At 48.7% G+C, this 115,343-nt stretch carries 106 protein-coding genes, 1 other RNA gene and 1 pseudogene (2 of these 108 running past the window's edge); 74 read left to right on the top strand and 34 right to left on the bottom strand.

The window, feature by feature from the left end; genetic code table 11:
* A protein-coding gene (locus LLH06_RS10925; protein ID WP_228169327.1) for a hypothetical protein crosses the window boundary here: on the top strand, positions 1-279 show its 3' portion. Its footprint begins 99 nt before the window's first position; the window shows 279 of its 378 coding nt (coding positions 100-378); its start codon lies beyond the left edge, outside the window; it ends in the stop codon at positions 277-279.
* Positions 280-1,053: 774 nt separating this feature from the next.
* Here LLH06_RS10925 and LLH06_RS20800 read toward each other — a convergent pair.
* The 3 genes from LLH06_RS20800 to ssrA all read right to left on the bottom strand — a co-directional run bounded on the left by LLH06_RS20800 (position 1,054) and on the right by ssrA (position 3,334).
* Entirely contained in the window at positions 1,054-1,332 is a 279-nt protein-coding gene (locus LLH06_RS20800) for an ORF6N domain-containing protein (RefSeq protein WP_394800330.1), read from the bottom strand.
* A gap of 170 nt (positions 1,333-1,502) precedes the next feature.
* Complete coding sequence (locus tag LLH06_RS10930) at positions 1,503-2,762, bottom strand: site-specific integrase (protein ID WP_228169328.1); 1,260 nt, start codon at positions 2,760-2,762, stop codon at positions 1,503-1,505.
* A gap of 204 nt (positions 2,763-2,966) precedes the next feature.
* Positions 2,967-3,334: a transfer-messenger RNA gene (gene ssrA / locus LLH06_RS10935) on the bottom strand.
* Between the two features lie 204 nt (positions 3,335-3,538).
* Here ssrA and LLH06_RS10940 point away from each other — a divergent pair.
* The gene (locus tag LLH06_RS10940) at positions 3,539-4,933 is read left to right on the top strand and encodes a serine hydrolase domain-containing protein (RefSeq protein ID WP_228169329.1); all 1,395 of its coding nucleotides are present in this window, start codon (positions 3,539-3,541) and stop codon (positions 4,931-4,933) included.
* 62 nt (positions 4,934-4,995) lie between these two features.
* On the opposite strand, the gene LLH06_RS10945 is transcribed toward LLH06_RS10940, so the two are convergent.
* The 4 genes from LLH06_RS10945 to LLH06_RS10960 all read right to left on the bottom strand — a co-directional run bounded on the left by LLH06_RS10945 (position 4,996) and on the right by LLH06_RS10960 (position 7,735).
* Positions 4,996-6,357, bottom strand: coding sequence for a pyridoxal-phosphate dependent enzyme (locus tag LLH06_RS10945; RefSeq protein WP_228169330.1), 1,362 nt, complete (start codon positions 6,355-6,357; stop codon positions 4,996-4,998).
* 132 nt (positions 6,358-6,489) lie between these two features.
* Complete coding sequence (locus tag LLH06_RS10950) at positions 6,490-6,855, bottom strand: hypothetical protein (protein ID WP_228169331.1); 366 nt, start codon at positions 6,853-6,855, stop codon at positions 6,490-6,492.
* Positions 6,852-7,406 (bottom strand): RNA polymerase sigma factor, encoded by a 555-nt coding sequence (locus LLH06_RS10955; protein WP_228169332.1) that lies wholly within the window; start codon positions 7,404-7,406, stop codon positions 6,852-6,854. The genes LLH06_RS10950 and LLH06_RS10955 overlap by 4 nt, the downstream gene beginning before the upstream one ends.
* Positions 7,406-7,735, bottom strand: a complete 330-nt coding sequence (locus LLH06_RS10960; protein WP_228169333.1) for a hypothetical protein — start codon at positions 7,733-7,735, stop codon at positions 7,406-7,408. The genes LLH06_RS10955 and LLH06_RS10960 overlap by 1 nt, the downstream gene beginning before the upstream one ends.
* Before the next feature lie 190 nt (positions 7,736-7,925).
* Between LLH06_RS10960 and LLH06_RS10965 the strand changes: the two genes are divergently transcribed.
* Positions 7,926-9,260, top strand: a complete 1,335-nt coding sequence (locus LLH06_RS10965; protein WP_228169334.1) for a dihydroorotase — start codon at positions 7,926-7,928, stop codon at positions 9,258-9,260.
* A 184-nt stretch (positions 9,261-9,444) separates the two neighbouring features.
* Positions 9,445-10,206 (top strand): copper homeostasis protein CutC, encoded by a 762-nt coding sequence (locus tag LLH06_RS10970; RefSeq protein WP_228169335.1) that lies wholly within the window; start codon positions 9,445-9,447, stop codon positions 10,204-10,206.
* Here LLH06_RS10970 and LLH06_RS10975 read toward each other — a convergent pair.
* On the bottom strand, positions 10,203-13,034 hold the full coding sequence (locus LLH06_RS10975) for a TolB family protein (RefSeq protein WP_228169336.1): 2,832 nt from the start codon (positions 13,032-13,034) through the stop codon (positions 10,203-10,205). The genes LLH06_RS10970 and LLH06_RS10975 overlap by 4 nt on opposite strands.
* A gap of 101 nt (positions 13,035-13,135) precedes the next feature.
* On the opposite strand from LLH06_RS10975, the gene hscA reads away from it, so the two are divergent.
* The gene (gene hscA, locus LLH06_RS10980) at positions 13,136-14,995 is read left to right on the top strand and encodes a Fe-S protein assembly chaperone HscA (RefSeq protein ID WP_228169337.1); all 1,860 of its coding nucleotides are present in this window, start codon (positions 13,136-13,138) and stop codon (positions 14,993-14,995) included.
* Between the two features lie 538 nt (positions 14,996-15,533).
* Here hscA and xth read toward each other — a convergent pair.
* Positions 15,534-16,310, bottom strand: a complete 777-nt coding sequence (gene xth, locus LLH06_RS10985; protein ID WP_228169338.1) for an exodeoxyribonuclease III — start codon at positions 16,308-16,310, stop codon at positions 15,534-15,536.
* 124 nt (positions 16,311-16,434) lie between these two features.
* Here xth and LLH06_RS10990 point away from each other — a divergent pair, with 124 nt between their 5' ends.
* The 10 genes from LLH06_RS10990 to LLH06_RS11035 all read left to right on the top strand — a co-directional run bounded on the left by LLH06_RS10990 (position 16,435) and on the right by LLH06_RS11035 (position 28,234).
* Entirely contained in the window at positions 16,435-17,184 is a 750-nt protein-coding gene (locus LLH06_RS10990) for a hypothetical protein (protein WP_228169339.1), read from the top strand.
* A 51-nt stretch (positions 17,185-17,235) separates the two neighbouring features.
* Positions 17,236-19,086, top strand: coding sequence for an outer membrane protein assembly factor BamB family protein (locus LLH06_RS10995; RefSeq protein ID WP_228169340.1), 1,851 nt, complete (start codon positions 17,236-17,238; stop codon positions 19,084-19,086).
* A gap of 75 nt (positions 19,087-19,161) precedes the next feature.
* Entirely contained in the window at positions 19,162-19,947 is a 786-nt protein-coding gene (kdsA, locus tag LLH06_RS11000) for a 3-deoxy-8-phosphooctulonate synthase (protein WP_228169341.1), read from the top strand.
* 22 nt (positions 19,948-19,969) lie between these two features.
* Positions 19,970-20,905 (top strand): KpsF/GutQ family sugar-phosphate isomerase, encoded by a 936-nt coding sequence (locus tag LLH06_RS11005; protein WP_228169342.1) that lies wholly within the window; start codon positions 19,970-19,972, stop codon positions 20,903-20,905.
* A 56-nt stretch (positions 20,906-20,961) separates the two neighbouring features.
* Entirely contained in the window at positions 20,962-21,309 is a 348-nt protein-coding gene (locus LLH06_RS11010) for a DUF3140 domain-containing protein (RefSeq protein ID WP_228169343.1), read from the top strand.
* Positions 21,310-21,724: 415 nt separating this feature from the next.
* Complete coding sequence (locus LLH06_RS11015; protein ID WP_228169344.1) at positions 21,725-23,092, top strand: NAD-dependent succinate-semialdehyde dehydrogenase; 1,368 nt, start codon at positions 21,725-21,727, stop codon at positions 23,090-23,092.
* 98 nt (positions 23,093-23,190) lie between these two features.
* The gene (mnmA, locus tag LLH06_RS11020; protein ID WP_228169345.1) at positions 23,191-24,279 is read left to right on the top strand and encodes a tRNA 2-thiouridine(34) synthase MnmA; all 1,089 of its coding nucleotides are present in this window, start codon (positions 23,191-23,193) and stop codon (positions 24,277-24,279) included.
* 132 nt (positions 24,280-24,411) lie between these two features.
* On the top strand, positions 24,412-26,748 hold the full coding sequence (topA, locus tag LLH06_RS11025; protein ID WP_228169346.1) for a type I DNA topoisomerase: 2,337 nt from the start codon (positions 24,412-24,414) through the stop codon (positions 26,746-26,748).
* A 33-nt stretch (positions 26,749-26,781) separates the two neighbouring features.
* A complete protein-coding gene (locus tag LLH06_RS11030; RefSeq protein ID WP_228169347.1) occupies positions 26,782-27,186 on the top strand; it encodes a hypothetical protein in 405 nt (134 codons plus the stop codon).
* Positions 27,187-27,268: 82 nt separating this feature from the next.
* Complete coding sequence (locus tag LLH06_RS11035; protein ID WP_228169348.1) at positions 27,269-28,234, top strand: glycosyltransferase family 2 protein; 966 nt, start codon at positions 27,269-27,271, stop codon at positions 28,232-28,234.
* Positions 28,235-28,286: 52 nt separating this feature from the next.
* Here LLH06_RS11035 and LLH06_RS11040 read toward each other — a convergent pair whose 3' ends face one another.
* Positions 28,287-28,490, bottom strand: coding sequence for a hypothetical protein (locus tag LLH06_RS11040; protein WP_228169349.1), 204 nt, complete (start codon positions 28,488-28,490; stop codon positions 28,287-28,289).
* Positions 28,491-28,666: 176 nt separating this feature from the next.
* Here LLH06_RS11040 and LLH06_RS11045 point away from each other — a divergent pair, with 176 nt between their 5' ends.
* From LLH06_RS11045 to LLH06_RS11055, 3 genes are read left to right on the top strand one after another with little or no spacing between them, the layout of a single operon-like run.
* The gene (locus LLH06_RS11045) at positions 28,667-29,173 is read left to right on the top strand and encodes a GNAT family N-acetyltransferase (protein WP_228169350.1); all 507 of its coding nucleotides are present in this window, start codon (positions 28,667-28,669) and stop codon (positions 29,171-29,173) included.
* Entirely contained in the window at positions 29,148-29,771 is a 624-nt protein-coding gene (locus tag LLH06_RS11050) for an AlbA family DNA-binding domain-containing protein (RefSeq protein WP_228169351.1), read from the top strand. Before LLH06_RS11045 ends, LLH06_RS11050 begins: the two co-directional genes overlap by 26 nt.
* A 47-nt stretch (positions 29,772-29,818) precedes the next feature.
* On the top strand, positions 29,819-31,204 hold the full coding sequence (locus tag LLH06_RS11055) for an MATE family efflux transporter (protein WP_228169352.1): 1,386 nt from the start codon (positions 29,819-29,821) through the stop codon (positions 31,202-31,204).
* A gap of 4 nt (positions 31,205-31,208) precedes the next feature.
* On the opposite strand, the gene LLH06_RS11060 is transcribed toward LLH06_RS11055, so the two are convergent.
* The 6 genes from LLH06_RS11060 to LLH06_RS11085 are packed head-to-tail and all read right to left on the bottom strand — an operon-like array spanning position 31,209 to position 35,749.
* Complete coding sequence (locus tag LLH06_RS11060) at positions 31,209-32,111, bottom strand: histone deacetylase family protein (protein WP_228169353.1); 903 nt, start codon at positions 32,109-32,111, stop codon at positions 31,209-31,211.
* Positions 32,112-32,127: 16 nt separating this feature from the next.
* Positions 32,128-33,414, bottom strand: coding sequence for a kynureninase (gene kynU / locus LLH06_RS11065; protein WP_228169354.1), 1,287 nt, complete (start codon positions 33,412-33,414; stop codon positions 32,128-32,130).
* Between the two features lie 43 nt (positions 33,415-33,457).
* The gene (locus LLH06_RS11070; RefSeq protein ID WP_228169355.1) at positions 33,458-33,964 is read right to left on the bottom strand and encodes a pyridoxamine 5'-phosphate oxidase family protein; all 507 of its coding nucleotides are present in this window, start codon (positions 33,962-33,964) and stop codon (positions 33,458-33,460) included.
* A 59-nt stretch (positions 33,965-34,023) separates the two neighbouring features.
* Entirely contained in the window at positions 34,024-34,626 is a 603-nt protein-coding gene (locus LLH06_RS11075; RefSeq protein ID WP_228169356.1) for a DNA-3-methyladenine glycosylase, read from the bottom strand.
* The gene (locus LLH06_RS11080) at positions 34,623-35,273 is read right to left on the bottom strand and encodes an alpha/beta hydrolase (RefSeq protein ID WP_228169357.1); all 651 of its coding nucleotides are present in this window, start codon (positions 35,271-35,273) and stop codon (positions 34,623-34,625) included. Before LLH06_RS11080 ends, LLH06_RS11075 begins: the two co-directional genes overlap by 4 nt.
* Entirely contained in the window at positions 35,273-35,749 is a 477-nt protein-coding gene (locus LLH06_RS11085; protein WP_228169358.1) for a GAF domain-containing protein, read from the bottom strand. Before LLH06_RS11085 ends, LLH06_RS11080 begins: the two co-directional genes overlap by 1 nt.
* A 77-nt stretch (positions 35,750-35,826) precedes the next feature.
* Here LLH06_RS11085 and LLH06_RS11090 point away from each other — a divergent pair, with 77 nt between their 5' ends.
* From LLH06_RS11090 to LLH06_RS11150, 13 genes are all read left to right on the top strand, one after another.
* A complete protein-coding gene (locus LLH06_RS11090) occupies positions 35,827-36,549 on the top strand; it encodes a DUF3291 domain-containing protein (RefSeq protein ID WP_228169359.1) in 723 nt (240 codons plus the stop codon).
* Complete coding sequence (locus LLH06_RS11095) at positions 36,533-36,778, top strand: hypothetical protein (protein ID WP_228169360.1); 246 nt, start codon at positions 36,533-36,535, stop codon at positions 36,776-36,778. The genes LLH06_RS11090 and LLH06_RS11095 overlap by 17 nt, the downstream gene beginning before the upstream one ends.
* Positions 36,779-37,139: 361 nt before the next feature.
* The gene (locus LLH06_RS11100; RefSeq protein ID WP_228169361.1) at positions 37,140-38,294 is read left to right on the top strand and encodes an ABC transporter substrate-binding protein; all 1,155 of its coding nucleotides are present in this window, start codon (positions 37,140-37,142) and stop codon (positions 38,292-38,294) included.
* Between the two features lies 1 nt (position 38,295).
* Positions 38,296-39,450, top strand: a complete 1,155-nt coding sequence (locus LLH06_RS11105; RefSeq protein WP_228169362.1) for a CaiB/BaiF CoA transferase family protein — start codon at positions 38,296-38,298, stop codon at positions 39,448-39,450.
* Positions 39,447-40,592, top strand: coding sequence for a CaiB/BaiF CoA transferase family protein (locus LLH06_RS11110; RefSeq protein ID WP_228169363.1), 1,146 nt, complete (start codon positions 39,447-39,449; stop codon positions 40,590-40,592). Before LLH06_RS11105 ends, LLH06_RS11110 begins: the two co-directional genes overlap by 4 nt.
* Positions 40,589-41,830 (top strand): extracellular solute-binding protein, encoded by a 1,242-nt coding sequence (locus tag LLH06_RS11115; protein ID WP_228169364.1) that lies wholly within the window; start codon positions 40,589-40,591, stop codon positions 41,828-41,830. Before LLH06_RS11110 ends, LLH06_RS11115 begins: the two co-directional genes overlap by 4 nt.
* 5 nt (positions 41,831-41,835) lie before the next feature.
* Positions 41,836-42,909, top strand: a complete 1,074-nt coding sequence (locus LLH06_RS11120; RefSeq protein WP_228169365.1) for a Gfo/Idh/MocA family protein — start codon at positions 41,836-41,838, stop codon at positions 42,907-42,909.
* A 124-nt stretch (positions 42,910-43,033) separates the two neighbouring features.
* Positions 43,034-43,477 carry a MaoC family dehydratase gene (locus tag LLH06_RS11125; RefSeq protein WP_228169366.1) on the top strand — a complete coding sequence of 148 codons (444 nt, stop codon included), beginning with the start codon at positions 43,034-43,036 and terminating at the stop codon, positions 43,475-43,477.
* A 55-nt stretch (positions 43,478-43,532) separates the two neighbouring features.
* On the top strand, positions 43,533-44,840 hold the full coding sequence (gene fucP / locus LLH06_RS11130) for an L-fucose:H+ symporter permease (RefSeq protein WP_228169367.1): 1,308 nt from the start codon (positions 43,533-43,535) through the stop codon (positions 44,838-44,840).
* A 5-nt stretch (positions 44,841-44,845) separates the two neighbouring features.
* A complete protein-coding gene (locus tag LLH06_RS11135) occupies positions 44,846-46,090 on the top strand; it encodes a ribulose-bisphosphate carboxylase large subunit family protein (RefSeq protein ID WP_228169368.1) in 1,245 nt (414 codons plus the stop codon).
* Positions 46,087-47,478 (top strand): four-carbon acid sugar kinase family protein, encoded by a 1,392-nt coding sequence (locus tag LLH06_RS11140; RefSeq protein WP_228169369.1) that lies wholly within the window; start codon positions 46,087-46,089, stop codon positions 47,476-47,478. Before LLH06_RS11135 ends, LLH06_RS11140 begins: the two co-directional genes overlap by 4 nt.
* A gap of 7 nt (positions 47,479-47,485) precedes the next feature.
* Complete coding sequence (locus LLH06_RS11145; RefSeq protein ID WP_228169370.1) at positions 47,486-48,154, top strand: aspartate/glutamate racemase family protein; 669 nt, start codon at positions 47,486-47,488, stop codon at positions 48,152-48,154.
* Between the two features lie 6 nt (positions 48,155-48,160).
* A complete protein-coding gene (locus LLH06_RS11150) occupies positions 48,161-49,453 on the top strand; it encodes a bile acid:sodium symporter family protein (RefSeq protein ID WP_228169371.1) in 1,293 nt (430 codons plus the stop codon).
* Here LLH06_RS11150 and LLH06_RS11155 read toward each other — a convergent pair.
* A complete protein-coding gene (locus tag LLH06_RS11155) occupies positions 49,450-50,034 on the bottom strand; it encodes a DinB family protein (protein WP_228169372.1) in 585 nt (194 codons plus the stop codon). The genes LLH06_RS11150 and LLH06_RS11155 overlap by 4 nt on opposite strands.
* 65 nt (positions 50,035-50,099) lie before the next feature.
* On the bottom strand, positions 50,100-50,699 hold the full coding sequence (locus tag LLH06_RS11160; protein ID WP_228169373.1) for a Crp/Fnr family transcriptional regulator: 600 nt from the start codon (positions 50,697-50,699) through the stop codon (positions 50,100-50,102).
* A 358-nt stretch (positions 50,700-51,057) separates the two neighbouring features.
* On the opposite strand from LLH06_RS11160, the gene LLH06_RS11165 reads away from it, so the two are divergent.
* From LLH06_RS11165 to LLH06_RS11195, 7 genes are all read left to right on the top strand, one after another.
* Complete coding sequence (locus LLH06_RS11165; RefSeq protein WP_228169374.1) at positions 51,058-51,705, top strand: GNAT family N-acetyltransferase; 648 nt, start codon at positions 51,058-51,060, stop codon at positions 51,703-51,705.
* Between the two features lie 24 nt (positions 51,706-51,729).
* Positions 51,730-52,917 (top strand): argininosuccinate synthase, encoded by a 1,188-nt coding sequence (gene argG, locus LLH06_RS11170; RefSeq protein WP_228169375.1) that lies wholly within the window; start codon positions 51,730-51,732, stop codon positions 52,915-52,917.
* 10 nt (positions 52,918-52,927) lie between these two features.
* Entirely contained in the window at positions 52,928-53,392 is a 465-nt protein-coding gene (locus tag LLH06_RS11175) for a GNAT family N-acetyltransferase (RefSeq protein ID WP_228169376.1), read from the top strand.
* 1 nt (position 53,393) lies between these two features.
* Positions 53,394-54,377, top strand: a complete 984-nt coding sequence (gene argC / locus LLH06_RS11180) for an N-acetyl-gamma-glutamyl-phosphate reductase (RefSeq protein ID WP_228169377.1) — start codon at positions 53,394-53,396, stop codon at positions 54,375-54,377.
* Positions 54,378-54,461: 84 nt separating this feature from the next.
* Positions 54,462-55,604, top strand: coding sequence for an aspartate aminotransferase family protein (locus tag LLH06_RS11185; RefSeq protein WP_228169378.1), 1,143 nt, complete (start codon positions 54,462-54,464; stop codon positions 55,602-55,604).
* 61 nt (positions 55,605-55,665) lie between these two features.
* On the top strand, positions 55,666-56,613 hold the full coding sequence (locus LLH06_RS11190) for an N-acetylornithine carbamoyltransferase (protein WP_228169379.1): 948 nt from the start codon (positions 55,666-55,668) through the stop codon (positions 56,611-56,613).
* A complete protein-coding gene (locus LLH06_RS11195; RefSeq protein WP_228169380.1) occupies positions 56,613-57,227 on the top strand; it encodes an FMN-binding negative transcriptional regulator in 615 nt (204 codons plus the stop codon). The genes LLH06_RS11190 and LLH06_RS11195 overlap by 1 nt, the downstream gene beginning before the upstream one ends.
* On the opposite strand, the gene LLH06_RS11200 is transcribed toward LLH06_RS11195, so the two are convergent.
* Positions 57,228-58,529 (bottom strand): NAD(P)/FAD-dependent oxidoreductase, encoded by a 1,302-nt coding sequence (locus LLH06_RS11200; protein ID WP_228169381.1) that lies wholly within the window; start codon positions 58,527-58,529, stop codon positions 57,228-57,230.
* 119 nt (positions 58,530-58,648) lie between these two features.
* On the opposite strand from LLH06_RS11200, the gene argB reads away from it, so the two are divergent.
* From argB to LLH06_RS11255, 11 genes are all read left to right on the top strand, one after another.
* On the top strand, positions 58,649-59,440 hold the full coding sequence (gene argB / locus LLH06_RS11205; protein WP_228169382.1) for an acetylglutamate kinase: 792 nt from the start codon (positions 58,649-58,651) through the stop codon (positions 59,438-59,440).
* Between the two features lie 2 nt (positions 59,441-59,442).
* On the top strand, positions 59,443-60,252 hold the full coding sequence (gene proC, locus LLH06_RS11210; protein WP_228169383.1) for a pyrroline-5-carboxylate reductase: 810 nt from the start codon (positions 59,443-59,445) through the stop codon (positions 60,250-60,252).
* A 66-nt stretch (positions 60,253-60,318) separates the two neighbouring features.
* A complete protein-coding gene (locus tag LLH06_RS11215; RefSeq protein ID WP_228169384.1) occupies positions 60,319-61,695 on the top strand; it encodes an aspartate kinase in 1,377 nt (458 codons plus the stop codon).
* A 94-nt stretch (positions 61,696-61,789) separates the two neighbouring features.
* Positions 61,790-63,205 (top strand): DUF3943 domain-containing protein, encoded by a 1,416-nt coding sequence (locus tag LLH06_RS11220; protein ID WP_228169385.1) that lies wholly within the window; start codon positions 61,790-61,792, stop codon positions 63,203-63,205.
* A gap of 123 nt (positions 63,206-63,328) precedes the next feature.
* Entirely contained in the window at positions 63,329-64,066 is a 738-nt protein-coding gene (locus LLH06_RS11225; protein WP_228169386.1) for a nucleotidyltransferase, read from the top strand.
* A gap of 5 nt (positions 64,067-64,071) precedes the next feature.
* Positions 64,072-64,812: a metallophosphoesterase family protein gene (locus LLH06_RS11230; RefSeq protein WP_228169387.1), complete on the top strand. Its 741-nt coding sequence runs from the start codon at positions 64,072-64,074 to the stop codon at positions 64,810-64,812.
* A gap of 258 nt (positions 64,813-65,070) precedes the next feature.
* Positions 65,071-66,240 (top strand): BamA/TamA family outer membrane protein, encoded by a 1,170-nt coding sequence (locus LLH06_RS11235; RefSeq protein WP_228169388.1) that lies wholly within the window; start codon positions 65,071-65,073, stop codon positions 66,238-66,240.
* Between the two features lie 191 nt (positions 66,241-66,431).
* On the top strand, positions 66,432-67,100 hold the full coding sequence (gene fsa / locus LLH06_RS11240; protein WP_228169389.1) for a fructose-6-phosphate aldolase: 669 nt from the start codon (positions 66,432-66,434) through the stop codon (positions 67,098-67,100).
* A gap of 89 nt (positions 67,101-67,189) precedes the next feature.
* Positions 67,190-68,035 carry a transketolase gene (locus LLH06_RS11245; RefSeq protein WP_228169390.1) on the top strand — a complete coding sequence of 282 codons (846 nt, stop codon included), beginning with the start codon at positions 67,190-67,192 and terminating at the stop codon, positions 68,033-68,035.
* Positions 68,036-68,121: 86 nt separating this feature from the next.
* A complete protein-coding gene (locus LLH06_RS11250) occupies positions 68,122-69,078 on the top strand; it encodes a transketolase family protein (protein WP_228169391.1) in 957 nt (318 codons plus the stop codon).
* 131 nt (positions 69,079-69,209) lie between these two features.
* Positions 69,210-70,244: a LacI family DNA-binding transcriptional regulator gene (locus LLH06_RS11255; protein WP_228169392.1), complete on the top strand. Its 1,035-nt coding sequence runs from the start codon at positions 69,210-69,212 to the stop codon at positions 70,242-70,244.
* 434 nt (positions 70,245-70,678) lie between these two features.
* Here LLH06_RS11255 and LLH06_RS11260 read toward each other — a convergent pair whose 3' ends face one another.
* The 3 genes from LLH06_RS11260 to LLH06_RS11270 form a co-directional block, all read right to left on the bottom strand.
* Complete coding sequence (locus LLH06_RS11260) at positions 70,679-72,151, bottom strand: glutamate synthase subunit beta (protein ID WP_228169393.1); 1,473 nt, start codon at positions 72,149-72,151, stop codon at positions 70,679-70,681.
* An 8-nt stretch (positions 72,152-72,159) separates the two neighbouring features.
* Positions 72,160-76,683 carry a glutamate synthase large subunit gene (gene gltB / locus LLH06_RS11265; protein WP_228169394.1) on the bottom strand — a complete coding sequence of 1,508 codons (4,524 nt, stop codon included), beginning with the start codon at positions 76,681-76,683 and terminating at the stop codon, positions 72,160-72,162.
* 182 nt (positions 76,684-76,865) lie between these two features.
* Positions 76,866-77,639, bottom strand: coding sequence for an AAA family ATPase (locus LLH06_RS11270; RefSeq protein WP_228169395.1), 774 nt, complete (start codon positions 77,637-77,639; stop codon positions 76,866-76,868).
* A gap of 48 nt (positions 77,640-77,687) precedes the next feature.
* On the opposite strand from LLH06_RS11270, the gene LLH06_RS11275 reads away from it, so the two are divergent.
* Positions 77,688-78,182 (top strand): D-glycero-alpha-D-manno-heptose-1,7-bisphosphate 7-phosphatase, encoded by a 495-nt coding sequence (locus LLH06_RS11275; RefSeq protein WP_228169396.1) that lies wholly within the window; start codon positions 77,688-77,690, stop codon positions 78,180-78,182.
* A gap of 8 nt (positions 78,183-78,190) precedes the next feature.
* Here LLH06_RS11275 and LLH06_RS11280 read toward each other — a convergent pair whose 3' ends face one another.
* Positions 78,191-80,512: a PAS domain S-box protein gene (locus LLH06_RS11280; protein ID WP_228169397.1), complete on the bottom strand. Its 2,322-nt coding sequence runs from the start codon at positions 80,510-80,512 to the stop codon at positions 78,191-78,193.
* A gap of 329 nt (positions 80,513-80,841) precedes the next feature.
* Here LLH06_RS11280 and hisG point away from each other — a divergent pair, with 329 nt between their 5' ends.
* The 11 genes and pseudogenes from hisG (at position 80,842) to LLH06_RS11335 (ending at position 90,158) form a co-directional block, all read left to right on the top strand.
* On the top strand, positions 80,842-81,693 hold the full coding sequence (gene hisG, locus LLH06_RS11285) for an ATP phosphoribosyltransferase (protein ID WP_228169398.1): 852 nt from the start codon (positions 80,842-80,844) through the stop codon (positions 81,691-81,693).
* Positions 81,694-81,777: 84 nt separating this feature from the next.
* Positions 81,778-83,067, top strand: coding sequence for a histidinol dehydrogenase (gene hisD / locus LLH06_RS11290; RefSeq protein ID WP_228169399.1), 1,290 nt, complete (start codon positions 81,778-81,780; stop codon positions 83,065-83,067).
* 117 nt (positions 83,068-83,184) lie between these two features.
* Positions 83,185-84,231 (top strand): histidinol-phosphate transaminase, encoded by a 1,047-nt coding sequence (gene hisC, locus LLH06_RS11295; protein WP_228169400.1) that lies wholly within the window; start codon positions 83,185-83,187, stop codon positions 84,229-84,231.
* On the top strand, positions 84,228-85,370 hold the full coding sequence (hisB, locus tag LLH06_RS11300) for a bifunctional histidinol-phosphatase/imidazoleglycerol-phosphate dehydratase HisB (RefSeq protein WP_228169401.1): 1,143 nt from the start codon (positions 84,228-84,230) through the stop codon (positions 85,368-85,370). The genes hisC and hisB overlap by 4 nt, the downstream gene beginning before the upstream one ends.
* A gap of 36 nt (positions 85,371-85,406) precedes the next feature.
* Positions 85,407-86,075 carry an imidazole glycerol phosphate synthase subunit HisH gene (hisH, locus tag LLH06_RS11305; protein ID WP_228169402.1) on the top strand — a complete coding sequence of 223 codons (669 nt, stop codon included), beginning with the start codon at positions 85,407-85,409 and terminating at the stop codon, positions 86,073-86,075.
* A 6-nt stretch (positions 86,076-86,081) separates the two neighbouring features.
* The gene (locus tag LLH06_RS11310; protein WP_228169403.1) at positions 86,082-86,831 is read left to right on the top strand and encodes a 1-(5-phosphoribosyl)-5-[(5-phosphoribosylamino)methylideneamino]imidazole-4-carboxamide isomerase; all 750 of its coding nucleotides are present in this window, start codon (positions 86,082-86,084) and stop codon (positions 86,829-86,831) included.
* Between the two features lie 54 nt (positions 86,832-86,885).
* Positions 86,886-87,224: pseudogene (locus tag LLH06_RS11315) on the top strand (endonuclease domain-containing protein); the annotation flags it as partial.
* Positions 87,225-87,269: 45 nt separating this feature from the next.
* Entirely contained in the window at positions 87,270-88,019 is a 750-nt protein-coding gene (gene hisF / locus LLH06_RS11320; protein ID WP_228173285.1) for an imidazole glycerol phosphate synthase subunit HisF, read from the top strand.
* Positions 88,020-88,085: 66 nt separating this feature from the next.
* Entirely contained in the window at positions 88,086-88,703 is a 618-nt protein-coding gene (gene hisIE, locus LLH06_RS11325) for a bifunctional phosphoribosyl-AMP cyclohydrolase/phosphoribosyl-ATP diphosphatase HisIE (protein ID WP_228169404.1), read from the top strand.
* A 71-nt stretch (positions 88,704-88,774) separates the two neighbouring features.
* Positions 88,775-89,677 (top strand): WD40 repeat domain-containing protein, encoded by a 903-nt coding sequence (locus tag LLH06_RS11330; RefSeq protein WP_228169405.1) that lies wholly within the window; start codon positions 88,775-88,777, stop codon positions 89,675-89,677.
* A 253-nt stretch (positions 89,678-89,930) separates the two neighbouring features.
* Entirely contained in the window at positions 89,931-90,158 is a 228-nt protein-coding gene (locus tag LLH06_RS11335; RefSeq protein ID WP_228169406.1) for a hypothetical protein, read from the top strand.
* A gap of 115 nt (positions 90,159-90,273) precedes the next feature.
* On the opposite strand, the gene LLH06_RS11340 is transcribed toward LLH06_RS11335, so the two are convergent.
* Positions 90,274-90,825, bottom strand: a complete 552-nt coding sequence (locus tag LLH06_RS11340; RefSeq protein ID WP_228169407.1) for a tetratricopeptide repeat protein — start codon at positions 90,823-90,825, stop codon at positions 90,274-90,276.
* A 75-nt stretch (positions 90,826-90,900) separates the two neighbouring features.
* Between LLH06_RS11340 and ung the strand changes: the two genes are divergently transcribed.
* Positions 90,901-91,575, top strand: a complete 675-nt coding sequence (ung, locus tag LLH06_RS11345) for a uracil-DNA glycosylase (RefSeq protein ID WP_228169408.1) — start codon at positions 90,901-90,903, stop codon at positions 91,573-91,575.
* A 104-nt stretch (positions 91,576-91,679) separates the two neighbouring features.
* Here the strand turns inward: ung and LLH06_RS11350 are convergent, their stop codons facing one another.
* Positions 91,680-92,129, bottom strand: a complete 450-nt coding sequence (locus LLH06_RS11350; protein ID WP_228169409.1) for an RrF2 family transcriptional regulator — start codon at positions 92,127-92,129, stop codon at positions 91,680-91,682.
* Positions 92,130-92,300: 171 nt separating this feature from the next.
* Between LLH06_RS11350 and LLH06_RS11355 the strand changes: the two genes are divergently transcribed.
* The 3 genes from LLH06_RS11355 to LLH06_RS11365 are packed head-to-tail and all read left to right on the top strand — an operon-like array spanning position 92,301 to position 96,256.
* Positions 92,301-92,996 carry an ABC transporter ATP-binding protein gene (locus LLH06_RS11355; RefSeq protein ID WP_228169410.1) on the top strand — a complete coding sequence of 232 codons (696 nt, stop codon included), beginning with the start codon at positions 92,301-92,303 and terminating at the stop codon, positions 92,994-92,996.
* Between the two features lie 10 nt (positions 92,997-93,006).
* Positions 93,007-95,553 (top strand): ABC transporter permease, encoded by a 2,547-nt coding sequence (locus tag LLH06_RS11360; RefSeq protein ID WP_228169411.1) that lies wholly within the window; start codon positions 93,007-93,009, stop codon positions 95,551-95,553.
* 10 nt (positions 95,554-95,563) lie between these two features.
* Positions 95,564-96,256 (top strand): arylesterase, encoded by a 693-nt coding sequence (locus tag LLH06_RS11365; protein WP_228169412.1) that lies wholly within the window; start codon positions 95,564-95,566, stop codon positions 96,254-96,256.
* Between the two features lie 91 nt (positions 96,257-96,347).
* On the opposite strand, the gene aroB is transcribed toward LLH06_RS11365, so the two are convergent.
* Together aroB and LLH06_RS11375 are read right to left on the bottom strand one after the other, a co-directional pair.
* A complete protein-coding gene (gene aroB / locus LLH06_RS11370) occupies positions 96,348-97,418 on the bottom strand; it encodes a 3-dehydroquinate synthase (RefSeq protein WP_228169413.1) in 1,071 nt (356 codons plus the stop codon).
* 4 nt (positions 97,419-97,422) lie between these two features.
* Positions 97,423-97,629: an RNA-binding S4 domain-containing protein gene (locus LLH06_RS11375; protein WP_228169414.1), complete on the bottom strand. Its 207-nt coding sequence runs from the start codon at positions 97,627-97,629 to the stop codon at positions 97,423-97,425.
* A gap of 67 nt (positions 97,630-97,696) precedes the next feature.
* Between LLH06_RS11375 and LLH06_RS11380 the strand changes: the two genes are divergently transcribed.
* Positions 97,697-98,902 (top strand): proline dehydrogenase family protein, encoded by a 1,206-nt coding sequence (locus LLH06_RS11380; protein WP_228169415.1) that lies wholly within the window; start codon positions 97,697-97,699, stop codon positions 98,900-98,902.
* A gap of 72 nt (positions 98,903-98,974) precedes the next feature.
* Here LLH06_RS11380 and LLH06_RS11385 read toward each other — a convergent pair whose 3' ends face one another.
* Both LLH06_RS11385 and LLH06_RS11390 read right to left on the bottom strand, forming a co-directional pair.
* Positions 98,975-101,815 carry an outer membrane beta-barrel protein gene (locus LLH06_RS11385; protein WP_228169416.1) on the bottom strand — a complete coding sequence of 947 codons (2,841 nt, stop codon included), beginning with the start codon at positions 101,813-101,815 and terminating at the stop codon, positions 98,975-98,977.
* A gap of 19 nt (positions 101,816-101,834) precedes the next feature.
* Entirely contained in the window at positions 101,835-102,557 is a 723-nt protein-coding gene (locus tag LLH06_RS11390) for a hypothetical protein (protein ID WP_228169417.1), read from the bottom strand.
* On the opposite strand from LLH06_RS11390, the gene LLH06_RS11395 reads away from it, so the two are divergent.
* Both LLH06_RS11395 and LLH06_RS11400 read left to right on the top strand, forming a co-directional pair.
* Complete coding sequence (locus tag LLH06_RS11395; RefSeq protein WP_228169418.1) at positions 102,556-102,810, top strand: hypothetical protein; 255 nt, start codon at positions 102,556-102,558, stop codon at positions 102,808-102,810. The genes LLH06_RS11390 and LLH06_RS11395 overlap by 2 nt on opposite strands.
* A 106-nt stretch (positions 102,811-102,916) precedes the next feature.
* Positions 102,917-103,615 (top strand): toxin-antitoxin system YwqK family antitoxin, encoded by a 699-nt coding sequence (locus tag LLH06_RS11400; protein WP_228169419.1) that lies wholly within the window; start codon positions 102,917-102,919, stop codon positions 103,613-103,615.
* Between the two features lie 51 nt (positions 103,616-103,666).
* Here the strand turns inward: LLH06_RS11400 and LLH06_RS11405 are convergent, their stop codons facing one another.
* Together LLH06_RS11405 and LLH06_RS11410 are read right to left on the bottom strand one after the other, a co-directional pair.
* The gene (locus tag LLH06_RS11405) at positions 103,667-104,167 is read right to left on the bottom strand and encodes an FKBP-type peptidyl-prolyl cis-trans isomerase (protein WP_228169420.1); all 501 of its coding nucleotides are present in this window, start codon (positions 104,165-104,167) and stop codon (positions 103,667-103,669) included.
* A 27-nt stretch (positions 104,168-104,194) separates the two neighbouring features.
* Positions 104,195-106,210 (bottom strand): thioredoxin domain-containing protein, encoded by a 2,016-nt coding sequence (locus LLH06_RS11410; protein WP_228169421.1) that lies wholly within the window; start codon positions 106,208-106,210, stop codon positions 104,195-104,197.
* 177 nt (positions 106,211-106,387) lie between these two features.
* On the opposite strand from LLH06_RS11410, the gene LLH06_RS11415 reads away from it, so the two are divergent.
* The 3 genes from LLH06_RS11415 to LLH06_RS11425 all read left to right on the top strand — a co-directional run bounded on the left by LLH06_RS11415 (position 106,388) and on the right by LLH06_RS11425 (position 109,878).
* Entirely contained in the window at positions 106,388-108,670 is a 2,283-nt protein-coding gene (locus tag LLH06_RS11415; protein ID WP_228169422.1) for an ATP-dependent helicase, read from the top strand.
* A 321-nt stretch (positions 108,671-108,991) separates the two neighbouring features.
* Positions 108,992-109,360 carry a helix-turn-helix domain-containing protein gene (locus tag LLH06_RS11420; protein WP_228169423.1) on the top strand — a complete coding sequence of 123 codons (369 nt, stop codon included), beginning with the start codon at positions 108,992-108,994 and terminating at the stop codon, positions 109,358-109,360.
* A gap of 218 nt (positions 109,361-109,578) precedes the next feature.
* The gene (locus tag LLH06_RS11425; protein WP_228169424.1) at positions 109,579-109,878 is read left to right on the top strand and encodes a hypothetical protein; all 300 of its coding nucleotides are present in this window, start codon (positions 109,579-109,581) and stop codon (positions 109,876-109,878) included.
* A 15-nt stretch (positions 109,879-109,893) separates the two neighbouring features.
* Here the strand turns inward: LLH06_RS11425 and LLH06_RS11430 are convergent, their stop codons facing one another.
* On the bottom strand, positions 109,894-111,336 hold the full coding sequence (locus tag LLH06_RS11430) for a tetratricopeptide repeat protein (RefSeq protein WP_228169425.1): 1,443 nt from the start codon (positions 111,334-111,336) through the stop codon (positions 109,894-109,896).
* Between the two features lie 158 nt (positions 111,337-111,494).
* On the opposite strand from LLH06_RS11430, the gene LLH06_RS11435 reads away from it, so the two are divergent.
* The 3 genes from LLH06_RS11435 to LLH06_RS11445 all read left to right on the top strand — a co-directional run bounded on the left by LLH06_RS11435 (position 111,495) and on the right by LLH06_RS11445 (position 114,648).
* The gene (locus LLH06_RS11435; RefSeq protein ID WP_228169426.1) at positions 111,495-111,698 is read left to right on the top strand and encodes a hypothetical protein; all 204 of its coding nucleotides are present in this window, start codon (positions 111,495-111,497) and stop codon (positions 111,696-111,698) included.
* 148 nt (positions 111,699-111,846) lie between these two features.
* Positions 111,847-113,214, top strand: coding sequence for a dipeptidase (locus LLH06_RS11440; RefSeq protein ID WP_228169427.1), 1,368 nt, complete (start codon positions 111,847-111,849; stop codon positions 113,212-113,214).
* Positions 113,215-113,301: 87 nt separating this feature from the next.
* Entirely contained in the window at positions 113,302-114,648 is a 1,347-nt protein-coding gene (locus LLH06_RS11445) for a deoxyguanosinetriphosphate triphosphohydrolase (RefSeq protein ID WP_228173286.1), read from the top strand.
* A 10-nt stretch (positions 114,649-114,658) separates the two neighbouring features.
* On the opposite strand, the gene LLH06_RS11450 is transcribed toward LLH06_RS11445, so the two are convergent.
* On the bottom strand, positions 114,659-114,988 hold the full coding sequence (locus tag LLH06_RS11450; RefSeq protein WP_228169428.1) for a Rieske (2Fe-2S) protein: 330 nt from the start codon (positions 114,986-114,988) through the stop codon (positions 114,659-114,661).
* Between the two features lie 6 nt (positions 114,989-114,994).
* Positions 114,995-115,343, bottom strand: partial view of a hypothetical protein gene (locus LLH06_RS11455; protein ID WP_228169429.1) — the 3' end only. Its footprint extends 407 nt past the window's final position; the window shows 349 of its 756 coding nt (coding positions 408-756); its start codon lies beyond the right edge, outside the window; it ends in the stop codon at positions 114,995-114,997.

A 115,343-nucleotide genomic window follows, 5' to 3' on the forward strand; every position in this document is an offset into this window, starting at 1 on the left:
TATACTTACGCGAACTATAATGGTGAATATATTTGCAGCGAATATTTTGGCAAAGGAAGTTCATACGCTGGTTGCCAACGTAAATTTAAAACTTTCTCAGAACGACATCCTGATGAAAAAGACAAGACCATGTACCGAATTTTCACCATCAAACCGTGGCGATTTTGGCAGTGGTACGAATATTTTGGAAAGGATAAAAAACGTTTTTCTCTTCCCTATCGCTCACCTGAGAAAATCAATGAGACCCGGCTAGAAGAAGGACTTCCTGCATGGAAGTGATACATTAATCAGCCCGAATGAACGAGGCAATGAAGGCCCGGCACAAAGATTGTCGGGTATTTTGCGGAGCATTAACGACCGCCTGTGTCGGCTGAGGCAGAGTGGCGGTAGCTTCCCAGCTCAGCCGACTTAGGCAACCGCTTCGGCCAAAGGATCGGCCGCGGAAACATGGAGCGACGGATCGCCAGGCCGCACGACGATACGCTTGATCGAGTTCACTAATACCTAAAGGCTCTGCCTGTAGGAACAGATCTCCTGAAGTAGCTTCGCTAAAGCTTCATGCGCTGTCTCAGATATAGGCAAATGCCATGAATGCTTTGACCATGATCTCCACTATCGTCCAATGGAACAAACACACCTCGGTATTTCTGTAGTTAGACCGTGTCGGTATGGGGCAACGAGAGCGGTGTGCTTCAGTAAGTATAACCATCTGTCGGTAAGCTCCATGATATGAATTTCATCATCGTTCAGACGGTATACCCCATTTGACTCACGCGCTAACTTCAATTTTTGAAACGACAGGTGAGGAAATTATGACCAAAGGGTAACCTGATGTCATACACCATACCTTGTCGCCCGACAAAAGGCATGCTATAAACCCAGAGATACGACTATGCGGGATGCAATGATGTAATATGACCGGCCATGCAAAGTGGCCGTGTGGATGCCGGGATAGGTAATGAGTTTAAAAAGAATTTCTATGCACGCTCCTTTAGCCTCGAAGGTGCAGGCAACCCTGATGAAATGCATCAGGGGCCCCAGCGGCATCCTTTTCTAAGGAAAACATATGGCTGATGCCCGTAAGTAAGAGATGTTCAAATCGATCAAAGGAATAGTTTTAAGCTGTGTCCCCCAAAAAATGTATTTTCTGGAAGGAGTAGCATTTTGCGACACCATGAAATAAGCTTCTTCATCTGTCAATTGGAACGTAAAGTGAGGAGAAAATCTTTCCACATTTCGCTTTACCTGTTCTCTTGATCGTTTGGGAATCGTTCGATACATTTCTTTTGGATCTATATCTAACATATTTATAACGCGTCTAATAAAATCAATTTTTCAGCGATTGCTTACTTACTTTTGGTACGTTCGTTGATTTTTTCAATTTTGAAAGTGATCACATAATGAGTAGCGTTTATCTAGATAACAAACTATTTCGCAAGTTTTAAAACTTACTTGATATTCCAAATTGGAACATCAAGTAAGTTCATTTCAATCGAGCCTAGTCATTCTGACTGAAGTTTCTTCCTTAGCATACCCATATCTTCACCAACTTTTAGATCCAAGATTCTTGCATAGTGTTGAGTTGTTTTGATGTTCGTATGTCCAAGCATTTTCGAGACACTTTCTATTGGCACGCCATTTAATAAGGTAACAGTGGTCGCAAACGTATGCCTGGCGATATGAAAGGTAAGATCTTTCTCTATACCGCATAGATCTGCTATTTCCTTTAAGTAAGCATTCATTTTCTGATTGCTTAGTATCGGCAAAAGCCGGTCCTCGTTTTCGCATTGAGGATGATCCCGATATTTCTCGATGACGGATAGTGCATAGGGTAACAAAGGAATGCGCGATGGCGTGTCAGTTTTTTGACGGCTGGTGAATATCCATTGCTCGCCATCAAAACCGCGAACGATTTCCGAACGCTTCAGCTTTTGGACGTCCACATATGCCAAGCCGGTATAGCAGCTGAATAAGAAGATGTCCCTAACCTGATCCAGCCTGCTACCTAAAAGTTTTTTGGTAGCCATGATATCAAGTTCTTCTTTTGAAAGAAATGGTCTATCAACCTTTTTGATCTTTATCTTATAATTCAAAAATGGGTTGACTGTTATCCACCCATTGGCAAGGCAGATACGCACAATCTTTCCGAAGTTCTTAATATACTTAAACGCCGAGTTGTTATTGCACTTTCTTACAGAACGGAGGTAAAACTCGAACTCAGTAATAAATTGGTGATCTATCTGTTTAACCCGGATGTCCTTTTTATTGTATTTCCATTGCATGAAGTCAATGGTATGCTTTAAGGTGGTTTCATACCGGGTAGCAGTTGCAGGAGCGAACTCACGATTGACCAAGGCCATCACTTTTCGGTTATGTTCTTGAAAAACCTCCACTAACATCATCGGTTTTTCGACTTTACCTAAATACCTGTTTTTTATCTTCTCAGCAGTAATTTCTTCATCGTAATCCTTGAGATATCGCGCTGTATCATTGATCTTCATCTCAAGTATGACCAGAGTCGAATTAACTTCCTCGATCTCGGGCGTCCTTCCTTTGGCTCGCCCTTCACTTGGGTCCCATAACCTGGGCTCAATTCTTTCACCGGTTGCGATCTCAACACGTTGTCCGTCCACAGTAATTCTCATGTAAACCGGAACTTTCTGCTCTTTGGCATTTGCTCTCTTTTTTAGGTAAAAGAGAATGGCGACATTTTTAGTCATAAAAAAGCTGTTAAAAGTTAAACAAAAATAACTTCGCAGCATAATTCAAACAAGATGTTCACTCGCTGAACATCTTGATAATCAATTAGTTTGATCCCTTCTGGTGAGCAGCTTAGTGTAAAGTGATCTGCTCACCAAAATAGTCACCAAAATGGCCGTTCAACGGTGAGCAAATCAAACCAAAATGCAACAAAAAAACCCTCAAACATAGCGTTTGAAGGGTTTTAGTGGTTTTTGATACCTACTTAGTGGAGCCGGAGGGATTCGAACCCTCGTCCAAACATGGTATAAGGTAAGCTTTCTACATGCTTAGTTCTGTTAAATTGTCGGGAAGGGGAAGGTCAGTAACTCACCTATACCTTCTTCCGTAGGTGCTTGTTCTCGCCTGCTTAGCGCACCTTAAGCAAGCCAGTTCCGTCTGTCGATGCCCCGGATGCCGGCCCGATGGAACGGGAGACCGGCGGGACAAAAGCTATGCTAATTCTAAATTAGGCAGCTAAGGCGTAGTTATTTTCGCCATTTAAAAGTTTGAGCGTTCAGATTAGAGCGCTAATTCACCCAACGCGCTGCATGCTTACTTACTTATCTCCATCCTGTCAATTCCGGTCGACCCCATTTTTATTGATGAGTACTGGCTCTGTCATAGCAACAGATAAGTATTGGCAAATGTACAAATTTTGAGCCAGATCGTTACTTCTGCCACGTATTCTTATTCTACACTTTCTGCTGACCCATCATTGTTCCCCCTGTCACAAAGTATTTTCGCCTGATCGTAACTAATTAATTAACTGGTGGTCAAACACTAAACCTGCCGAACAATGACACGATCTTTATCATTTCAAAAATCATTGCTGTTACTGATGCTGCTTCCAATTTGCAGCCGGGCGCAAACCATTTTGACTGACAGTGCTGCAAAGCAGCTTGACGCAGCGGTAGAAGGCTTCAGACAGCGGTACCATTCGCCAAGCTTAGTGTTGGTTATTGTGAATGACCAGCAAGTGGTGTATAAAAAGGCCAGCGGCTATATCGACGTTGATCAGGAAGTACCCGCCACCGTGGATAGCAAGTATCCGGTCATGTCTGTATCTAAGCTTTTTACAGCCACTATGCTGATGCAATTGAGGCATAACAAAATGTTAACGCTGGAAGACGACGTTAGGAAATATGTTCCCGAATATCCCTTGCAGGGAACCACTTTGCTCCAATTGGCCACGCATACCGCCGGACTACCGCGTAATACTCACGCCGACCTAAACTTTACTCAACAGATAGACCGCTGGATGCTGGGTAAAGAAAACATTAACGTGTTGTATCCATCGACCAAGCAAGAGTTACTACGATCACTTAGTAAGATCGAGCGCGAATACCCGGTCTACCATTTCCTGGGGTATAGTGATCGGCATTACTCCAACTTGGGCTACAGTATTTTAGGTATCGCTATTGAACGTGCCGCGCACACTACGCATGCTGAATACGTCACGTCGAAGATCTTCCGCCCCTTGCAAATGAACAGTAGCGGCTTTCTGACCGGCCCTAAACAGCAGGATGTGGTCGCAAAGGGTTATGTTTATCAGGATAGTATCGATACTTACAAACGCACACCATTTTTTCAGCCTAATTCGGCCTCGTATGCGGGCGGCATCTATTCTACTGGTAATGATATGGCCAAATTCGTAAGTGCTCAGTTCAAACACAACAGTTCGATATTGCCCGATGCTGATAAGGCCATGATGATGGCACTTAACATCGGATGGAAACCCTCCTACCCTTACACTTTTCACGAGGGTTCTATTTTGGGTTACCGCTCAGAAGTGATGATCAGTCCTGGCAAAAAGATCGGCTGGGTGATCCTGACCAACAGTAATAACTTTGAGTTCGACCGGGTGAACGACGTGATCGGTAAGATCATGGATGGTGTGGTCACTACTGCGCCTGCTATTGCCTTGACCGATTACGCAGGTACCTATCAATTAGTGGGTACTCAAAATACATTGAAGATCTATTTAAAGGACGGTTCGCTATACTCCACTTACCTGGAAAACGATATTCCTGCCAAACCGCTAACGGTGTCGGGGCGGCGCGCCTTTAAAGGTGCCGGCAAGAACGGCTACAATATCATATATGAGTTCCTGACCGACCCGAACGGCCGGGTAACCACTTTGAACATGGGTCAGCTCATGTGGCGCAAACAGGACAGCCATACCACAAAATGACAAAAAAAGAGCGCTGCCCATTCAAATGGACAGCGCTCTTTTTTATTTAAGATCATTCTGCACTATGCGGATATCGCGTTAATGATATCAAATTGAGTAATGATCTCGATCTTGCCTTTCTCATCTTCAACCAATACCGCAATGTTATCCTTATTGATCATGCCCGATATCTTATCGATAGACGTATTCAGATCAACGAATGGGAACGGCGCGGTAGTGATGGTTTGCACCGGTTGCGACCTCAAAGAAGGGTTCTCCAATAAAGCGTCCAGTATATCACTTTCAGTGATCTTGCCGATCACCATACCGTGTTGAGTAACTGGTATTTGTGATATGCTGAGCGTTTTGATGGTGTTGATCGCTTCCAGTACGCTCTTCTCTACATCGATGGTAATGATCTCAGAGCTTTCTTTTTTGCTGATGATATCACGTGCGGTAAGTTTATCATCCTTCAAGAAACCGCGCTCACGCAGCCAGTCCTCATTATACATCTTACCTAAATAGCGGGTGCCATGGTCAGGAAAGATCACCACCACCACATCACCTTCTTTAAAACGGTCTTTCATCTGCAACACACCCGCTATGGCCGATCCACTGGAGTTACCGGCAAATATGCCTTCCTGCATCGCGATCTGGCGGGTCATCAGCGCAGCATCCTTATCGGTCACTTTCTCAAAATGGTCGATCAGGCTAAAGTCCACGTTCTGAGGTAAAAAGTCTTCGCCAATACCTTCGGTGATGTATGGATAGATCTCGTTCTTATCAAAGATGCCGGTCTCTTTATACTTTTTAAACACCGAGCCGTAAGTATCGATACCTAAAACTTGCAGATCAGGGTTCTTTTGTTTCAGATAACGGGCAGTGCCAGAAATAGTACCACCTGTACCCACACCTACCACCAGGTGAGTGATCTTCCCTTCGGTCTGCTCCCAGATCTCCGGTCCCGTTTGCTCATAGTGTGCCTGTGAGTTCGACAGGTTGTCATATTGATTAGGCTTCCACGAGTTAGGCACCTCGCGCTCCAAACGTGATGATACCGAATAATAAGAACGCGGGTCCTCAGGATCGACGTTGGTAGGGCAAACGATCACCTCGGCACCAAAGGCACGTAAGGCATCAAACTTTTCCTTTGATTGTTTATCGGTACTGGTGAATATACATTTGTAGCCCTTGATCACGGCAGCGATCGCCAGGCCCATACCGGTATTGCCCGATGTACCTTCTATAATGGTGCCCCCTGGTTTTAAACGGCCATCCTTTTCAGCATCCTCGATCATCTTCAAAGCCATGCGGTCTTTGATCGAGTTGCCCGGATTAGTGGTCTCTACCTTAGCCAATACAGTGGCCTTAATATCTTTGGTCAGCTTATTAAGCTTTACCAATGGCGTATTGCCAATGGTCTCTAATATGTTATTACTCCACATAATTAGTGGACAAAATTGAGAATATTAATCGGAAATACAGCCTTTGTGGACCGATATTATTTTTATTTGACGTCTTGATGGCTTCGCATCCCAATAGTCCTTTGATCGCTATCTGGTCTTCGTCCCATCGGCTCACATCAATGTGCCGGCACTCATAGTACGGTAGCGTTTCCAAAGACCCAATATCTTATCCAATGATATCAATATCGCTAACACGAATACAGACCTGACCACCGAGCCCACCATCCTTGAAGACGAACTGCTCAACAAGGGCCACCACACGTTAATGGTCGAGATAATGATCACACCCGATATGGCAAAGCCCATCAGGCAGGCTATGGCGTAGATCAGATACTTGCGATCTTGCCTGCGTTCTACCTCCAACTCCACGCCCATCATCACTTTTTCTTCGAATGACATATCGGGCATTGTAAGGCGGCTTTTCTTGATAGCCTCGCTATATTTATATTGATCGTTCGATCCGTTGTCCATACTCATTTGCTTACCTTTATTTGTTGTATGATATTGCTCATGCGTTTGCGGGCGCGATGCAAGATCACCTTGACATTAGCTTCTGTAAAGCCGGTGATGGCGCTTACTTCCTTGATACTTTCCTCTTCTAAATAGAACAGTCGCAAGATCAGTGCCTCATTAGGTGGCATGAACTTGAACGCCTCATTCACCAACTCCATTTGTTCTTGAAAGTGCTCCTCTCCTCCTGCATCATCAGGTATCTCGGTATCATATTCTTCAAATTTTACCGACCGGTCGCGTTTCATACGCTTCAAGGCCAAAAAAGCCGCGTTGACCACGATGCGGTAGAACCAGGTCTTGAACGCCGACCGCCTGTTGAACGTACGTATGCTTTTGAACGCGCTCATGAAAGCATCCTGCGCCACCTCTTGCGCTATCGACTCGTCCTTAACAATGGACACCGCCAGCGTAAAGGCCATATCCTGATAGGCACGTATAAAATACCTGAAAGCCGATGTATCACCGGCGATCAGTTTGTCTACATGAACAAGGTCCTCGTGAGGTTCGTTGTTCATCAGGCCTTGTTAAGTTTGCTGGCAATGATGAGTGCTATGCCGCTGCAGCCGCCCACTATCCCTACAAATATGCCATCGCCAGCAAAGTAGCCCATACGGTTAATGGCAGTTACCAGTGCCATTCCGACACTCACCCCTATCACCAGGATGCCCAATGTTAAAAGTGCGTTCCGTCCACTACCTGTAGTGGCGGGTATTGGCTCCAGTCCTTTCTCCAGACGGAGAAGCTTTTCGCGGTGACGGGCCTTGTGTAAGAACAACCAGGTCAAAAAAAAGCAGATGATCAGTACGATGGTCACCGGCATAACGAACATGATGATAATATCCATAATTTTGATTTTTGCCTTTTTGATTACCTGCTCGTTGCGAAGGTTACAAATGCCGATAATAAGTTCAGAAAAACATATAAATATCCAGAAAAACCTGCATTTATCTGCTTCTTATCCGCGCGTTCAATGATTGTGCAAGTTAAAAGCGATCGATCTGCCCGGTTTTGTGAGTTATTATTATTTTCGCCGTATGTCTTCCATCCTGATCAAACAGGCCAACGTAGTGAACGAGGGCCGTCAATTTGTAGCTGATGTTTTGGTGAACAACGGCCTCATCGAGCGAGTAGATAGCCATATCGATGTCAAAGCCGACACCGAGATCGATGCCGAAGGGCTCCACTTGTTACCGGGCTGTATAGACGACCAGGTGCATTTCCGCGAGCCGGGACTGACCCACAAGGCCAATATATTCACCGAATCGCGTGCGGCGGTGGCCGGTGGCATCACTTCATTCATGGAGATGCCGAACACCGTACCCAACACCTTAACACAGCAACTACTTCAAGATAAGTATGATATAGGCGCAAAAACCTCACTCGCCAACTATTCGTTTTATATGGGCGCCTCTAATGACAATATTGAAGAGGTGCTGCGTACGGATGCTAAGCAAGTGTGTGGGGTAAAAGTATTTATGGGTTCCTCTACCGGTAACATGCTGGTCGATAACCCTGGAACATTAGAGAATCTCTTTTCTCGTTCGCCTATGCTCATCGCTACGCATTGCGAAGACGAGGAGACCATCAAACGCAATATGGCCCATTATAAGGAATTGCTGGACGATAACATCACAATTGAATACCACCCGATCATACGTAGCGCCGAGGCCTGTTACCTGTCGTCATCAATGGCGGTAGAACTTGCTAAAAAGCATGGCGCCAGGCTCCATATCCTTCACATCTCCACAGCTAAAGAATTGGAGCTATTCAGTAATGAGATCCCATTAAAAGACAAGAAGATAACCGCCGAGGCCTGCGTACATCACCTATGGTTCAGCGATGCGGATTACGCCACAAAGGGTAACCTGATCAAATGGAACCCGGCCGTTAAATCGGCAACAGACCGTGACGCGATCCTCCAGGCTGTGTTGGATGGGCGTATCGACGTGATCGCCACTGACCATGCGCCGCACACCATCGAAGAAAAGGCTCAACCGTATCTGCAGGCACCATCAGGCGGACCGCTTGTACAACATGCGCTTCCGGCTATGCTGGCTCTGCATCAGCAAGGTAAGATCAGCCTTGAACAGGTGGTCGAAAAAATGGCTCACAATGTGGCCACTTGTTTTCAGATCGAACGCCGTGGATTTATACGTGAGGGCTATTGGGCCGACCTGGTACTTACCGACCTGAACCGCCCGTGGGAAGTGATCAAGGCGAACACGCTTTACAAATGTGGCTGGAGCCCGTTCGAAGGCACCGTGATGCCGGCAAGCATTACCCATACGATAGTTTCAGGGCATCTGGCTTATGCCAACGGCTCATTCAATGATACGGTGTTGGGTCAAAGGATGACGTTCGAACGCTAATTAGCGTGGCTTTTGAGTGGCCGGCAGGATGACTGGTATAATATTGAATCTCAGGTATTCGTGTAGGTTGTTAGCAGTGAAGAAAGTTTTTATTAATAAATAGTATAATTACTGCGTTCGTAGGCTATCTTGGTAGGGATATATTACCTAGAAGTTAACCCTTACTCACTCAACCTACTTTACCATGAAAATATCGCTCGAGGTTTGCGCCAACTCCGTTGGATCTGCCATAGCTGCTCAAAAGGGAGGCGCCAGCCGTATCGAACTGTGTGATAACATACATGACGGGGGCACCACACCCTCTTATGGGCAGATACGGTCGACGCTACAACACGTGCAAATACCCATACATGTACTGATCAGGCCTAGGGCGGGCGATTTCCTGTACTCTGATCGGGAGTTCGAGGTGATGAAGGCGGATATCGAGATGTGCACCATGCTGGGTTGCCATGCCATTGTGGTGGGCATCCTTAACGCGGATGGGTCGGTGGATAAACCGCGTTGCACCGAGCTTGTCAACATCGTCAAAAAAGCGGGAATGAGCATCATATTCCATAGAGCTTTCGATCTTTGCGCCGACCTGTTCCGGTCAATGGAGGACATCATTTCCTTGGGTTTTGACGGCATACTCACCTCAGGCGGAAAGACCACGGCCATTGAAGGGGCCAGCAAGATCGCGCAACTGATACAACGTGCCAACGGACGCATCGGGATCATACCGGGTGGCGGCATCAGCGAGTACAACGTGACCGACCTCATCAACTTTACCTCAGCAAATTGCATCCATTCATCGGCACGCACCAAACGCCGAAGCGCCATGACCTATCACAACAGCCACATCATGATGGGCGACGGTTATATGCACGAGTATGACCTGGATGAGACGAATGCCGAACGGGTAGCCAACATCTTGGCCAAAGCTAATGAAGCCATATCGGTATCTTAAAAGATACTCAGCGGTAAGATCAGCGTAAAGCGATCAGGACCAGAACCGCCAAAAATGTCGCGATCGAGCAAACGGGTGTAACGCAGCCCAAAGGTTATCGAGGTTTCGTTGAACCATTGCGTATCAAAGTATAACTCTGCCCCTGCCGAACGAAAGTTTGCCTTGAATTGGGCACCGCTCCGGTACTGATCAATGCCGTGGGTGTGATCATAAAAAACGTTCCCTCTCAACCTTAGTAGATAAACCAGGTCGCCGAATCCCGCATCGGGATAAGCGATAGGAAAATGATAATTCACTCCGAATTTATATAGTCGGTACAGGTTATCGGCCGTGTAACCCCTTGAGAACGATAGCTGATTAGAGAAGATGCTGTAGTTGCGGTCGCGGCGCTGGTGTGCGGCACTGATCACCAAACTGTGTGTGTCGAACAATCCCGGGAAGTAAAAGCTGCCTGATACCAAAAATTGCCTGGCGCTAAGATCATTGATCGTGTTCCGGAAGCTAAGCGTGATATTTTGAGCAAAATGCGGATAGATCAGCTGTTGAGGTTTTGATACTTGATTGCTGAACGTGATGGAGTTGCTTAAATAAGTGTTATCAGGATATAAGCTGCGAAATGCCGCCTGCTTAACGTCGGTGATACTGTAATTGATACTGCTGCTCAAATTCAGGCGCGATATGTTACGGCCATTAACGAATGATAGCGGCAGTTGCAGGCCGGCTTGCAGTCGCGTCTCGTTCCAATTCACCTCCACCGGGTTACGGTTCTGATCTAACCGCAGGTCGCGCCGGTCAATGGTGTACTGTACACCACCAAACAGGTATGGGAACATGGCCCCATAGATCATGGTGGCACCGATCTGCTTATAACCCTCATTGCGGTTGTAGCCGAACGATAGTTCTGACTGCAAGGTGTTCAATATGTTCTGACCCATCAATGACACCAAATAATCAGGATCCTCGATGTAAGGGATCAGGCTATGGAAGTTAAAAGGATGTGTGAACTTTGGATATTTGCTGGTAGGCAAGGGCTGATCTGTGATCTTGTTCAATGCATTCACCCCCTCACCATGCTGCAAGGAAGCTACCTGCATATCAGGCAAGCCCAATGGAGCTTTCACCTCACGAGGTTGTAGAGTCGCTTTAGATGCCTCATGCAAGCGGAAACCAAAGGCGCTAAAGCTTACCCAACTGATCTTATTATCGCTTACGGCAGGCTGGTAGTTACCGATGAAATTTCGTAGCGAGTCACCTTCCAACTCATACAATTTACGGTCAGCCACACTCACGGCGAAAAGCTTATCGTCAATGCCAGAGGTGCCCGTAAAATAAATAGTATCCTTTTGCACCACCGGGAACGCCTTAGGCGCTATGGTAGCCGGTGTTAGCGGTTCTATATTACCAGTGGCAATATCTATCAGCGCCAACAGCATTTCCCCCGTTGGCTTACGCACAGCCGACACGATCTGCTGCTCGTTGTAGAATTTGGGATAGGTATAATATAGATGCTCAGAATTAGGGACCTTGCTGATCAGTTTACCATCGGCATCGAGGATGTGCAAAGCATACTGCCCATCGGTGGGCACATCAACAGCAACGATCCGGCTGTTGTCGGCATTGAACGCTGGCGCAAAATAGCGGGTCCGGTTCGTGATCTTCTTTTGCGCGCCACTTTTTACGTCGATCACCTTCAGCTCGTTAAACTCCCTGTAACCCCAACGTGCATCGGGCCGGCGCGACGCATATACGATCTGCCCATTCCGGCAAGTGAAATAACTATCGATGGAAAAGTCGGCTAATCGTATCCTTTCCTCCTTTGTGCCTGTGCGCATCACGAAAGCCGACCGCTGCTTATATGACGATGTACGATAAATGAGTGTGCTATCGTTCACATAAACAGGGAACTCCTGATTACCGATGAAGTGCTGATTCTTTTTGTATTTGGCTGCACCTTGCTTAAGTCCATCGTCGACCAACTGCGTTTTAAATTTTTCAAGCGCCGCGTTGCGAAAACTCGTGAAATTTCGACCGGTATTGCGCTTCACCGCACTTTGAAACGGATAGATCAACGACCGGTAACTTGCAGCATCATGCCCTACCTTTCGCCATATATCACTTCCATATTGATCACGGCCATAGGCGACCATCATATAGCCTAAAGGATACCAGTCGGGGGTGTAATCACGGTAAGATCCATTACGGATCTTCATCCAGCTGTAATCTTTATTGGCTGCCCACAGGCTGCGGAAGCCGTTAAAAAAATACGGCAGCCGCCCCCTGCCCTGCTCGGTGACATAAGTTTCGTTAAAAACTGCGTCTCCTTCAAAGAACCAGTTGGGCAGCGAAAGACCGGATGCCAATTGTTGTCCGCCCTCGCCAAAAAGAATATGCAATAACCGGGTAAGGCCAACGTCGGTACTATTGTATTGCTGTACGTGCCTGAACTCGTGTATGGCCAACTGATCGGTCACGTTGAGGCTACCTAATGAAAAGCTATTCTGCGCAGGCACCAAATAGAACTCACTCCTGAACGGCGCCAATCCCACATAACCATTGGTGGTCACCAACTGGTTCTGTAGCACTACGTTCACCTGTTTTTGCCTGAAGCCTATGGTAGGTTTAATGGCGTTATTGATCTGCCCGATCACGTTGGCCACCCGCCTGCCAGCACTATCCATACCGCGCGGATAGATGACGCGGGCCGCAGGGGTATTCACCTGGTCCCACTTGATAGATGGCGGGTTGCCACCGAACTGCTGAGCCTTAACGCCAAGGGTAACTAACAAGAGGCCGACAGTAAGTACGCGGGTAAAACAGTGATCGCTCATCAGGTGTGAAAATAAGTAGAAATTATCAAAGTTCAATTCACATCCATATGACATGCCTTAGCTTAAAACTACCTACATTTGCCGCTTGTTAAGTAAATGTTATGGCTAAAGTTTCCATCAACCTGGCAACGGGTTCGCTACAAAAGGAAGACATCATTGTCGGCATCGATCTGGGCACCACTAATTCACTGGTAGCATTCATTGATCCTGATAAGAACCCAAAGGTGATCAATGATGCCGGCAAGGGCGTTTTGGTGCCATCAGTAGTACATTTTGATGGTGCCGGTAGCATCACAGTGGGTAACGAGGCCAAACAATACTTGGTGACCGACCCACAAAACACGATCTTTTCAGTAAAACGTTTGCTGGGCCGCTCATACAGCGATATCGAGAACTACAAAGACCTTTTCTCCTACCGTGTGATCGATGATAACACTGAGAGCCTCGTTAAGGTAAAAGTGGGCGACCGCTTTTACACCCCTATCGAGCTGTCGGGACTTATCCTGAAAGAACTGAAGGACCGTGCAGAACATGCGCTAAAAACTCCGGTGAACCGTGCAGTGATCACCGTTCCGGCATACTTCAACGATGCACAACGTCAGGCCACCCGCGATGCTGGTAAATTAGCAGGATTGGATGTATTACGTATAGTGAACGAGCCAACCGCGGCAAGCCTGGCCTATGGCATCGGTTTAGACCCTGAAGAGACCAAGACCATTGCCGTATATGACCTTGGTGGCGGCACTTTCGACGTTTCAATACTGCAAATACAGAACGGCATATTTGAAGTTTTGTCCACCAATGGCGATACCTTTTTAGGCGGCGATGACCTTGACCGCGCCATATTCGAGTATTGGATCGAAAAGAACCAATTAGATAAAGTGGCGCTTGCAAACGACCGCGAGCTGACCCAACAACTACGCCTGAAAGCTGAAGAGGCTAAAAAAGCGTTCGCTCATCAAAGCCTGTTCAACGAAAAAATAGGCGAGATCTGGTGCACCCTTAATCGCGATACCTTTGAGGAACTGATCTTGCCAAAGGTTGAGCAGACGATCAACGCTTGCAGGAACGCCCTGGCCGATGCCAAGCTGTCCGTTGGCGATATCGATGAAGTGATCATGGTAGGCGGTTCTACCCGTACTGATCTGGTGAAACGCAAAGTGGCTGAGTTCTTCGGTCGCCCTGTGCATGATGACCTTAATCCTGACGAAGTGGTAGCTCTAGGTGCTGCCATACAGGCCGATATATTAGCGGGTAACCGTAAGGACATACTGTTGCTTGATGTTACTCCGCTCTCATTAGGCATCGAGACCATGGGTGGTTTGATGGATGTGATCATTCCGCGTAACTCCAAAGTACCCACCAAGGCCGGCCGCCAGTATACCACCTCGGTGGATGGACAGGTGAACATGAAGATATCGGTTTACCAAGGCGAACGCGACCTGGTAAAAGAGAACCGCAAGCTGGCCGAATTCGACCTAAAAGGTATCCCGGCTATGCCAGCAGGTTTCCCGAAAGTTGATATCAACTTCTTACTTAATGCTGATGGCATATTGAAAGTACAAGCCATTGAGCTTAGGTCGGGCACCAAGCAGGAGGTTGATGTGAAGCCGGCTTACGGTATAACTGACGAGCAGGTAGAACAAATGCTGATGGATAGCATCACTCACGCTAAAGACGACGTGAGCCAGCGCATGGTGATCGAGGCTCGCACCGAAGGTGAGCAAATGGTGTATACAGCTGAACGCTTCATCCAAAAACATGGCGAATTGCTTACTGTAGCCGAAGTTGCCGAGACCCATACTTACATTCAGGCCTTGAAAGAGGTACTGACCAGCGGCGATAAAGACCTTATCCTGAAAAAGGTAGACGAGCTGAACAACCTGACACGCCCCTACGCTGAACGTGTGATGGACCAGGCCATCAGCACCGCCATGAAAGGCAAAAGCATTGACGAGTAATACTGAGACGCCAGGTAACGAAAGACCACCGCGTTTGCTTGTTAGTCAATGTGGATATGGCGGCTTGGAAAAGGACCCGTTGATACAAAAATTGCTTGATGCGCATATCCAGCTAAATCAACACGCCGTAACACTGCTCACCACCCACTTGACCGCCTCTATTGATACAGCATTTGCGGATGTTTTGTAGCGTCACTAAAGGACCTGGGTTTCGCTCATGGTGCTACGCTATCACAAGTGAGCGAACGGATACTTGATATGGGATACCGCCCATGCACACTGGAGTTAGCCATATACATCAGACTAATGTATACAGTACAGCCCGCTGTGAACGACACCATCAACATATCGGCTGCTCCGGCGGGTTCGCTTACAGTCTTATCTTATCCGCTCCATGCTGACGATGAACACCCTAAAGGCTTCTACCTCCGAAATATAGATGGCCAGCTTTGGCTGCGCGGCTATCGCTGCTCTGATGATCATTTATGGTCGCCAGATGATATGTTCTTGTTCAGAAGCTGATCAAGATCGAACAAGCTTATTTATCAGCTATCTCGATCCAAACCGGACCGTGATCACTGGTCTTCTCCCAGCCACGCACTTGCCTATCCACCCCACCCGCTTTCAAACGGCCGGCCGCCTTTGGTCCCAGCAAAAAATGATCGATACGTAAACCTGCGTTGCGGCCGTAAGCGTTCCTGAAATAATCCCAAAACGTATAGATAACCTCGTCTGGATAGAGTTTACGTATCGCATCCACCCAACCCTGATCTAATAGCTTTTGAAAAGCTGCCCTCGTCTCTGGTCTGAACAATGCATCGTCTACCCATCGTTCAGGCTTGTAAACGTCCAGTTCGGTAGGCATCACATTAAAATCGCCTGTGATCACCACAGGCATATCCAGCTCGATCAGCCGTGCCGCATGAGCGATCAACCTGTCGAACCACTTCAACTTGTAATCGAACTTGGGTCCGGGTGCCGGGTTTCCGTTTGGCAGGTAAAGCCCGCAGATCAATACGCCGTTCACCACGCCTTCAATGTACCGGCTATGCAGGTCCTCCTCATCGCCAGGCAGGTCTCGCCTTACCTCCTCTATCTTGGCACCGCGTGTAAGTATAGCCACTCCATTCCAGCTCTTTTGGCCGTGCCATATGGCGTTGTAACCGGCCTCCTGTATGGCGGCTAATGGAAACTTGTCTTGCGGCGCTTTGAGTTCCTGCAGGCAGGCTACATCGGGTTGGGTCTCCTGCAGCCAACGCAGTAATACCGGTAAGCGTCCGTTAACGCCGTTCACATTATAAGTTGCGATCTTCATATCTGTTGTTAAGCAGTTGGTCTATATCATACATTCACTCTAATAAAGAGTTTAAAATACTAAACAAAATACCTACTATGTTGCTTTTTAGGTGTAGTTTACCAAGGTTTTAAATCAATATCTTATGAAGTTCTTATATCGTTTTTTGTTTATGAGCGGTATGGTAGCCTTTGCCTCTATCACCGTGAAAGCCCAAAGTAGCTGGGCTAACCGTAACTTTGCGGGAGCTGCACAGATCCAGGTAGGTTACCGCAATACCGACCTGGGCGAATTGAACACTATCCTGAATCGTAACAACATCCCTTCTTTAAAAGGTAACGACATTTGGTTAGGCCTATCAATGAGCCACATTAAAAACAACTGGGTATTTGAAGATGGTATTGCCATTACGCCTACCTCAAGCGCTGAAGGTAATAACCGCGTTAAGGCCCGTGTTGGCCAGGCCCAATTGTTCCTCCGTGCAGGTTACAACGTGTTAAAGAATGAGAATATGCGTTTCTATCCATTTGCCGGCGTGAACTTAACAGGTTCGATGCTGCGCTTACAGGACAAGAACCGCCAAGACCTGACCAGCGATTTTTCACAGACCATCCTGAACAGCACCGCAAGCAAAACGCTTTACCAGGGCAACTTCGGTATCGATCTGGGCGCTGGCTATGACTACCTGATCAAGATCAAATCAAAGACCACCGACTGCTTTACCGTTGATCGCTACATCCCGATCGGTCTGCGTGCAGGTTACTACATCAATGCGGCCCGCAGCGATTGGAAAGTTGACGACCACGAGTTGAATAACAGTCCGAAGATCACCAAAGGAAGTGCCTTTGTAACATTAGTAGTAGGCTTGGGCTACAACATCAAGAAAACACAATGATCTTATAAAGCTTGATCGCTGTATCGATATATTTGTAGCATACCGCTACGTATGAGATACAAGATCGCTATATTATTGAACGCCGCAATGCTGATCAGCATTGCGGCGTTCTCGCAATCGTTCAAATTTGCTTTTGTTACCGATACGCATATCGGTAACCCCACCGCACCTGACGACCTTCGCCGAACGGTCAAAGATATCAACGCCAACAAAGATCTCAAATTTGTGGTGATCACGGGCGATATCACCGAATTCGGTTCTGACAATGAGCTCAAGCTTGCTAAACAGGTATTGGATAGCTTGGACGTCAAGTACTACATCATTCCAGGCAATCATGATTCTAACTGGTCTGAAAGTGGCAGCAATACCTTTAAGCGTGTTTTTGGTGCCGAGACGTTCGCTTTTGACCACAATGGCTATCGTTTTTGCGCCACCAGCTCAGGCCCTAACATGCGTATGGGGCCCGGCCAGATTCCGCGTGAGAACGTGGTTTGGCTTGATTCGGTGGTAAAGGCAACTCCGCAAAAATTGCCACTGATCTTCCTGAACCACTACCCTCAGGACTCAGCTTTGAATAACTGGTATAACATCATTGACCGCCTCAAGACCCGCAATATCCAACTCATTCTTTGCGGCCATGGGCATGCTAACCACAAGCTTAATTTTGAAGGTATACCTGCCATCATGGGCCGCTCAAACCTCCGTGCAAAAGATAGTATCGGCGGTTATAACATCGTTACCATCGCCGATGGCAAAGCTTCGTTTGAAGAGCGCACTCCTGTGATCGGCAAGAACCGTCCATGGGCAGAGGTGACGCTTGCTGACCACCACTTTGACCAAATGCCCGGCAATTATCCACGGCCGTCCTATGCACGCAACAACCAATTGACGGCGGTAAAACCGGTTTGGACCTACCAGGACCAAAGTGACATTGGTTCGGGCATGGCACTTTTTACAGGCAAAGTGATCTTAACAGATACTAAAGGACTTATCTACGCGCTCGACCGAAATACCGGCAAACGTGCATGGAGCTACGCCACCGGCGGTAAGTTATATTCTACTCCGGCGGTAAAAGGTCGTTATGTCGTGGCAGGATCAAGTGATGATCATATCTATTGCGTTGATGCTAATACCGGCAAGCTGATCTGGCGCGCAGCGACCGATAAGGCTGTAGTGGCATCGCCGGTTATAGCTGTTAACAAGGTGCTGATCGGTAGTTCTGATGGTAAATTTAGAGCACTGGATCTGACCACCGGCAAACCGGTATGGACGTTTGATCAGGTCATCGGCTTTGTGGTGACCAAGCCGCTACTTTATCAAGGCAACGTTTACTTCGGTTGCTGGAACAACGACTTTTATTGCCTCAACGTCAACACTGGCGCACTGGTATGGAAATGGAACAATGGTGCTACAAGCCGTATGTTATCGCCTGCGGCATGTTACCCGGTAGCAGCCTATGGCCGTGTATTTATTGTGGCTCCTGACCAGTACATGACCGCCTTTGATGCCAGTAACGGCAAGGTCATCTGGCGAAAAAAGACGCCAAAATATCGCGTGCGCGAATCGATCGGCTTATCGGGCGACAGCGCTTTCGTTTACGCAAAGACCATGGATGGCCAGGTGATCGGTGTATCTACCCGTGCCGACAGCATGCAGGTGGATTGGCAAGCCAAACTTCAGTTGCCCTACGAGTTGGCACCATCAGCGTTGATCGAGGATAACGGCATCGTTTATGTACCTACTCACTCAGGCATCGTGTACGCGGTTGAACGCAAAAGTGGCAACACGCTGTGGAGCTACAAAGTGTCTAATTCACTGGTGAACCCGGTAACGGCCAATGGAAAAGATGTTTTTGTGAGCACGATGGATGGCAAGGTGGTGCGTTTGAGCTACAAGAAGTGACCGAACGCTGATGGGTGTCTTTAGAACACTTAGGTAAATTTTGATACCTTTGCATCGCTGATCAATAACCGACCAATGACCCTTTTTGAGCAAATAAAACAACGTCCATTTTTTATCTTAGGTCCGTGCGTAATGGAGAGCCAAGACCTCCTTTATACGGTGGCCGAGCAGGTGGCACGTGTACGGCAAAAGTATAACGTACCGGTAGTGTTCAAGTCCTCTTTTGATAAGGCCAACCGTACGTCGGCCAGTTCATCACGCGGACCGGGTTTGGAAAAGGGTTTAGAGATGATGCAAAAGGTAAAAGAACGCTTTGACCTGCCGCTCACTACAGATATACACGAAAGCTACCAGGCTGCTATTGCTGCGGAGGTAGTAGATATATTACAGATACCTGCCTTTTTGTGCCGGCAAACCGACCTGTTGGTGGCCGCAGCTGAAACAGGGAAGATCGTGAATGTGAAAAAGGCACAGTTCCTATCGGGGCAGGACATGTATTACCCTGCTCAAAAAGTAGTGGAAGCTGGTAATGACCAGGTGATCCTCACCGAACGCGGTAACATGTACGGCTACAACAACCTTGCTGTTGACTTCCGGAATATCTATGACATGAAGAAATTCGGTTTTCCGGTTTGTATGGATTGCACGCACTCGGTACAACGCCCGGGTGGCGCCGGTGGCAAGACCGGTGGCGACCGCACCTTTGTGCCGATGATGGCCCTTGCGGCTAAAGCATTTGGAGCCGACGGCTATTTTATGGAAATACACCCTGACCCTGATAACGCGCTGAGCGACGGACCAAATATGGTTCGTTTGCATGAGCTTGATCAGGTAATGGAACCTTTGCTTGACCTACGTTGATCATTTAAGCGCCGCCACTCCTATGAAAGACATCGCTGCACGAGTATTTGCCGACGAGATAGCCTCCTTACAAGAGGCCGCCGAATTGATAGATGACCGTTTTACACAGGCGGTACAAGCGGTGCTGAACAGCAATGGCAAGCTGATCATCACCGGTGCAGGCAAATCAGGACTGATCGGTAAAAAGATAGCGGCCACACTGGCCAGTACAGGTACGTCAAGTTTTTTCATGCACCCTACCGAAGCCTTTCATGGCGATCTGGGTATGGTGGGCAAGAACGACCTGGTGCTGCTCATCTCCTACTCCGGCGAAACCGACGAAGTGATCAAGATCATTCCATTTCTCAAATGGAACGGTAATATCACGATAAGCATGACCGGAGAACCAAATTCTACAATAGCCAAGAACACCGATATCCACTTGAATGTGCACATCAGCCATGAGGCGTGCCCACTTAAACTCGCTCCTACATCATCTACCACAGCTACGCTGGTAATGGGCGATGCCCTGGCCGTAGCGCTTATGGAGGCACGTCAGTTCCAGCCGGAAGATTTTGCCCGCTTCCACCCCGGTGGTAGCTTGGGTCGCAAATTGTTGGTAAGGGTAAAGGATATGATGCGTACCGAAGCATTGCCATTTGTTAGAGACGATATATCGTTCACGGAATTGCTTTTACGCATGTCAGAAGGACGGTTAGGCATGGTGATAGTAGGTGATCCTGACCACGTACAAGGCGTGGTGACGGATGGTGACCTGCGCAGGGCATTGATACGCGACGCCGATACCAGTAAGCAGACCGTTCATACCATGATGAGCACCGCCCCTGCGATCATTGATGAAAATGAACTTATTCATGAAGCTGATGAGCTGATGATGACCCGCAAGATCACCACTATATTAGTGGGGTCACCTGAACAGCGCACCGTTAAAGGAATATACCAGATCTACACTCGTTGACCTTATAGCGAACAAAAGCTTTTTTGAACGGTTCTGGTATTATTAAAACAGGATTTATGGAAAAGCATTTGAGTGACGATGATAAAAAAGAGGTATACACCGAGTTCAAGGACATGGTCAACATGTCGGCATCGGTACTAAAAAAATGGTTGGATACCGATGAATCAAAAAAAGTTGGCTACGACAGCGGTGACGGAGAATCAGTTGGCCACAAGTCGGGCGAAAAGATCATCAAGATATTAGAGAAGAAGAAAAGCGAGCTTACAGAGGGCGACTATAAACACATGCAAAAGGTAGTAGGCTATATAAAAAGACACACCGCCCAAAAGCCTTCAGGCGATGTGTCTGATACTAATTGGAACTATTCCCTCAAAAACTGGGGATATGATGATTCCAAAAAATAATTAGTTGTAGATAATTTATGTTCGGTTATACTACGTAATTAATAAATGCTGCAAAGCCAATAGCTAACAAGATAAAGCCTTGCATTTTTTGCTCAAGAGTTAAATTTGCTACTTTCATATTCATTAGGGGTCGTATTTCAAATATAGCGCGAAAGGCGTTTTCTGCAACCCTGAGCATGATTTTTATGAAAATTTCATTGATCTGAGCGTCTTAATATTTTTTCATCAGAATATTTTTGATCTGATCAGCTGAATTAATAAAGATACCGCCTGTCCTTAACATAAAACCCACGTTGTACAAGGGTTTAAACACCCGAATATATGACCTAAAACGACGTTTAAAGCACCTCAGCCAGGTTTTGACTATTTATATTATATCAATACCGGTCAAGGCCAACAATTAAATTTTTCAATTATGTCAATTACATCTGTCGATCCATCTAATGGATCAACTATCAAAACATATGAAGCTCATACTCCTGAGCAGGTGACCCAGATCATTGAAGAAACACATCAGGCATGGACCTCCTGGAGAACGACCGATCATGGTCACCGTTCAGCGTTGCTTCATAATCTATCCAAGGTGCTTGATCAACGAAAGGCTGAATTGGCCAAACTGATGGCCAGCGAAATGGGCAAGCCTATAACGCAAGGTGTTGCCGAGGTGGAAAAGTGCGCTGCGGTATGCAGTTATTACGCTGACCACGCTGCCGACCACCTGAAAGACCAACTCATTGAAACGGAAGCGACCAAGAGCTATGCCACCTTCCAGCCCATCGGCGTGGTACTGGCCATCATGCCATGGAACTTTCCATTTTGGCAGGTGTTCCGTTTTCTGGCCCCCGCATTGGCGGCCGGCAACTGTGGCGTGCTCAAACATGCCTCTAATGTGCCGGGCTGTGCACTGGTTATCGAGGAAATGGTACAGCAGGCCGGTTTCCCTGATAACGTGTTCCGTACACTGATGGTTGGCAGTGCTGCTGTGGACGCCGTTATAGAGCATCCACTGGTCAAAGCCGTCACGCTCACAGGCAGCACGGGTGCAGGTCAAAAGGTGGCACAAAAGGCTGGTTCGGTCATTAAAAAAACGGTGTTGGAACTCGGTGGCAGTGATGCTTACATCGTATTAGAGGATGCTGATCTAGAATCAGCGGCCACCACTTGTACGGATAGCCGGCTGATCAATGGCGGCCAAAGCTGCATAGCGGCTAAGCGATTCATTGTGATGGAGACTATTGCCGAGCGTTTCACCCAGTTGATGCTGGAAAAAATGCGAGCTAAAAAAATGGGCGCTCCTGACCAGGAGGACACCGACATCGGCCCTCAAGCAAGGCAGGAATTGCGAGATGAGCTTCATGATCAAGTGCAACGTTCCATAGATGCCGGGGCGAAATGTATCTTAGGCGGCTCCATTCCTGAAGGTCCCGGCGCTTACTATCCTCCTACGATACTTGCCAACGTCAAAAAAGGAATGGCTGCTTTTGACGAGGAGCTATTCGGCCCCGTGGCAGCCATCATTACCGCTAAGGACGAAGCGGAAGCTATCGCTTTAGCCAATGACAGTGTATTTGGCTTAGGCGGCGCCGTATTCACCCAAGACCTTGAACGTGGCGAACGTATAGCGGCCACTCAATTGGAGGCTGGCTCTTGCTTCGTGAATTCGCTGGTCAAGTCGGACCCTCGGCTACCATTTGGTGGCATTAAACAATCGGGTTACGGCCGCGAGTTGGGCATCTTCGGCATCCACGAATTCGTGAACATCAAAACTGTTTACGTTAAATAGAACTAAAGCTATGGCGGCCCATACCGCCATAGCTTTTACTATTACCTGACCAAGCACGTTTTAGGTGTAACGGCATAAAGCGTATCTTTGTGACTGTTATGAGTAAGCACGGTAGAATATTGGTGGCCATGAGTGGCGGTGTAGACAGTTCTGTAGCCTCGATCATGCTACATGAACAGGGCTATGAGGTCATTGGCCTTACCATGAAGACCTGGGACTACGCCTCCTCAGGCGGTAGCTCTAAGGAGACCGGTTGCTGCAGCCTGGACAGCATCAATGACGCCCGTGCACTGGCTGTTGGTTACGGCTTCCCACATTATATACTGGATATCCGTAACGAATTCGGCAATTACGTCATCGATAACTTTGTTGATGAATATCTGGCCGGCCGTACGCCTAATCCTTGCGTATTGTGTAACACCCACATCAAATGGGACGCGTTACTTAAACGTGCCGATAAGCTTGACTGCGAATTCATTGCTACTGGCCACTACGCCAACATCCGCTTGCAGGATAATGGTCGTTATGTGGTATCTAAAGGCCGCGATGAGAACAAAGACCAATCCTACGTGCTGTGGGGCGTATCGCAACAGAATCTTGCACGTACCAAATTTCCGTTAGGTAGCTTTACCAAGGCCGAGATACGCCAAATGGCGTTGGACATGGGTCAGGTAGAACTGGCTGGCAAGAGCGAGAGTTACGAGATATGCTTTGTGCCCGATAACGACTATCGTGCCTTTTTGCGCCATAAAGTAGAAGACCTTGACCAACGTGTAGGCCCTGGTAATTTTGTGCTGACCGATGGCAAAGTAGTAGGTAAGCATCAAGGTTATCCTTTTTACACGATTGGTCAACGTAAGGGTTTGGGTATAGCGTTAGGTCAGCCCATGTTCGTAACGCAGATCAACCCACATAACAATACAGTGGTTTTAGGCACGGCCGAAGAATTGCAACGCAAAGAAGCTTGGGTACGTGACCTCAACCTGATCAAATACGAGACCATCACAGAGCCTTTGGAAGCAGTGACCAAGATCCGTTATAAAGATGCCGGTGCCGAAAGCAGCATCGTACAAATGGGCGAGCATATGAAGGTGGATTTTCATCACCATGTATCGGGCATCGCGCCTGGTCAGTCGGCTGTATTTTACGAAGGCAGCGACCTGTTAGGTGGCGGCTTTTTGATCTGACGCGCTGATCCGCAAGGCCATTTTATGTGCCGAACAATTCCTGGTCAATACTGTTGAACTTTTGAAAATATGCAGATGTGAAGTTGTCTTTCACATACTTTGTGTTTATTTGCAGAAAATTCAGACCCATTAATGGCTAAAAATCTACTCATCGTCGAATCACCCGCTAAGGCCAAGACCATCGAAGGTTACCTCGGCAAAGACTTTACTGTAAAGTCGAGCTACGGTCACATCCGTGATCTTGTCAAATCAGAGGATGCTATCGACATTCCTAACAACTTCAAACAAAGATACGAGGTACCCGCCGATAAGAAGCAGGTGGTTAGCGAGTTAAAGAAATTAGCTAAGGAGGCCGAAATGGTTTGGCTTGCATCCGATGAGGACCGCGAGGGAGAGGCCATATCATGGCACTTGTTCGAGACTTTGGGTTTGAAGAATGACAAGACCAAGCGTATCGTATTTCACGAGATCACTAAGCCGGCTATATTAAAGGCGATCGACAACCCGCGAACGATCGACTATAATCTGGTGAACGCCCAACAGGCGCGCCGCGTACTGGACCGATTGGTCGGTTTCGAATTATCACCTGTTCTTTGGAAAAAAGTAAAGCCATCATTATCGGCGGGTCGTGTACAATCGGTAGCGGTAAGGCTGATCGTTGAGCGCGAGCGTGAGATCAATAAATTTACTGCGGAAGCCGCATTCAGAGTGGTGGCCATTTTTGGCAAAGGAAGAGATGCCTTTAAGGCTGAACTGCCGGAACGCTTCAGCAAAGAAGAAGACGCTCAGAAATTTTTACAAGATTGTGTAGACGCTGCCTTTACGGTCAAATCGTTAGACACGCGCCCTACTAAACGTTCTCCTGCTGCGCCATTCACTACATCAACCCTGCAGCAAGAAGCCAGTCGTAAGCTGGGTTTTTCGGTTTCGCGTACCATGTCGGTAGCGCAGCGCTTGTACGAGTCGGGTAAGATCACTTACATGCGTACCGATAGTGTGAACCTGTCTGACATGGCCTTGAACGCCGCTCAGCAGCAGATCACATCGGCCTATGGCGAAAAGTATCATCAGCTTAGAAAATACAAGACCAAGTCGGCCAGTGCGCAGGAAGCACACGAGGCGATCCGCCCTACTTACTTTAACGAACATACCATTGACGGTGAGAGTGCAGAGAAACGCCTTTACGAACTGATATGGAAGCGTGCGATCGCCTCGCAAATGAGCGAAGCGCAGTTCGAAAAAACCACCGCCAAGATCGACATCTCCACTCGTAAAGAGGACCTGGTCGCCAACGGTGAAGTAATGAAATTCGATGGCTTCCTAAAAGTGTACTTAGAATCGAACGACGACGAGGAAGATAACACCCAGGATGGCGACAACGCCATACTTCCACCGTTAACACAAGGTCAAGTGTTGTCCTTACAGGAAATGACCGCTACGGAACGTTATTCTCGCCCTCCTGCAAGATATACGGAAGCAAGCCTGGTGAAGAAGTTAGAAGAACTCGGCATAGGTCGTCCTTCTACCTACGCACCTACCATCTCAACGGTGCAGAACCGTGGTTACGTGGTAAAAGAGGACCGCGAAGGAAAGCAACGTAATTTCCGCGTGCTGACCTTAAAGGACAAAGCCATCAGGCAGGAGCAAAAGACCGAGAACACCGGCGCCGAGCGTGGCAAGCTGTTCCCGACCGATATAGGTGCGGTGGTGAACGACTTTTTAGTTCAACATTTTAACGGCATCGTTGATTTCCACTTTACCGCCAAGGTAGAAAAGCAATTTGACGAGATAGCCCAGGGCCTCACCGAATGGACCCAAATGTTGAATAGCTTTTACCACCCGTTCCATGAAGGTGTTGAGAGTACTATTCAAACCGCTGAAAAAGCCCGCGGCGAACGCGAGCTGGGCGTGCATCCGGAGAGTGGTAAAAAGATATCGGTACGTATAGGCCGTTTCGGTCCGTTCGTGCAGATCGGTGATACGGATACCGAGTCGGAAGAGAAGCCTCAGTATGCCAGTTTGCGTACCGGTCAAATGATCGAGACCATTACCCTCGAAGAAGCACTGGAATTGTTCAAGCTGCCTAAAAAGGTAGGTATTTTTGAAGAGAAAGATATGACCGTGGCCATTGGTAAATTCGGCCCGTACATTCGCCATAACAGCGCTTTTTACTCGTTACCCAAAGGTGTCGACCCCATGAGCGTGACCGAACAACAGGCCATCGAGATCATCGAGGAAAAGAGAAAGAAGGATGCCGAAAAGCTGATCAAGACCTTTGATGAGAACCCGGACGTGAAGATCTTGAACGGACGCTGGGGGCCATACATTGAATTCGGTAAGTTGAACGTTAAGATACCAAAAGGTAAAGAGCCGCTCCAACTCACTTATGAGGAGTGCAAGGCCTTGGCAGATGAGGCCGAAAAAGCACCAAAGAAACCCGCGGGTAAAAAATTTGCTAAAAAGAAATAACACGACACGCCCGGCAACGGGCGTTCATTCATTATGATCAAAGACCTTCCTCTTAACGAAGTAAAAGACATAGCTGTTGCCGTAGCACTCGAAAAAGAGAATCCGGAAAGCAAGACCTGGTACGTATACATCATCAACTTGAAGGACCATCCTATCGAGAACGTGCTGATCACCTCAAAAGGTTATGGTGAAAAGGACGGCGAACAGGTAAAGACCTCTACCCTGCGCCACATGATCCCGCTCATTGAGCCGCAAAGGTCGGCGCTGATCGAACCGATAGACGAGCAGACCTTTGGTTTAAATAACGAGTATTGGGTGAGCTATTATGTAGGTAGGGATATTTATGATAAAAAGTTCATCTTTTTGCCAGAGAGCGTTGTGGAATCCAACTTCATCAAACTGCCGGTGCTGAACATGCCGGGTGTGATGATCAAGTAAGCGGCATCTGCTGCTCAACCAAAAGGCAGGTAAGGTAGGTACGCTAAAATAACTATCTTTGCCTTTTAATATAATTGCGCATATGCCCGAATTATCGGTTGTAATAACTGTGATGAACGAGGAGGAGAATATCGGTCCTCTTATACAAGAGATCAGGAAGTCTCTCCCCGGCCTGGATTATGAAGTGATATTTGTTGATGATGGTTCAGAGGACCAGACCCGCCAACAGATCGTAGCACACGCCGATGAACGCATCAAACTGGTAGAACTACGTAAAAATTACGGCCAAAGTACCGCCATGACCGCTGGTATCGATCATGCCACCGGCGATTACATAGCCTTGCTGGACGGCGACCTTCAGAACGACCCTGCCGACATTCCATCTATGCTTCAGAAATTGAAAGATGAAGACTGGGATGTAGTGGCCGGTAATCGGGCTAACCGCCAGGACGGCATGTTCCTTCGTAAAATACCCAGCAAGATCGCCAATGCCCTGATCAGGCGCATGACAGGCGTTTACATTAAAGATTATGGTTGTACGCTAAAGATCTTCAGACGCGAGATAGCCGAGGACCTTGGCCTTTATGGCGAACTACATCGTTTCATCCCTGTTCTGGCTAAATTGCAGGGCGCCCGTATCACTCAGGTAGATGTAAGGCATCATGCCCGCATGTTCGGTAAGTCCAAATATGGTTTGAATCGTACATTCAAGGTGATCAGCGACCTGATCCTGATGGTGTTCTTCCGTAAGTACATCCAAAAGCCTATGCACCTTTTCGGTAGCATCGGTTTTGTTTCGCTTTTCCTGGGTGTGCTGATCAACCTGTACCTATTGGTGTTAAAGCTGATGGGACACGACATATGGGGTAAGCCACTACTGATATTAGGCTTGATCTTGTTATTAGGTGGCGTACAACTCATCACGCTTGGTATACTGGCCGAGGTGAACGTACGTACTTACTTTGAATCGCAGAACAAGAAGACCTACCAGGTGCGCAAGATATTTAACGGAAGAGAGTATGTAAAACCTGTAACGGTCGGCAACTGATCGTTGGTTTATACAATAATAAAAAAGGCCCTGTTGATCAGGGCCTTTTTTATTAGTTATTTGGTGGCGTTGTTTTGGTGGTGTCGGTCTTCATAGTGTCACGTGCGGTAGTGTCACTTGCTGGTGTCGACATCATGCCGGTCGAATCTACTTTAGTGCTATCTGTGCCGCTCGCCGCTTTCTCTGAGCTGCAGCCCGCTGCTACTGCAGCTACTATTGCCGTTGCAAAGGCAAATTTCAAAAATTGCTTTTTCATAGGTTACTTAATTATTTGTTCTGTTCAATTCAACAACTATTGCGTTGTTATTGTTTACGTTAGGTCAAATATTTATCTCAGCCTCTCATAAAAGCGATCGTTGAACACGTGTAAAAACCCTGTAATGTGCGGCTTATTTTTCATAATTAGCACTATATTGGTCACAGTTACTACACATGGCCATTACCGCTACACAACCGGTCGGTAGCACTCCGAAACAACAAGGCTACCGCATATCGACCGACAAATGCCTGCTTGATATTAACGCGATATACGCGTTCTTGACCGAGCGTTCATACTGGGCAAAAGGCTTGCCTCTGGAGCGTTTGCGCAGGTCCATCGAGCATTCAATATGCTTTGGCGTTTATCATCACGACACCTTATGCGGCTTTGCACGGGTGATCAGCGACCACGCTACTTTTGCTTACATCTGTGATGTATTTGTAATGGAAGAGCACCGCGGGAATGGCCTTTCTAAGTGGCTGATGCAAACTATTCGCGCTCATGATGAGTTACAAGGACTAAGGCGTTGGTCATTGGCCACGGCCGATGCACACGACCTTTACAAGCAATATGGCTTTGTACCGGTGAGCAAGCCGGAGCTGTGGATGGAGATCTATACACCTTATGAGATACCGGGAGGAACGCATGAACAAAATGAACATCAAGAGACTCATCCTTGAGGGAGAGGGCGTTTCGCAGGATTTCAAGAAGACCATCACCAGCTGCGAAAAGATCGCGAAAACGATGGTATCGTTTGCCAACAATAAAGGCGGAAGGTTGCTCATAGGTGTGGCAGATGACGGCTCTATCAAGGGTGTCCGGTCAGAAGATGAAGAACGGTACATGATCACCCGAGCGGCTCACTTTTTCTGCAGGCCTGCGCTGGAGCCCGTGTTTGAGGAAGTTTATGTGGATGATAAAGTGGTGGTGGTGGTGGACATCCCATCGAGCGATACTAAACCGCATTATGCCTTAGGAGATGATGGAAAATGGTGGGTATACATCAGGGTAAAAGATAAAAGCGTACTGGCCAGCAAGATAGTGGTTGATGTGCTTAAACGATCCGACGATAACAGCGGTGTGCTGATCGAATATTCGAGCAAAGAAAAAGCGCTGCTGGAATACCTCGACCAGAACGATCGCATTACCGTGCCCGAATACTGCAAATTACTGAATATGAGCCGCCGACGGGCACAGCGTATATTGGTGAACCTGGTGCTGTCTGGCGTGATCAGAGTGCACACGTCTGAAAAAGAAGAGTTTTATACGGCAGCCTGAGCCAAAAGCATTATCTTATCTTTGCAGCATCTACCCCATTCAAGTTTATGCTGTCCTCGTTCACTCAATACCGCTCCCATTATCGCCATAACCTCAAGTTAGCCATCCCGGTGGTGATCTCACAACTGGGGCACACTTTGGTACAGTTAAGTGATAGCGTTATCGTAGGTCACTTTGTGGGCACCATTTCATTGGCAGCTGTGTCATTGGTCAACAGCGTGTTCGTCGTAGGCATGGTGATGGGTCTGGGTATCAGCTATGGTATCACGCCGCTCATCGCACAAAATAACGGGCAGCAAAATCATGCCGAATGTGGGAGGCTCTTGTCCAACAGCCTTTTCATTAACTTGATATCTGGCATCCTCTTATTCGTAGCCATGTATTTTGGTGCGGGCAACCTGCTCGGCCATCTCAAGCAATCACCTGAAGTGCTTAAGCAGGCCCGACCATTCATGTTATTACTTTCAGTATCCATCATCCCCATGCTCATCTTCGGTACCTTCAAGCAATTTGCCGAAGGATTGGGGTTCACTAAGCAAGCCATGAGCATCTCCATATGGGGCAATCTGCTCAACATCTGCCTCGGTGTTATCTTCGTGAAAGGGTTGTTCGGGATCAGACCTATGGGTATAAGCGGTGTAGGCTATGCCACACTGATCGACCGGACCATTATGGCGATCGTGATGGGCATCTACGTATTCCGCTCAAAGCATTTCAAAGCTTATCTTCAAACGTTCAAGTTCACATTGATCGACCGCACACGTTGTTTGAACCTGATCAAGATCGGTGCTCCGGTAGCTATGCAATATACTTTCGAGGTAAGTGCATTTAGCGCCGCAGCCGTTTTGGTGGGTCAGATCGGTGCAGTGGAACAGGCCGCACACCAGGTGGCTATCAATTTGGCTTCGCTCACGTATATGATGGCCAGCGGTGTTTCGGCAGCGGCGGCTATCAGGTCAGGTAATTACTTCGGCGCCAAAAGTTATGCTGATCTCCGTGCATCGGCTATAGCCAGTTATCACATTGTATTGGTGTTTATGACCATTACAGCCCTGATATTTGTCGCCGGTAATGAATGGCTCCCGTGGATCGTTACCTCAGACGTGAGGGTGATCAGCGTAGCATCGGGTCTCTTGATCATTGCCGCTTTGTTCCAGGTGTTTGACGGCACACAAGTGATCGGCTTGGGTATACTGCGAGGTATGGGCGATGTCAATGTGCCTACCCTGATCACCTTCTTGGCCTATTGGGTGGTGGGATTGCCATTGGGTTATGTGCTAGGCCTGAAACTGGGATTAGGAGCAGAAGGGGTTTGGTACGGGTTGGTAGCCGGTTTGGCGGTGGCTTCGGTGTTGCTCTATCTGCGATTTATCAAAACGACCAAAAAGCACCTGGAGAACTACATCTTTGATGATGCCATGAAAATATCCTGACCCCTTAAAAATATAGATCAAGCGCTACCTTGTAGGTATTGCAATGAGCATCAACGATGTCTTTGATGTTGGGCGAATACCCACCACCCATGCTTACTTGAACTGGTATACCGGCATCCTTGCAATTCTTTAATACGATACGATCGCGCTCCTGGCACCCTTCGCGGCTCAGCGTTAGTTTGCCAAGTTTGTCACTGGCGAGCACGTCAACTCCTGACAGATAGAAGGTCATTTGCGGTCGAACCTGCTCGATAAGCCGCGGTACGTTATCGTTAACGATATTCAAAAACTCTTCATCGCCAACGCCGTCGGGCAACGATATGTCCAGATCTGACCGTTCTTTACGGGCAGGAAAATTATTGGCCCCATGCATTGAGAATGTGAACACCCTTGGCTCCTGCTCAAATATCTGCGCGGTGCCATTACCCTGATGCACATCCAGATCAATGATGAGGATGCGTTCTACTTCACCTTTGTTTAATAGATGGTTAGCGGCTATAGCCTGATCATTCAACATACAAAACCCTTCTCCCCAGTTGGTACCAGCGTGGTGCGTTCCTCCGGCTACATTGAACGCTACTCCGTTCTGCATGGCAAAATAACAACCGTCAATAGTTCCCTTAGCGATCCTGATCTCGCGCTGCACTAATTGTGCGTTCAAAGGGAAGCCGATGCGGCGCTGTTCCTTTGGCGACAAGGTGAGGTCGCGCAGTTGCTTCCAGTATTCGGCATCATGAGTGAGCAGGATCGTCTCCTCATCCAAGGGCTCAGGCGAAAAAAGATTCTCTTTGGTGATCGCTCCTTCATGTAACAATTGCGCCGGGATCAACTCATATTTAAGCATCGGGAACCGGTGACCTTCAGGTAAAGGATGTGCGTAGATCGGGTCAAAAGCTATCTTGAGCATGGATATTCAAGAAAAACTATTTGACCAACCTGGCCGCTTCGGCCAGGTGTTTAGCGGCCTCATAAACATCTGTAAAGCTGTTGTAGAAAGGTACTGCACTTAACCTGATCACATCTGGTTCACGCCAATCACCGAGCACGCCATTAGCTAACAGATGATCAAATATAGCCTTACCGTTCCTTTTGCAAATGATCGACAACTGAGCCCCCCGGGCACTGGACTCTTTTGGTGTGATGATCTTAAAGATCTGCTCACCCTGTTCAGCGTTGATCCCGTTTATCAGATATTCCAGATACCCTGTCAGGGCGATGCTTTTTTTGCGCAATGCAGCAACACTACCGGCTTCCTCAAATAATTCGAGTGAAGCTTTGTGAGCGGCCATTAGCAATATTGGGCTGGTGCTTACCTGCCACCCTTCAGCGCCGTTCTCCGGCACAAAACCCGGCGTCATTTTGAAACGGGTATCGTTACGATAGCCCCACCAACCTGCAAAACGATTCAGCTCACGGTTCTGGTGATGTTTCTCATGCACAAAGATTCCACTGATCCCACCCGGACCAGAATTCATGTATTTGTATGAACACCAGCAGGCAAAGTCGGCCCCGATGTCATGAAGCTTCAACGGAACGTTACCAGCTGCATGAGCCAAGTCGAAGCCTACCATCGCGCCAGCCGCATGGCCAGCTTTAGTAATGGCCTCCATATCGAAGAATTGACCAGTATAGTAGTTGATGCCGCTGAACATCACCAGGGCCAATTTGTCGGCATTTTGTTCAATGGCAGTAAGGATGTCTTCGGTTCTAAGCGTAACTTCACCCTCACGCGGAAAAAGCTCGATCACTGCCTCCTCAAGATCGAACCCATGAAAGCGTACCTGGCTTTCCATGGCATATTGATCTGACGGGAAAGCGCCCCCTTCCATAATGATCTTATACCGTTGCTGAGTGGGCTTGTAAAAGCTGACCATCATCAGGTGTAGGTTTATCGTTAAAGAGTTCATGACCGCTATCTCGACGGGTAAGGCTCCCATGATATTGGCCAACGGCCCAAGCAACTGTTTGTGGTAACCTAGCCAAGGCTCTTCACCATCGAACCAACCTTCAACAGCAAGCTGATGCCAATTGTCCAACTGGTCGGTGATGGCCTGCTTGGCTGCTTTAGGTTGCAGGCCTAACGAATTGCCGCACAAGTAGATGATATCTTTTCCATTGTGCTGTGGGATAAGGAAGCGCTCACGAAAGCTATTGAGTTCATCCTTTGCATCAAGCTCGAGTGCGAAATGAGCACTGTTTTGGTATTCCATTAGCCAATATTACAAAAAAGGCCGATGTGTATCGGCCTATAATTTATAACTCAACTTTTTCATGTTCACCCGGCTCAAATTTATCGCCTGTGATCACCGACTTTAACCATTTAAAGGCGAGACCGATAGTGCCCGCGCTGTTATCCCAGTATTCAGCATCGGTTATGTTCACTTTCAAAAGCGTCAATGCAGGGTCATCTATGCCATCTTTGAAAAATACTTCGACCGCAGGCGACCACAGCTCTTTCATGCGGGTACGATCATCAACAATAGCTGCCGAACCGTTCACACTGATGAAAGTGTTGTTGGTGCTGTTCGAATAAGTGATGTTGACCTTGTTTTCATGCGAGATCTCGGCCACTTTTGAAGAGAACTCATTGGTAAAGAACCACAGGTTACCATCAACATCCAACTGAGCGGTGGCCATTGGTCTGCTATGGAAGCCGCCATCCAGAGTGAAAGTCGTTAGCATGGCGGTATTGGCCTTGTCGATCAGGCCGCGCAAATGGTCGGTATCTTGGAGCTTTTTCAGATCTTTTTCAAAATTCATAACCTTGTTAATTAAAGTGATAAATGATGAACACATTAAACACAGTTTTGATTTGAAGTTTATCTATTCGGCTTGCTTACATATATATTGCCTTTCACGTAAAAGCGATAAGGCAGCAATGCGTCTTCTTCGGCATATGCCACACCTATACGAGGCGCCGCAGCTACCTCGTCATCTGTAAAATGTAGTCCCTTATCTTCGATCCAAAGCTTGTCGCTTTGTAAGCTAATACCGTTCAATTTACGGTCGATCCCAAACGCCTTGCCCACCGACCCTGGTCCGCGGGTAATGTTCGGCTTTACCAAGGCCATGTTACGCCGGTATAGCATGGCATCGATACCGACCGTCGGGTCTACCGCTCTGATCAGCACAGCGTGCGGTTGGCCCTCTACCGAGGTGACCACGTTCAACATTTCATGTATGCCATAACATAAATAAACATAAGCTACTCCTCCCCGCTCATACATGGTCTGCGTCCGATTGGTTCGGCGGTCACCGTATGCGTGTGATGCCCGGTCAATGATCCCATTATAGGCTTCAGTTTCCACAATGTAGCCGCCGCTCACTACGCCGTCTATGTTGGTGAACAGATATTTGCCTAACAGGTCACGAGCCACCTCCACCACGTTGCTGTTTAAATAATAGGACTCCGGGAGCTTCATTCGTTTAGGATATCTAAAATAATGCCGCTGATCTCGGCCGCCCGGGTATAGACCATATCATGGCTGCCACGTTCCACGATATGTGTTGAAGAATTGATGTATCGGTGTGGAAATATCAGGTCGTTATTCCCGATGATGTGATAGGTCTTTTGAGTAACGGGCTTCGGTTTCCACCTCAACACTGCGTGCATGGCCCACCGCATAAAAACGGGCGAGCTATGTTTGATCATGTCCACGAACAAAAAGCCGGTCTTACCCTTGGTATCGCCAAATAACGGCTTGATCAGGTTACCCATGGATACATAGAACCGGTGCGGCAATATCTTATAAATGGGCACCCTTCTGAAGAATCTAAAGTAAGGCGGTATCTCGCTCGATTCCTTAATGCTGGAAACGATGATCGCTTTGCCCAGCCGATTCATGTTGCTGATCTCGACCGTCATGATACCACCCAAGGACACGCCCAAAAGATTGGCGCCTTCCGGTATCTGATAATGTTCGATAAGCTTTTTAGCATAAGTGCTAATGGTATCATGCTTTTCGGGCTCTATCCAATCTACATGCACCAGTTCATGACCTGGAAGCGATAATTTATCAAATAAGCGCCTATCGGCACCCAAACCGGCTATTAGGAACAGTTTAGCCATTAAAAGCGGAGCAGTTTCACCAATTGTTCAAGGTTCTGCTTATCGGTATCATCGAACTGGTCCAATAGTTCGCTGTCCACATCCAGGACGGCAACCACTTCGCCATCACTGAACAATGGCACCACGATCTCAGACCGCGACAATGAACTGCAAGCGATATGCCCCGGGAACGCTTCTACATCAGGCACGATCAGGGTTTGTTTTTGCTGCCAAGAGGCTCCGCAAACACCTTTGCCCGGGCCGATGCGGGTACAAGCTACCGGCCCCTGGAACGGGCCTAATACTAGTTCATTATCCTTGACCAGGTAAAATCCCACCCAGAACCATTTGAATTGCTCTTTCAATGCGGCCACCATATTCGCCATATTGGCAACAAGGTCGGTCTCGCCATAGAGCAATGCCTCTATTTGAGGGATGAGCGAGCGATATTGGTCAGCTTTATTTTCGGTATGTAGTATAGTCAGATCTTCGGCCATGGTACAAATGTAATTATGACGTACAAAAAGTAAATAACCGAATATCATATTTAAGCATTTAATTAGCTTTGGCGGTCATGATAGTTAGTATAACCATGGTCAGGTACCGCAAAGCGCTGATACCTTTTGCTCTGCTGGCCATGGCCGTGCACCGTTTGCCATTGGCCCTGCAGAAAGGCTGCTGCTTTTGGAAACTAATGGGCAGTGGCAAAGGTGGCACCTTTTCATTAAATCCTGATTGGCAGCAATGGTCGCTGCTCACGGTATGGGATGATCAACAAGAACTCGAACGCTTCTATGAGCGATCATTCATCCTTTCCTGGTGGAAAAAGCTATCGACCGAGCAATGGACCATCTGGCTGTCGCCGCTACAGGCACATGGTAAATGGGATGGTAAAGAGCCATTTAAAGCATCAGAGCAACAACACACCGGCCCCGTAGCCGTGCTGACCAGGGCCACCATACGTTTCAACCGGTTAAAGAACTTTTGGGCACATGTGGACGAGGCCGCTAAGTCAATGCTGGAAGCTGAGGGCTATATCAACTCTTTTGGTGTGGGTGAAGCCCCCGCTTATCGTCAGGCTACGTTCTCGGTATGGGAGAGCTTGGATGATGTCAAAAATTATGCGTACCGCTCTCGTACTCACGCCGATATCATCAAAAAGACACGGGCCGAAGGCTGGTATAGTGAAGAGCTGTTCGCGCGGTTCAAGCCGTTGAAGGCATGGGGAACGCTAAATGGCGTGGACCCGCTGCATGGTAAATTAAACTTAATTAATCTAAATGAGGATCATAGCTGAGATACCCCACCCCGACTTCAAAGTGTCGATACTGAACATGAACCGCAAGTTCATCATCAAGATCGAGCAGGGCGCGCTGGAGCAAACCTACAAGGTGTCCGAAATGGACCTGATGGACGGTGTGAACAGTGTTTTCGAACTGCTGGACGAAGCATTTTACCAGACCGTGGCCACCCGTTTCACCGAAATGCGAAAAGATTGGAAAGAGACCTACCAGCGTTATAATTAGTGTTACAAAAGCTAGTCCAGAGGACCTGCTGATCACTATTTCTGGAAATTTCTTGGTTTTTCTGGATTTTTCTTCAGTTGTCCATGTCATGGATGCCGCTTGAACGCTCCAAAGTGTTACATCTATGAAACACTTTTGACGGCAATGTAACACCGTTCATCCCACCTGAGGAAGGATGATAATATGTTATAGTTCCTTGCTTAAATCATATAATAAAATCTACCCCGGCGCCGATAGATTTGCTATTTCACCATTTAAGCCGACCTGCATTTCCTGAGCCATGTAAAAACGTTGTCCGTCATGTCTGCGCATGACCGGCCAGCACCAGAGATAGCAAGGGCGTGCGGTGAAATGACCTGATATGCCCGAAACAATAATATTAAAAGGTATCACCTGGAATCACAGCCGCGGCTTTGTGCCCATGACGGCCACCGCCCAGCGCTTTACCGAGCTGAACCCCAATGTCGAGATCATTTGGGAGAAACGCTCGTTACAACAATTCGCCGACCTTTCTATCGAACAGCTTGCCGAGCGGTATGACCTGCTAGTGATCGATCACCCGTGGGCTGGTTTTGCTGCCCGCACCCGTGCTATTTTGCCGTTCGATGAATATCTAAGCTCCGAGTTCCTGAAAGACCAGGCCGACCATACCGTAGGCCACTCGCATGAGAGCTATAACTTTCACGGCCAGCAATGGGCTTTGGCCATTGATGCCGCCACACCGGTGGCCTCGAGCCGTCCCGACCTGCTGCAACAGCATGGCCTGCAGCTGCCTACCAACTTTGAAGAATTGATGGATATGGCCAAGGCTGGCCTGGTGGCTTGTCCGCTGATACCGATCGATTCGTTAATGACCTTCTACACCTTTTGCTGTTCACTTGGCGAAGACCCTTGCCAGCAGGACGACGTGGTGGTAAGTGAAGAGATCGGTGTAAAGGCCCTACAGATGTACCGTCAGCTGGCGCAAAGCGTTGACCCGGTATGCTTCGACCTCAACCCCATCCGCATTTACGAGTTAATGACCCGTAACGATCAAGTGGCTTACTGCCCATTCGCGTACGGTTATTCCAACTACTCGCGCGCTGGTTATGCCCGTAAGGTGCTGCATTTTCATGATATGATCAGCCTGAACGGGAACACTAATTTACGGTCTACCTTAGGTGGCACCGGTTTGGCCGTATCGTCTAAATGTGCCCATATCGATGTGGCCATGCAGTACGCTGAGATGGTGGCTTCGCCCGCTTGCCAGGAATATCTGTATACCGACAACGGCGGTCAGCCAGGTCACTTAACTGCCTGGACCAGTGACCACACGAATGGTTATACTAATAACTACTTTACAAATACTTTACCTGCTTTACAGCGAGCCTTCTTACGCCCCCGCTATTACGGTTCCATGTATTTTCAGGACCATGCCGGCGATGTGGTTCGGGATCACCTGATGAAAGGTGGCAGTGAGGTAGAAGCGTTACACGCCATGAATGACCTTTTCAAACGATCAAAGGAGATAGCTTAAAATGACACGACCGTTAGAAGGGCTGCTGGTATTGGAGTTCAGCCAGTTCATGGCCGGGCCAACTGCCGGGCTGCGTTTGGCCGATCTGGGTGCCCGCGTGATCAAGATCGAGCGGCCTGTAAAAGGTGAAGCCGGCCGGCAGATCGCTATCCGTAACATTTTTGTCAATGGTGATAGTCTGGTGTTCCATACGATCAATCGTAATAAAGAATCATACGCTGCCGACCTGAAAGATCCTGAGGACCTGGAACGCGTCAAAAAACTGATCGCACAGGCCGACGTCATGACCCATAACTTTCGCCCCGGCGTAATGGAAAAGATAGGGTTAGATTATGAGGCCGTGCAGCAGGTCAATCCTAAGATCATTTACGGTATGGTGACCGGCTATGGCAGCAAAGGTCCATGGGCCTCGCGCCCTGGTCAGGACCTGCTAATACAATCTTTATCGGGCCTTACTTACTTATCTGATACTAATGATGCCGGCCCGGTGCCTTTTGGTTTGGCCGTGGCCGATATCATGTGCGGCGCTCATTTTGTGCAAGGCATACTGGCTGCGCTGATCAAGCGTGGCAAAACACAAAAAAGCGTGTTGGTAGAGGTCAGCCTGCTTGAGTCGGTGCTTGACCTGCAATTCGAGTTCTTGACCACACATTTGAATGATGGTGGCCTGCTTCCGCAGCGCAGTAGCGTAAAAGGCAGCGGCCACGCCTACCTGAGCGCTCCATACGGCATCTACCGTACCGCTAACGACTACCTGGCACTGGCCATGGGCGACCTATATAAGATCGGTACCGCCATCGGTGTAGACCTGTCAATGTTTGATACACCGGCCTTATGGTTCGAGCGCCGGGACGAGATACTGGAGCTGCTATCGGCACAACTGCTTACCAAGACCACTCAGGATTGGCTGGACCTGTTAGAGCCTAAAGGCATTTGGTGCAGTGAAGTACTTAGCTATGCACAAAGCCTTCATCATGAAGCTTTTGAAGCATTAGGTATCAAGCAACATGTTACCCTTCCTGATGGCAAAAGCTTACACACCACCCGCTGCCCGATCCGTATAGACCATCAACGTTTATACAGCGATGTGCCAGCCCCGCGCCCTGGTGCGCACACCCAACAGATCGATCAACAATTTAACCTGACCCAAGCATGAGACCGTTACAAGGATATTTAGTGGTCGACTTTAGCCAATTCCTTTCGGGACCATCGGCAGGTTTGCGCCTGGCCGATCTAGGTGCAAGGGTGATCAAGATAGAACGACCCGATACCGGCGATATTTGCCGCCATTTGTACACCTCCAATGTGATCATGAACAGCGAATCGTCGGTGTTCCATGCCATCAACCGTAATAAGGAAAGCTTTGTGGCCGACCTCAAGAACGAGGCGGATAAGCAACAACTTTGGGAGTTGATAAAAAAGGCCGACGTAGTGATGCACAACTACCGCCCCGGCGTAATGGAGCGTTTAGGGTTCGACTTTGAAAGCGTGAAAGCGGTTAACCCGACGGTCATATATGGCGAGATATCAGGCTACGGCAACGAGGGGCCTTATAAAGATAAACCTGGTCAAGACCTTTTGTTACAATCACTTACCGGCCTTACCTGGCTTACAGGTAACGCAGGTGGGCCGGTGCCTATGGGCTTGTCCATCATTGATATGCTGGCCGGCACGCACCTGGCTCAAGGCCTGTTGGCTTGCCTGGTACGCCGTTCGATCAAGAACGAAGGTGCATTGGTGCAGGTGAGTATGATGGAGTCGGCGTATGACCTGCAATTCGAGGCCGTGACCACCTACTATTATGACGGCAAATTGCCCGAACGGTCAGCCAAAAATAACGCTCATGCTTACTTAGGCGCACCTTACGGGATATATAAAACAGCCAACGGACACATGGCGTTGGCCATGGGTTCTATACCGCAACTGGGTCAGCTCCTGCAATGCGATGCCTTGTTGCTTTACACTGACATCGGTTCGGCGTTCCACCAGCGTGATGAGATCAAAGCTATATTGGCCGATCACCTGCTTACCGGCACTACCGAAAGCTGGCTTTCAGTACTGCAACCTGCCGATATTTGGTGTGCCGAAGTATTAAGCTGGGATGTACTGATGCAACAAGAAGGCTTCAAAGCACTGGATATGATCCAGGAAGTGACCATGAAAGATGGCTACAGTTACCGTACCACCCGCTGCCCCATCCGCATCGATGGTGAACTGCTCACCTCAGCTAAAGGATCACCGGCACTTGGACAAGATACTGACCATATTTTGAAGGAATTAAACCAAGAGCAGCTATGAACGGCACGGACACCATCAGGATAGCCGTACGTAAGTTCGGCCCGTTCGAGAGCGCTATGCAAAAGCTCTGGGATAACTTTTGCGCCGACACCGGCTGTTCGCTCAAGGCCGAGATGGTGCCTATGGACCTGGAAGTGCTTCACAAAGCCATACTGGAAGATGAAGGCCTGCTCAACGGCGACTGGGACATTGCTCACGTGAATACCGATTGGCTTTACGAGGCCTGGAGCAGTGGAGCACTGGAAGACGTTAGCCCATATATAAACAAGATCGCTCCTGATGATTTCCCTAACGGCTGGAGCCCTTCGTTGCTGGGCATGCAACAGTTAGGTAACGGCATTTATGGGCTACCGTTTCATGATGGTCCCGAATGCCTGATCTACCGCAAGGACCTTTTTGAGGACAGCGCAGAACAACGTCGTTTCCATGAGCTGCATGGCAAGATTCTCGAGTTACCGAAGACATGGGACGAGTTCCAGACCGTGGCCCGCTTTTTCCATCGCCCCGAGCAGAACTTTTACGGTACGGTGTTCGCCGGGTATCCGGATGGGCACAATACCGTTTTTGACCTCGTGCTTCAGCTTTGGACACGCGGTGGGGATCTGACCGATGCCTGCGGCGCTATCAACATCGATACGCAGGCGGCGCTGGACGGGCTCACCTATTACCGCAACATTTTGCGCGACAACCAGGCGGTGCATCCACAAAGCATGGCGTACGAATCGGTTCAAATGGGGATGGCCTTTGCCCGTGGCGAAGCGGCCATGATGGTGAACTGGTTCGGCTTTGCATCCATGTGCGAGGTGTTGCCCGAGTCGATGGTCAAAGGCAAGGTCGACATCGCCCCTATCCCACATGCGCCGGGTTCGGCATCTGCTTCCCTTAATGTTTATTGGTTGTACACCATAGGCTCCGGAAGCAGGCACAAACAGATCGCTTACGATCTTATTCGTTACGCCACCAGCAAGGCGAGCGATAAACTCCTGACCTTGGAAGGCGGTATTGGTTGCCGCATCTCTACCTGGAAAGATGAAGGCATCAACACCATCGTACCCTATTACCATAAACTGGAACAGCTACATCAGGTAGCGCGATCGCTGCCACAAAAAAGCAACTGGGCACAGATAGCCAAAGTAATCGATGAAGTGGTGCTGGCAGCCATTGACACCGACCGACCGATCAGCTTGATTCTGCAAGCAGGACAGCAACGGATCGAACAACTAACCAACAGAAAATAAATAGAATGCATATACCCTATCAACCCACTTTACCCGAGTCCCCAGCCCCCATTATTATTATTGGTGCCGGCGGCATTGTGGGTGATGCGCACTTGCCGGCCTACCGCAAGGCGGGCTTCGAGGTGATCGGTATCACGAACCGTACACGCGCGCGGGCCGAAAAGCTGGCCGCCGAGTGGAATATCCCTAATGTGTATGATACGGTAGAAGATGCTGTGGCGAACGCACCCGCGAACGCGGTATACGACATCACCATCATGCCCGAAATGTTCGTGGCCACGTTGGAGAAACTGCCAAATGGCAGCGCCGTACTGATCCAAAAGCCCATGGGCGACTATTTTTGGCAAACCAAAGAGATACTGGAGGTGTGCCGTCGCAAGAATTTGGTAGCGGCCATCAACTGCCAGCTTCGTTTTGCGCCCTATGTGAGCGCCGCACGATACATGATCGAGCAGGGCATGATCGGTCAGCTTTACGATATGGAAGTAAGGGTGACGCTGGAGACCCCATGGGAACTGTTTCCCTTTGTGATGGTGCATCCGCGTTTGGAGATACAATATCATAGCATCCATTACATTGACCTGATGCGTTCCTTTTTGGGCGACCCAACATCGGTAATGGCCAAAACGCTCAAACATCCGGCTAAGACCTTATCCTCATCACGATCAACGATCCTATTCGATTATGGGGATACCATGCACGCGGTGATCAACACCAATCACGACCATTCATTTGGTGCGCATAATCAGGAAAGCTTCATTAAATGGGAAGGCACCAAGGGCGCGATCAAGGCCCGAATGGGACTTTTGATGGATTACCCGCACGGAGTTCCCGATAAATTTGAATATTGCATCGTGGAAGAAGGTCAGGCACCCGAGTGGAAAGAGATCCAATTGGAAGGCTCCTGGTTCCCGGATGCGTTCATTGGCACCATGTCGAGCCTGATGCGTTACAAGAACGGCGAGACCGACGTACTGCCTACCAGCGTTGACGACGTGGTGAAGACCATGGCCGTAGTAGAAAGCGCCTACCAAAGCAGCGACCAAGGCGGCGTTGTGGTATCAGATAAGTTTATCTGAACTTTAGGATCAAACAGAACCGTCATCGCGAGGAACGAAGCGTCTCTACGTAGGCATAATCGCCAAGCACAGTTCAGAGATTGCTTCGTACCTCGCAATGACGACAATACGAAATAAAAGAACCATGTATTTTAAGTCGACCTTTTTTGAAGATTATACCGTAGGCGATAAACGCACTACACTGGGCCGTACCATCACCGAGACCGACTTTGTGGTACACGCCGGCCACACCGGCGATTTTTTCCCGCATCACCTGGATGCCGAGTGGTGCGCCACCCAACCCTTTAAACAACGCATCGCCCACGGCACCATGATCTTCAGCATTGGCATAGGCCTTACCGCATCCGAGATCAATCCCGAGGCGTTCTCGAAGGGATACGATAAGTTGCGCTTCGTGAAGCCGGTGTTCATTGGCGATACCATTCACTCGGAGGTGACCATATCTGAAAAGACGGACGCCAAAAAGCCAGAGTTCGGTACAGTGACCGAGCATGTGGAAGTGATCAACCAGCACGGCGAAGTGGTGCTGGCCTGCGACCACCTACTGCTGGCCAAACGCAAACAATAACTCCTACCTTATTTCCTGATAACTATTGATACAACATTTATTTTAGAAGAGACCCATGGCCCTTGTAACCGACAATGACTCAGGCTTAGTAGCCGAGACCAACACCACAGGCAAAAGCTACGTACTGCCTTTTATCCTGATCACCTGCCTTTTCTTTTTATGGGGAATGGCTCATAATCTGGATTCGGTACTTATCCCCCACTTAAAAAAGGCTTGTCAGTTGAACAACCGCCAGTCGACCCTGATCGATACGGCCGTTTACCTCGCCTACTTTTTGATGGCCATACCTGCGGGGATGATGCTAAAAAAGTTCGGGTATAAGAACAGTATCATCTGTGGCCTGCTGCTATTCGCTTTCGGTGCGGTATTGTTCGTTCCTGCTGCTGATACCCGCGCTTATGCCATGTTCCTGGGAGCGTTATTTATCATCGGTTGCGGCCTTACCATCTTAGAGACCGCTGCCAACCCTTATGCCGCGATCCTTGGCGACCCTGCCGGAGCGACGACCCGCCTTAATCTTGCCGCATCATTCAATGGACTGGCAGCTATGGTGGCACCTCTCATCGGCGCCAACTTCATCTTATCGGGAAAAGAGTACACCCCGGCTCAAATGGCCGCCATGACCGAGACCGCAAGACAAACCTACCTGCAAGGTGAAGCTTCGTCCGTAAAATTGCCTTACATCATCTTAGCCAGCGTACTCGTGCTGGTAGCAGTGTTGTTCTACTTCGTCAACCTCCCCGAGATCAGGAACGTATCTAAAGAACCGACCAGTGGTGGAAGCTTCTTCGGCGTTTTAAAACACCGCCACCTATTGATGGGGGTATTGGCACAATTCTTTTATGTGGGCGCACAGGTATGTGTGACCAGCTTCTTTATCCGTATGGCCAAACAAGGCGGTGGCTTTGACGAGAAGACCGCGAGTTACTACTTGGGTCTGTACGGCTTCCTGTTCATGGCAGGGCGTTTTGTGGGTACCGGATTGCTGCGTTTCGTATCGTCAGCACGACTACTGGCAATTTACGCGGTGATCGCTGCTGCATTATGCGGCGTGGCGGTATTGGGTAGCGGTTCATATGTGATCTATGCCTTAGGCGCACTGGGTTTCTTCATGTCGATCATGTTCCCTACCATATTCGCCTTGGGCATCGATGGCCTGGGCGACGACACCAAACCTGCGTCATCATGGTTGGTGATGTCGATAATTGGTGGTGCAATCTTGCCATACGTGATGGCTACCGTTATCGACTACAATCATGACCAAATACAGCCGGGGTACATCATCCCATTACTTTGCTTCTTATTTATTCTATACTATGGCCTGATTGGCTATAAGATCAAGAGACAACCCATCACCGCCTGATACTTATGGAAAGGATAACAGGTAAATATTACATCGAGACCCCCTACCCGCTGGAAAAGGCTGCACAGGTACTGGCCGGCGAGCAATCGAGCGGTACGTTCGTGGCAGTTCCAGGTGAAACGGAAGAATTGAAGGCCCGCTTTGCAGCACGAGTGGAAAAGATCGAGCACCTTGAGTCGGTGAATGAACCGGCCATGCCGGGCGCTGTGGCTAAAGAAGGCGGTTATCATCGGGCCAACATCGAAGTGTCATGGTCGGTAGAGAACTTTGGTTACAACCTGCCGGTGCTGGTATCTACTTTACAGGGAAACCTGTACGAATTGACCCAATTTACCGGCTTAAAGTTGATGGATATCGAAATTCCTGACAGCTATACTCAGCACTACAAAGGCCCTGAGTTCGGCATTGAAGGTTGCCGTAAACTGACCGGCGTGGAAGGTCGTCCGCTGATCGGGACCATTATCAAACCGAGCATCGGCATGTCGCCGGAGACCACGGCCGAATTGGTGAAGACCTTAGCTGAAGCCGGTATCGACTTTGTGAAGGATGATGAGCTGATGTCGGCAGCCGCAAATTCCAGCTTTGAGGATCGTGTGGACGCCATCATGCGCGTGATCAATGACCACGCCGACCGTACGGGCAAGAAGGTAATGTACGCCTTTAACCTGAGCGACGAGGTGGACAGCATGCTGCGCCGCTACGAATACATCGTGAAGGCAGGTGGTACCTGTGCCATGGTGAGCTTGAACAGCGTGGGCCTGTCGGGGGCTAAAAAGATATGTGATCAGGGCGCGCTCGCCATACATGGTCACCGCAATGGCTGGGGTATGATGAACCGTCACCCGCTGCTGGGGATCGAGTTCCCGGCTTATCAAAAGCTATGGCGTTTAGCCGGTGTGGACCAGATCCACGTGAACGGCATCAAAAATAAGTTCTGGGAAAGCGACGATTCGGTCGTTCGCTCGATCGAGGCTTGCCTTAAACCTTTGGCCAATGGCACCACCGTGTTACCGGTTGTTTCCTCAGGCCAGTGGGGTGGCCAGGCGTTCGAGACCTATCGCCGCACGCAGACCATCGACCTGTTATACATGGCAGGCGGTGGCATCATGGCGCACCCCGATGGGCCTACCGGAGGCGTTGTAGCGCTGCACCAGGCCTGGCAAGGCGCGGTGGACGGGCTATTGCTTGAACAAGCAGCGGAAAAGTATCCTGAATTCGCTAATTCGGTGAAAAAGTTCGGTAATTCATGAGCATAACCCCTGACCTGCTGCTGGCCTATTACGGCGACGACCTCACCGGCTCCACCGACGCGCTCGAATTTTTGAGTCGTGCCGGTATCCGAACGGTGTTGTTCATTGAGCCACCCACACCTCAGCAATTGAGTAAATACACCGGGCTGCAAGCCATCGGCGTAGCAGGCCTCACCCGGTCGATGCCACCTGATGAAATGGAAGCTACCCTGCGTCCTGCTTTTGAAGCTTTGAAGGCGCTGGGCGCACCGCAAGTGCATTACAAGGTCTGCTCCACGTTCGATTCATCGCCTGCCATAGGCAGTATCGGTCGTGCCATAGATGTCGGTGCCGAGGTCTTTCAAGGGCCTTTCGTGCCCGTGCTGGTGGCTGCACCAGCCTTAGGTAGGTTCAGCTTTTTTGGGAATCTGTTCGCTCGTATGGGCATAGGCAGCCAGGGACAGGTGTATCGCCTTGACAGGCATCCTTCTATGAGCAAACATCCAACTACTCCGGCTCACGAAAGTGACCTGCGCCTGCACCTAAGCGAACAAACGGACAAGAAGATCGGCCTTCTGGACATCCTGCAACTGCACCAGCCCGATACTGAAGCCGCAGCCACTTTACAGCAGCTGATCGGTGAAGGTAATGAGGTCATATTTTTTGACGGTGTGGACGATAACGATCTGCAACGTGTAGGCGAACTGATCGACGCGCATGCAAGTTCGTCAAAGCCTCTTTTTTCAGTGGGCTCATCAGGTGTGGACATGGCACTTGGCGGTCATTGGAGGACCTCAGGCAAGCTGTCTCAAGCTCCGACCTGGCCTGATGTACAAAGCACTGATAAACTACTCGTCGTATCGGGCAGTTGCTCACCAGTCACCTCCCGGCAGATCGAAAAGGCTTTACATAACGGCTTCATCGGTATCGCTGTTGATACCACAGCCTTAGCCGAGGGTGCTAATATGGATGAAGTTTTGGCATCCTATATCGCTGAGGCTGCCGATCACATCAGTAATGGCCAAAGCGTGCTCGTTCACACCAGTGTAGGTAATGATGACACGCGCGTAGCGCTTTCACACCGGGCCTTTGTGGCGCAAGGCATGACCGAGCAACAGATCCGCAGCAGTACAGCAGCGGTATTTGGCACTGCATTGGGCCTTCTAGCCCAAGGTGTGATCGAACGAACCGACCTGAAACGCTTGGTGATAGCGGGTGGCGACACATCAAGTTTTGCTGCACGTGCGCTCGGTATCGAGGCGGTGGAAATGATCGCGGCCGTATCGCCGGGTGCGCCTTTATGCAAGGCGCACGCGCCGGGCAAGCCCATCAACGGTCTGGAAGTGAACATCAAAGGCGGCCAAGTGGGCGACGAGAATTATTTTTTAACAGTATTGAACGGTAAATAATATAACCATGGAACAAAAGACATTAGGATTGATACATACCTCGCATACGCTGATACCAGTGTTTCAACAGCTTTGCCAGGAATATTTGCCCGGCGTGGCCACCTTTAACATCGTGGATGACAGCCTGGTGAAGAATATCCGCTCTCGCGGCTCGCTCACCCCTTCGATCGCCAAACGAGTGGCCGATTATGTGGCCTCGGCCGAAGACTCAGGTGCCAACTACATTTTGGTCACCTGCTCATCGTTAGGTCCTGCCGTGGAAGCTGCGGCCGCCAAAGTCGGTGTACCGGTATTGCGTGTTGATCAACCTATGGCCGATCTGGCCGTGCAAGAAGGTCAGCGTATCGGCGTGATCGCTACCCTATCCACCACGTTGGAGCCCACCAGTGACCTGGTAAAACGTCGTGCCGAAGCGGCCGGTAAACCGATCGAGCTGGTATCTAAATTGTGCGACGGTGCCTTTGAGGCCCTGATGAGCGGCGATGCGGCTACTCATGATAGGATCGTGACCGAGGCCTTGCGCGAGTTAGCCACCCAGGTAGATGTGATCCTGCTTGCCCAAGCCTCTATGGCGCGTGTGGTGGCCGGTTTAGATGAAAGCGACCGTACGGTACCTATCGTGGCCAGCCCGCCAAATGCGATCAAGTACCTGGCCGATACTTACTTTAACCAGTAAACCGTCATGCAGTTGCGCAAGGTCTTCCTCGTGATAAGCGGCATAGCATTGCTGGTATTGGTATGGGGCCTGCTTACCACGCAGTCCGCCTTTTGGCAGCCTGCCGGTGTGGTATTGGCAGTAGCCGGTGCCATTGGTATCGGTTCCGTACCATCTCTGCAAAATTACCAGTATACCGCCTGGATCATCGCTGCCGTGGTGGCCGCTATGATCTTTCCGGGTGCGTTCCTTAAATGGGGAAGCTTTGACCTGCGGAACAAATGGCTGATCCTCATCGTGGTGCAAATTGTAATGTTCGGTATGGGCATCCAAATGAGCATCAAGGACTTCACCGGGCTGGGCAGTACCGGCAAGGGAGTGCTGATCGGCCTGGCGTGTCACTTCAGCGTGATGCCGCTTATGGGCTTCCTGCTCACCCGCATCTTCCATTTCGAGCCAGAGATAGCTGCCGGTATCATTTTGATCGGGTCATGCTCCAGCGGGCTGGCCTCCAACGTGATGGTATATTTAGCACGGGCTAACCTGGTACTGTCGGTAACCGTTACGGCCATGGCCACGCTGGCAGCTCCTTTCCTTACACCTGTGTTGATGAAGCTATTGGCCGGCACGCTGATCCAGATCAAATTCGTCAACATGATGATGGAGATCATCAAGATCGTGCTGGTACCCATTGGAGCCGCGCTGTTGCACGACTTTCTGAAGCATGCTACCGGCGCACAAAAAAGATCGGTTTACATGGCGGCGGGTGTTTGTTTGGTTTACCTGCTTGCCCTACCTTTCGGCTTGTATCGTTTTTATGAATTTCACTTTTCAGAAGCTGGTCTGCTATCGGCCGAGGTGTTCGCGTTCCTGGTAGCTGCTTTTGTAGTGGGGACCGCATATCATCAGTTGTATAGCACTAAACCTCAGATAGACCGTTACATTCCCTACCTATCTATGTTCGGTATTGTGTACTTCACGGCGGTGACCACCGCCGCAGGCCGCGATAACTTGTTGAATGTAGGGATACTGCTGTTCATGGCCTCAGTGATCCATAACGGCGCCGGTTACTTTTTTGGCTACTGGTTGAGCCGCATCTTCGGGCTCGATAAGGATTCGGCCCGTACGGTGGCGTTTGAAGTGGGCTTGCAAAACGGTGGCATGGCCTCGGGGCTCGCCGGTACCATGGGCAAACTGGCTACTGTAGGTTTAGCCGCGGCAGTGTTCAGTCCCTGGATGAATATCTCGGGTTCTATACTGGCCAACTACTGGCGCAAACGTCCCTCGGGCCAACCTAAAACCGAGCAGCCGCAGCACTAAGCGTTCACCTGCTTTTCTCCCTTGACCACTGCCAAAGCCTCTTCGATCTGGATGAAGTGCCGTTGCTGATGAACGACCAGTACACGTAATATGTCGCCCAATTTTAGCCGTATCAAGCTGCTTATGCTGGTGCTGATACGAACTTGGTTCAGGTCATACTGATCGGCCTTCCTAAGCAATTGTAAAAAGTGCTCTTGCCCTGCCATAAATCGCTGCCAAACATCATTCGCATTCAACTCTACAGGCGGTATGTGTTTTTTAAGCGCCTTGGCCTTTTTGGTGATCGTACCTTTGGCATCTGGCTGCATCATATGTGTCAAGTATCCACCCAAGATACCTGTGGTAAAGGTTAGTGACACGAGTGTATTGGTACACTCAGCCATGCGTTTCTCCATCTCAGGTAGGTAATGATCATGATAGGTATTAAGGTGTTCAAGCACCTGCGCTATGGTCCACTTACTTGGCGCGGGCACCTTGTTGAATAAATGCATTTGGCCGTGCAGTGCTTGCGCCTCAGCTATTATATTGGCGAGGTCATGTTGCAGGGTATCGAGTAGTTGTTTGGAATTAAAAGTGGCCATCTGGTTCAGGTTTTGTTCAGGGCAAAGATGAGGCAACGCTGATCAAAAATTGTTGATCCAGATCATCATTTTTGGGTCGACCGCAGTTTGGCGTAGAGTTTACTGAAGGTAGCCGGCTCTACTCCGATGTATGACGCCAGGTATTTGTGCGGGATCAGGTTGAAGATATGCGCACTGCGCTGGAACAAAGCGGCAAGCTTATCGGCGGCCGAGTACACGGTCAGCTCCTTTTGCCGTTCGAGCGCACCTGCCAACGCATGGCTCAACATCACCCGCAACCATTTCTCCACCGATGGGTACTTAGCGGCCACGGCCATCAGATCATGGTAGGTGATCCGCAGCAAACGACTGTCGGTAAGCGTCTCAATGTCCATTCCCGACGGGCGTTGCAGCAAGAAACTATCGGCCACACCGGCAAACGATACCGGATAAAAAAAGACCATAGTGGCTTCCTTATCACCATAGATACAAAAACCACGTTGAACACCTTGCACGGTGATATACAAGTAGCGCTCCGTTTCACCGGTTCGGGTCAACGTCACCTTACGCTTGTAACTAACTGTCGTCCAATGATTAAGTATCTCATTGAACGCAGTTTCATCGAACTGACAGATGCTGTTAAAAGTGCGGCGAAGAAGGGGTATGTCTGCATCAGAAACTTGCATGTTCAAAACTGAGCGAATATTTACAAAATGATAACTTTTTTTACTTGCATAAGTAAATTTTATTTGAATAATTTGCACAAAATTTAAAAACGATAATATCACACTGGTCAATGAACATCCAAAGCATATACAGGCATATACCCGCAGTTAACACTGCCCGGTTCGCCACTGCTTTGACCGCTGCTGTTATAGTGATCATGCCGTCACGACGACGATTATTTATTCCCAGGGTTTGAACCGGCTTTGCGCCACAACTACGACCCGAACTGAAGTTTATTTAAACTTCTTTTACTCAATATCCTTTAATACATAGGCCCTTAGGCCGATCTTTTAACAATAAGTGCTGGTTTTTTGATCCATGACCTTAGAAGATTTTAACATAATAGTAGCCAACGAACAACACGTTGACTATGCCCCACAGATCTGTGATGAGATGGCATCGTCGGCCAAAGCTCGGGGCACCGGTATAGCTCAACGCTCTCCTGAATACGTAGCCAATAAAATGCTTGAAGGCAAAGCGATCATCGCTTTACATAAAGACGGCACCTGGGCCGGTTTCGTATACATCGAGACGTGGAGCCATGGTGACTTTGTGGCCAACTCGGGCCTGATCGTTAACCCTAATTTCCGTAAAGTGGGCCTGGCCAAAGCGATCAAGCAGGCAGTATTCGCTTTGTCGCGCAAAAAATATCCCAATGCCAAGATATTTGGTCTTACAACCGGCCTGGCCGTGATGAAGATCAACTCGGAGCTGGGTTATGAACCGGTTACTTACTCAGAGCTGACCCAGGACGAGGACTTTTGGAAGGGATGCCGCAGCTGCGTCAATTACGATATCCTTACCGCCAAAGAACGCAAGAACTGTATGTGTACAGCCATGCTTTGGGATCCTGAGGATAAGATGCGCCAGCAGGAGGAGAAGATGAAGAAGATCACTCACAAGGCCACCTTGCTGGAGCGTATCGAGAACGCGATCCGGAAAAGCGTCAAGACCATTAATTTTTAATACCACACCATATATCATCATATAATGAAGAAAAAAGTAGTTTTAGCCTACAGCGGCGGTTTGGATACCTCATTCTGCTGCATCTACTTGACACAGGACCTTGGCCTGGAAGTGCATTCAGTGATCGTGAACACCGGCGGCTTTAGCGATGAAGAGCTGGCACAGGTGGAAGAGCGCGCTTACAAAATGGGCGTTACCTCGCACCACGTTGTTGACGAGACCGAGAACTTCTACAACACCTGCGTGAGGTACCTGATATATGGTAACGTGTTAAAGAACAATACTTACCCGCTATCGGTAAGTGCTGAGCGCGTTAGCCAGGCCACTGCTATAGCCAATTACGCTAATGAGATCGGTGCCGAGTACGTTGCCCACGGCAGCACAGGTGCCGGTAACGATCAGGTGCGTTTCGATATGATCTTCAATATCCTGATCCCGAACGTGCAGATCCTGACCCCTATCCGCGACCTTAAATTAAGCCGCGAGGAAGAGATCAAATACCTGAAGGACCATGGCGTGGAGATGAACTTCGAGAAGGCCAAATACTCGATCAACAAAGGCATCTGGGGCACATCGGTAGGTGGTAAAGAGACCTTGACCTCGCACCAGGGCCTGCCTGAGGATGCATGGCCTACCCCAGTAACTTCTACCGATACCAAGCATGTTGAATTGGTATTCGATAAAGGTGAGCTGGTGGCGGTTGACGGAACCTCATACGATCACCCGGCAAAGGCTATACAAGCTTTACAAGCTATTGCACAGCCATACGGCATTGGGCGCGACATTCACGTAGGTGATACCATTATCGGTATCAAAGGCCGTGTGGGTTTTGAAGCCGCTGCCCCTATCGTGATCATCAAGGCACACCATACTTTAGAAAAACACGTATTGACCAAATGGCAACTTTCATGGAAAGACCAATTGTCGTCGTTCTATGGCAACTGGTTACATGAAGGTCAGTTCCATGACCCGATCATGCGCAACATCGAAGCGTTCTTGGATGACACGCAAAAGAACGTGAGCGGTAAAGTGTTCGTGGAGCTGAACCCATATCGTTTCCAGGTGACCGGTATCGAGTCAGATCATGACCTGATGTCGAACAAGTTCGGTAGCTACGGCGAGATGAATAACGCCTGGAGTGGCGAGGACGTTAAAGGTTTCTCGAAGATATTTGGTAACCAGGTGATGATCTACCACAAAGTGAACGGATAATACCGAGCATTTGACCACCAAGATGACGATCAAAAGGATAAACGTTGACGAGATAGACCTGGTAGCTGACCTATTCGATCAGTACCGGGTCTTCTATGAGCAACGTTCGGATGTGGAAGCGTCCACCTCATTCCTTAAAGATCGTTTGAACCATAACGAGTCGGTCATTTTTATGGCGTCGAATGAGAACGATACACCAGTAGGTTTCACCCAGTTGTATCCCAAATACTCTTCGGCACGGCTCACCAAGAATTGGATCCTGAACGACCTCTTTGTGCAGGAAGATCACCGCCAAAAAGGTATCGGCGAAGAGCTGATCCGCACGGCGATGGCCTACGGCAAGGAGACAGGCGCGACGTTCGTTCAATTGGAGACCCAGAAGCATAATCACACCGCTCAGCGTTTGTACAGGGCTATCGGCTTTGAGCAACAGATATCGACGGACGATTTTTTACTTTTTAAAATAAGCATTTGATATGGCCAATATAAAAGCAGGCATCATTGGCGGAGCCGGTTACACCGGTGGCGAGCTACTACGCATCCTGGTTAACCACTCGCAGGTGGACATCGCTTTTGTACACAGCAACAGCAACGCCGGCAATTTTTTGTATGAGGTACATACCGACCTGTTCGGTGATACTGAGCTGAAGTTCACCGGCGAGCTATCACATCATGTGGATGTGTTATTCCTGTGCGTGGGACATGGCGATGCACGCAAGTTCCTGGAGGCTAACCCCTTCCCCGCTACGGTCAAAATCATTGACCTAAGCCAGGACTTTAGGTTAAAGGACCGCGCGACCATCGATGGCCGCAGCTTTGTATATGGCCTGCCCGAATTGAACCGCGATGCGATCAAGCAAGCTGACAATATCGCCAATCCGGGTTGTTTTGCTACCTGTTTGCAGTTAGGTCTTTTGCCATTAGCGGCAAGTAATAACCTGACTAGTGAGGTGCATATCACCGCCACCACAGGTTCTACAGGTGCCGGGCAAAGCTTATCGGCCACCTCGCACTTTACCTGGCGCAATGATAACTTGTCGGTGTACAAGGCTTTTGACCACCAGCATTTGAACGAGATCGGCCAGTCGTTAAAGCAATTGCAGACTGGTTTTGACCAAACCGTTAACTTCATCCCGTACCGAGGCGACTTTACCCGAGGCATCATCGCCTCGATGTACCTTGACAGCGACCTAACCGCCGAGGATGCGGTGAAGTTATACACCGAATATTATGCCGGCCACCCGTTCACCCATGTTACCACCCGTAACATTGACCTGAAGCAGATTGTGAACACGAACAAATGCTTCATCCAAGTTCAAAAGAAAGGCAATAAGTTATTTATTATCAGCATCATGGATAACTTACTTAAAGGTGCATCGGGGCAAGCCGTACAAAACATGAACCTGCTGTTTGGCCTAGACGAGACCACTGGTCTTAAATTGAAAGCCGCAGCTTTTTAATAGAAGAACTCCGCAGGAGCATCTTTGATATTATCACACTTTAAAACATCTCCTCCCCGTTGGGGAGGCTTGGAGGGGTTTAAAATGAATCTATTCGACGTTTATCCTATCAACCCGATCAACATCACCAAAGGCGTAGGAAGTTTGGTTTATGATGACAACGGAACTGAATATTTGGATCTGTATGGCGGTCATGCCGTTATATCGATCGGTCACACCAATCCGCATTACGTGAAGCGTTTGGAGGACCAATTACACCAGATCGGTTTCTACTCGAACTCGATCGAGATACCATTACAGAAGGAGCTGGCCGAGAAGTTAGGTAAGGTATCAGGCAAGACCGATTATCAACTGTTCCTGTGTAACTCAGGTGCTGAGGCCAATGAGAACGCGCTGAAACTGGCATCGTTCCATAATGGTAAAAAGAAGGTGATCGCTTTCCGTAAGGCGTTCCATGGTCGTACGTCGCTGGCAGTATCGGCTACCGACAATCCAAAGATCATTGCACCGGTGAACGAGACCGACAATGTGATCTTTCTACCATGGTGCGATGAAGCTGCTTTGGAGCAGGCCTTTGCCGAGAACGAGGTATCATCAGTGATCATTGAAGGTATACAAGGCGTAGGCGGTATTCAGGTTGCCACTGCAAGCTTCCTGAAAAAGATCCGCGAGCTGTGCGATCAGTACAATGCCGTATACATTGCCGATTCGGTTCAGTGCGGTTATGGCCGTACGGGCGAATTCTTTTCTCATGACTTTGCCGGCGTAGATGCCGATATCTACAGCATGGCCAAAGGCATGGGTAACGGTTTCCCGATCGGTGGCATTATCATTTCCCCTAAGATCAAACCATCATACGGTATGCTGGGAACCACCTTTGGCGGGAACCATTTAGCGTGTGCTGCTGCTTTGGCCGTGCTGGAAGAGATCGAGAATAATGACCTAATGCAGAATGCTGCTGAGGTAGGCCAATACCTGATCGATGAACTGAAGAAGTTCAAACAGGTAAAGGAGGTACGTGGCCGCGGACTGATGATCGGTATCGAACTCCCCGAAGAATTAGCGCACGTGCGTAAGGACCTGCTGTATAAACACCGCATCTTCACCGGCGAAGCCAAGCCTAATGTAGTAAGGTTGCTACCTGCCCTGAATCTGACCAAGGCACATGCCGACAGATTTTTGCAGGCATTTACCGAGGTATTGAAACCTGCCCAGGTAGAAGCATAGTTAACAGAACCATCACCATTACCCTGCACCCTTTTTGGTGCAGGGCTGCTATAACACACTCATGAAACAGTTCACCTCTGTACACGACGTTACCGATATCAACGCTTTAGTGGCCGAAGCCCTGCAATTGAAGCAGGCACCCTACGCTCACCAGGAATTAGGTAAAAACAAGACCATCGGTCTGGTTTTCTTGAACCCGAGCTTGCGTACACGCATGAGCACACAAAAAGCCGCATTGAACTTAGGCATGAACGTAATGGTGCTCAACATTGATAAAGAAGGTTGGGCATTGGAACTGCAAGACGGTGCGGTGATGAACGGCACCACTGTTGAACACGTGCGCGAAGCTGCGGCCGTGCTGGGTCAGTATGTCGATATCATTGGCGTACGCTCGTTCCCGGGCCTGAAAGACCGTGATGAGGATTACAGCGAGAAGGTGTTCAACAAATTTGTTGAGTATTGCGGTGTGCCTATCGTGAGTTTAGAATCAGCTACGCGCCATCCGTTGCAAAGCTTGGCCGATCTTATCACCATCACCGAACTGAAGACCAAAGAACGCCCTAAAGTAGTACTTACCTGGGCGCCTCATATCAAGCCGCTGCCACAAGCGGTACCAAATTCATTTGCCGAGTGGATGTGCAAATCTGATGTTGATTTTGTGATCACGCACCCGGAAGGTTACGCATTGAGCGAAGACTTTACCCAAGGCGCTACGATCACCCACGACCAGGATGAGGCCTTGGCCGGAGCTGATTTCGTATATGTGAAGAACTGGTCGGCCTATGAGCCTTACGGTGCTTTGCCTGCTCAACACCCCGATTGGATGCTGACCAACAATAAGCTAAAGATCAGCAACGATGCCAAAGTGATGCACTGCCTTCCGGTGCGCCGCAACCTTGAACTAAGTGACGAGATACTGGACGGGCCTAACTCAGTAGTGATACACGAGGCTGGTAACCGTGTGTGGGCCGCTCAGGCGGTGTTGAAACAGTTGCTGGAAAGCCTGTAATGTACACACCCAAAAATTTCGAACTGACCGATGTGAGCGAAGCCGTGGCCTTTATGCAACGCTATAGCTTCGCCACATTGATCAATAGTGCTAACGGTATACCGGAAGCTACTCACCTGCCCTTTGTGATCAAACAAGATGGTGATGAAGTGATACTGTCATCACATTTGGCCAAGCCCAACCCACAATCCGGCAGCTTATTGGAAGGAACATCGTTGGTGATCTTTAGCGAGCCGCATGCCTACATCGCACCCAAGCATTACGAAAAGGAGCTGAACGTTCCAACGTGGAACTATATCGCTATACATGCTTACGGCACCGCAACCATTGTTACGGATGAGGAGCTGCAATTGGCTTCGCTGGAGGAAATGATCACCTCGTATGATGCTGATTATGTGAATCAATGGGCTAGCCTGCCCATGGACTACAAGCTTAAGTTAGTGAAAGGCATCACCGTGTTCGACATTACGGTCACCGATCTGCAAGGCAAAAAGAAGTTAAGCCAGAATCGTACTGATGTTGACCGCCAAAACGTGATCAACGCATTGAGCAACAGCCATGATGCTAACGAACAAGAGATAGCCCGTTACATGCAGGCCGAGTTTAAGAAATGATCACTTGGCCATGGGCTCAGTGGTCATGGTCTCGGTGTTAAAGTAATGAACGATGAGCCTGTTATCCGTATTCTTCGTAAAATAGTTGATCAGCCAGTTACTAAATACCACTAACTTATTGCTGAACCCTGCCAACGACAGGATGTGAACGAACAGCCAAACGAACCAGGCAAAGGTACCCTGAAAACGTATCTTGCCAAGGTCGGCAACGGCGCGGTTACGGCCAATGGTAGCCATCGAACCCTTATCATGATATTTGAAGGGCTCTGTGGGTTCATTACGTATCAACCTGACGATGTTCTTGGCCAAATGAGCGCCTTGCTGTATGGCCACTGGCGCCACCCCCGGATGACCTTGCGGAGAATCAGCCGTGATCATGGCCGCCACATCACCTATTGCAAATATATTGGTGAAGCCTTTCACCTGGCTGATCTCGTTGGTCTCGATGCGGGCGCCGCGTAAGATCACTTCTTGAGGTATGCCCTCCGGTACTTCGCCCTTTACCCCTGCTGCCCAAAATACATTGCGCGTTTTGATCTCCACTCCGTTGTCGATCTTCAAGATATCGCCATTGTAGCTGGTCACATGTACATCATTGTAAATGGTCACCCCCATATCGATCAGGAACTCCTTAGCCTTTGTCGAGGCTTGTTCAGACATGGATGCGATCAGCTTCGGCTTTCCCTCGGCCAGGTAAACCTTCATGTGCTCGGGGTGCAGATCCGGGTAATCCTTACATAGCATGTTGCGCTGTACCTCCGCCAAAGCACCCGATAACTCCACGCCTGTCGGTCCGCCGCCTACCACCACAAAAGTAAGTAAGGCATCACGTTCGGCCAGGTCAGTGGTCACGGCGGCCTTTTCCAAATTTTGCAGGATCAGGCTACGGATGTTCAGCGCCTCAGGCAAATTCTTCATGGGCAAGGTGTAATGCTCTATTTCCTTGTTCCCAAAAAAGTTACTGTTAGCCCCCGTGGCGATCACCAGATAGTCGTAATGCACAGCGCCTAAGGTGGTGGTCACCGTGTTGCTAACGGGGTCGATCTTTTGCACCTCGGCCATATGGAAGCTGAAGTTCTTTTGGTGGGTAAAGATGCGACGGATAGGAAAGCCTACGGCATCGCTCTCAATGGCTCCAATGGCTACCTGGTACAATAAAGGCTGAAAAGTATGGTAGTTGTGCTTGTCCAGCATCACCACATCAACGTCCGCGTTCTTGAGTTTTCGTCCTAAGTTAACACCACCAAAGCCACCGCCAATGATCACCACGCGGGGTTTCGCGGCGTTTTTGCCTAAATACATTTCAGCCATTTATCGGGTCAATTTTACAACTGTTACAACCTACCTTGCCAACTTATGTTTGAAAGACGATAAAAACAGTAGATATTTCTGGTCAAAAGTGCTATTTTTAGCACCCACACATGAAACCTCTGCACGTTATAAAGATCGGTGGTAATGTCATCGATAATTCTGAGAATCTCTACCATTTTTTAAAAGACTTCGAGGCTTTGGATGGTCATAAGATCCTGATACACGGTGGCGGCAAGATCGCCACCCAAATATCAGAGCAATTAGGCATCGAGGCTAAACTGGTGGACGGCCGCCGCATTACCGACATCGAAACGCTGCGGGTGGTCACCATGGTGTATGCCGGGCTCATCAATAAGAACATCGTTGCGCAGTTGCAACGCTTTGGCACCAATGCCATTGGCCTCACCGGTGCCGACGGTAACTTCATTAAAGCAGTAAAACGGCCGGTAAAAACGATCGATTATGGCTTTGTGGGCGACCTTACCGACGATTCAGTGAATGCCCAGAACATCAGTGATCTGATGGAGGCCGGCTTCACCCCTGTTTTTTGCGCCTTAACGCATGATGGTGATGGTCAGATGCTCAATACCAATGCAGATACCATTGCTTCGGCAGTGGCAGTGGCCCTTAGCGAACTTTATGATACCACCCTTATCTATTGCTTTGAGAAAAAGGGTGTATTGAAAGATATCAACGACGAGGACTCGCTGATCCAAGACATTGACCCTGTGCGCTATGAGGAGCTAAAGAAAGAACAGATCATCCATAGCGGTATGCTGCCTAAGCTTGATAATGCCTTTACGGCCATAGCATGCGGTGTAAAGGCCGTAGTGATAGGCAAGTCTGACGAGCTGGGCAAACTTCAAAGTAATGAACCTTTTGGAACACGATTAAGTAACTGATCATGAGTAACAAGATAGCCATTTTAGGCAGCGGCAACATTGGCCTTTCGCTCGCCAAAGGACTGATCAAGGCCGGCAAATTTAAGCCAGACCATATCATCCTGACGCGCCGCAACATCAGTGCCCTGGCCGAACAGGCGAACGCCGGTCTGGTGACCACTACCGATAATGCGAAAGCGGTAAGCGAAGCCGACATCATTGTGCTGGCCATACTTCCGCAACAACTAAACAAGTTACTGAACGAGATCAAACCCGCGGTCGACCCGGATAAGCACCTATTCATCTCGGTGGTATCGGGCGTGAGCTGCGAGGACATCCGTAAACAACTGGAACTGGATGTACAGGTGGTACGAGCCATGCCTAACACAGCCATCGCTATTGGTCAGAGCATGACCTGCATTGGCACCGATAAAGCGTCGGGTGAAAGTATAGAGTTGGTAAAGTCACTGTTCGATACGGTAGGGATCACTGTACAGATCAACGAAGAATTGATGACCTCCGCCACTGCGCTTTGCGCTTGCGGTATCGCCTTCTTTTTAAGGTCGATACGTGCGGCATCTCAAGGAGGAACGGAGATCGGGTTCCATGCTCATGATGCGCTAAAGATGGCCGCTCAGACCGCCAAGGGTGCTGCCGACCTGCTGTTACAGCTATCGTCGCACCCTGAGCACGAGATCGATAAGGTGACCTCGCCAAAGGGCTGTACCATAGCCGGATTGAACGAGATGGAGCATCACGGATTTAGCTCGGCCATGATCAAAGGCATCAGTTTATCGGCACAAAAAGCCGGCGAACTTTACAACAAAGAATAACATTAACACCCGCCCTCTCTACAGGAGAGGTAGCGGGACCGAATAAAATAATAGCTTACCCAACCCATGTTAACTGTAGAAAAGATAGGTGGCACATCCATGAGTGCTTTGGGCGATGTGATCAAGAACATCATCCAGTATAACCGTACAGGTCAGGAACTGTACAACCGTATATTTGTGGTGTCGGCCTTTTCGGGCGTTACCAACCTACTGCTTGAAAATAAAAAGACCGGCGAACCGGGCGTATATCACCTTATTGCCAAGCACCAGGACTTTCAGGAAGCGCTGGAAGAACTGATTATCAAACTCAAGCAGCTTAACAAGCACTATGAGCCACTTGGCCTTGATCTGGCCGTTGCCGACCACTTTATCGAAAAACACGTTCGCCATGCTGAAGGCTTCTTAAATAACCTGGTAGGCATACTGGCCTCGGGCTATGTAAGTACCGAAGGCATCCTTCAGGCAGCACGTGAGATCCTGGCCTCGATCGGCGAGACCCATTCGGCCTTTGTGTTCACCAACATTTTGCAGAACATGGGCATCAATGCTACGCTGGTAGATCTGAGCGGTTTTCATGACCATGAGCCTTATACGATCGATCAGCGAATCAAGCATGCGTTCAAAGACATTGACTTTGCCGACACTATTTGCATAGCCACCGGTTACACCAAAGGCACCGAGGGTATCATGCGCGAATTTGACCGCGGGTACTCTGAGGTAACCTTCAGTAAGATCGCAGTGGCAGTAAAGCCTGAAGAAGCCATCATTCATAAGGAATATCACTTGTGTTCGGCGGATCCGGTATTGGTGGGCATCAACAACTGCTCGCCGGTAGGTTTCACCAATTATGATGTGGCCGATCAGCTGGCCGACGTGGGTATGGAGGCCATCCACCCTAAGGCTTCAAAACCGCTCGAGATCAACAGCATCAACCTGCGTATCAAGAACACCTTTGAGCCCGAACACCCCGGCACGCTAATCACCCGCGAATATGTGTCGCCTGAAAAGAAGGTAGAGGTGATCACTGGCACCGATAAGCTGACCATGATCGACATCTATGACCCGCTGATGGTAGGTAACGTAGGTACCGACCTGCATATCATGCAGATCTTTGCCAAACATGGCGTGAGTTATAACTTCAAGGCCACCAGCGCCAACAGCATATCCATCGTGATCTGGGAGAAGGACCACTCTCAGCCATTGGTAGAAGAGCTGAGCGCACATTTTGAAAAAGTGACAGTAGAGAAAGCAGCCATGGTGTGCCTGATCAGTACCAACATGGACCAGCCGGGCCTGTTGGCACGTGCCGCTAACGCATTAGCAGGCGCAGGGATCAACATCAAGAGTGCGGGGTTCGCTTTGAGGCAGGTGAACATCCAGTTCCTGGTTGATCGTGCTGATTTTGACAACGCCGTGATAGCCTTAAACAAGGAGATGGCTTAACTAAAGATCCAATTTATTTCGCCTGTGTTTTGGTGCGGTACAAAGTAAATATCGCGCCAAAACATCTGTTATAAAAAGCTGTTGTGGGGTTAACATGAAAATACCCTTACTCAGCTTTTTCTTTTTAGCTTTAACTGTAAATTTCGCATCAGCTCAAACCCCGTTCGATGCACAGCGTGCACTTGCTGATACCAACATCAATAAGCCAAAACCTTCGATACTGAAGGTGAACGCACCGCCGCCGCCTAAACGATTTGGCCGGGCGGCTCTCGAGTTCGGTATAGCCGAAATGGCACCGTGGATATTTGACCGCTACATCGTGCAGGTCGATTGGGCCAAGATCACCTGGAAGACCACCAAGCATAACATCAACCCGGGCAACTGGCGTTTCGATAATGACCCTTTTCAAACTAATCAGTTCGGCCACCCCTTTCATGGAAGTTTGTTCTACAATTCTTTCCGTTCTAATGGATTTACCTTTTGGGAATCGGCACCGGCAGCTGTTGTAGGTAGTTACCTGTGGGAGACCTTCGCCGAAACGCAAGCGCCCGCACCTAACGACTTTATCAACACCAGTTTTGGGGGCATCGTACTGGGTGAGATGACGCACCGGTTGTCGAACAAGATCGTTAATCCGCGCAGTCGGGGATTTAAAAGACAGGTTGCCGAGGTGTTCGGGTTCCTTATCAACCCCATGAACGGACTGACACGCATCACCGATGGCAAATGGGGTAAAGTGAGCTACAACCCTGCCGACCGCGACTCCTCACGCGTACGGGCCGAGTTCGACCTCGGTGTACGCCGCATAGAAGACCCCGGACAGGTGTTGTTAAAGAACGGTAAATTCGGATGGTATGGTCGTGTAAAATTACTTTACGGTACACCGTTCGAGAATTATCGCACCCCATTCAGTAACATGTATATCAACGTGGAGATGGGCCGTGATGACAGCTCGGCTGTAAATGCTGTGAACGTTTATGGTTCACTGGCCGGTTGGGAGATCCCGTCTAAAATAGGCGCTAAACATTTGGCGGTGCTATCGGCCAACTATGACTATCTGCGTAACCAATCCTTCTTTTACGGTGGCCAAAGCGTTAAGATCAACCTGATATCAAATTATGATGTAAGCAAAAAGGTTAAGCTGAACACCTTATTGGCCGCTGGCCCGGTATTACTTGGCGCCGTGCCTGACCCTTATGGCTATGACGGGCGAACCTATGATTATACTACCGGCGCTACGTTCGTGGCCGGTGGTGGCATAGCCCTCGCTGAGCGGTTGTTCGCCAGTGTGGAGTACCGTGGTGGCTGGCTATCCACCATCAACGGTAATCAGGGTAGTCACATCCTTCACACCTTCAGCGGCGAGTTCAGGTTCGCATTCAACAAAAGCTTTTCGGCAGTGGTGGAGCCAGGGTATCTAAGGCTCGAGAACAACTATAAGAACTTCAACGATGTTGACCGCAAATATCCCTTCCTGAGAGCTACGGTAAGGTATGGCCTGAATCTGTAAATGGTGGCAGATGTGTGTCTTTGCGTCAAACAGTACCTCCGTTTTTAGGTTGTTAACCTTTAGGTAATGATCACCGAAAGCCCTTTCGCTTCCGGTCCAGACCCTTTAGCTGTTAACCTACTTATGAGAATAAACGAAGACGAGGATGCTATCGCTTTTTACCAGGAAGCGCTTGACCATTTAGCCGACAGCGGCATCGAATATCTATTGGGTGGCGCGTTCGCCATCTTTCATTACAGTGGCATCTATCGCGATACTAAAGATTTGGACGTATACTGCCGCTCGACGGATTGTCCGCGGATACTCAAATACTTTTCGGAGCGCGGCTATGAGACACAATTTACTGATGCGCGGTGGCTGGCCAAGGTATTTAAAGGCAAGTATTTCATCGACATCATTTTTGATACGGTGAACAACATTTGCAAGGTTGACGATACATGGTTCGACCGGGCGGTGGATGCCAGCTTTTTTGACCGCGACGTTAAACTACTATCGGCCGAGGAAATGGTTTGGACCAAGATCTACGTACAGAACCGTGAACGCTTCGATGGTGCCGACATCAATCACCTGTTGGTTCAGGTAGGCGCCGACCTTGACTGGAAACATCTCCTTTTCCGTTTAGACCAGCATTGGCAATTGCTACTGGCTCAGCTGGTCATCTTCCAATTTGTTTACCCGGCCGATTATCAGCAGATCATTCCGCGCTGGCTGTACGATGAATTGCTCAGGCGCGCCCAGGAACAATTCGACCTGCCTTCTCCTTCCGAAAAGGTTTGCCGCGGACCGATGATCGATCAAACTCAATATAGCGTTGACATCAAAGACTGGGATTACAAATCGTACACTATAAAGACCGTTTAAATATCATGGACGAGAGAAAAGTGACACGCATAGCCGCTGTGGGCGATATACATGTTAAAGAGAATGATCAAGGCAAGTGGGTCGACTATTTTCGTGAGGTCTCGGGCAAGGCCGATGTGCTGCTCATTTGCGGTGACCTGACCGATACCGGCGATGAGGACGAAGCCCGCGTGCTGGCAGCTGAATTGCGTGCTTGTACCATACCCGTGATCTGTGTACTGGGCAACCACGACCACGAAAAAGGCCGGCACAAACTGATACGCCAGGCCTTACAAAATCACAATGTGCATATATTAGATGGAGAGTCCATCGTAATAGGCGATGTTGGCTTTGCAGGAGTGAAAGGATTTGGCGGAGGTTTTGATCGCTACTTGTTGACCATGTTCGGCGAGGATGCCAATAAAGCGTACGTGCAGGAAGCGGTCGATGAAGCCCTACACCTAGAACGGGCTCTGAACAAACTTCATGGCGAATTTGCGGTAGATAAAAAGATAGCGATATTACACTACTCGCCTATCAAAGCGACCGTGGTTGGCGAGCCGGAAGAAATATTTCCTTTTCTCGGCTCATCTCGATTGGCCGAACCATTGATCCGCAACAACGTGATCGCTGCCTTTCATGGACACGCCCATGCGGGCACCTTGCAGGGAATGATCCCTAATAGTAATGTCAAGGTATTCAATGTTGCCAAACAAGTATTGACCAAAGCCGGATATGAGTGCCCGTATTATTTGCTCGAGGTTTGATAAGGGGCTGAACTTCTGATCATCTGATCGCGTATACGTAGTTGACAAAAATATTTTTTGTCATCATATTGTAATATCGGCATCCGTTTTGTTAATTACAGATATTAACTACGTGCCAAGCCAAAGTATACCAAATCAAGGATGATTAAAGTTCGGGAGCTATTTATTGCCCTTATCGGTGCCGCATCAAACGCGGCCATTTTGATCTGCACTATTGCAATATGCACGCCGAACTTTGCCTCAGCTCAAGACTCCGTCATGGTATCGAGTTTTAAGGCGCCATCGGATTCGGTTCCTCAAAAAGATCTGATAGATGTCTTTAAAAGTGTGTTCAAACCGAACTCGAAGAATGTTCCCACAGATAGGCAGCCACGAACGGGCAAAGTATATTTTTCGTTCCTGCCCACGGCCTCTACCCTGCCCGACGGTGGCGGCAAAATGTTCATCACCTCGACCACTGCAGGCTTCTATGCTGGCGACCACTCGACCACCAACCTATCCAGTATAACCTTCACTCCTTACTTCAACTTTAACGGCCGCTACGGATTACCTTTACGCAGTAACATTTGGCTAAGCGACAATAGATGGTTCATAGCCGGCGACACGCGTTTGATGGTGTATCCGCAAGACACTTGGGGGCTGGGAGGTGACCAGCCCGAAAGCAATCGTACACGAGTGGATTATAGATACATTCGTTTTTATCAAAGTCTATTACGCCAGATCAGGCCATACTTTTTTGCAGGTGTGGGCTACAACATGGATTACCACATGCGTATCGTGACGCCTGATGATGCACCTCACCTTGGCGAACTGTCAGGTTATACCTTCGGTACATCATGGGGGCAAAACTCGTTCTCGTCAGGTATGACGCTCAACTTACTTTATGATACCCGCAACAACTCGATCAATCCCTTACCCGGTTGCTATGCCAACCTTATCTACCGGGTAAACTCATCCTTGATCGGTAGCACGCGCCCGTGGCAATCGGTGTATCTGGACCTGCGTCATTATGTGGCCCTTAACAAGGCCAACAAACAACAGCAGAACACGCTTGCCTTGTGGACCTACTTCTGGGCAGCACTTGACCGCGGCGTGCCCTACCTAAGCTTACCCAGTATTGGCTGGGATCTTTACAATCGTTCGGGCCGCGGCGTTGAGCAGAATCGCTATCGAGGTCAGCGCTTGTGGTATACTGAGGCGGAGTATCGCCGCAGCATCACCCGCAACGGTCTGTTGGGTTTTGTCCTCTTTGCTAACATGACCACCGTTAATGAACCCGACACCAAACGCTTTACCTACTTTCACCCTGCCGGGGGCGGTGGTTTACGTATCAAGTTCAATAAGACCTCTAATACGAACATCGCGATCGACTATGGTTTTAGCAAAGGCTATTCTTCCGTCAGATTGAACCTTGGAGAGGCGTTTTGACATCGAGGTCCTACGCTGCTCTCGAACCTACGCAACTGTCAAACGAAGTCGGAAAACCTTTTTGCAATCGATTGTAAAATTTATTTAGGTTAGCTCTAAAATTTGTTGCATTTTTACGACGCTATAAGTAAGTTAGCAATGACAACAATAATTGTTAAATTGACATTTAATTTATTACAATCCATAACAGCATGAAATTTTTCATTGACACGGCTAACCTGTCGCAAATTCGTGAAGCCCATGACATGGGTATCTTAGATGGTGTGACCACCAACCCTTCGCTAATGGCTAAAGAAGGTATCACCGGCCACGATAACGTGATAGCTCATTATAAAGCTATTTGCGAGATCACCGACGGTGACGTTAGCGCCGAGGTTATTGCCACCACCTATGACGAAATGGTTGAAGAAGGTTTGGCCCTTGCCAAATTACACGAGCGTATCGTTGTAAAGGTACCAATGATCAAAGATGGTGTTAAAGCGATCAAATATTTCACCAGCCAGGGCATCAAAACCAACTGTACGCTGGTATTCTCTGCCGGTCAGGCTTTACTGGCCGCTAAGGCAGGCGCAACTTATGTGTCTCCGTTCATCGGTCGTTTGGATGATGTATCTACCGACGGTTTGACGCTGATCGAAGATATCCGCCTGATCTATGATAACTACGGTTACGAGACCGAGATACTGGCCGCCTCGGTTCGCCATGCGATGCACATCATCAACTGCGCTAAGATCGGCGCTGATGTGATCACTGGTCCGCTATCGGCTATCACTGCCCTGTTAAAGCACCCATTGACCGATAACGGCCTGGCTCAGTTCCTGGCTGATCATGCTAAAGCTGCCGCAGCTGGTGTAAAGTAAGGGATGGTGAGTGGTGAGTAGTCTAATGTGAAGTTACTTCAACGCCCCCCTACTAACCACTAGCTTAATAATTAATAACTCAACGTTAAATGACGACCGACATACAAGAATTACAAGGTATTGCCTCACAAGTGCGCCGCGATGTGGTGCGCATGGTGCATGGCTGCCAAAGCGGCCACCCGGGTGGTTCGCTGGGCTGTACCGATTATTTGGTAGCCCTTTATTTTTCGATCATGAAGCACGACCCATCTTTTAATATGGATGGCGAAGGCGAAGATCTTTTCTTTTTATCTAACGGACACATCTCACCGGTGTTCTACTCGGTGCTATCACGCTCTGGATATTTTGACAAAGCCGAGTTAGGCGAGTTCCGTAAGATCAACTCACGCGTACAAGGCCACCCTACCACTCACGAAGGTTTACCGGGCGTACGCATCGCCTCTGGTTCATTAGGTCAGGGTCTTTCGGTAGGTATTGGTGCTGCTTTGAGCAAAAAGTTAAATGGAGACGACCGTTTGGTGTTCACCCTGCATGGCGATGGCGAGTTGCAGGAAGGCCAGATCTGGGAAGCGGCCATGTTCGCGCCGCATAACCGTGTTGATAACCTGATCGCTACTGTGGACGTAAATGGTCAGCAGATCGATGGCCCTACCAAGGTGGTTTTATCCTTAGGCGACCTTCGCGCTAAATTCGAAGCCTTTGGCTGGGAAGTGACCGAGATGCGTGGTAACGATATGGCGCAAGTGATCGACGGCTTGAAAAAAGCGATCGAGCTGAGCGGTAAAGGCAAACCAGTGATGATCCTGATGCAGACCGAAATGGGTGCCGGCGTGGATTTCATGATGGGTAGCCACAAATGGCATGGTGTTGCACCTAACGATGCTCAACTGGAGCAGGCTTTAGCTCAACTACCTGAGACCTTAGGCGATTATTAACTTGTAGCGGGTTCCGAGTTATCTGTTGCGAGGATGTGCTTCCCGCAACTGGCGACCCGAAACACGCGACCTAACAAAACTCAACAATGACCAAGTATACATATACAGAGAAAAAAGACACCCGTTCGGGTTTTGGCGCAGGCCTGCTCGAGGCCGGCAAACGCAACCCTAAAGTGGTAGCCCTTTGCGCCGACCTGGTGGGTTCGTTAAAGATGCAGGACTTCATCAATGCCTTTCCTGAGCGTTTTGTACAGGTAGGTATAGCTGAAGCCAACATGATGGGTATAGCTGCAGGTTTGACCATTGGTGGCCACGTGCCTTTCACCGGCACCTTCGCTAACTTTTCTACCGGCCGTGTTTATGATCAGATCCGTCAATCTATCGCTTATTCTGACAAGAACGTTAAGATCTGCGCCTCACATGCTGGCCTGACCTTAGGTGAGGACGGTGCTACCCACCAGATCCTGGAAGACCTGGGCATGATGAAAATGCTGCCGGGCATGATCGTGATCAATCCTTGCGATTATAACCAGACCAAGGCTGCTACCATCGCTATCGCCGAGCATCATGGCCCGGTTTACCTGCGCTTTGGCCGCCCGGTAGTGCCTATCTTCACCCCTGCTGACCAGGTCTTCGAGATCGGTAAGGCATGGATGGTAAGCGAAGGTACCGACGTGACCATCGTGGCTACCGGTCACCTGGTATGGGAAGCCATACAAGCCGGTGAGCAACTGGAAGCGATGGGTATCTCGGCCGAGATCATCAACATACACACCATCAAACCTTTGGACGAGGAAGCTATCCTTAAGTCGGTAAGCAAGACCCGCTGTGTGGTAACTGCCGAAGAGCACAACCGTTTAGGCGGCCTGGGCGATTCAGTAGCTCAGGTTTTAGTGAAGAACATGCCTGTACCGCAAGAGTATGTGGCCGTGAATGATTCCTTCGGTGAGTCGGGTACTCCTGAGCAACTGATGGAAAAATATAAGCTTAACGCACCTGCCATTGTTGAAGCGGCTCAAAAAGCTATTCAACGCAAAGGCTAACCAATTATACGCTTCTAAAAAGCCACCTATATGGTGGCTTTTTTGTTGGGTCGACTTTGTTATCAGCTTGGCAGGTACTTACATTTAGGTAATTATATTAACTTTATCTTTCAGATATTTCTATCCCCGCTATGGACGAACCGGAAAAAGAGATCACCATATACGACATTGCCAAAAAGCTCAACATCTCGGCTGCTACCGTAAGCCGGGCCTTGATGGACCATACCTCTGTCAACGTGAATACCAAGCAGCGGGTGGTAGAGGCGGCAAAGGAAATGGGCTACCGGTCTAACCAAATGGCCAGCAACCTGCGCAAGCGCAAAAGCAACATTATTGGGATCATTGTAGGCAACCTTAATAGTAGCTTTATGTCTAATGTGATCGCCGGTGTGGAGAAGGTGTTGAGCGATGCCGGGTATAACCTCATCATTAGCCAGTCATTGGACAGTATTCAGAAAGAGGTCAATATCGCTCAGGCTATGTACAATAACCGGGTAGATGGTTTGCTGGTCTCCCTAGCCTATGATACCGAGAACGCCGACCACTTTGAGACCTTTGTAAAGCGCAACATCCCACTGGTATACTTCGACCGCGTTTGGCCGCACCCCAAATGCCCGGGTGTGGAAATAGATAATGTACAGGCCGCTTATAACGTGACCCAGCACCTGATCGAGCAGGGTTGTAAGCGCATAGCACATATCACCGCCTATAAGATCAGCAGTGTGGCCGCCGATCGCTTTAAGGGCTACAAAGAAGCGTTGGAGGATAACAACATGAGCCTGGATGACAGCCTTGTGCTGAAGACCCAGCTCACCATCGAGGCCGGCCGTAAAGCCGCTCATGACATACTGGCAATGGAACCACGTCCGGATGGCGTGTTCGCGATCAATGATGCATGTGCAGTGAGTTGTATGCAGGAACTCAAACAACACGGCATCCGCATACCGCAGGATATCGCTTTTGCCGGGTTCAATAACGATACGGAGGCCAGTATCATCGAGCCTAACCTCACCACGGTAGATTACAAAGGCTACGAGATGGGCCAAACAGCCGCCAAGCTCCTGATCGATAGGTTGAACAATCCGGGAGAAGCTACTGTTGCAGACAACAAGCTTATACAACCTTCAGAGCTGGTGATCCGAGACTCCTCTATCAAGAAAAAATAGCTCGACTTACCAATTACGAATCTCGCAAAGATCTATAGGTTTTTGCAGTTGGGACCCTGCAAGTCATGTCTCGAAACACGATAATGATGTTACATTACATGCAAAAAGTGTTACATCTGGTGTTACATTTCGGTTTTTTGTATGCTTTTTCTTGAAAAAGTTGGGTTTTTACGAATTTCGCAATGCTAAAAAGTGGGGAAAGTTGGGAAATTTTGTTACAGCGATGTAACACTTTTCAGTACACTAAGCCTAACAGCAGGTCACATTTTTTTCAAGGTCATAGCAGACCGTTGCGGTCTATACAGCTTTCATGAGCAAACCGGATCGCCTCCTGCTGAACGACCTTTTACGGCATTATTGTAAAAAAGAAAAGGCTGCCCATTTGCATGGGCAGCCTTAGTTCTCTCAATTATAAAAGGGGCTAGTAAAAGTGCTTAGTATTCGTAGGCGTTCACGGCATCCTTGCTCTCTAACAGGGAGTGCCCCATCAGGAACTGGTCTACCTTGCGGGCGGCCTCACGGCCTTCGCTAATGGCCCATACCACCAGTGATTGTCCGCGACGCATATCGCCACAGGCAAATACCTTGCTTACATTAGTACGGTAAACGCCTTCCTGAGCTTTTACGTTCTTGCGTTCGTCCAGCTCTACACCGGCTTGTTCGATCATGCCTGCATGTTGCGGATGCACAAAGCCCATGGCCAGGAAAACCATTTGACAAGGTATCTCCCTTTCCGAACCTTCTACCTCTGTGAATTTCACCGGCCGACCTAAAAAGTCGGTCTCCCAGGTCACGTCGGTCACGCGCAGGGCACGCAGGTTGCCGTTCTCGTCGCCTAAAAATTCTTTGGTGTTCACACCCCAGTGGCGCTCTACCCCTTCCTCATGCGAGCTGGTGGTCTTAAGCACCATTGGGTAGCTTGGCCAAGGCATGCTGGCCGTGCGCGCTTGCGGCGGCTGCATCATCACCTCAAATTGGCGTACCGAACGTGCACCATGACGGTTAGAGGTACCCACACAGTCAGATCCGGTGTCTCCACCGCCGATCACCACCACATCTTTACCGGTGGCCAGTATATCCTCATCGCTGATCGGACTGTTGCCCACGCGTTTGTTCTGTTGTTTCAAGAACTCCATGGCGTAGTATACGCCCTTGGACTCGCGGCCAGGTATCGGCAGGTTACGCGGAATGGTAGATCCGCCGGCCAGCACTACCGCATCGTTATTGCGGGTAAGCTCGTCCATACTCAGATCTTTGCCCACCTCGGTGTTGCAAACGAACTCGATACCTTCCTGCTTCATCACGTCAACACGACGATCGATCACCCATTTCTCTAATTTAAAGTCAGGGATGCCATAACGCAGCAAACCTCCGGGTTTATCGTCGCGCTCGTAAACGGTCACGTTGTGGCCTGCTTTGCTCAGTTGAGCTGCGGCGGCCAAGCCGGCTGGGCCTGAGCCCACTACGGCTACCTTTTTTCCTGTTTTCAGGAAAGGTGCGCCCGGTTTTACCAGGTTGCGCTCGTAAGCGATCTCGATGATGTGCTTCTCGATCTCCTCGATAGCCACCGGTGGCTTGTTGATGCCTAACACACAGGCCGACTCGCAAGGTGCCGGGCAAATGCGTCCTGTAAACTCCGGGAAGTTGTTGGTGGTCGATAATATCTCATATGCCTCTTCCCAGCTCTTGCGGTACACCGCATCATTGAACTCGGGGATCACATTGCCCAGCGGACAACCTGAATGGCAGAACGGGATGCCGCAATTCATGCAGCGGGCCGATTGCTGGTTCAGTTTCTCGTCACTGAAACGGCCAACGAACTCATTATAATTCTTTACCCTTTCTTCGGGCTTTATCTTTGATGGGAGCTCTCTGTTATACTCCTGAAATCCTGTAGGTTTTCCCATTTTAGTGATCAGCTAACGGTTTCAAACTCTTTCTTTGACAATACTCTCTTGTACTCCTTAGGGAATACTTTGACGAAGCTGCTTGACGCTGATGCCCAGTTGTTGAGCAATTGCTGAGCTACCTTGCTTTGGGTAAGGTTCACGTGCTTTTTAAGCAGCGCCGTGATCTGTTCCTCATCCTCGCTGCTCAGCGGGTCAAGATCCACCATCTCGGTATTGCAGTTAGCGGCAAATCTTTGTTCAGGGTCATAGATCCAGGCGATACCACCGCTCATACCGGCAGCAAAGTTGCGGCCTGTACGGCCCAGGATCAGTGCACGGCCACCGGTCATGTACTCACAACCGTGATCGCCCACACCCTCTACCACTACCGTGGCACCCGAGTTACGCACGGCAAAACGCTCGCCTGCCATACCCCTCACGAACAACTCACCTGAGGTTGCGCCATAAACGGCCACGTTACCGATAATGATATTGTCCTCAGGAACGAAAGGTGCATCGGCCTTTGGATAGATGGCCAGTTGAGCACCCGAAAGGCCCTTGCCCACATAATCATTAGCCTCGCCTTCCAGCTCAAAGGCTATACCTTTGGCCGCAAAAGCGCCAAAGCTTTGACCTGCCGAACCAGTGAACTTGTAATTGATCGTATTTTCGGGTAAACCTGCCGAGCCGTAACGTTTCGATATCTCGTTGCTGAGCAATGTACCCACGGTACGGTCAGTATTCTTCAATTCGAAGGATGCGAACACCGGTGTTTTGTCCTCCAAGGCAGGTTGTGCAGTTTCCAGCAGTTTCCAGTCAATGATGGAATCCATGCCGTGATCCTGCTTTTCGCTGTTGTAAAGCGTGTTGCCTTTGGCGTTGGTCACCGGGTGCAATATGCCTGAAAGGTCTACCTTTTTAGCTTTCCAGCTCTGAATATTATCCTTAACACGCAGGAACTGCACGCGGCCCACCATCTCGTTAATGGTGCGGAAGCCTAACTCGGCCATGATCTCGCGCATGTCCTCTGCCAAAAAGCGGAACAGGTTTACCACATGCTCAGGTTTACCGCTAAACAAGCGGCGCAGATCTGGATCTTGCGTAGCCACACCCACCGGGCAGGTGTTCAAGTGGCATTTACGCATCATGATACATCCGCTGGCAACCAAAGCAGCGGTGGCTACACCCCATTCCTCGGCGCCCAAAAGGGCTGCAATAACCAGGTCACGACCGGTCTTCATTTGTCCGTCGGCCTGTACCACCACGCGGCTGCGCAGTTTGCTGCGTACCAGTGTTTGGTGAGCCTCGGCCAAACCTAACTCCCATGGCAAACCGGCATGTTTGATCGAGCTGATCGGCGATGCACCTGTACCGCCATCATAACCGGCGATCAGTACCACATCGGCATGGGCCTTGGCCACACCGGCGGCAATGGTACCTACACCAGCTTTTGATACCAGCTTTACGTTGATGCGGGCAGCGCGGTTAGCGTTCTTAAGGTCGAATATCAATTGTGCCAGATCCTCTATCGAGTAAATATCGTGGTGGGGAGGAGGCGAGATCAGGCCTACGCCTGGTGTAGAGTGACGGGTCTTGGCGATCCAGGCATCAACCTTATGTCCGGGCAATTGACCGCCCTCGCCTGGTTTAGCGCCTTGCGCCATTTTGATCTGCAACTCATCGGCGTTGGTCAGGTAATTGGATGTTACCCCAAAACGTGCCGAAGCGATCTGTTTGATGGCCGAGCGCATCGAATCGCCGTTGGGCAAACGCTCGTAACGCATCTCGTCCTCACCACCCTCGCCGGTGTTGCTTTTACCGCCAATGCGGTTCATGGCAATGGCCAGCGTGCTGTGTGCCTCGTGCGATATGGAACCGAACGACATAGCACCGGTAGCGAAACGCTTCATGATGCTTTCGGCCGATTCTACCTCATCGATAGAGATCGCCTCACGGTGATGGGTAAAGTCAAGCAAACCACGGATCGTGTAGTGTTTCTCGGTTTGCTCGTTCACTAAACGGGCATAGTTCTTATAAACCTCAAAGTTATTGGTACTGGTAGCATGTTGCAGCAGGTGCACCGTTTGTGGGTTAAACAAGTGTGCTTCGCCACGACGTTTCCATTGGTAGATACCGCCTTCAGGCAATAGCTTTACCTCTCCTTTCGAAGTGCTGAAACCGAACTTATGCTTGGTAAGCGCCTCGCGGGCGATCTCGTCCAAACCTAAGCCGCCAATGCGGGTAACGGCGCCGCTAAAGTAGCGGTCAACCACCTCTTTGTTGAGACCCAGTATCTCGAACTGTTGCGATCCATGGTATGACTGCAAGGTTGAGATACCCATTTTAGAGAATATCTTAAGCAGGCCATAGTTAATGGCCTTCACATAATTCTTTTGTAAGGTCTTGATATCGGCATCCTTATCGATAGCGCCACCGTTCTTTAACGTCTCGATAGTTGAGAGCGCCAAGTAAGGGTTAACGGCCGTAGCACCGAATGCCAGCAAGCAGGCAAAGTGATGTACTTCCCACGCATCGCCTACCTCGGCCACCAAACCTACCGATCCACGACGACCGATCTTCACCAAGTGATGGTGAACAGCCGATACCGCCAGCAATGATGGGATAGCAGCGTGCTCTGAATCCAGCGCACGGTCACTCAGGATCAATACCTCGAAGCCATCATCAACAGCATCTTCGGCATAACGGCACAAGCGCTCGATACCCTTTTGCAACGAACCTGGCTGGCCATCGGCCTTAAAGTAGGTTTGCAGCGTTTTGGCATGGAACAGGCCGGTATCGATACTGCGCAGTTTTTCCAATTGGTGGTTACGCAATATCGGGTGCTTCAGCGCTACGCAATGGCAGTGCATCTTATCCTCATCCAACAAGTTACCGTTGTTGCCGATAAAGGTGGCTAAACTCATTACCAAACGCTCACGGATCGGATCGATCGGCGGGTTGGTCACCTGGGCAAAGAACTGCTTGAAGTAGCTCGACAGATGCTGAGGCTTGTCGCTCAACACGGCCAAAGGCACATCGGTACCCATAGAGCCGATCGGCTCCTGCGCATCGGTAGCCATAGGTTTGATGATGCCGTCCACATCCTCGCGGGTGTAGCCAAACACCTGCTGGTAACGGTATACCGACTCAGGCGACAAGCTTGAGAAGGTGACACGAGGTTCAGACAGATCCTCTAACTTGATCTTATAGTTCTCGAGCCAACGGTCATACGGCTGGCGGGTCGACATTTCGCGTTTGATCTCGTCGTCAGTGATGATCTTGTGTTTCTCTGTATCGATCAGCAGCATTTTGCCGGGCTGTAAACGACCCTTGCTTTCCACGTTGCTGTCGTCAATGGCTAATACGCCGGTCTCTGATGCGGCGATCACTCGGCCATCCTTGGTCACGGTGTAACGCAGCGGGCGGAGTCCGTTACGGTCAAGCAAGGCACCTACCAGCTTACCATCGGTAAAGCTGATGGCGGCCGGGCCATCCCATGGCTGCATAATGGTGGCATGATACTCGTAGAACGCTTTTTTAAGCGGATCCATTTGTTCGTTGCCATCCCATGCCTCAGGGATCAGCATCATCATTACGTGTGGTAATGAGCGGCCCGAGTGCTGTAATATCTCGATGATATTATCCAAACATGCCGAGTCAGACTGGTTGTTATCGATCACTGGCAACAACATCTCCATCTCCTCGCGGCTGAAGTAGTTGGATGCTAATGATTTTACGCTGGAGTAGAACCAGTTAAGGTTACTGGTGAGCGTGTTGATCTCGCCGTTGTGTGCGATCAGGCGGAATGGTTGCGCCAATTTCCATGATGGGAACGTATTGGTAGAGAAACGGGAGTGAATGAGCGCAAAGCCCGATGCCACCCGCGGATCTACCAGGTCAGGGTAATACTGACGCACCTGGTAGGTGGTCACCTGACCTTTATATACGATCGTTTTGCACGAGAACGAGGTAAAGTAAAAGTTATCGCCAACGGCCGGCAGCGTTTCATTAACGGTTTTGTTGATGTAGCGGCGCAGCACGTATAGTTTGCGTTCAAAATCTTCGGCGTTAAGGATGTGGTGCGGTTTAAGCACGAACAGCTGTTCAACATCCGGCTCAGCCGAACGGGCGGTCTCGCCGATCACATCTGAATTTACGGGCACCTTGCGGAAACCCAAAACGGTGATACCCAACTTTTCGGCAGCGGCGTAAATGGCATTACGGCATGCTTTCTTTAACGTTGAGTCCTTTGGAAAAAAGATCATTCCGACCCCATAATCACCAAGCTGTGGCAGGCTCACTTCAATGTCAGAACACTCCTCCATCAGGAACTCATGCGGCAACTGTATCAGTATACCGGCGCCATCACCCGAAAGCGGGTCACAACCGCAGGCTCCTCTATGCTCCATATTCTCGAGCATGGTAAGGGCGTCATGAATGGTCTGGTGCGACTTGTTACCGTTGATATTTACGATAAAGCCGGTGCCGCAGGAGTCGTGCTCAAACTCTGGCCTGTACAAGCCTTTTTGTTCACTTTCTGTTTGATCCATTTGTTAAATTAATATAAGTATAGTTGGGCTATATCTACGAATATACTGATTTTGAATTTTAAACAGAATAAAAATTGCTTTTTTATCAATTTTCAAAATTTTATACCTTTTACGGTAACGATATTTCATTTCTCATAACCCGCTTGGGCGGTTAGGACGCATGCGAGGGGCGTGATCAGGGCTTAGCGGTCCTGCGGCAGGTGCTGGGAAAGGATATCGTCTACCAGGCCTGAAGGATCGGCGAAGAAGTGCTGATAGGTGCGAAATAGTTGTGTTCTGTTGTAGGTCGTCACGTGGATCCCCTCTGCATCCATCTCGAACACCCGCGCATGTGGATAGGATACGATAATAGGCGAATGCGTGGCGATGATGAACTGCGCGCCCTTTAATACCAGCGCGTGCATCAGACCAAGCATCTCCAATTGGCGGGCAGGCGACAAAGCCGCTTCCGGCTCATCTAATATATACAGCCCTTTACCGCTGAACCGGTTGGTGAACAGTGCCCAGAACGATTCGCCATGCGACCGCTCATGTAATGACTTGCCGCCGTAGGACGCGATGACCTTAGGACCAGCCGCCGCGCCGGGTTCATCAATATCCAAATAGTCGATTTTAGAGGCTACATTGAAAAAGCTTTCGGCACGCAAAAAGTAGCCATCGTTGAGTTGTTCTGTATCACGAGTGATCCGTAGTTTTTCATGCAACGGCGAATGTGAAGCGCGGGTAGTAAAATTGAAGTTACGGGTGCCACCTTCAGGGTTAAAGCCGCAGGCCACGGCAATGGCCTCTAATAAGGTGGACTTTCCCGAGCCATTATCACCCACCATGAAGTTAACATGAGGATGAATGCGCAGGGTGTCCGTGTTCTTGAAGAAGGGCAGATCATACGGATACTGATCAGCACGGGCGTTGTCCTTTATAAAGGTGATGTTAGTGATCGTGCCCTTTGCGCTCATGATAAATTAAAGATAGTGTATTGCCGGCATAAGTTTAACTTTGCACCAATGGATACCAAGAAAAAGGCTGTATTTTTAGACCGCGACGGCGTTTTAAATAAAGAATTGGGCGACTATGTTTGCCGACTTGAGGACTTCAAGGTACTTGAGCATAACTTTGCCCCCCTTAAAGAACTGCAAGACCGCGGCTACCTGCTCATCGTGGCCACCAACCAGGGCGGCCTGGCAAAAGGCTGGTATACCGAAGAGCAACTGGCCGAGATGCACCAGCACTTGAAAGATGCGTATGCCCAGCACGGCGTAACCTTCACCGATATCTACTACTGTCCGCATCATCCTAACTTTACCGGCGCTTGCGACTGCCGCAAACCGCAGCCGGGGATGCTACTGAGAGGTATCGCTCAATATAACATCGACCCTGCCCTATCCTATTTTATAGGCGACCGCGAACGCGACGTGGAAGCAGGTACCGCAGCAGGTGTGACCGGCATCCTGATCAACAGCGATCAGCCGATCAGCGAGGTTTTGCATTTGATCAGATAAAGACCGAATCATTCTTTTGAGGTCGCAAGGTCCGACTCTTCGTTCACGCGGTCAGTGATCACGTGAACGATCTTATCCAATTCCTCGGCACATACGTTGATCATACCCATGATCTCTTCCTTCTCTTGTACCGAGTTGGCGTCTTTGGCCAGGTGGATCAATCCCAAAATAGAAGCTACCGGGCGCCTCACCTCGTGCGAGCTTAGCCAGGCGATCTCTTGCAGGGTCTTGTTCTGGTGGATCACGTGTTCCTCTTTCTCCTTACGCTCGGTGATGTTTTGGTATACGGCGATGTATCCCGCATGCGTACCATCGTTCTTGAACAGCGGCGTGTACTCGATCTCGAGCCATTGCTGGCGTTGATCAGGAAGCCGGTGCTGCACCTGTATCATAAAGCTCTCGAAACGACTCTTGCGCTCGGCGATAACGTTGAGCGCCTCTTCCGACACCTGCATGCTGCGTAAGATGTCTATCGTTTTGAAACCGGCCAGATCATCCAGTTTGCGTTGTATGTGGTCTTCAAAGGCTTTGTTCACCCAGGTAATGCGATTATCAGTGTCCATCACCACCACCATGTTATTGACCTTGGTAATGATCTCAGCCAAACGCTTATTCTCCTCGTCCGATCGCTTCAGGTCATCTATATCTTTGATGGCACCGATCAGCCTTATCGGCTCCTGGTGTTCATCATAAATAAAGTATCCCTGATCGTATACATATTTATAGGTGCCATCACCCCGATGGATCCTGTATTCGCACCACCAGTTGGTCTCTTTGTTAGCCAACACTTTTTCCTGACTTTTCACAACCCGCCCAACGTCATCAGGATGAATAAGCGATCGCCACCATTTCAGATCATGCGCAATGCTGTTCTTGTCATAATTGACCAGTTGCGATAAGCTTGTGTTGTAGATAATATGGTCGTTCCGGATATCGTGATCGTAGATGACATCATTAGTGGCCTTTGACACGATGTCGTAGCGCTCCAGTGCCTCTTTCAACCTTATATCCTTCTGCTTTTCTTCGGTGATATCTTCAAAGTACGCTAAAACACCTTCTTGTGTAGGATAGGCAGAAACGCAGAGCCATTTACCCAGCGCTACGGACTTGACCTCGAACTTGGTAGATCTACGTTCATCCAGCACCTTCTTGAATCGGCCAAGCGTACCGCTTTCTATCGAACCATTGATCACCTCAGCGAATCGTTTGCCTACGATGTCAGCCTTTTTCATACCGGTCTCTTCCTCAAAACGTGGGTTCACCTTGGTGATCACCAGGTCATGGTCGAGCGTAAAAAAGGCATCGTTAAGGGTGTTCAACGTATCTTCTAGGGTATATTTGATACGGTTATGTTCCAGCTCGAGTTCCGTGAGATCGGTGATATCCTGCATGGTACCCGTCATCTTGATCGATACATCCACCATCTGCTCTGACCTTGCCATCTGGCGCACATAGCGCACGCGGCCTACCCCATCTATGATCCTGTGCGTGATATCCAGTTCACCTGCGTTGGCAATGGCCTGATCAAGTGCGTGCTCAACATCGGCCCTGTCGTCAGGATGCACCATTTGCAGGTAGAACTTGAACACATCGGCCTTATCAACGGGCTGATGACCGGTCAATGTATATAATTCTTCCGACCATACCATTTCCATTTCGGCCGGGTAAAATTCCCATCCAGCCACCTTGGCTATCTTTTGGGTCTCGCTCAGTTTGATCTGTTTTTCGCGCAGGTCAAGGTTTAGTTTTTTAAGGCGTTGCTCAAAAGTGACATGTGCATCGATATCCTGTGCTATCACCATCACATGCATCTCGTTATTGTAGTTGACCTTTTGCGAACTCACGTTAACATAGGTAAGAGTGCCATTTGCCTTCCGGTGCACCCATGCGCCCGAGCGCCTTACCTCTGTCGACACACTGGCTACCCTTGCTTTCACCACCTCCCTGAATTCCTCGGGCCTGATATCCAGTATGGTCATGCTCAGGAACTGCTCTTCGGTGTATCCATAATTCTCTATCGCACTGCGGTTAACCGACACGATCCTGAGCGTTTTGATATCATAGATCCACATAGGCAATGGATTGCCTTGGTACATATCGCGGTACTGTTTTTCGCGCTCGCTGAGCCTTAGTGTGTGATCATGAACGAGTTTCCAGATGAGCAGGCCGGTGAGCAATACAAATATGATCCCTTTACTGCTACTGATCAGAAACATGGTACGGGCACTCATCTCCTTACCCAAAAAGGCCAGCAATTCATCGCTCAATGCGATCCATATCACGCCTAAAAAGGTATATATCAATGCTATGCGTAATGCCCCGGACCTCATTCTTTTTTCTCAATCTTGGTAGATACATATCGCTGCGTAAAAGCTTGCAGCACGTGCATCAAATATAACATCCTAACTCATATAAATGACGCGTTAGATGCCCTCAGTTCACATTGGTCAAATTATGAACATTGAATGTTAAATTTTGTATTTATAAATACTTGATTATATTTGCCGCAGCTCATCAAACAATGTTAGCTATAAAATGAAAGGTTTGACATTACATCATTTGCATATGCACCATCGCCCCCTGTGGCGATAATAATGATGTATGTTTCTACGTGAAATAACGAACTCCGACCTATTTTATAGTTTAATACCACCCTATTTTGAAAACACTTAAAATAGCCATCCAGAAATCTGGCAGGCTTAATGAAAGATCTGTAGAGCTGCTGAAGAACTGCGGCCTCAATTTCGAGAATTACAAAAGTTCATTGATCTCCCCCGTATCTAACTTCCCGTTAGAGATACTCTTTCTTCGTGACGATGATATACCTGAGTACGTGCAGGATGGCATTGCCGACCTGGGCATCGTGGGTGAGAATGTGATACAGGAAACTCAGGTAGAGGTAAGTTACCTCCAGCGCCTGGGCTTTGGTAAATGCTCGCTCAAGATCGCTGTGCCTAATAACAGCAACATAAACGAGATAGCCGACCTTAACGGCCGTTCCATCGCCACCACCTACCCTAACATCTTAGCCAAACATCTTCAGGATCTTAATATCACGGCCGACATTCGTACCATTTCTGGTTCGGTGGAGATATCGCCCGGTTTGGGGTTGGCCGATGCTATATGCGACCTGGTATCAACTGGTGGCACGCTCAAAAGCAATGGCTTAAAACCATTTGCTGATGTAATGAACAGCGAGGCGATACTGATCGGTGGTAAAGGCTCTGAGAATGACATACTGATACAGGAATTGATCCAACGCATACAGTCGGTGTTGCGTGCCAAAGAGACCAAATATGTGGTGTTGAACGTGGAGCGTGCTAACCTTGACCGTGTATTGGCTTTATTGCCGGGCGTAAAAAGCCCATCAGTAGTTCCATTGGCCGAGTCAGAATGGGTAGCCGTGCATACCGTAATACCGGAGCGCGACTTTTGGGACCGTATCAGCCAGTTAAAACAGGCCGGCGCCCAGGGCATCGTGGTGATGCCGATCGAGAAGATCATATTGTAAACCCCTTCCCTCAAAAAAGGGAATAAAGGGATATTTGTTCATTAACATAAAACCCTCTCCTGCCGAGAGGGTTGAGAGAGTGATATGTTAAAGACCTATAATTATGCCGACCTTGGCGCAGCCGATATAGCCGCACTGGTGCAACGCAATGTTGACCCGGCCAATGAGATACGCACTGTAGTGGAGACCATTATTGCCAACGTACAGCAAAATGGTGATAACGCCCTCCTGGCCTACGCGCAACAATTTGATAAGGTAAAACTAGATAAACTTTACCTGGACAAGGCCGAGCTGGCCGAGATAGCCACTGCCCTGTTGCCTGAGCAACGTACTGCCCTTGAGGTGGCCTACCAAAATATTTGGAAGTTTCATGAAAGCCAGCTGAAGACCGAGGACAAGGTAGAGACCACACCCGGCGTTACCTGCTGGCGCGAGCTACGCCCGATCGAAAAGGTTGGCTTGTATATACCCGGTGGAACCGCCGTGTTGCCCAGCACCTTCTTGATGTTAGGCATACCGGCACGCATTGCAGGTTGCAAGCAGATCGTGGTTTGTTCGCCTCCGGGACAGAACGGTAAGGTGAACGCCTTTATAGCTTACGTGGCGCAGTTGCTCGATATCGACCGCATTTATCTGGCAGGTGGTGCTCAGGCCATTGCTGCTATGGCTTATGGAACCCTAAGCATTACCAAAGTTGACAAGATATTTGGACCTGGAAACCAATTTGTTACTAAGGCAAAGACCATCATCCAAAGCACCACGGTGACCGCCATTGATATGCCTGCTGGTCCATCAGAAGTATTGGTGATCGCTGATGAAACATCTACGCCGGCTTACATCGCTGCTGATCTTTTGGCTCAGGCCGAACACGGCATCGACAGCCAGAGCGTATTGGTAGCCACTAACGCAGAGGTAGTGGAGCAGACCATTGCCGAGCTGGAAAAACAACTGCCGGTATTGCCCCGCGCTGAGATAGCTGCTCAGGCGATAGCTAACTCGTACGCGTTGATCGTGAATGACCTCAAAAAGGCAGTAGCCTTTAGCGACCTATACGCTCCTGAGCATTTGATACTCGCCACTGACAATTGGCAACAGATCACCGGCGACATCGTGAACGCAGGTTCGGTATTTTTGGGTAACCAAACCCCTGAAAGTGTAGGGGACTATGCTTCAGGCACCAATCATACATTGCCTACCAGCGGTTACGCCAGGGCTTACTCTGGTGTCTCGGTCGATTCGTTCGTTAAAAAGATCACTTTCCAGCATCTGACACCCGAGGGACTGCAAAATATAGGTCCGCATGTAGAGATACTGGCTGATCTGGAAGGTTTGCACGCGCACAGGAATGCTGTAGCGGTGAGGACACAACAATAACTATCAACTCCGCCATCGCCAAGAATGAAGCGTTCTCTGGCCTATGAATATCCGATTTTCTGGCCCTCTTCAGAGGTTGCTTCATTTCTCGCAATGACGCTAAAGCTTTAAATACTAATGTTCGACATTAATAAAATACTTCGACCAAACATCAAAACACTCAAGCCATACTCATCCGCACGTGATGAGTTTCAGGGCGAGGCCAGTGTTTATTTGGATGCCAACGAGAATGCCTTTGGCTCTCCCTTGGCAACCAATTATAATCGCTACCCAGATCCATTGCAATACGCTGTTAAAAGGCGCTTGATGGAGATCAAGGGTGTGCCTATCCGCAATATATTTTTGGGCAATGGCAGTGATGAGGCTATAGATATCCTATTCCGCAGCTTTTGTACGCCCGGGGTAGACAATGTGATCCTAGTGCCGCCAACTTACGGTATGTACGAGGTATCGGCCAATATCAATGATGTGGCTACCCGCAAGGTGAACCTTACAACTGAGTATCAGCTTGACCTGGATGGCATAGCTGAAGCGATAGATGACCATACGAAGCTGATTTTCATTTGCTCACCTAATAACCCTACCGGTAACTCGATAGAGCGCGCCGACATCGAAACGCTGCTAGCCAACTTTAAAGGTATCGTGGTGGTGGATGAAGCCTACATCAATTTTAGCCGCCAAAAGAGCTTTATACAAGAGCTTACCGAATACGCTAACTTAGTGGTATTGCAAACGCTCTCTAAAGCGTGGGGACTGGCAGGTTTACGTGTGGGTATGGCCTTTGCCAGCGAAGAGATCATTGAGGTGATGAATCGGGTGAAGCCACCTTACAACATCAACGAGGCCTCACAGCAACTGGCGTTAGAAGCTTTGCAGAACATAGAACAGATAAATGCCTGGATTAAAGAGACCTTGACTGAACGGGATAAACTCGTACTTCAATTGAAAGACCTCAGTTTTGTGACCGAGATCTATCCTTCGGATGCGAACTTTATCCTGGTGAAAACCACTGATGCCAGAGGTATATATGACTATTTGGTGAGCAACGGCATCATCGTGCGCGACCGTTCTAAAGTGGAACTTTGCGAAGGTTCGATACGCATAACGATAGGCACCCCGCAGGAGAACGACACGCTGATCCAGACCTTAAAGAATTTTAAATGAGCAGGAAAATATTATTCATTGACCGCGACGGCACCATGATCAGCGAATGTGCCGATGAACAGATCGACTCGTTCAATAAATTGGAGTTCTACCCCGGCGCACTCACTTACCTGCCACGCATTGCTAAAGAGCTGGACTACGAGCTGGTGATGGTGACCAACCAGGACGGGCTGGGTACTATCTCACACCCTGAGGAAAATTTTTTCCCGGTGCATGACCTCATCATGAAGACCTTTGCCAACGAAGGTGTCACCTTTGCGGCCACCTTCATTGACCGCACCTTTGCGGCCGACAATTTACCGACCCGCAAGCCGGGCACCGCCATGCTGACCGGGTACTTTGACACGGAGAAATATGACCTTGCCAATTCATTCGTTATCGGCGATCGCTTGAACGATGTATTACTGGCTAAAAATTTAGGCGCCAAAGCCATTTGGCTGAATAGCGGCATGGGTATGGGCGCCCAGGAATTCACCGAAGAACAACTACAGGCGATCAGCACCACCGTGGCGATCAAGACCACTGATTGGCAAAAGATATATGAGTTCCTGAAAGTGGGTAAGCGTGTAGTAGAACATCGTCGTACCACCAAAGAGACCGATATCTTCATCCGCATTGACCTTGACGGTACCGGCGAGGCCAAAGTTAAGACCGGTCTGCATTTTTTTGACCACATGCTTGACCAAATAGCCCGTCACGGCAGTATCGACCTGGAAATAGAAGCCAATGGCGACCTGCATATCGATGAACATCACACCATTGAAGATACCGGCATTGCCCTTGGCGAAGCCATGGCCGTGGCCTTAGGCAACAAGCGAGGTATAGAGCGGTACGGATTTTGCCTTCCTATGGACGATTGCCTAGCGCAGGCGGCCATCGATTTTGGCGGCCGCAACTGGCTGATGTGGGAGGCTGACTTCAAACGCGAAAAGGTGGGCGATATGCCAACAGAGATGTTCTATCACTTTTTCAAGTCGTTCACCGATGCAGCTAAGGCTAACCTGAATATCAAGGCCGAAGGCTATAACGAGCACCATAAGATCGAGGCTATATTTAAGGCCTTTGCCAAAGCCATTAAAATGGCCGTAAGGCGTGATGTTAACAATATGGTTTTACCAAGCACCAAGGGAGTGCTTTAACCCCCCAGCCCCCTGAAGGGGGAGTTTCTATACAACATGGAAGAACTTATTAACGATCAAGATCCGGAATCGAACGCTCGACAAGACATTCAGCTCCCCCTTCAGGGGGCCGGGGGGATAGGAATAGTACGTTACGGCGCGGGCAATATCTTCTCGCTTACTTCGGCGCTTGATCGGTTGAGCATCGCTTACGGTATGGTACATACTGAGGATGACCTGAAACAGTTCGACCGTTACATTATACCGGGTGTTGGTCATGCCGGCGCGGCCATGCAAAAATTGGATAGTACCGGATTGGTACCTGCTATTAAGGCACTTAACAAACCTACCTTAGGTATATGTGTAGGTATGCAGCTCATGACGGCCTACTCCGAAGAAGGCGACGCCGACCTGCTGAACATCTTCCCTAACCGCACGCTTAAGTTCAAAGAAGCTGCCGGTTATAAGGTTCCTCACACCGGTTGGAACCGCGTTCATCAGGAAAAAGAAGGTCCTTTATTTGATGGTATCCCTGATAATACGCACTTTTACTATGTGCATTCGTATTATATCGAGTTCGATCCCACATACACATTGGCATCCACCGATCATAGCCTTAAATATTCGGCATCGATCTGGCGTGACAATTTTTACGGCGTACAGTTCCATCCCGAAAAGTCGGGGGTTCATGGCGAACGCCTGCTAACTAATTTTTCAAAACTATAGAAAGAAATGTACATTATTCCTGCTGTTGATATACTTGACAAAAAGGTGGTACGCCTGCGCGAAGGCAACTACGATGATGTTACCCGCTACGACGTAAGCCTCGAGGAAATGATCGAGCGCTACCGCTCCATCGGTACAGAGCTGATCCACATCATCGACCTAAACGGCGCCAAAGGTGATTTCAGCAACCAGCAATACCTGTTCGATGTGATCAAACGTACCGACATGAAAATCCAGTATGGTGGCGGCATCCGCAGCATTGATAAGGTTAAGGAACTGACCGATGCCGGTGTGGCCCGTGTGATCGTGGGTACGCAAGCGATCACCAACCCTACCTTTTTGGATGAGCTGGCCAAAGCCATGTGTGGCGGCACCAAATGCTCAGACCAAGTGGTAATAGCCATCGACGTGCTGGATGAGGTGATCAAATACTCCGGCTGGATGGAAAGCTCGCCCATTAAACTGATCGATTATATTGACCGTTGCCTGCACTTAGGCTTTTACCGCTTCCTGTGTACCGACATTAACAAGGACGGCAAGCTGGGCGGCGCAGGCGTCGAGCTATACAAAAAACTATTGGACCACTCTCCTTTCATCAAACTGATCGCCTCAGGCGGTGTAAGTTCAATGAAAGATATTGACGAGTTGTGCAAGATCAAGGTAGAAAGCTGTGTAGTAGGTAAAGCCATTTACGAAGAGCGCATCACCATCGAGGATGTAAAGAACTGGAATTTGAAGTCGCTGATCAGCATATAACCCCCCAGCCCCCTGAAGGGGGAGTTTTGGATGATACCCACAAATTTCGAGCGGATGAAAAAGCGCTTGTTTCTTGGTGCGGCACCTGAAATATTTGCTAATGCAAAAGCATTGCGATATAATATGACGCCTGCTGAAACTGCATTATGGTTCCATCTCAAAGCTGGGTTATTAGGAGCACGGTTCAGGAGGCAACATCCATTGGGGCAATATATTGCCGACTTTTATTGTCACAGGTTCAAGTTAGTTATTGAAGTGGATGGCAGTATACATCATTTACCCGAGGTAGCGGCTAACGACATAGAAAAAGAACTTTATTTGAAAGAACGCGGTTTAAAAGTATTGCGATTTACTAATAAACAGGTCTTTAACAATATCAATTCTGTTTTGGAAGAAATAAAGCGACATAGCGGCTCCCCCTTTAGGGGGCGGGGGGGGTTGGCAAAAAGGATCATCCCCTGCCTCGACGTGAAGGACGGACGCACCGTAAAAGGCATCAACTTTGTTGACCTGCGCGATGCGGGCGACCCGGTAGAACTGGCCTGGAACTATTCGCAGCAAGGCGCTGACGAATTGGTATTCCTGGACATCACTGCTACCCACGAGCGCCGCAAGACCACCGTAGAGATGGTGAAAGCCGTGGCCCGGCAGATCAATATCCCGTTCACTATTGGCGGTGGCATCAATGAAATAGCTGATGCTGATGCACTGCTCAATGCCGGTGCCGATAAGATCAGTATCAATTCGGCGGCGGTACGTAACCCGGGACTGATAGAGGAACTGGCCAAAGCATTTGGTGTGCAGTTCGTGGTGGTGGCGGTAGATACCAAACATATTGGTAATACCAATCTGGTGCATTTAAGTGGTGGCCGTATAGCTACTGAACTGGAAACACTGGACTGGATCAAAGAGGCCGAAAGCCGTGGAGCCGGCGAGATATTGCTGACATCGATGGACCACGACGGAACCAAGGCCGGATTTGACAACACTTTGCTCAAAGTAGTGAACGATGCCGTGAACATCCCGGTGATCGCCTCGGGTGGTGCCGGTAATAAACAGCATTTTGTCGACGTGTTCGAGCGCACCAATGTGGATGCTGCTTTGGCCGCCTCGGTGTTCCACTACGGCGAGATACTGATACCCGACCTTAAAGACGTGCTACGTGGAAATAAAATTGAGGTTAGATAAGATAACAAAAAACATCATGTCATCGCGAACGCTCGAACGGTTTTGATGACATAGCATATAGATCAAATGAATATCGATTTTACCAAATCACCTGATGGGCTTGTCCCGGTGATCATACAGGACAACCAGACCCTCGAGGTATTAATGCTGGGGTACATGGACCAAGCGGCCTATGACAAGACCGTACAGGACAATATTGTCACCTTTTATTCACGCTCTAAGCAGCGCTTATGGACCAAGGGCGAGACCAGTAACAACTTCCTGCATGTAAAAAGTATTCATATTGACTGCGATAACGATACCATACTGATCAAGGCCAAACCCGATGGCCCTACCTGCCATACCGGCGAACGCAGCTGCTTTAAGACTGAACATGGTCAAAACTTCATCTTTGAGTTGGAAAATATCATTGCTGATCGCTATGCCAACCCGGTAGAGGGGTCGTATGTCAATAAGCTCCGCAAAAAAGGACTGAACAAGATCGCGCAAAAGGTCGGCGAAGAAGGTGTTGAGACCGTGATCGCTGCTTTAGCCGAAACTGAAACCGACCTGATCAACGAATCATCTGATCTGGTATTCCACCTACTGGTATTATTGCGCGAAAAAGGCTTAAGCTTAGAGACCATCGCCAAAAACCTGGAGAAAAGACATGCCCCCCAGCCCTCTGAAGGGGGAGCTGAATAGTCGGCGGTATGTATTTGATACAATAAAAGATCGGTCACAAAGAAAACGCCCCTTTAAGGGAGCTGGAGGGTATGGAAGCAAAAAAAGCATTTGAACTGACTGGCCACAGCAATCCAATATTTGCGTTGGAGCTGTCGCAAAAGCCGGGAATATTGTTCAGCGCCGGTAACGATAAGGGCGTGGTAGAATGGAGCCTTGAAAAGCAAGCCTTTATCAAGGTAATGTTTCCGGTACCCGCCTCTGTGTATGCAGTGCACTGCCCTGAAGGCTACCCTTTAATGTTCGTGGGTATGCGCAGCGGCCAGGTGCTGGCGTTCAACTTCATCGAGCAAAAGATCACCCATAAACTCAACAAGCACCTTAAACCAATATTTGACATCAAGGCAGTGACCAGCAAAGGTGAGCTGCTGGTGGCCAGTGAAGATGGCACGGTAAGCGTGTGGAGCTTGACCTCAATGGAGCTTTTACACACGATCACCGTATCGCACGATACGGTGCGTTCTATCGCCATCTCGCCCGTCGATACACAAGTGGCCTTCGGCTGCCGTGATAATGCCGTGTACGTTTATCAATTGACCGATTACGCACCTGTTAGTACACTGCGCGAGCACACTATGGCGGTGTTCACTGTTCAATATTCGCCTGACGGTCAGTATCTACTCTCCGGTGCACGTGACGCCCAGATCAAGGTTTGGGATACTGCCGCGCTTGCCTTAAAGCATAGCATACCTGCGCACATGTTCGCGGTTAACCACATACTATTTCACCCATCCCGCCCCTACTTCGCCTCAGCCAGTATGGATAAAAGCATCAAGATCTGGGGTGCTGATGATATGAAGCTATACAAGGTCATCAGCCGTGAAAAAGGCATGCCTTCGCATGTGCTTTCAGTGAATAAATTGGCCTGGAACGGTGACCAGTTGCTATCCACCAGCGACGATAAACGCATTATTGCGTGGGATATCGAATTTTAAAGATCACAGGGGCACCAATTGACCTGTCATGCCGAACTTGTTCCGGCATCTTTCTGGACAGGTAGACGCATGAAGGACAACGACGAACGTTTATTTCATCTTGTCCATGAGATGCTGAAACAAGTTCAGCATGACCGTCCGGGATTGTGCATAGCTATCGAAACTTCAGACCACAAACACCCGAGTCATCGCGTCCATTTAATCAAAACTTAAAATACCGCTAACTTTTCGTTCATAAACCTGTTTTACTTTTATGGAAAAAGAGGAATTTATGAACTCAACACTCGAAATAACTGACCGCGAATTTTTGATCAAGTTGGATCGGTCGAAGTTCAACGTATCGTTCGTACGCTCTATACTTAAACTGGTAGAGTTCTCGAACCCGTCTGATGAGGACTTTTTAGTGCCCGACCGTCACATCCAGCCGAGCCAAAACCATAACTCAGAGCCTGACTACTTTGGCAACATCGACGAAAAATAAAAAGGCCTGAATGGTATCATCCATTCAAGCCTTTTTTGTGTCTTTATTTTTGGCAGCTTATCACCGAAGCGTGCTTTGGATCATCAGGTCCCTCACTCACTCCGATCGCATTCGCTTAAAAATTACGGTATCCGCCGCGCTGTACTTGTTGTTTGTCCATTTGCGCCATTTGGCTCTTCATCATTTTGATTTGATCGGCCAATAGCTTATTCTTATCGTCTTTAGCGGCTTCGCTCAGGTATTGTTGCGCCTCGCGCTTGTTGCGTTTAGCCATAGCTATACCGGCAAGGCTCAATTTGGCAAGGGCCGTATTGTGCGACATGGTCATACCTAATGATAACGCCTTTTTAAAGTACTTTTCAGACTTCATGGGCGCCTTGCGCGACTCGATCAAACCGATCAGCATATTATAATAACCCCACTGACCTTTGGCCAGTTGTTTCTCGTAATCGGTGATCTTTAACAACCATTTTTCGGCCTCGTCGCTGTTCTCTTTACGCAGGTGATATTGAGCCACCAGCATGTTCTCGTTAAAGAAGTAAGTAACTAACACCAAGCCGCCTAATAGGAAAACCAGCACACCCCATCCCCAAAAACCGAAGGCACACAGGGTAACACCCGCTCCCATCACCACACAGGCTATAACTAACCGAACAATATTTAACATCGTTTGTACTTTTGTATGAAAGCGCAAATATCCGTTTATTTATGCGCTTAAGCAATTTACCGCTCAAATATTTATATGGCGATCGATCTGGAGCCTTCATGGCTCAATGTACTGCACGAGGAGTTCGATAAGGACTACATGCACCAGCTAAAACAGGAATTAAAAAAAGAAAAGGAAAGCGGCCATACCGTTTACCCCAAGAACAGCGATATCTTTAACGCCTTCAGGCACACCCCACTGACCAATGTAAAGGTAGTGATATTGGGTCAGGACCCTTACCATGGTGCCAACCAAGCCATGGGCCTTTCATTCGCTGTACACCGAGGCATACCGGTACCGCGATCGCTCATGAACATTTATAAAGAATTGAAGACCGACATTCCCGGCTTTGAGATACCGAACCATGGCGATCTTACCAAATGGGCCGATCAGGGCGTACTGTTACTGAACGCCACATTGACCGTTAGAGCATCAGAGGCCGGTTCACATCAAAGATTTGGCTGGGAAAAGTTCACCGATACGGTCATCCGTAAGATATCTGAAGAAAAAGAAGGCGTGGTATTCCTGTTATGGGGCCGCTTTGCACAGGCCAAAGCCGACCTGATCGATCAGCGTAAGCACCACATCCTGAAAGCTGCGCACCCGTCGCCATTTTCGGCCGATAACGGTTTCTTCGGATGCCACCACTTTTCAACGACCAACGAGATACTGAGAAAGGAAGGAAAACAGGAGATCGATTGGCAGGTGTGATGTGGAGAATGTGCAAATGCGGAGATGAGCGTATGTGCAGATCATGTTTAGATGTAGGGTAAATTTATTATTCACACATCCGCACATCTATTTATTTGCACATCCTACAACCCCACCAAGGCCGAATCACCTAAGTTCACCTCTTTGTTGATAAGGTCTTCGATGCTGGTCTCGGATAGTATTTTAAGCGTGGCGTCGCGAATATCGAGGAACATGGAGCGTATACCACAGGTTGACTCGTTGTGACATTCCTCGCAACGGTGGTAAAAGTTAAGGCTCACGCAGGGCACCATCGCGATGGGGCCGTCGGTGATCCGCAGGATGTTGACCAGGTAAATATCCTTGGGGTCCTTATTAAGTGCGTAACCACCGCCTGCACCTTTTTTGCTATATAAAAAGCCAGCCTTACGCAGCTCGAGCAAGATCACCTCTAAAAATTTTTTAGGTATCTTTTCCAGCTCAGCGATCTGTGCGATCTGCATAGGCGGCTGATCTTTGTTCTTGCCTAATACGATCAGCGCCTTGATGGCATATTTGGTCTTTTTAGATAGCATAGATCTTTTGAATAGGTGCAAAAATAATAAAAAAGCGAACACCCTATGCCAAACAATATTTGGCGCCGCAAGGTGTAATGTATTTTGAATGTCACGATGATAACAGGCGGTCTATTATTTGTAACATCTACGGCGCGCCGCGGTCAAAAAGTTAAATTTAATAAATAATTAGTGGAAACCATACTCGACGTAACTGACCTGGGTAAACAATATCAAAGTGCCGGCAAGACCCTTTCGGTGCTGGAGGATGTTAACTTTAGCATCGCCACCGGTTCAAGCAATGCCATCGTTGGACCTTCGGGCAGCGGCAAGACCACGCTGCTTGGGCTTTGTGCCGGACTGGACCGGTCTACCTCAGGCAGTGTGAAGCTTAACGGCATCGACCTTAACCTTTTAAATGAAGATAAGCGTGCGCAGGTACGCAACCAATATGTAGGCTTCATCTTCCAGAACTTCCAGCTCTTGGCTACCCTTACCGCACTTGAGAACGTGATGGTGCCGCTGGAATTAAGAGGAGAACGCAACATTAAAGCACGCGCCATGGACCTGTTAGATAAGGTAGGCCTGGCGGGCCGCAGTCACCACTACCCTACTCAATTGTCAGGCGGCGAGCAGCAGCGTGTTTCGATAGCACGGGCCTTTTCTAATCAGCCTAAAATTTTATTTGCCGACGAGCCAACCGGTAACCTTGATGCAGAGACCGGCGACCGGGTAGAGAAGCTGTTGTTCGACCTAAACCGTGACGCCGGTACCACACTTGTATTGGTAACACACGACCTGGAGCTGGCCGGCAAAACACAGCGTATCCTCCGCATTAAAGGCGGCAAACTGGTTTCAGACGAAAAGATCGACCGCAATGAACAATAACGCAGCGAACATGGCTGACCTCAAACGGGGAACCGACATTGGCTGGCTGTTCAGGATGGCCTGGCGCGATAGCCGACGCAACCGGTCAAGGTTGTTCCTTTTCATATCATCTATCATTTTGGGCATAGCTGCCCTGGTTGCCATTTATTCTTTTGGCTATAACCTCCGTCAGGACATCAACGACCAGGCCGCAACACTAGTAGGCGCCGACCTGGTGATCACTGCCAACCACGAAGCCGCTAAGGACATTAAGCCAGTTTTAGACACCCTTGGCACCGAGCGATCAGAGGAAAGAAACTTTGCATCGATGGTGTACTTCCCTAAAGGAGCAAGTACACGTTTAGTACAGATCCGTGCATTGCAGGGAGGGTTTCCTTATTATGGGGATATAGAGACCAATCCGGCAGCGGCTTCACAGTCGTTCAAAAAAGGAAAGTATGCCTTGGTAGATGGTGCGGTGATGCAGCAGTTCAAGGTAAAAGTAGGCGATACCATTAAGGTGGGTAAGGTCGACTTTGTGATCGCCGGCGCATTGAACAGTGCCCCTGGTCAGACCGGTCTTTCGGCAGGGATTGCACCCGTGGTGTATATCCCGATGCAGTACCTTAACGCCACCGGGCTGGTGGACCGTGGCAGCCGTATCAACTACAGCTACTACTACAAATTTGACCACCGAACTGATGTGGACAAGTTAGCTGAAAAGCTTGATGACCGCCTGGACAAGGCCGGCATGCACTATGAGACCATCGAGACGCGTAAACAAAACACCGGCCGTGCGTTCAGTGATCTGAATAAGTTCCTTTCGCAAGTAGGCTTTGTTGCCTTGCTGTTGGGTTGTATAGGTGTGGCCAGCGCCACGCAGATCTACATCCGCGAAAAGGTACAATCCATCGCTGTATTGCGTTGCCTTGGCGTAAAGGCATCAGAAGCGTTCCTCATCTTTTTGATACAGATCGCTGGCATAGGACTGATCGGCTCTATCGTTGGCTCGATATTGGGTGCGGCCATACAACTTATTCTGCCTGCTGTGTTCAAAGACCTGTTGCCTTTCGAGGTGTCATCATCTATCTCATGGCTGGCTATTGGTCAAGGCATTATATTGGGCGTGATCATCTCTGTGCTGTTCGCATTAATGCCACTGATCAGTATACGCAATATATCTCCGTTAAATACGCTACGCTCGGCTTACGAAAATGTGAGCTCCGTGCGCGATCCTTTGCGTTGGCTGGTATACCTATTGGTGATCGCCTTTTTGATGTTGTTCAGCTATCTCCAATTAAATAGTTGGATGGCAAGTATGATCTTCACGATAGCTATACTCGTGGCATTCCTGATACTAACACTCACGGCCTTGTTGCTCATGTGGTTGATCCGCCTGTTGATGAAGGGCTCATGGAGTTACCTCGTGCGCCAGGGTTTTGCCAACTTGTATCGACCAAATAACCAAACGGTGATCCTGATGGTGTCTATTGGATTGAGTACCGCTTTCATTTGCCTGCTGATCTTCATGCAATCGTTGCTGATCCAACAGGTAAGTCTATCTGCCAGTGGCAATCAGCCCAATATGATCTTGTTCGACATACAGACCGCGCAAGAAAAGGGCGTAGTTGAACTGGCCTGGCAAAACAAGTTGCCGATCATACAACAGGTACCCATCGTGACCATCCACATCGACAAGATCAATGGCAAGACCGCTACAGCTTTACCAAAGGACAGCACTGCCAACGACATGCGAAAAGCTTTCAGCTACGAATACCGGGTGACCTACCGTAATTTCCTGACCGCTTCGGAAAAAGTAAGCGAGGGCAAATGGATCGGCGAGGCTAAAGAAGGTGAAGCTGTGCCTGTATCACTAGATGAGCGCCTGGCACGCCGGATCAAGGTGAAGGTGAATGACAAGATCACCTTTAACGTGCAAGGCATGCCGGTCGATGCCTATGTGGCCAACCTGCGCAAAGTGAACTGGAACAAGGTGCAAACCAATTTCCAGGTGGTGTTCCCTATCGGTGTGTTGGAGCAGGCACCGCAGTTTCATGTGTTGTTAACGCATGTGCCGTCGCCAGCAGTGTCGGCCAAATTTCAGGGTGCGGTGGTAAAAGCTTATCCGAACGTGTCCATCGTAGACCTTGGCCTGGTGCTAACCGTGCTGGACCAGATACTGGACAAGATCGGTTATGTGATCAAGTTCATGAGCGGTTTCAGCATCGCTACAGGCATCATCGTGCTCATTGCATCGGTACGGATCAGCAAATATCAACGCATCAAGGAGAGCGTATTACTGCGCACCATAGGTGGCAGTCGCCGCCAGATCCTGACCATCAATGCGCTGGAATATCTTTTCCTTGGTGCGCTATCAGCCCTCACCGGAATCCTGATCGCTATCGTCGGTGCCTGGCTGCTGGCTAAATACAGTTTCGAGATACCGTTCAACATCAGTTTTGTTCCGGCCATAGCACTATTCGGCATAAGCATTGCGCTTACCATAGCGATCGGCTTGCTCAACAGCCGCGGCGTATTGAACCGTCCGCCACTGGAGGTGCTCCGGTCAGATACATAACGTTACTTACATGATCAACATTAAAAAGATAAACGCATTCCTGTTAGGTGCCACCATACTATTGAGCGCTTGCAATAACGCAGGTGACCAGAACGCCGAACAGCGTGACACGACTACCAGTGCTGCGCAGGCTTCAAATAGTAAGCCGGTCAAGACCGTCCTCATCTTTGGTGACAGCCTTACCGCAGGTTACGGCCTGGACGACCCGGCTACAGAGGCCTACCCAAGTGTACTACAGGATAAGATCAAAGCGGCCAAGCTGCCGTACAAAGTGATCAACGCCGGCAACAGCGGCGAGACCACCGCCGGAGGTCTGGGCCGGATCGACTGGGTGCTACGACAAAAGGTGGATATTTTTGTGTTAGAGCTGGGTGCAAACGATGGTTTACGTGGTGTCCCCGTAAGCGAAACTGCCGCCAACCTGCAAAAGATAATCGATAGAGTAAAAGCCAAATACCCGGACGCTAAACTGGTGATGGCAGGTATGCAGGTACCACCAAGCATGGGAGCCGATTACGCGAACGATTTTAAAGCCGTGTTCCCTACCCTGGCCACTAAAAATAATATGGTGTTAGTACCATTCCTGTTGGATCATGTTGGCGGAGTGGCCAAGTTGAACCAGGCAGATGGTATTCATCCAACTAAAAAAGGCGCCAAGATCGTGGCTGAAAATGTTTGGAGAGTATTGAAGGGAATACTGTAAACTAAGATGCCATCGCTAAATGTGATAAGCGATGGCGTGATATATCTATAAAGGTATCACATAAATGCTGATGCCTTTTTTTATTGAACTTTTATAAGCTACGGTAAAAGGTCAAGCTTTCGCAAAGCTCTTCTTCGGTGCAAATGTTGTCGATGCTGCACTGGCCAATCTTTTGCAGCAGGGTGCAATTGATCTTTCCGTGTTGATTCTTTTTATCGGCACGCATCAGCGTACTCAATACTGGGTAGCACGATTCCTCGAACTCGTATTTAGGATACATGCCAGTAAGCACTTGAATGATCTCCAGCAATTCAGTTTCGCTTAGGCCGATCTTTTTGTGTGATAGCCAAGCCTCACAGATCATACCGATCGCCACCGCTTCGCCGTGGGTGATGTGCTTCTCTCCGTCGTTCTGTAAAGAGTACGTTTCTACCGCATGACCAACCGTATGGCCAAAGTTCAGACACTTCCGATAGCCTTTTTCCAAAGGATCACCTACCACTACCCGGTTCTTGATCGCTACCGAACGGTAAACCAATTCAGGTGCAGGCGCGCCGCTTTGCATACCGGCAGCTTTCAGGTCGTTCCAGTAAGCTGCATCCTCGATCAGGCCATGCTTCAACATCTCGGCGTAGCCCGACAGGATCTGGCGTGGTGGTAAGGTCTGTAAGAATGCTGGTTCAATGAATACAGCTTTAGGCTGGGTAAAGGTGCCGATGATGTTCTTCAGGTTATCGAAGTCGATACCCGTTTTACCGCCTACCGAGGCATCCACTTGTGATAACAAGGTGGTGGGCACCTGTACAAAGTCGATACCGCGCTTGTAGGTGCTGGCCGCAAAGCCGCCCATATCACCGATCACGCCGCCGCCCAGATTGATCATCAACGCGTGACGATCGGCTCCAAAGTCGATCAGCATTTTCCAGATGCCTGCGCAAAAGTCGATGTTCTTGCTTTCCTCACCGGCATTAACCTCTATCACATCATACTGATCGTTCAAATGTTCAAAGCGGCTTTGCAGCAGTGGTAAACAATGTTCGCCAGTGTGCTCATCAGTGAGGATGAAAAAGCGGGAATAATTACCTTGTTCAACTAAATTGACCAGCTGATCAAGGGTGTCGTTAAAATATACGGGATAGCTAATACTTTCGAGAGTCTCCATTATGTTAAACGACCATGATCTTTTTGGATCTGAATTCGACCACATCGCCGCGCTTTACTTTCAAACGCTTACGCAGATCGACCTGGCCGTTATATTTCACCTCACCTTCGGCAACAACGATCTGTGCCTCGCCGCCGGTATACACTAAACCGGTAGCCTTAAGGAGTTGGATCATAGGGATAAAATCTCCCTCGAGTTTAAATTCGATCATGGTGGCCGCAAAAATAAACTATTAAGACATAAGATCGTTATAAAGATCCATTTTTCTAACTTTGCACATGATGCGAGATAAAGAGATACCGACTGCTGCAAAACACAGACCTTCATTCGATAATACCCAAATAGCTTTCAAACACGCTTCTGATGCCGACCTTAAAAGGGCTTATTGGCTGTTCACTGCTATCAATAATAACTTTTTAGTAAAGGTAGGTCCGGGCCTTACCAACTTTGCCATGAACATCGGTTTACCGATCAAAGGCCTGATCAAAGCCACTATATTTAAGCAATTTTGCGGCGGCGAGACCATTGCCGAATGCGATGCCACGATAAAGAAACTTTACAGCGGTGGCGTAGGTACTATTTTAGATTACTCGGTAGAGGGCGAAGAAGAAGAGCGCGTTTTTGACGCCACCCGCGATGAGATCATTCGCACGATCGAGCGTGCCACCACCGATCCTGCCGCCATACCCATCACGGTATTTAAAGTAACAGGCGTAGGCCGTTTTGCCCTGCTTGAAAAATTGGATGCCGGTACGCCCCTGACTCCTGCCGAAGAAACAGAATGGCAAAAGGTACAGGCGCGTGTACAGGCTATTTGTCAAAAAGCCCATCAGTCGGGCATACCGGTCATGATCGATGCCGAGGAGACGTGGATACAAGATACTATAGATAAGCTGGCCATCAGTATGATGCGCCGCTTTAATAAAAACAAGGCCATTGTTTACAATACTTACCAGATATACCGCCATGACAAGCTGGCCTCGTTAAAGTTGGACCATGATGTGGCCCGTACCGGGGAGTTTTACCTGGGCGTTAAGGTGGTACGTGGCGCCTACATGGAGAAAGAACGTAAACGTGCCCAGGAAATGGGTTATCCATCGCCTATACAACCTAATAAAGCTGCTGCCGACCGCGATTATGATGCGGCCCTGCGCTTTTGCGTAGAGAATATTGATCGCATCGCTTTAGTGGCCGGCACGCACAATGAGGCAAGTTGCCTGCTATTGGCAGACCTGCTTGATGAGTTGAATATACCGCACAACCACCCTCATGTGTATTTTTCGCAATTGTTGGGCATGAGCGATAATTTGAGCTTCAACCTTTCGGACTCGAGCTACAACGTGGCCAAATATGTGCCGTATGGCCCGGTGAAAGCCGTGATGCCTTACCTGTTCCGCAGGGCTCAGGAGAACACTTCCATTGCCGGACAGACCAGCCGCGAACTTACGCTCATCTCGAAAGAAAAAGCACGCCGCGGTATCTGATCCACTATGTGACCTAAAAAAAAGGCGCTTACCATCGACTGGTAAGCGCCTTTTTTGTTCATCTGTGATCTATCACGGCTCTATGAAACTGCCATCGCCCCGGCGGCGTAATGCACGCCCACCACGCGATGGTGAGCCTGTCCATTTTTGCAGGTTAGCGCGTACACTGAACATGAAGTAGCGGCTCAGCGCATTGGTGAGCGTGTTGGTCACCGAGTTATCGGTGGTCACTTGATTTACAAAGTTATTCTGCTTCAAAATATCGAATACCTGGAAGCGCACCGTTAGTGACCGGCGAGCGAAAAATTGATTCTCGATATATGCATTGATCACCAATGGGTTGCGGCTCAAGTAATTGGGAATGCCGCTCACAAAGTTCTTGCTGCCATTGTAACCGAACTCTAGCGTGCGGTTCTTGAGCAAGTACAACTTGCCATCGATCGCTATGGCCGTGGTGCGGATATCGGTATTAGACGCCGGGTTAGATGCAAAGAACGTACGCGTAATATCATATACCACATACGGGTTCAGCTCAATGGTCTCATTCGGGTTCATACGGGGGCCTAATCTTTCATTTAGGCGCCACACTACCCTATCGTTGGTCACATTGTTCAACATCGATATGTTTTTGGCATAACCTACGCTACCATTGAGCGAGAGGTTATACTTGCGGTCGGCCAATTGCTTTTGAATGTTGTAGTTACCGTTCACGCTGTAATTTCCATTCAGGTTCACAAAACGGGTCTCATTTTTAAAAGCGCCGTAAGCATCAGGGATACGCACGTTATTGGTCACGATCTGGTTGGCTACAATGGAGGTATTAACATTGGCCGACAGGTTAAGCTTTGAATTAGCGATGTAGTTATTATACTGGGTCAGAATGGTGTGCCTGAACGCCGGTTTAAGATCTGGGTTACCCACAACGGGGTTTTGAGGGTTGGATACATCGCGCACAGGCTGTATCTGGTTAAAGGTAGGCTCTTGCGGGTTACCGGTATAGTTGACCGAAAAGCGTTGCTGACGCGACCATACATATTGAAAACGGGCGATCGGTATCAGATTAAAGTAACTGCGGTCACTGGTGACGTTCCCTTGCGATACTCGCGTTCCGCTCAAATTGGTAGGTACAGCAGTCACACCCAACGAAAGGTTATACTTGGTTTGATTGACCCGGTAGTTCAAAGCGATGCGCGACTCGGTGAACGAATAGTTGTACACGTTGCTCAAGCTATCGATGTTAACGCGCTGGCCGTTGTTCAGTATGTTACTTGTAAAGGCCGTATTATCATATCCACGGTAATTCACCTGCGCATTGAATTCCACTTGCGAGGTAGTGGTCAAAGGTTCCACATAGGTGAAACTCGTGCGGATGTTGCGGGTCAGGTTATCGCGCTCGATATAACGATGCACAACCGAGTCTTTAAGTACGCGATCGCTAGCATCAGCGTAGTAAATAATATTGTTGTTCTGCTCATTGTCCTGCTCCACCTTGGCCGTGTTATAGTTGACCTGGAAGCTCAGGTTACGGCGTGGTTTTTTGAATAGGTGCTGATAGAATACCAACCCACCGAAAGAAGGCGAACGGTTGAAACTATTGTTAAGCCCCAAACGGTCCTGGTGGCGTAGGCCGGTCTCGAACCTTGACGACTGGCTCAGGTTATCGGCATTAGCTATGTTCACAGTAGGTGTGATCTGTAAAAAGTTGGCACTGTCGATCTGGTAATCCATCTTGAACTCGAACCTGTGCGTTTTGCGGTTATTTTGTGCCTGGCTGTTGGCAACGAAGAAGATGGTACTATCGCCCCTGTTCTGCGTCAGCGTATTAAAGAACTGTTGGCCGTTGCTATTGTTCAAGCTATTCACGTTGCTAAAGTTGAAGCCGTAGCTACCGGTCACCTGTATCTTTTTACCCCACTGATCGCTGTAGCTGATGGTCGGCCCTCCCGTTCTGGTGGTACCACCAGAACCACTACTGCTGCTGTTGCCTCCCTGACCTCCGCCGGGGCCACCCGGCCCGCCTGCCGACCCGCCATTAGACCCCGTTGACGCGACACCGTTCACGGTATTGCGCAGATCACCAATAACACCCACTTGCTGGTTCCCGTTGAGGCGTTGGAGGAAAAGTCGTCCTTCATAACGTTTGTCATTACCTACCCCGGCGTTGGCCCTAATGATGTTGCCTACCGATCGGTCTGCTCGTGTGGTGATGTTCAATACCTTTTCGGGGTCACCATCCTTGATGCCGGTACGTGCAGCGGCGTCACCATAATCGTCAACCACCTGTATCTTATCTACGATGTCGGCAGGTAAGTTCTGTATGGCTTGGGCCACGTTGCCGCCCGAGTACACCTTGCCATTAAGTTTTACCTTGGTCACACTTTGCCCCTGGTGGGTCACTGACCCATCGGATCCGACCTCCATACCTTCCATCTTTTTGAGCACCTCATCAACAGTTGCATTCGGCCGCACTTTATAGTCTGAGGCACGGTATTCAACGGTATCGGTCTTGTAAGTGATGCTGGGTGCCTGTACGGTCACGGCGTCAAGCACACGCGAATCGGTATTAAGAACAAATGGGTCGAGCACGAGGCGTGGTATGGCATCGTTGTTCAGCATGCGCTTTACCATGGGCCGGTAACCTATATTGGTAATGGTGATCACGAACGTGGCCGACCTCACATTTTTGAAGATGAAGATACCGTCGGCGTTGGTGGTGGTAACGGCGCTGTCTGTAGCGGTCTTTAATTTAACGGTAGCACCGATCACTGCCTCATCGGTCGAATCCTTCACGATACCGCTTACTTCACGGGTGAGCAAAGGCGGCCTTGTAGTACCACCTGGCCGGCCGGGCACCTGCGCATACAGCACTGACGATAAAAAGAGTATGGTGATAAAGGTAAAAAGTATTTTCATAAAGTGTGTTAAAGTAGGTTCAGGGTTTAGCCAGTGTGTATTTACCCCAAACATCGGTAGGCGTCGTCATGTCGCCCATTTGCCCGCCAAAGCCACCGCTCAAGCCAAAGCCTCCGCCATTTCCGTCCCCGCCACCCTGTCGTGCGTCGCCGCCCTGACGCCCGCCTTCACCACGGTTACGGCGACCGAACTGGATGCCATTGAGTTTGATATTGTAAGCGATCTCGGTAGCTTTATCTGCGTTTAGTTCGAGCAGATCAAGCGGCAATGCTAATTCATAAGAGAGCGTGCCATGAGCGTCGAAGCCGATCGATACTTTGATGCCATACGTATTATAAATGGATACCAGTGTGTCGGTCACTTCTTTAACACCTAAAACACTCAATTCCTTAGCGCCAGCCACAGTTTGCTTGTAGCCGGCCACCATTGCAGCAGTATCGGTAGCCCCGTTGCGTCCTCTGAAGCCACGCATGCCTCCCCGTCCACCCAATGGGTATTCGATCATGGCAGCATCCTTCTCTTTCTTTTTGCCGTCGCGATTGATGGTGAAGGTAAGTCCACCGTTCAAAAGCTTGCTAATAGTGGGCTGATCATCACAGCTGATGGCCAAATAAAGCTTGGTGGCATCATTGGCTAAGGTATAATGTAAGTTGGTGGCCCGGCTATGCACGGGTAGTGTTCCCCATTCGGTCAGCTTTCCATCTACCTTCACCCCGGCCGGTGCTTTTACACCTGCGTCCATGTCTTTACGCTGGGCCGTTGCCGACAGCGAGATGAAACAAAAGGCTGTGATGGATAATATAGCTCGGGTAAAAGCAGATCCGGTTGCGGGGCAGTTCATATGGCGGGATGTTGGTAAAGTGCTTGCGGTTATTGGTCGTGATAAGGTGATCAGGTCAATTATCCAAAAATACTTATCGCGTGGTCAACTGCTGAGTTGGGTGAGTAATAAATTGAATACAATACTCTATTTAAGTGATCTTGTTACACGATAAAAGCTGCAGAAAAGCCGGTCTATAAAAAAGGTTAAAAAAACGCCGGTTGAGTTTAAACCAAATGTGCTATTTTCCGTCCATTATAGGTTAAACACATCTATCAACCTTGAAAAAGCATCTACTACTCTTTTTTTCATTATTTATATTTTGTTCAGGCTTTGCCCAGGAAACGGTGGAGCGAACTCGAAAATTCACGGCAGACGTGGTCGAGAAGTACTCGGTATTGAAGACCAACGACACGGTAATGCATGGCACCTATGCGGCTTATATACGCAAAACGCTGGTGGCTGCGGGCCGTTACGATAATAATAAGAAGGTAGGCACCTGGACGTTCTTTGATGCGCAGGGCAAGTTATGCCAGCGCTTCAACTACGATCGGTCAGCTTTAATATATGAAGCACCGATCGACAGCCTGAGCGGCATTAGATACCTGGTAGATGATTCCCTAAAGAATGACCCTAAGTTCACCCGCCCGGTAAGGATCGGTGGGCGCTTTTACGGTTTTTTGAGCTACATCAATTTGGTACGTTTACCCAAGGCATACGCAGGTTTAAGCAATGAGACCGACCGCGTTTCAATGGAACTACTGATCAGTCCGGGTGGACGGCTGGCTGAGTTCAAGTTGCGGATCGGTTACGCCAATGTGCCCATGTCTGACGGTGACGAGATGCTAACCCTTAACACCAAGTTGCTGACCGACGAAGACAAAGTATTTTTACCGGCCACACTGAACGATCAACCTATCGGCATACGAATGATCATCCCCTGTTACTTTTACAAGTATGACGAGATAAGAATGAGATAACAAAAAAGGCCACCTAGATCAGGTGGCCCTTTTTGTGAATGTTGTGTGATCTTAGTGACCGTGATGGCCATCAGGGCCATGTGCATGACCGTGAGCCAGTTCTTCAGGATTAGCTGGACGAACGTTAATGATCTCGCCCTTGAAATGCAGTTCCTGACCAGCCATAGGGTGATTCAGATCAACGATCACCGAATCCTCTACTACTGATACCACCTGGCCCTGAAAACGGTTGCCCTGGTTATCCTGCAAAGGCAATATCGAACCTACCTCAGGCATATCCTGCCCCTGGAACATCTCTTTAGGCAAGTTGGCCACGGCTTCATCATTGTATTCGCCATAAGCATCTTCAGCGCTCAGTTTGAAGTCGAATTTATCGCCTGTGCTCAGTGTGCTCAGGTTATCTTCAAAACGTGGCAGCATCTGGCCGGCACCGTATAAAAAGGTAAGTGGTTGTTCTAACGTGGTGCTTTCAACTAAAGCTTCTGTGCCGTCTTCCTGGTTAACATACAGGTCGTAAGTTAACGAAACGACGTGTTGCGGTTCAATTTTCATCAGTTATCGATTTTAATTAAAAAGCTATTAAAGCTTTATTTGTTTGATTGCTTCCTCTACCGAGTGTACTGGCAGGCCACAGGTACGGTCCTTGCAAATGAAGAAACGCGTGTCATCAGCTACCCGATCTTGCAGTAAAGGTAAATTTTCTTGATCACCGCCCAATACTATTTTATTAGGAATATAGTGTCGTTCTATCTCCGCGCGTTGTTGCAAAGCCTCGTTGCCGGTTATGGCCACCTCATAAATACCGCTGATCTCTTCGAGCAAAAGCAGGCACCAGTTGGCGTACGACGAGCCGAACTTGACCATATGCGGCATCACATTACGCAGCAACTGTGCCGATATATCTTGGTAGCGCTGTTGTTCGAAGAACAGGCCCAGCTTTTTCAGTCCGCGAGCCATGACCGAGTTGGACGATGAGATCACCCCGTCCATGATCTCGGTCTTACGTGCTATCAGTTGCTCATCATCTACAGCCGTATAATAGAACATGCCTTCATTCTCATCATAATAATATTTGATCGCATTGTCGGCGAGTTTGCCGGCCACATCGAGCCACTGCTTGTCAAAGGTCACCTCATACAAAGCGATGAAAGCATCGATCAGATTGGCATAGTCGTCCAGAAAGGCGATCGGTCGCTCGGCCGAGGTCGCGATACCTTCTTTATAAATGCGATGGATACGATGATCAGCATTGATCAGTTGAGTGGTAATGAACTGAGCGCTCTTCAAGGCTAACTTTAAATAAGCGTCATCGGCAAATGCACGGTAGGCTTCGCAGATGCCTTTCAGCATCAAGCCGTTCCAAGAAGCCAATATTTTATTATCTAACCCCGGACGTATGCGCTGACTGCGGGCACCAAAAACATTCATTTTAGCCGATAATACGATGGTCTGCAATTCATCGGTGCGGAGGCCTAATTTTTCGGCTAATTCCTCGTCGGTATTGTTTCTGAACAGCACGTTGGTGTGCTCCTCTTCCCAGTTGCCATCGTCGGTAACGTTATAATAGATATTGAACAGCTCTGCATCATCCTCTAATATCTCTTCAATATCTTCTTTGGTAAAGGTGTAGAACTTCCCTTCTACCCCTTCGCTGTCCGCATCCAATGCAGAATAAAACCCAAATTCCGGCGAGGTTAGCTCCCGCTCCACAAAAGCCAGTGTTTCTTTGACCACCTGCTTATACAACGGGTCCTGGTCCCATACGTAAGCTTCAGCATAAAGGGCCGCCAGCTGACCATTATCATAAAGCATCTTCTCAAAGTGAGGTACGTGCCAACGTCCGTCTACCGAGTATCGGGCAAAGCCGCCACCTGTGTGATCGTAGATACCACCATAAGCCATCTTTTTTAATGTCAATTTGGCCAAACCGGCAATGGTTTCATCATTTCGTTCATGCGCATAGCGCATCAGAAACTGCCAGTTGTTTGGCATCGGGAATTTGGGAGCCCGGCCTAAGCCACCTTCTGTGCTGTCAAGGTACTTCTTCCACTTTTCTACTATGGCGTCAAGTTCTTCCATTTGATAGGCTTCACGGTGAGGCACCAGGTCTACCGTTTCGAATTGTTGCACACCTTCGGTAAGGCGCACGGCATACTCTATAGCTTCGTCGGGGCGGTTAGAGTAAAAGTCGGCCAGACTCATCAGGATATTCATCCAGTCGTGCTTTTGGTAATACGTACCGCCATAAATAGGCCGCTGGTCCGGTAAACAAACGCAGTTAAGCGGCCAGCCGCCGCGGTTGGTCATGAGTTGTACCGCGCTCATGTAGATCTGGTCAACGTCGGGGCGTTCCTCCCGATCTACCTTGATGCAAACAAAGTGCTCGTTCATCAGGGCAGCCACCTGATCATCCTCAAAGCTCTCGTGTTCCATCACATGGCACCAATGGCAAGCCGAATAGCCAATACTTACGATGATGAGCTTATTTTCATCTCGTGCCTTCTGCAAGGCCTCTGCCCCCCAAGGGTACCAATCGACCGGGTTGTTAGCATGTTGTAATAGGTATGGAGACGCTGAATTAGCCAAACGATTCATAGGATAGTATTTATTATACAAGCTTTCAAAGCTATCAATAACTACCTGAAAACAGCACAATGGTTTTGCTTACCAGGCTAAGCAACATCGGTATCTGTGTAAAACCTTTGGGCTTTATACTTTCTCATTCGGGCATAAACCTGTAATTTCGCATCTAAATAGAAAAGAGGAAAAGACTTGGATTACTTAAAGGGATTGAATCCGCAGCAGCGGGCAGCGGCCGAACAAACAGAAGGTCCGGTGATGATCATTGCCGGTGCCGGATCAGGCAAAACGCGCGTGATCACTTACCGCGTGGCGCACTTGATACACAAGGGTGTTGATCCCTTCAACATATTGGTACTTACTTTTACCAACAAGGCCGCAAAGGAGATGCGCGAGCGTATTAGTAACGTAGTGGGTACAGAGGCCAAGAATATATGGATGGGAACCTTCCACTCCGTATTTGCCAAGATATTGCGCGTAGAGGCCAGCAAGCTGGGCTACCCAAGCAACTTCACCATATACGATACCGACGATAGTAAGAGCGTTTTGCGTGCGGTGCTCAAGGAAATGAACCTTGATGACAAGCTTTATGCGCCAAATTATGTTTACAACCGTATATCGGCCGCCAAGAACAACCTTGTATCGTGGAACGAGTATCAGCAAAATGAGCAGATCCAGGCCGACGACCATTCCAATGGCCGCGGGCATTTAGGCAAAGTGTATGAAAATTATGCTAACCGCTGCTTCAGGGCCGGAGCCATGGACTTCGATGATCTTTTGTTCCAGACCAACCGCCTGCTAAAAGAACATACGGACGTACTGTACAAGTACCAGAACAAATTCAAATACTTGATGGTGGATGAGTATCAGGATACCAACTTTTCGCAGTACCTGATAGTGAAGAAACTGGCCGCTATCAATGAGAACTTATGCGTGGTGGGCGATGATGCGCAGAGTATCTACGCGTTCCGTGGGGCCAACATACAGAACATCCTCAACTTTGAAAAGGATTACCCTGATCTGAAGGTGTATAAGTTAGAGCAGAACTATCGTTCGACGCAGAACATCGTTAACGTGGCTAACAGCATCATCGCTAATAATAAGGAACAGCTCAAAAAGAACGTCTTTTCAGAAAAGGACCACGGCGATAAGATCAAAGTGACCCGCGCCTACAGTGATAACGAAGAAGGAAAGACGGTGGCTGAGGCCATTATGCAGGAGCGTGCGACCAAAGGTTTAAAATGGCACGACTTCGCTATTTTGTATCGGACCAATGCTCAGTCAAGGTCTATGGAGGAAGGTTTGCGTAAGCTGAACATTCCTTATAAGATCTATGGCGGCCTATCCTTTTATCAACGTAAAGAGATCAAAGACCTGATCGCCTATTTCAGGCTTACCTTCAACCCTAATGATGAAGAGGCATTGAAGCGTGTGATCAACTATCCTAAACGCGGCATAGGTGACACTTCGGTGGACCGGATCATTTTAACTGCCGGACAGAACGGGATCACGCCTTGGGAGGTGATCGTTGAGCCATCAAAATATCTCGACGGACGTACATCGGCCAACATCGGTGTATTCTCGACCATGATACAAAGCTTTCAGGTGGTTACCCAAACTATGTCGGCCTATGACGCCGCCTTGCACATCGCTCAGCACTCGGGTGTATTGAAAGATCTTTATGAAGATAAATCGGTAGAGGGATTGAACCGCTATGAGAACATCCAGGAGCTACTGAACGGTATCAAGGAATTCTCGGAACGAGAGGACATCGAGCAGCGTACACTGGACGTTTTCATGCAAGACGTGGCCTTGCTCACCAATGATGACAACGACAAGAACCCTAACGCGGATACCGTTTCGCTCATGACCATCCACTCCTCTAAAGGACTGGAGTTCGGCAATGTATTCGTGGTGGGCTTAGAGGAGAACCTATTTCCGTCACAAATGTCGCTCAACTCGCGCAGCGACCTGGAAGAAGAACGCCGTTTGTTCTACGTAGCTGTCACACGGGCCGAGAACAAATTGACCATCAGTTATGCTACGTCGCGTTTCAAATTTGGTACGCTGATCAATTGCGAGCCGAGCCGCTTTTTAGATGAGATAGACCCTCAGTACCTCGAGCTCGACTTCAAAGCTAAGCCGCAGAATGATAACCCGTTCTTTGAAGAGCGCAAATCTGCCTGGAGCCGCAATGCTAATCCCAACTCCGATACCTTTGCTAAACCCAAGCCGGCCCCTACCGTTAAGACCACATCATTATTGGCCAAAGCCCACGTACCCTCAGCAGGCTTTGCCCCTACTGATACCTCGAACCTGCAGGTGGGTATGGAAGTAGAGCATGAGCGTTTTGGCTATGGCAAAGTGATCAATCTGGAAGGGAACAAGCCAGATGTTAAGGCGACGATATTTTTTAAAGAGATCGGGCAAAAACAACTATTGTTAAAATTTGCCAAGTTAAGGGTGATACAATAACCTTTAGTACATATTATTAAGGCATCGCTTACACAAAGCGGTGCCTTTTTGTTTTTAGATAAGCGGATTAAGGGTGTTGGGATCTTAGCGATATAAATATGTCGACATATCATAATACGATAATAGTTTTCTATAATACCCCAATGTGTGTAAATTATTAACACATTGTTACCCATTTTCCGGGGAATAATTTCAACACCTTAACCACGATTATAGTAAGAATTAACTATACGGCACAGCAAATGCACTTTTTAAGTTATGGCATATGCTTTGAATCATGGAGTTACACCCTTTGCCCTAATTGGTGATAAACAACTTTTTATGAGCCCTATAATTAACAACAAAGCAGTAAATTCAGTTGGCAACAACATTCGTACTCTTCGCCATCAACGTGGTTGGAGCCAGGAGGATGTAGCTAACAGATTGGGGATATCTATCCCTGCATTTTCAAAGATCGAGACCGGCATCACCGATGTTAACTTGTCTCGATTAGAACAGATCGCCAATATCTATGATATCACGGTCGTACAATTACTTGGTTTAGGTTTGACCGAGACCGAGAAACAATACTCGAGCATGAACGCCGCTCAAAAGAAACTGACTGACCGTGAGGCCGAGATCGCCGAACTGCAACGTAAGGTCATCGAGCTTTACGAAGAACTGCACAACAAGAAAGCCGTTGCCATGTAAGTAAGCCGGAGGGTGTACTAACCCTGTCGACTTTTACTTACACCTTTAATTTCAGATCCCTCACATTTACCGCTTTATAACCTTTACCGCAAAACTGATCAAACCACGAGTTAATATCGTTTACCATTGATCAATTTTGCGGTAAATTTCAATTTTATCATCCCTACACGCTGTTTTGGAGTAATAATTGTACCCTTCGTATCAACTATATAATTGATATGACAAATTACCTGTTATCCATATCTGCGAACAGTACGGTCAAAAAAGGAACGATACATGATCCTGATACCAAACTTAAGGTAGCGGTAGTTGACCTGTTAAGATCAAAGTTCAAGCCCAGTAAAGGCGAATTAAGTTTTTACGTCACTGCAGGCAAAGAGACACTTGCCTTCGAGACCCAAGGCTATAGCAAACACCGCAAATTGCTGGTTTTGCAAATGGTAGCCTGGTATTGCGTTTATTTAGGCCTGTTGGAAGCACAGATACATTCCTCGTTGCCAATGCTTAAATTAGCTTAAGCGATAATTTGCTGATCAAAGCCCTGCGCGATCCGGGTTATGCAGCATATCGCTCATGTCTATGATATTGTCATCTATCTCCGACACACATTTGATCATCATCTGTATACATTCTTCCTGACTCACTAATCCTTCCCTTTCCAAATTCATGAGGCCTTTCAAGGTCGCTATTGGTCCCCTGATTTGGTGCGACAAGTGCGATGAATATTCGGCCAGCTTTTTATTCTTTAATTGAAGATCTAGCGTACGCTCATCAATGATCTCTTCCAAGTGATGGTTAATGCGGTCAAGGTTATCTTTCTGCGTTGAGATCTCGGCGTTAAGCAATTTTAGCTTCCGGTTGGTGGCAATGTTCCGTTTAACGTTATTAGTGAGCAATACTACCACCACAATAAGCAATGCCGCCAAAATGATACTGCCCACTGCAATGCTGATCTGATAACGGCGCTGCTCCTTCATTTGCTTGTTCTGCTGTTCCAGCATTTCCTGTTTATACCGAGCCTGGAACAAGCTTAGGGCTGCAGAGCTACGAGAACTATATTGTATGCTGTCTTGTCGATGAATAGCTTGCAAGTAAGTAAGCGCCTTCTCAAAGTTCTTACGCTTCAATTCCAGCATGTATGATTTAACATCAAATAAGCGAAGCAGCTTATCATTCTTCGACAATACAGCGTAAGCCTTGCCTTCCTGCAGGCACTTCTCGGCATTGACGTGGTCGTTAAGTGCGATATAAAGTTCGGCAAGTGAAACATCTATCTGAGCGATCGGAAGGTTAAGATCAAGGCTTTTTGCCGATTCTAGAGCTTCAAATAAGTACTGCCTCGATCGGTCATAATTACCGATAGTAAAATTGATAACACCCAGATTCTGTAGCAAGGTGACCTTGAGTTCCTGGTTACCTTGTTTGCTGATAATATCATAAGCCTTCTGGTAATGAGCCATCGACTTATTGAAGTTCGAATGCAACTGGTAAACGTTCCCGTAATTAAGATAGATAGATGCCAGGATATCGTCATTGTTAAGCCCCTTACTATTATAGAGGTCCATGGCATCATGTAAATATTCAAGACACTTATCGTGGTCGATCTCTAAATATAAACTGCTAATATTTAAGTATATTCTTACTTCACCTATACTATTTTTGGCTAGTTGGTAATTACTTAAAGCATTAAAGTAGTTCTCGATGGCCTTTTCGTTACGTCCGAGATAACGCTCACCTAAACCTTTGATGCGATAAGCATCAGCTATAAGCTTATGCTGTTGTAATTTTTTGGCAAGGGTAATAGCTTTATCTGCGTAACGTATGGTCTGGCTGGCATCTGAAAGCCTGACATCAAAGCCTTTCGCAATGTAATTGAGTACGGAAGTTGAATCCTGCTTTTCCTCAAAAGCCCTGTAGTACGCTGAAAGGCGAATAACAGAAAGCATTAAACACACGAAAACGAGGATCTTCTTCATTAGGGGTTTTACGATCACAGACGTCTAATGTTATAAAGATAGCAGATCGGCTGCCATAAGAGATTATTTTTTATTTTTTTTTGACGGGATAAAAACTTCTTTTACATTTGTATTGTTACTTTATATAAAACACATAAACACTTATATAAGATTTAATTATGAAAAAGATATTATACATAGCCGCCTTCATTTTATCTACAGGCGTTTTAAGCTCTTGCAGCAAGGAGAACGCCGTTGCGCCAACAAGCGTTACCAAAACATTAGCTACTACTGAAGAAGAAGATACCTTGGAGCCTGACGGCGGCCAATTAGGCACAGGTGATGGTGGTGTTGATCGTCCGCCGGTTAAAAAGCCTAAATAAATAATTGATCACTGGAGACGCATTCAGGTCGGTCAAATGATCCGACATCAAGGTCCGTGTATATCACATACACGGACCTTTTCAATTGTAAGCAAATAAGCGATGATCAATATTTATTGATCTATATTTGCTGCCTTGACCAAGTACTATGGAAACTATTAAGCAATACATTGATGCGAATAAGCAACGCCTGCTCGACGAGTTGTTCGAGTTGCTGCGTTTTCCGTCGGTCAGTGCCGACCCTAAATACAAAGGCGACGTATTGAACGCTGCCGACTATGTGGCCAGTAAACTGCGCGACGCAGGCGCCGATAATGTTGAAGTTTGCCAAACCGTAGGCTACCCGATCGTGTACGGCGAAAAGATCGTTGATCCATCTAAGCCTACCGTTCTGGTGTATGGCCATTATGACGTTCAGCCACCTGACCCCCTTGAGCTATGGGAAACCCCTCCGTTCGAGCCGACGGTAAGAGACGGTAAGATATACGCACGCGGCGCTTGTGATGATAAGGGTCAGTTCTATATGCATGTGAAGGCTTTTGAGTTGATGATGAACACTGATACGTTACCTTGCAACATAAAGTTCATGATCGAGGGCGAAGAAGAGGTAGGTTCGAACAATCTCGGGATCTTTGTTAAAGCCAATAAAGAACGTCTTAAAGCTGATGTAGTACTCATTTCTGACACTTCGATGCTGAGCATGGAGACGCCATCATTAGAGACCGGCCTGCGTGGGCTATCTTATCTGGAAGTGGAAGTAGTAGGACCTAATCGTGACCTGCACTCAGGCGTTTACGGTGGAGCGGTGGCTAACCCGGCTACTATACTGGCCAAAATGATCGCTTCGTTGCATGACGAGAACAACCATATTTCCATACCTGGCTTTTATGACGACGTGATCGAACTGACCGATGCAGAAAAAGATGCTTTGAACGCCGCACCTTATAGCGAGGATGAATACAAAAAAGACCTGGGTATAGAAGAAGTTTGGGGCGAGAAAGGCTATTCGACCTTTGAGCGTACTGGAACCCGTCCTACTTTAGAGGTGAACGGAATATGGAGCGGCTACATCGGCGAAGGCGCCAAGACCGTATTACCATCAAAAGCCAATGCCAAAATTTCGATGCGTTTGGTACCTAATCAGGGCTCTGACAAGATCACCCGACTGTTCACCGAGCATTTTGAGCGCATAGCTCCGCCTTATGTTAAGGTGAAAGTGACGCCTCACCACGGTGGTGAGCCGGTGGTAACCCCTACCGATAGCGTGGCTTACCGTGCAGCACAGCAAGCGATAACCGAATCGTTCGGTGTAGAGCCTATCCCAACACGTGGCGGTGGCAGTATCCCTATCGTGGCCTTGTTCGAGGCTGAGTTGGGCATCAAGACCGTGTTAATGGGATTTGGTTTGGATAGCGATGCGCTGCACTCACCGAACGAGAAATACGATATATTCAACTACTATAAAGGCATCGAGACCATTCCGTTATTCTACAAGCACTTTGCTGCTTTGAGTTAAGAGTTATGTTGATAAGGAGAACGCCGGTAGCAAAACTACCGGCGTTTCTTATTTTGAGGATATTCCTTGTAAATTGCCCCGCATATGATGCAGTGGGAAAAACTCATTTCGGCCAAACGTTGGGGTATCGATAACCAGGATGATAAGGATACTGACAAAGCGCGTTCCCAATTCCAAAAGGACTATGACCGGCTGATCTTCTCCTCACCCTTCAGGCGATTGCAGAACAAGACGCAGGTATTCCCGCTGCCAGGCAGTGTGTTCGTTCACAACCGGCTGACCCATAGCTTAGAAGTGGCAAGTGTAGGCCGCTCTTTAGGCACCATGTTCTACAACGAACTTAAAAAACAAGACCCTGAATTAGATAAACGCCTACCGCTGATCAGCGAGGTTGGCAATATGGTAGCAGCAGCCTGCTTGGCTCACGACATGGGTAACCCCGCTTTCGGTCATTCGGGTGAATCTGCCCTATCCCGCTATTTTACCGATGGCGACGGAAAAGCGTACCGCTCGCTCCTGACCGATGATCAGTGGCAGGACCTCACTCATTTTGAAGGTAATGCCAATGCCTTCCGTCTACTCACGCATCCCTTTGCTGGCAAAGGTAATGGCGCTTTTGCGCTTACCTATACCACGCTGGCCTCCATTGTCAAATACCCATGCGCTTCTGTAGCAGGGCATGTAAAAGGTAACATCCACCAAAAGAAGTACGGCTTTTTTCAGTCGGAACAAGACACCTTTCAAGCGATAGCCAATGAGTTGCAACTGATCCGGGCCAATGATGAGCCATTGATCCACAAGCGCCACCCACTGGTTTACCTTGTGGAAGCGGCTGATGACATTTGCTACAACATCATTGACTTAGAAGACGCCCACCGGTTAAAGATCCTGTCGTATGAAAAGATAAAAGAACTCCTCATGCCGATATGCAACAGCACCCGCATGGAAGCCTGGCTGGAGAGCGAGTTTGAAGATGAGGACGCCAAAGTAAGTATCCTTCGTGCCAAAGCGATCAATAACCTGATCGCCGCCTGTTCCACGATCTTCATGGATAATCAGGAAGACATATTGAAAGGCAATTTTAATTATGGCCTTACTGATGTTTTACCTGAGCCTTATGGTGAGGCCTGGAAGAGGATTGGTAAGATATCAGTAGAAAAAATATATAATTACGGCTCGGTGGTGCAGATCGAAGTGGCTGGTTACAAGGTGATGGCTGGTCTGCTGGAGGAGTTCATTCCTGCCGTGCTGGAGAACAATACACAGTATCACCAAAAATTGGTAAAGCTTATTCCTAAACAATTCATCAGCAACAGTACCGACCTTTATACTAAGATCCAAAGCGTGTTGGATTTTGTTTCGGGCATGACGGACCTGTACGCCGTGGAGATGTATCGTAATATTAAAGGGATATCATTCCCAGCCATACATTGATCAAGGAGGATCATTTACCGAAAAGACGTTCTGTCAGAGACCTTACCTCTACGTACACTCCATCACTCCTTACCTCAGTAGCATAAGTGCGTACATAGTCGTTTTGGCCTGTTGCACCACGGCCGGTCGAAAGGTCATAACGATATCGATGGAAGGGACAGACCACATGACTATTCTCGCACCAGCCCTGGCTCAGATCAGCGCCTGCATGCGGACAATCAGCCGCTAATGCGAACCATTGGCCATCGTGATACACCAGGCATATACTTTTACCGCCTGCGCTCACTCGCCACAAGCCAGATCCTTTTGTCGTAGTGTCGGCTACCTTGTACCACGCCATGATCAGTTATAGGTCCACTTGAAGGTTCATGATCGATGGGTCTTTTATCAGTTCGTCTATACTCGTTTGTAGGATCACCTGTTTACGATCTGCCGAGAGGATGGCCTTTTTATTGTCTACCTTCTTCACCGGTTTAGCAAAGTTGAGCACTACCTTGTAAGGCGTCTCTATTAGCATGGCCTTGGCCATAGCAAAAGTTGAACGGGTGCGTTTCAAAAAATTGTTAAACTTTTCTTTATCAATGATGCGGCAAAAGCGGTTAGAGGTCACCTGGTAGGTATAACAATCGTTACCCGCCATTAGCTGCTGAGCATTGAACATATTGTTCTTGACACCCTTTTCATTCAAGTAACCG

The sequence above is a fragment of the Mucilaginibacter daejeonensis genome, from assembly GCF_020783335.1.
Taxonomy (GTDB): domain Bacteria; phylum Bacteroidota; class Bacteroidia; order Sphingobacteriales; family Sphingobacteriaceae; genus Mucilaginibacter; species Mucilaginibacter daejeonensis.

Coding starts and splice junctions, on each gene's coding strand:
- LLH06_RS11070 (WP_228169355.1), bottom strand. CDS start 33,964: ATGAATTTTGAAAAAGATCTGAAAAAGCTCCAAGATACCGACCATTTG.
- LLH06_RS11090 (WP_228169359.1), top strand. CDS start 35,827: ATGATAGTTAGTATAACCATGGTCAGGTACCGCAAAGCGCTGATACCT.
- LLH06_RS11245 (WP_228169390.1), top strand. CDS start 67,190: ATGACGACCGACATACAAGAATTACAAGGTATTGCCTCACAAGTGCGC.
- LLH06_RS10990 (WP_228169339.1), top strand. CDS start 16,435: ATGAAGTTCTTATATCGTTTTTTGTTTATGAGCGGTATGGTAGCCTTT.
- LLH06_RS11225 (WP_228169386.1), top strand. CDS start 63,329: ATGAGAATAAACGAAGACGAGGATGCTATCGCTTTTTACCAGGAAGCG.
- LLH06_RS11360 (WP_228169411.1), top strand. CDS start 93,007: ATGGCTGACCTCAAACGGGGAACCGACATTGGCTGGCTGTTCAGGATG.
- LLH06_RS11435 (WP_228169426.1), top strand. CDS start 111,495: ATGAAAAAGATATTATACATAGCCGCCTTCATTTTATCTACAGGCGTT.
- LLH06_RS11390 (WP_228169417.1), bottom strand. CDS start 102,557: ATGGACGCAGGTGTAAAAGCACCGGCCGGGGTGAAGGTAGATGGAAAG.
- LLH06_RS11160 (WP_228169373.1), bottom strand. CDS start 50,699: ATGCAAGTTTCTGATGCAGACATACCCCTTCTTCGCCGCACTTTTAAC.
- LLH06_RS10960 (WP_228169333.1), bottom strand. CDS start 7,735: ATGGATATTATCATCATGTTCGTTATGCCGGTGACCATCGTACTGATC.
- ung (WP_228169408.1), top strand. CDS start 90,901: ATGGCGATCGATCTGGAGCCTTCATGGCTCAATGTACTGCACGAGGAG.
- LLH06_RS11200 (WP_228169381.1), bottom strand. CDS start 58,529: ATGTATTTAGGCAAAAACGCCGCGAAACCCCGCGTGGTGATCATTGGC.
- LLH06_RS11075 (WP_228169356.1), bottom strand. CDS start 34,626: ATGAAGCTCCCGGAGTCCTATTATTTAAACAGCAACGTGGTGGAGGTG.
- LLH06_RS11395 (WP_228169418.1), top strand. CDS start 102,556: ATGTCTTTACGCTGGGCCGTTGCCGACAGCGAGATGAAACAAAAGGCT.
- LLH06_RS11255 (WP_228169392.1), top strand. CDS start 69,210: ATGGACGAACCGGAAAAAGAGATCACCATATACGACATTGCCAAAAAG.
- LLH06_RS11165 (WP_228169374.1), top strand. CDS start 51,058: ATGACCTTAGAAGATTTTAACATAATAGTAGCCAACGAACAACACGTT.
- aroB (WP_228169413.1), bottom strand. CDS start 97,418: ATGGAGACTCTCGAAAGTATTAGCTATCCCGTATATTTTAACGACACC.
- LLH06_RS11195 (WP_228169380.1), top strand. CDS start 56,613: ATGTACACACCCAAAAATTTCGAACTGACCGATGTGAGCGAAGCCGTG.
- LLH06_RS11420 (WP_228169423.1), top strand. CDS start 108,992: ATGAGCCCTATAATTAACAACAAAGCAGTAAATTCAGTTGGCAACAAC.
- LLH06_RS11440 (WP_228169427.1), top strand. CDS start 111,847: ATGGAAACTATTAAGCAATACATTGATGCGAATAAGCAACGCCTGCTC.
- hisC (WP_228169400.1), top strand. CDS start 83,185: ATGTTCGACATTAATAAAATACTTCGACCAAACATCAAAACACTCAAG.
- LLH06_RS11105 (WP_228169362.1), top strand. CDS start 38,296: ATGACACGACCGTTAGAAGGGCTGCTGGTATTGGAGTTCAGCCAGTTC.
- LLH06_RS11045 (WP_228169350.1), top strand. CDS start 28,667: ATGGCCATTACCGCTACACAACCGGTCGGTAGCACTCCGAAACAACAA.
- LLH06_RS11140 (WP_228169369.1), top strand. CDS start 46,087: ATGAGCATAACCCCTGACCTGCTGCTGGCCTATTACGGCGACGACCTC.
- LLH06_RS11375 (WP_228169414.1), bottom strand. CDS start 97,629: ATGATCGAATTTAAACTCGAGGGAGATTTTATCCCTATGATCCAACTC.
- LLH06_RS11110 (WP_228169363.1), top strand. CDS start 39,447: ATGAGACCGTTACAAGGATATTTAGTGGTCGACTTTAGCCAATTCCTT.
- LLH06_RS11190 (WP_228169379.1), top strand. CDS start 55,666: ATGAAACAGTTCACCTCTGTACACGACGTTACCGATATCAACGCTTTA.
- LLH06_RS11035 (WP_228169348.1), top strand. CDS start 27,269: ATGCCCGAATTATCGGTTGTAATAACTGTGATGAACGAGGAGGAGAAT.
- proC (WP_228169383.1), top strand. CDS start 59,443: ATGAGTAACAAGATAGCCATTTTAGGCAGCGGCAACATTGGCCTTTCG.
- LLH06_RS11185 (WP_228169378.1), top strand. CDS start 54,462: ATGAATCTATTCGACGTTTATCCTATCAACCCGATCAACATCACCAAA.
- hisD (WP_228169399.1), top strand. CDS start 81,778: ATGTTAAAGACCTATAATTATGCCGACCTTGGCGCAGCCGATATAGCC.
- LLH06_RS11270 (WP_228169395.1), bottom strand. CDS start 77,639: ATGAGCGCAAAGGGCACGATCACTAACATCACCTTTATAAAGGACAAC.
- argG (WP_228169375.1), top strand. CDS start 51,730: ATGAAGAAAAAAGTAGTTTTAGCCTACAGCGGCGGTTTGGATACCTCA.
- LLH06_RS10930 (WP_228169328.1), bottom strand. CDS start 2,762: ATGCTGCGAAGTTATTTTTGTTTAACTTTTAACAGCTTTTTTATGACT.
- LLH06_RS11350 (WP_228169409.1), bottom strand. CDS start 92,129: ATGCTATCTAAAAAGACCAAATATGCCATCAAGGCGCTGATCGTATTA.
- fucP (WP_228169367.1), top strand. CDS start 43,533: ATGGCCCTTGTAACCGACAATGACTCAGGCTTAGTAGCCGAGACCAAC.
- LLH06_RS11040 (WP_228169349.1), bottom strand. CDS start 28,490: ATGAAAAAGCAATTTTTGAAATTTGCCTTTGCAACGGCAATAGTAGCT.
- LLH06_RS11100 (WP_228169361.1), top strand. CDS start 37,140: ATGCCCGAAACAATAATATTAAAAGGTATCACCTGGAATCACAGCCGC.
- LLH06_RS11250 (WP_228169391.1), top strand. CDS start 68,122: ATGACCAAGTATACATATACAGAGAAAAAAGACACCCGTTCGGGTTTT.
- hisH (WP_228169402.1), top strand. CDS start 85,407: ATGGAAGAACTTATTAACGATCAAGATCCGGAATCGAACGCTCGACAA.
- kdsA (WP_228169341.1), top strand. CDS start 19,162: ATGACCCTTTTTGAGCAAATAAAACAACGTCCATTTTTTATCTTAGGT.
- LLH06_RS11060 (WP_228169353.1), bottom strand. CDS start 32,111: ATGCTCAAGATAGCTTTTGACCCGATCTACGCACATCCTTTACCTGAA.
- LLH06_RS11330 (WP_228169405.1), top strand. CDS start 88,775: ATGGAAGCAAAAAAAGCATTTGAACTGACTGGCCACAGCAATCCAATA.
- LLH06_RS11405 (WP_228169420.1), bottom strand. CDS start 104,167: ATGAAAATTGAACCGCAACACGTCGTTTCGTTAACTTACGACCTGTAT.
- LLH06_RS11280 (WP_228169397.1), bottom strand. CDS start 80,512: ATGAGGTCCGGGGCATTACGCATAGCATTGATATATACCTTTTTAGGC.
- LLH06_RS11235 (WP_228169388.1), top strand. CDS start 65,071: ATGGTATCGAGTTTTAAGGCGCCATCGGATTCGGTTCCTCAAAAAGAT.
- LLH06_RS11445 (WP_228173286.1), top strand. CDS start 113,302: ATGCAGTGGGAAAAACTCATTTCGGCCAAACGTTGGGGTATCGATAAC.
- LLH06_RS11115 (WP_228169364.1), top strand. CDS start 40,589: ATGAACGGCACGGACACCATCAGGATAGCCGTACGTAAGTTCGGCCCG.
- LLH06_RS11385 (WP_228169416.1), bottom strand. CDS start 101,815: ATGAAAATACTTTTTACCTTTATCACCATACTCTTTTTATCGTCAGTG.
- LLH06_RS11410 (WP_228169421.1), bottom strand. CDS start 106,210: ATGAATCGTTTGGCTAATTCAGCGTCTCCATACCTATTACAACATGCT.
- LLH06_RS11450 (WP_228169428.1), bottom strand. CDS start 114,988: ATGGCGTGGTACAAGGTAGCCGACACTACGACAAAAGGATCTGGCTTG.
- LLH06_RS10955 (WP_228169332.1), bottom strand. CDS start 7,406: ATGAACAACGAACCTCACGAGGACCTTGTTCATGTAGACAAACTGATC.
- LLH06_RS11430 (WP_228169425.1), bottom strand. CDS start 111,336: ATGAAGAAGATCCTCGTTTTCGTGTGTTTAATGCTTTCTGTTATTCGC.
- LLH06_RS11015 (WP_228169344.1), top strand. CDS start 21,725: ATGTCAATTACATCTGTCGATCCATCTAATGGATCAACTATCAAAACA.
- mnmA (WP_228169345.1), top strand. CDS start 23,191: ATGAGTAAGCACGGTAGAATATTGGTGGCCATGAGTGGCGGTGTAGAC.
- LLH06_RS11220 (WP_228169385.1), top strand. CDS start 61,790: ATGAAAATACCCTTACTCAGCTTTTTCTTTTTAGCTTTAACTGTAAAT.
- xth (WP_228169338.1), bottom strand. CDS start 16,310: ATGAAGATCGCAACTTATAATGTGAACGGCGTTAACGGACGCTTACCG.
- LLH06_RS11085 (WP_228169358.1), bottom strand. CDS start 35,749: ATGGCCGAAGATCTGACTATACTACATACCGAAAATAAAGCTGACCAA.
- LLH06_RS10940 (WP_228169329.1), top strand. CDS start 3,539: ATGACACGATCTTTATCATTTCAAAAATCATTGCTGTTACTGATGCTG.
- hisB (WP_228169401.1), top strand. CDS start 84,228: ATGAGCAGGAAAATATTATTCATTGACCGCGACGGCACCATGATCAGC.
- LLH06_RS11080 (WP_228169357.1), bottom strand. CDS start 35,273: ATGGCTAAACTGTTCCTAATAGCCGGTTTGGGTGCCGATAGGCGCTTA.
- kynU (WP_228169354.1), bottom strand. CDS start 33,414: ATGGAATACCAAAACAGTGCTCATTTCGCACTCGAGCTTGATGCAAAG.
- LLH06_RS10965 (WP_228169334.1), top strand. CDS start 7,926: ATGTCTTCCATCCTGATCAAACAGGCCAACGTAGTGAACGAGGGCCGT.
- LLH06_RS11135 (WP_228169368.1), top strand. CDS start 44,846: ATGGAAAGGATAACAGGTAAATATTACATCGAGACCCCCTACCCGCTG.
- LLH06_RS11380 (WP_228169415.1), top strand. CDS start 97,697: ATGATGCGAGATAAAGAGATACCGACTGCTGCAAAACACAGACCTTCA.
- LLH06_RS11030 (WP_228169347.1), top strand. CDS start 26,782: ATGATCAAAGACCTTCCTCTTAACGAAGTAAAAGACATAGCTGTTGCC.
- hisIE (WP_228169404.1), top strand. CDS start 88,086: ATGAATATCGATTTTACCAAATCACCTGATGGGCTTGTCCCGGTGATC.
- LLH06_RS11120 (WP_228169365.1), top strand. CDS start 41,836: ATGCATATACCCTATCAACCCACTTTACCCGAGTCCCCAGCCCCCATT.
- LLH06_RS11095 (WP_228169360.1), top strand. CDS start 36,533: ATGAGGATCATAGCTGAGATACCCCACCCCGACTTCAAAGTGTCGATA.
- LLH06_RS11010 (WP_228169343.1), top strand. CDS start 20,962: ATGGAAAAGCATTTGAGTGACGATGATAAAAAAGAGGTATACACCGAG.
- LLH06_RS11275 (WP_228169396.1), top strand. CDS start 77,688: ATGGATACCAAGAAAAAGGCTGTATTTTTAGACCGCGACGGCGTTTTA.
- LLH06_RS11425 (WP_228169424.1), top strand. CDS start 109,579: ATGACAAATTACCTGTTATCCATATCTGCGAACAGTACGGTCAAAAAA.
- LLH06_RS11365 (WP_228169412.1), top strand. CDS start 95,564: ATGATCAACATTAAAAAGATAAACGCATTCCTGTTAGGTGCCACCATA.
- LLH06_RS10975 (WP_228169336.1), bottom strand. CDS start 13,034: ATGAGCGATCACTGTTTTACCCGCGTACTTACTGTCGGCCTCTTGTTA.
- gltB (WP_228169394.1), bottom strand. CDS start 76,683: ATGGATCAAACAGAAAGTGAACAAAAAGGCTTGTACAGGCCAGAGTTT.
- LLH06_RS10945 (WP_228169330.1), bottom strand. CDS start 6,357: ATGTGGAGTAATAACATATTAGAGACCATTGGCAATACGCCATTGGTA.
- fsa (WP_228169389.1), top strand. CDS start 66,432: ATGAAATTTTTCATTGACACGGCTAACCTGTCGCAAATTCGTGAAGCC.
- LLH06_RS11340 (WP_228169407.1), bottom strand. CDS start 90,825: ATGTTAAATATTGTTCGGTTAGTTATAGCCTGTGTGGTGATGGGAGCG.
- LLH06_RS11155 (WP_228169372.1), bottom strand. CDS start 50,034: ATGGCCACTTTTAATTCCAAACAACTACTCGATACCCTGCAACATGAC.
- LLH06_RS10970 (WP_228169335.1), top strand. CDS start 9,445: ATGAAAATATCGCTCGAGGTTTGCGCCAACTCCGTTGGATCTGCCATA.
- LLH06_RS11145 (WP_228169370.1), top strand. CDS start 47,486: ATGGAACAAAAGACATTAGGATTGATACATACCTCGCATACGCTGATA.
- LLH06_RS11005 (WP_228169342.1), top strand. CDS start 19,970: ATGAAAGACATCGCTGCACGAGTATTTGCCGACGAGATAGCCTCCTTA.
- LLH06_RS11310 (WP_228169403.1), top strand. CDS start 86,082: ATGTACATTATTCCTGCTGTTGATATACTTGACAAAAAGGTGGTACGC.
- LLH06_RS10995 (WP_228169340.1), top strand. CDS start 17,236: ATGAGATACAAGATCGCTATATTATTGAACGCCGCAATGCTGATCAGC.
- LLH06_RS11260 (WP_228169393.1), bottom strand. CDS start 72,151: ATGGGAAAACCTACAGGATTTCAGGAGTATAACAGAGAGCTCCCATCA.
- LLH06_RS11125 (WP_228169366.1), top strand. CDS start 43,034: ATGTATTTTAAGTCGACCTTTTTTGAAGATTATACCGTAGGCGATAAA.
- LLH06_RS11150 (WP_228169371.1), top strand. CDS start 48,161: ATGCAGTTGCGCAAGGTCTTCCTCGTGATAAGCGGCATAGCATTGCTG.
- LLH06_RS11055 (WP_228169352.1), top strand. CDS start 29,819: ATGCTGTCCTCGTTCACTCAATACCGCTCCCATTATCGCCATAACCTC.
- argB (WP_228169382.1), top strand. CDS start 58,649: ATGAAACCTCTGCACGTTATAAAGATCGGTGGTAATGTCATCGATAAT.
- LLH06_RS11215 (WP_228169384.1), top strand. CDS start 60,319: ATGTTAACTGTAGAAAAGATAGGTGGCACATCCATGAGTGCTTTGGGC.
- LLH06_RS11335 (WP_228169406.1), top strand. CDS start 89,931: ATGGAAAAAGAGGAATTTATGAACTCAACACTCGAAATAACTGACCGC.
- LLH06_RS10950 (WP_228169331.1), bottom strand. CDS start 6,855: ATGAGTATGGACAACGGATCGAACGATCAATATAAATATAGCGAGGCT.
- LLH06_RS11050 (WP_228169351.1), top strand. CDS start 29,148: ATGAACATCAAGAGACTCATCCTTGAGGGAGAGGGCGTTTCGCAGGAT.
- argC (WP_228169377.1), top strand. CDS start 53,394: ATGGCCAATATAAAAGCAGGCATCATTGGCGGAGCCGGTTACACCGGT.
- topA (WP_228169346.1), top strand. CDS start 24,412: ATGGCTAAAAATCTACTCATCGTCGAATCACCCGCTAAGGCCAAGACC.
- LLH06_RS11230 (WP_228169387.1), top strand. CDS start 64,072: ATGGACGAGAGAAAAGTGACACGCATAGCCGCTGTGGGCGATATACAT.
- hscA (WP_228169337.1), top strand. CDS start 13,136: ATGGCTAAAGTTTCCATCAACCTGGCAACGGGTTCGCTACAAAAGGAA.